This is a genomic window from Marinobacterium zhoushanense (assembly GCF_014641945.1).
Classification (GTDB): Bacteria; Pseudomonadota; Gammaproteobacteria; order Pseudomonadales; family Balneatricaceae; genus Marinobacterium_D; species Marinobacterium_D zhoushanense.
Map to the genome: position 1 here is coordinate 171833 of NZ_BMIJ01000005.1, position 113098 is coordinate 284930.

Consider the following 113098-nt stretch of genomic DNA (forward strand, 5'->3'; position numbering starts at 1 on the left):
AGAAGTTTGGTAAGCCTGGATGCAGTCTATCACAAGGTTGACTGTTGTTGATCATGCGCTCAGGCATTGGTTGTATACCGAATGCTCTAAGGAGGTACGCCGCGGCCCCCTAAATCGGTACAATGGCGCCCAACTTGTTTATAGCGACTTACGGCAAATTACAGGATAGACACCATGGTTGAGCTTAAGAACGACCGCTTTCTGCGCGCACTGCTGCGCGAACCGGTAGATTGCACGCCGGTCTGGATGATGCGCCAGGCTGGACGATATCTGCCGGAGTATCGTGAAACGCGCGCGCGTGCCGGTGATTTCATGAGCCTGTGCATGAATCCCAAACTCGCCTGCGAAGTGACACTGCAGCCGCTGGAGCGTTACGACCTGGATGCCGCGATCCTGTTCTCCGATATTCTGACTATCCCCGATGCCATGGGGCTGGGGCTCTACTTCGAAGCCGGCGAGGGTCCGCGCTTCAAGAAGATCGTACGCACCGCCGATGACGTGGCGGCGTTGCCGGTGCCGGATGTGAAGCGCGATCTGGATTACGTGATCGCCGCGGTCCGCGAGATCCGCTCGGCACTGGCCGGCCGGGTGCCGCTGATCGGCTTCTCCGGTAGCCCCTGGACCCTGGCGACCTATATGGTTGAGGGCGGCTCGAGCAAGGATTTCCGTCATATCAAGGAGATGATGTATGCCCGTCCCGAGGTGATGCATGAGCTGCTGGCCAAACTTGCCGACGCGGTCACCCTCTACCTGAACGAGCAGATTCTGGCCGGCGCCCAGGCGGTACAGATCTTCGATACCTGGGGCGGTGCGCTGAGCGGGCCGATGTACCTTGAGTTCTCGCTGGCATATATGAAGCGCATCGTTGACGGCCTGATCCGTGAGAACGAAGGGCGTCGAGTGCCCTGTATCCTGTTCACCAAGAACGGCGGTCAGTGGCTGGAGACGATGGCTGATAGCGGCGCCGATGCGCTGGGCCTGGATTGGACCACCGACATCGGCGATGCCCGTCGTCGGGTGGGCGACCGGGTAGCGCTACAGGGCAACATGGATCCGAGCGTGCTGTATGCCCCTGCGGACCGTATCCGCAGCGAAGTGGCCGCGATTCTGCAGAGCTTCGGGCCTGGCACCGGGCATGTGTTCAACCTGGGTCACGGCATCCACCAGTTCGTCGATCCGGAAAGCGCCGGCGTATTCGTCGATGCGGTGCATGAACTCAGTGCTTCCTATCACGACTGAACCTGCACACCGCTTTATCATCATAGCTATACCCCGCCCGGCGGATCCGCGCTGGGCGTAATCAGCCATCTCAAGACCCAACGGAAGAATTATGAACAGGCTTAATGATCTGTTTGAGAAAAACCGCAGCTGGTCCGAGCGGATCACCGAGCAGGATCCGGAGTTTTTCTCCACTCTGGCGAACCAGCAGGCGCCGGACTACCTGTGGATCGGCTGCTCCGACAGCCGGGTGCCGGCGAACCAGATCGTCGATCTGCTGCCGGGCGAGCTCTTTGTTCACCGCAACGTGTCCAACCTGGTGGTGCACTCCGACATGAACTGCCTGTCGGTGCTGCAGTTCGCGGTTGAGGTACTGAAGGTCAAGCACATCATGGTGGTTGGTCACTACGGCTGCGGCGGGGTGCGTGCGGCGATGGACAGCGCGCGCCACGGCCTGATCGACAACTGGCTCAGCCATATCCGCGATGTCTATATCCAGTACCGCGACCTGGTTGGCCCCTGGCAGGATACGGTGGAACAGAACGAGCGCCTGTGCGAGCTCAATGTCATCGAACAGGCGCACAACGTCTGCAACACCACCATCGTGCAGGACGCCTGGGATCGCGGCCAGGAGCTGACCGTGCATGGCTGGGTCTACAGCCTGACCAATGGCCAGGTGATCGATCTGGATTTCTGCGTCGATGGACGCGAGCGGCTTGACACCCAGCTCGGCAGTGCAGTGGCGCGGGTTCAGCGACTAGTATCAAACCAGGGCTCCGACGACTAAGGTCACGGCCGCCCCAGCGACAACCAATACCAGAAACAGCAGGGCACCCAGCAGTAGCGGCTTCAGGCCGCTGCGTTTCAATGCTGCGAGACGGGTTTCCAGGCCCAGTGCCGCCATGGCCATGGCCAGCAGCAGGGTGTCCAGATGCCGAATCTGCTCCTGCAGGATGGGGCTGAGCAGACCGCTGGCGTTGACCAGCGGCATCAGCAGAAACAGCAGAGCAAACCATGGCAGGTTGATGCTCACCGCGCCCCCGTCCCTGTCTTCCCGCCGAGCGAAATAGGCAGACACCACCAGTATCAGCGGTACCAGCAGCATCACGCGGATCAGCTTGGTGATCACCGCCGCCTGCCCCGCCTCGGGACTCAACGCACCGGCTGCTGCCGCGACTTGCGCCACTTCATGTACCGTCGCGCCGAGATAGCGGCCGAATGTCAGCTCCGAGCCACCGAACAACCGCGCAATCGGTTCCAGCGTCCATAGCCAGGGATAGAGCAGCATGGCGCAGGTGCCAAAGAGCACCACGGTGGCGATCGCCACCGGGATATCCTGGGCCTTTGCGCGCAGTGCTGGTGCGATCGCCAGAATCGCTGCGGCCCCGCAGACCGCGCTGCCGGCGCCGACCAGCAGCGCGGTTTTCAGCTCCAGTTTCAGTAAGCGGGTGCCAGCCCAGCCGGCCAGCAGGAAAACGCCTGCCACCACGAGCAGGTCGCTGAGCAGAGCTTCACTGCCCACCTGAAGCAGGTCATCGAGTCCTATTCTCAAACCGTACAATACTATCCCCGCCCGCAGCAGTCGCGTGCGGGCGAGCTGTGTGCCTGCCGTCGTACGCTCGCTTATGTTCCGGGGCAGCCATTGACCCAGAGCCAGGCCCAGCAGCATCGCCAGCGTCAGTGTGCCAAGGGTGGTGAAGAGTGGTTGAGACCCCAGTGCCAGCGCGAGCAAGGCGATGACGGCACTTAGCGCCAGTCCGGGCAGTCTTGTGCCGATCGCGAGAAGTGCTCGACGCAGCGGTACCGGGTGTGGCGAATAGTGTGTGATCTGTTCCAGCGCCATGCTCAGTACTCCCTAGGCGTAGAATGTTGGGGAATGGAGGCAGTGTACGGGGTAGTAAACGATCGTAAAAATGGATTAGATATATTTAAATAACCTAAAAAACAGGTATGTGCTGATGATTTCGCTGCGACAGGTACAGGTGTTTCTGGCGGTGGCAGAGCAGGGATCGACCACGGCAGCGGGTGAAGCGATCGCGCTGTCGCAGTCAGCGACCAGTGCGGCCCTGGCCGAGCTGGAGCAGCGCCTGGGCGTCGAGCTGTTCGATCGCGTCGGGCGCAAGTTGGTGCTGAACGGCAATGGTCGTGTGTTCTATCCTGAGGCGCGCCAGTTGCTGACCCAGTCAGAGCAGATGACGCGTCTGTTCTCCGACCGGGGCGGCCGGCTCCAGCTCGGTGCCAGTACCACCATCGGTAACTACCTGTTACCCAGGCTACTGGCGCAGTTGCCGACGGGGCAGACCGGTGCCCAGGTCAGCATCGCCAACACCGGCGACATTGCCGAGCAGGTGGCACGTTGTGAGCTTGAACTGGGCTTGGTCGAGGGCAGCGTGCAACATCCGGATCTCAGCGTGAAACAGTGGCGTCGGGACGAGATGCTGATAGTGGCGGCCGCTGGATCAGCCTGGCTGCGATCGGATATGGCGGATGCCGAGTTGGCGGCGGCGCCCTGGATCGTGCGCGAACGGGGCTCGGGTACCCGTAGCGTGGTGGAGCAGCAGCTGTTGGCAGGGTTGGACCGGGTCAACATAGCCTACGAACTGGGTAGTTCAGAAGCGATCCGCAGTGCCCTGCTGGCGGGGCTTGGAATCAGCTGTCTGTCGCGCCAGGTGGTGGCGCGGGAGCTGGATAGCGGCGAGCTGGTCGAGCTGGCGCCTGAGCGCAGGATCAGCCGCTGGTTTTACATCGTGCAGCATCGCCAGCGCCGGCAAACACCGGCACTGACGCGGTTTATCGAGCGCTGCCTGTCGCAGGTCGATGGCTTATCAGGTTAGAGCTGGCACTTGGCCAATGCCTGCTCCAGGTCGGTGGTCAGATCGTCGATATGTTCGATACCGATCGACAGCCGCACCATCTCCGGTGACACACCGGCCGAGGCCAGTTCGGCATCATTGAGCTGACGGTGGGTGGTCTCCGCCGGAATCGACGCCAACGACTTGCAGTCGCCGATGTTGACCAGTCGGGTGAACACCTCCAGCGCATCGTAGAAGCGGCGGGTACCTTCGCGGCCGGACTTGAGGCCGAAGCTGAGGATGCCGGACGACTTGCCGTTCATATATTTCTGCGCCAGAGCGTGATCCTTATGGCTCTCAAGGCCCGCGTACTTGACCCAGGTGACCGCCGGATGGTTCTCCAAATATTCGGCGACCTTCTGCGCGTTCTCGCAGATACGTTCCATGCGCAATGGCAGGGTTTCCAGCCCCTGCAGCAGCAGGAATACGTTCATCGGTGAGATTGCCGCGCCCATGTTTCGCAGCGGCACCACGCGGGCGCGGCCGATGAACGCCGCGGGTCCGAACGCTTCGGTGTAGACCACGCCGTGGTAGGAAGGGTCCGGCTCGTTGAGCAGCGCGAAGCGCTCCTTGTGGTCGGCCCAGGGGAATTTGCCGGAGTCGACGATCACCCCGCCGATCGAGTTGCCGTGGCCGCCGACATACTTGGTCGCGGAGATCACCACGATATCGGCACCCTGCTCGATCGGGCGCCACAGCGCCGGGCTGGGTACGGTGTTATCCACAATCACCGGCACACCCTGGCGGTGCGCCAGTTCGGCGATCCTCTCCATGTCGGCGATACCGCCGGAGGGGTTGCCGATGGTTTCGCAGAACACCGCCTTGGTGCGCGCGTCGATCAGCGACTCCATCTTGGCGAAATCGTCCTTGTTGACGAAGCGAACCTCGATCCCCTGGCGTGGCAGGGTGTGGGCGAACAGGTTGTAGGTGCCGCCATACAGCTCGCTGGTGGCGATGATGTTGTCACCCACCTCGCACAGGGTCTGGATGGCATAGGTTATGGCGGCCATGCCGGAGGCAACGGCCAGACCTGCGATGCCGCCCTCCATCGCCGCGACACGCTGCTCGAGCACATCGTTGGTCGGGTTCATGATGCGGGTGTAGATGTTGCCCGCCACCTTCAGGTCGAACAGATCGGCGCCGTGCTGGGCGTCGTCGAAGGCGTAGGAGGTGGTCTGGTAGATCGGCACCGCGACGGCCTTGGTCGTCGGGTCTGGGCTGTAACCGGCGTGAACGGCGAGGGTTTCCAGTTTCATCGGGGCGTCCTGTGCTTGTTATTTATTCTCGAACGCCTGAGTCTAGCACCGGATCTCGGTGCTTGTAGACGACCAAAGTCAGCAATTGGTGGCGCAGCGGGTTAAAATCGGCGGATTGATTGAGGAGAGCGTATGGCCAAGGCAAAAACCGCCTATGTCTGCAATGACTGCGGCGCTGATTACGGCAAGTGGCAGGGGCAGTGCACCGCCTGTCGGGCGTGGAATACGATCACCGAGGTGCGCATCGCCCAGGCGCCGGCTGGTGGTGCCCAGGCCGGGGTGCGCAGCGCGCGGTTCGACGGCTATGCCGGTGGCGCCGGCAAGGATCGGGTGGTCAGCCTCAGTGAGGTGGACCTGGAGGAGATGCCGCGCATCCCGACCAGCGTCGGCGAGCTGGATCGGGTGCTCGGTGGCGGTCTGGTGCCGGGCTCGGCGGTGCTGATCGGCGGTCATCCCGGTGCCGGCAAAAGTACCCTGTTGCTGCAGACCACCTGCTATCTGGCGGCGCAGATGCCGGCGCTCTATGTCACCGGCGAGGAGTCGCTGCAGCAGGTGGCGATGCGCGCCGCGCGTCTGGGGCTGAAGGCGGACCAGCTGAAGATGCTGTCGGAAACCGCGGTGGAGACCATCTGCGATGTCGCCGATCAGTTGAAGCCGAAGATCCTGGTAATCGACTCGATCCAGGTGATGCATGTGTCCGATGTGCAGTCGGCACCCGGTTCGGTATCCCAGGTGCGTGAGAGTGCCGCCTTCCTGACCCGTTATGCCAAGCAGACCGGCACGGTGCTGTTCCTGGTCGGTCATGTGACCAAGGATGGCAGCCTGGCCGGCCCCAAGGTGCTGGAGCATATGATCGACTGTTCGCTGCAGCTTGAGGGCTCCTCCGATAGCCGTTTCCGCACCCTGCGCAGCCATAAGAACCGTTTCGGTGCGGTCAACGAGTTGGGCGTGTTCGCCATGCTGGAAGCGGGGCTGAAAGAGGTGAAAAACCCCAGCTCGATCTTCTTGAGTCGCGGCGCCGAAGCCAGCCCCGGTAGCGTGGTCATCGTGGTCTGGGAGGGTACCCGGCCGCTGCTGGTGGAGTTGCAGGCGCTGGTGGATACCTCGCACCTGTCCAATCCGCGCCGGGTGGCGGTGGGCATGGATACCAACCGGCTGGCGATGCTGTTGGCAGTGCTGAACCGCCATGGCGGTCTGATGACCGGCGATCAGGATGTATTCGTCAACGTGGTCGGCGGGGTCAAGGTGCTGGAGACCAGTGCCGATCTGGCGCTGCTGCTGGCGGTGGTGTCCAGCTTTCGCGACCGGCCGCTGGGCCAGGATCTGGTGGTATTTGGTGAAGTGGGCCTCTCGGGTGAGATCCGTCCGGTACCCAACGGTCAGGAGCGGATACGCGAGGCCGCCAAACACGGTTTCAGGCGTGCCATCGTGCCGCGGAACAATGTGCCGAAGGAGCGTATCGACGGTATCGAGGTGGTGGCGGTGGACAAACTGTCCGATGCGCTGGATGCGATCTGAGGTAATAATCGGCCGGAAGCGATGGGCTAATTTGTCCAGCATCGCTTCCAGCTCGGAGCCATGTTCGCAAGGTACTGGATTTTTCTCAGGCGCCGTTACAGAGATACCCGCCATCGACTGGTAAGATGACACCGGTGATAAATCCAGCGGCTGGGCTGCTCAGGAACAGCGCGACACTGGCTACTTCTGCCGGTGCCCCATGGGCGTGCGTCCTGGAATTCGGACAGAGGTAACCTTGTCGGCTTTCAGACCCTCGCCCAGCGGCGTGTCGATCCAGCCAGGGGCGATGGCATTGACCCGAACTCCCTCGTTGGCATACTCCTCTGCTAGTGAATGCGTCAGCTGCACGATACCGCCTTTACTGGCGGCGTAGGCCGGTTGATCCTTGGAGCCAAAGGTACCGAACATAAAGGCCAGGTTGATGATGGAGCCGCCATTGTTCGCCAGCATGGGACGGGCGGTCTCGCTGGCAACCATGGCCGCGCGCAGGTTGACCGACAGTACCTTGTCGAACTGGTTGAGCTGATACTCATCTCGATCACGGCTGATGCCGGCACAGTTTATCAGGACCGCCAAACCGTCGGCGGCACCAATGCTGGACTGCAGAGCGTTGGTATCGGTCACGTCGAGTCGAGCAACTCGATATTCTGGTGACTGGGGGCGTGTTCGCTATTGGGATTCAGACCGGCTGCAATCACCTTGGCCCCGGCTTCGGCGTAGGCAAGGGCGCCCCAATACCCGAAGTGGCACCAGTGATAAAAACCGTTTTGCCAGACATGAAGCCGGCAGCAAAAACTGGGTTATCAGACATGAAATTGGTGCTCCTGTTCGTTGAGGGTTGGATTGGGATTAATCAGAACCTTGATCTGCTCCTTGCTGGAAAGCAGGGCATCAAAGCCTGCTCTCAGCGCGTTTTCCAGACCAACGGTGCGCGTCACGATCACCGACGGGTCAAATGCGCCTTCGGCAATGTGGCTTATAAGTGTCGGATAGACATTGCGGTAGCCGACCGAGGTTTGTAGGCGTACCTCACGGTTGACCAGATCAAAGGCATCCAGACTGATGTCGCCCATCAACCCGACCAGTACCACCTCGCCGCCTTTTTTGGCTGCCTGCAGCGCTGTGGTGAAGGTGGTCTGGCTACCCGCGGCTTCAAATACGCTGTCGTAGCCCCCGTCCGACAGTTGCTGAAGTTGCATTAGCAGGTCGGGTTGACGCCCGTCCAGTGTGTGTTGGGCACCAAGCTGCTGGGCTTTATGCAGTCGCTCTGGACTGACGTCGACAGCACAGATGTCGGTAATGCCGCGTAGCCGCGCCAGCATGATCAGCAGTAGCCCGATCGGGCCAAGGCCGATCACCAGACAGCGACTGCCGGGTTTGAGCGCACTGCGATTGAGCGCATGCTCGGCCACGGCAGACGGTTCCAGCACTGCAGCCTGACGATAGGAAACAGTGTCTGGCAGCCGGTGCAGCATATACTCCGGAACGGCCACCTGCTCCGCCATACCGCCGTCACCCATCAGACCGATGAAGCCCATCGATTCGCATAGGTTGTAATCGCCGGACTTGCAGTAGCGACACGTCTGACAGCGGTACTCCGGCTCAATCGCCACCCGGTCGCCGACCTTGACAGTACTGACCTGGTCGCCGACCGCCACCACCTGGCCACAGAATTCGTGGCCGAGAGTCAGCGGTGCCTGATGTCCCGATACCGGGTGCATGGCCCCACATGGAATTGCGTGAGGTCCATCCTGATATTCGTGCAGGTCGCTGCCGCAAATACCGCAGTAGGCAACCTGCACCAGCACTTCGTTGTCCTTATGGACGGCGTTTGGAACATCACTGAGACGAATGTCCTGAGCGCCGTACCAGCGTAATACTTTCATGGGTTCTCCTTCTCAGATACACGTCAGGCTGATGGTTGGGAAACCGCCAGGTTGCGTCGCGCCAGTACTGCAGGGGCGGTTTCCTTCAGCATCAGGGACAACAGTGAGGCGACAATGGCAGCACCACTGCTGACGAACATGACGATCTGCAGGCCGTATTGATCCGCTGCAAAGCCGGCCAGTGTGGGTGAACCAAAGCCACCCACCAGTTCGCCGATGCCCATGATAAGACCCAGGGCGGTGGCAATCTGCCCGCGCGAGACGGTTTCAGCTGGAATCGTGGCCATAAACAGGGTGAAGCAACCCAGGCCGGTGTAGGTCAGAATCACCAGCACGCCCATCATCAGAGGCGTTTCGGTATACAGCAGTACCATTGGGCAACAGGCCGCCAGCAAGGTGAATATCACCAGTGTAGGCTTGCGACCCAGTCGGTCTGACACGCCAGGCACAACGAAGCCCCAGATCACCCAGGCTACCCCCAGACAGCTCATGATGGTGCCCATAGTGCTGGGTTCAAAACCGCGAACATTGACCAGGAATGTCGGCGTGAAAGAGATCAGTACTACGAACCAGGTCAGGTAGAAGCAGCTGATGAGGGTACACAGCAAAATATTGCGGTTGGACAGCAGCGCCGCGTAGGCTTTGATGCCACGTGGCCTGGGTGCGTCCTGATTATCCTGGTGCGCGGCTGTCTGCGTGCGGCTGTCAGCATCCGGTTTAACGTACTTCCAGATCAGGAAGGCGATGATGAGGCCAGGTATCAGGGACAGGATAAAGGCCTGGCGCCAGCCCCAGGCCTCGGCCATGGCGATCATCACCGGAGGCCCGATCACCGCACCCAGCAAGCCAGCGGCCGACCCCTGCAACAGACCCATGTTCAGGCCGCGACGATGCGGCGATGACGACTCCACCATCAGCGACTGGGAGATCGGCAAAATAGGCCCTTCGGCCAGTCCCATCACGGCACGGAACGCCAGCAGGCTGATAAAGCCAGTGACCATGCCCGATAGTGCAGAGCACAGCGAAAACAGTATTACGGCCATGACCAACAGAGGTTTGCGCTTGCCGATACGATCCGACCAGGCCCCAACCAGAGCGCCCGACAGTGCCCAGGCCAGTGCTAGAACTGATGACAACAACCCCAGGTGGCTGTTGCTGAGATGCAGTTCGTCCGCCATGAAGGGGAACAGAAAGGACAGCGCCAGTCGGTCAAAAAATACGAACCCGAAGGTCAGAAACAGAACGCTGAGCAGAATATTCTCGTAATTGGAGTATTTATTGTTATTCACCATGGTGTTCTCCAGACCGCACGCAGCCGAATACAGCGCGCGGTGCGCGTAAGGGATGAAATGGACGGTGACTAGCGGAACAGGGTATCCACGTAGTCGGCGCCAATGCCAACTTTCGCGTAGTGCTCGCGGCACATGGCGATGTAATCGTGAACATCGAAGTAACCTTCTGGTTCGCCCTTATCGTCGAGCCAGATCAGCGGGCCTTTGACGATAAAAAAGGCGCGCATGGGATCTTCGTGTTCATAGGCAACCAGGGTGTGGCCCTCTCCCGGCGTTTCATAGACGAAGTCGCCGGCGGTGGCGGTCCAGTCGTGCTCGAGGTAGCCCCATTTGCCTGAGATGGTGAAAGCAAACACTTCATGGGGATGGTAGTGGCGGTTGACCAAACCGGCGCTGCTGGCCATCAGGATGTCGCACCAGCGATTTTCGGTGGGTGAGATCCACAGAGGTCGGGAAAAAACGGTTTCCGTGAACGGCACGTAATACTTCGGATCGTCGATGGGCGCGTTGGGTATATACACTTCCGGCTTGGCGTCCGGTTTGAAGAAGTTGGGAATGGCCGGGATGTCTTTCCAGAATTCCGATGTGGCGAGCTCTGGCATATCAGTACCTTCGAGGTTGTTGTTATTGGAACGGCCAGTCTAGGGCGAGGCAAAGTTGCCGGTTTGTGGAAATCAGACGTGATGTTTGCGGTTTTCGGACACGGCTGACGTAAATGAAGCCAGTACTCCGCTCTGATCATTGACGTGGATCAAGCTTTTGCGGTTAATTGACAGCAGCCGTAAAGTGAATAGAGACGTAGCGATAGCCAGCCAGGCTGGCTTCGGAGATTAATAACAATGAATCACTCAACGACTCTCACCGTCCAGAAAGCCTCTACTATGAATGTGGCCCCAGAGCAGAGACTCCAGTACTGGGACCAGTTCAATGCAAATCACTTTGTTGGTATCCGCAGCTCTTCTTACGTGCCAGAGGGACTGTCCGCAACGCAGCAAAGCCTGCACATGGACGACATGAAAGTGAGCTGGATAGAAGGTAATGGCCATGTGGTTGAACGGGATCAGGCACTCGTTCGTGCTGTGCCGAAGGAGTCAGTTCTGGTCTCGATCGGCATGGGCAAAAATGCCTTTTTCTATCAGGGCAAGGACTGCGCGATGCTCGATGACCAGTATGCTTTGCTCTATCGCACCGACAAACCCTATCTGGTGGGCTTTACCAATCAGATGAGCCAACTCACCATCGATATTCCTTTTGAAAAATTTCGGCAGCGTTGCCAGCGCGACCTTGATAGCCCGCTACGTATTGATACAGAAGACCGTTTGGTCAAGTTGTTGATTCGCAACTTGTGTCGCCAGGTCATTCTTTTCATGCAGGCACCGGATGCCGATGAGGCTGAAGCATTCCAGCGTAAAGCTTGGCGGCTGATTGAGGCCATGTTGGGGAGGCAGGAGTCAACGAGCGACGGGTCATCCGTCGCTTTGCATCATCGGCTGATGGCCAAGCAGTACATGGATGAGCATTTGAGCAGACCTGACCTGGGAGTCGAAGAGGTGGCTGCTGCATTGGGAATTTCTGGCCGCCATCTGAACCGCCTGTTTTCTGAAGAGGAATTAACACCGCATCAGTACCTTCTGGAGCAGCGTTTGCAGCTGGCGTGGAATCTGTTAACGCATCCTAGCCGTCATGGATATGGTATTGCCGACGTGGCTTACCAGTGTGGATTTTCCAGTCAGGCCCATTTCGCACGGGTATTCCGCCGGCACTTTGGGCTGACGCCAACCGATGCGCGGCAGAAAAACGCTTGCCAGCCTCCCTGCTGAGCAACAGCGCAGATGTTCAGTTTCAGAGGCTGGCCTAATGGGCAGGTTCTGATGTTATTTGGCGGGGTGGTGGCTGTAGATAAACTCGCCGATGCCTAGGACGCGTTATGAGCCTTAACCGGCGTCCGGGAACAGCGCTTCCAGTTCACGCTCGAGCATCGCCTCGTCACCGAGGTTGAGCTCCACCAACCTACGCAGATGGCTGATGCTCTCGATATCCATGTCGCCTGCGCGGAAACCGTACTGGGTTCCGCTGAGATGAGTCACCGAACCGGGCATGCGGATCAGGATGTCGCTGGCCAGATAGATGTGCAGCTCGGCTTCGCCCTGCAGCTCCAAGGCTAGCGGGCGGGAGGACTCGATCAGCGCACCGCGCAGCGATATATCGACCAGTTGCACCTCGGCAGGGCCCGCCGCGGAGTGCAGCTCGCAACCGGCGTCAAACCGGATACGGCTGAAGCGGCGGCGTTCATCTTGGGTGGCGGTCACGTTCTCTCCTCGCTAATCCGTCAGGGGTGCAGCCATGTTAGTACAACCGGCTTTGGCCGGAAAAGGCTTCTGTGCAGATCTATGGCCTGGATCATGCCTTTTTAAGCCAAAAAGCGCTATCGTGATCCGTTTTCGTCAACCAGCGTAGGGATGCGGGAAGGATGTGGCAAAAAATGCTCGATGTACTTTCACTTGCGCGTCACACGCGTTATTTCAATCAAACGCGGAGCTTTTTGATCTTCCAGCGAATCAGGCTGCTGACCCTGCTGCTGGCAGTGCTGCAGACCGGCTGGGTCCTGGTCGACCAGCTGTTGTTGCCCACTCAGATACAAGCGCCGATCGCCCTCGGGCGCTTCGTTTCCGGGGTGGCGTTGCTGGCGCTGCTGTTCTGGTACCAGAGACCCTATGATCTGCGCTTTGCGTTGGCGCGGCTGTTTCTGCTGCTGGCGATCCTGTCGGCGTTTCAGACCTGGAGCAATCTGCTGCTACTCGACGCCGGGCATATGTCCGCCGTAGCTGGATATCAGTTCTTTCCCTTCATGATCGTGACCATGCTGGCGATCTTCCCGCTGACCATCGTCGAAGTGAGCGTGGTCACCGCTGTGGTGATCCTGGTCGAACTGGTGACCCAGATATCGACCCAGAGAGTGGGGATGATCGACGAGATCAACGACCTCTGGCTGCTGCTGGTGCTGGGTGTCATCGCCGGTTGGGCCGCGGTCAACCAGCTGTCGATGCTGCTGGGCCTGTATCGTCAGGCCACGCGCGATGCGCTGACCGGGTTGGCCAACCGGCGCCAGGTGATGGAGCAGCTCGAGGGGGATGTGGAGTATGCCCGCGAGCGGGGTGAGTCGATCTCGATCCTGCTATTCGACCTGGACAAGTTCAAGGGCTTCAACGACAACTACGGTCATGCTGCCGGCGACATTGTACTCAAGCAGTTTGCCAAGATCCTGCGCAAACAGGCACGGGGCAAGCGTGATCTGGCCGGACGTTTTGGCGGCGAGGAGTTTCTGACCATTCTGCCCGGTGCGGATGGTGCGGCTGCCTGTATTGCGGCAGAGGAGGTCTGCAACAGCTGTCGTCAAACCCGGGTCAGGATCCCCAGCGGTGAGGTGGTTGGTTTCACCACCAGTATCGGTATCGCTACCCTTGAACCGGGTGAATCCTCTTCGGAACTGCTGCGCCGCGCGGACGAGGCACTCTATCTGGCCAAGGCCAGGGGGCGGGATGGTTATCGGCTAGCGGGAGCGGAGGATGTGGATAGTGCGGCTACCGCGGCGAAGTCGGTAGCGGAGAGGGAACCGGCGCTGCTCGTTGACTGAGCCGCGCCGGTGTTGAGCGGGATCAGCTCATGCGCTTGTACTTGATGCGCTCCGGCTGGTGGTCCTTGCCGTAGCGGCGCTTGTAGTCCTCGGCGTACTCGGTGTAGTTGCCCTGGAAGAACTCCACCTTCGATTCACCCTCGTAGGCGATCATGTGGGTGCAGATACGGTCGAGGAACCAGCGGTCGTGCGAGATCACCACGGCACACCCGGGGAATGCCAGCAGCGCTTCCTCGAGCGCACGCAGGGTCTCGATATCCAGGTCGTTGGTCGGCTCGTCGAGCAGCAGCACGTTGCCGCCCTCTTTCAGCAACTTGGCCATGTGCAGGCGGTTGCGCTCACCCCCGGACAGGTCCTTGACGAACTTCTGCTGGTCGGAACCCTTGAAGTTGAAGCGACCGCAGTAGGCGCGCGCCGGGGTCTGATAGGTGCCGACGGTGATGATATCCTGGCCGTCGGAGATCTCCTGGAACACGGTGTTGTTGCCGTTCAGCTCGCGGGACTGGTTGACGTAGGCCAACTGCACGGTGGAACCCAGCTCGACCTCGCCGGAGTCCGGCTTCTCCTCGCCGGTGATCATCTTGAACAGGGTCGACTTACCGGCACCGTTGGGGCCGATGATGCCGACGATGGCACCGGGCGGAATCGAGATGTTCAGGTTCTCGAACAGCAGCTTGTCGCCGAACGACTTGGTCACGTCCTTCAGCTCGATCACCTTGTCACCCAGGCGTGGGCCGGGCGGAATGTAGATCTCCTGGGTCTCGTTGCGCTGCTGGAACTCGCGGGAGTTCATCTCTTCGAACGCCTTCAGTCGCGCCTTGGATTTGGTCTGACGGCCCTTGGCACCCTGGCGAACCCACTCCAGCTCCGATTTCATCGCCTTGATATGAGCAGCTTCGGACTTGGCTTCCTGCTCCAGACGCTGCTCCTTCTGCTCCAGCCAGCTGGAGTAGTTACCCTCCCAGGGGATACCGCGCCCGCGGTCCAGCTCCAGAATCCAGCCGGCAGCGTTGTCGAGGAAGTAACGGTCGTGGGTGATCGCCACCACGGTTCCGGGGTACTCCTGCAGGAAGCGCTCGATCCAGGCGATCGACTCGGCGTCCAGGTGGTTGGTCGGTTCGTCCAGCAGTAGCATATCCGGGTGATCGAGCAGTAGGCGGCACAGTGCCACGCGGCGGCGCTCACCACCGGACAGGTGCTCGACTTTGGCGTCCCAGGGCGGCAGACGCATGGCATCGGCGGCGCGCTCCAGCGCCTGGTCCAGGTTGTGACCGTCTTTCGCGGTGATCAGGTTCTCCAGTTCCGCCTGTTTCTTCGCCAGTTCGTCGAAGTCGGCATCCGGGTCGGCGTAGGCGGCATAGACCTGGTCCAGCTCGGCCAACGCGTTCTTCACGTCGGCCACCGCCTCTTCGATGATCTCGCGTACGGTCTTGGAGTTGTCGAGCTCCGGCTCCTGCGGCAGGTAGCCGACCTTCATGTTCGGCATCGGCCGTGCTTCGCCGATGTAGTCCTTGTCGACGCCGGCCATGATCCGCAGCAGGGTAGATTTACCCGCACCGTTCAGACCCAGCACACCGATCTTGGCGCCGGGAAAGAAGGACAGGGAGATATCTTTGAGAATTTCGCGCTTCGGCGGTACCACCTTGCCGACGCGGTTCATCGTGTATACGTACTGGGCCATCCAGACGAACCTCTGGTTTTGATATCGGTGAAATAAAACGGATAGGTGAATTCTACCCGTACGGAAAAGTGAAAGCCATTTGCGCCCGGTCAATCCCTGAGCTGGCGAAGGCACGGACCGCTTTCTATATTCAGGTTGGATAGTGCAGGGGGGCGCGATGCTCCAGCTGCATAACCTGATAACAACAGCTAAATAGGGGGTGATCTTATGGCCAAGAATCTGACCCGTTTCGGCAGTCTGTTCGACGATACGTTTTTCGACGATCTGTTTCGGCCGCTGGCTGTGCGCGGCAGTGGCGAGAAGGTGCCGGCTATCGATGTCCACGAAACCGATACCGAGTACAAGGTATCCGTCGACCTGCCGGGCGTGAAGAAAGAGGATATCCAGGTCAGCCTGGAAAACGGCATCCTCAGCGTTAAGGCGGAAACCCGCCGCGAAGAGAAAGAGGAGAAAGAGGGCAAGCTGATCCGTCAGGAGAGGCATATCGGCCAGTTCCTGCGTCAACTCAGTGTCGGTGCCGATGTGGATCCGGCTGCAGTGAAGGCCAGCTTCAATGATGGCGTTTTGGCGTTGACCCTGCCCAAGCGCGCTAAAGAGGCGCCCGAAGGCGTCAATATCTCCGTCGAATAGGGTTACAGAAACCATGCGGCGAGGCTCCCTCGCCGCATGAATTTCCCTCCTACCCGACTGACAGCTTTTCACGTGCCACGCGGTTAGTTTTTCGACTATAATGCTCGCCTTTTCACGGCCGTTCAGGTCAGTAGGCCGCATCAGGTCTGCTGCCGGTGCCGACGACGTTGCTCAATCAGGGGACAGTAATGTTTAGCAAAGATATGTCTATCGCCAGCTTCGACTCGGATCTCTGGTCTGCCATGCAGTCCGAAGTGACCCGCCAGGAGGAGCACATCGAGCTGATCGCTTCCGAGAACTACACCAGCCCGCGTGTTATGGAAGCCCAGGGCTCCGCGCTGACCAACAAGTATGCGGAAGGCTATCCCGGCAAGCGTTACTACGGCGGCTGTGAATATGTCGATATCGTCGAAGAGCTGGCCATCGAACGTGCTAAAGAACTGTTCGGCGCCACTTTTGCCAACGTCCAGCCGCACTCCGGCTCCCAGGCCAACGCCGCTGTCTACATGGCCCTGTGCCAGCCGGGCGACACCGTTCTGGGCATGAGCCTGGCCCACGGTGGCCACCTGACCCACGGCGCTGCGGTATCTTTCTCCGGCCGTATCTACAATGCCGTTCAGTACGGCCTGAACCCGGAAACCGGCGAGATCGATTACGCCGAGGTCGAGCGTCTGGCGCTTGAGCACAAGCCGAAGATGATCGTGGCCGGTTTCTCCGCCTACTCCCGCATCATCGACTGGGCCAAGTTCCGCGAGATCGCCGACAAGGTGGGTGCTTACCTGTTCGTCGATATGGCGCACGTTGCCGGTCTCGTCGCGGCCGGACAGTACCCGTCACCGATGCAGTATGCCGATGTCGTTACCACCACTACGCACAAGACCCTGGGCGGTCCGCGCGGTGGTCTGATCCTGTCTGCACGCGCTGATGAAGAGCTGCAGAAGAAGCTGAACTTCGCCGTGTTCCCGGAATCCCAGGGCGGCCCGCTGATGCACATCATCGCGGCCAAGGCTGTGTGCTTTAAAGAGGCACTGGAGCCGGAGTGGAAGGAGTACCAGGCTCAGGTGGTGAAAAACGCCAAGGCGATGGTCAAGGTGTTCCAGGATCGCGGTTTTGACATCGTGTCCGGTGGTACCGACGATCACCTGTTCCTGGTCGATCTGGTCAGCAAGGACGTTACCGGTAAGGATGCGGACGCCGCACTGGGCCGCGCTTACATCACCGTGAACAAGAACGCGGTGCCGAACGATCCGCGCTCTCCGTTCGTGACCTCCGGTCTGCGTATCGGAACCCCGGCGGTTACCCGTCGCGGCTTCAAGGAAGCGGAAGTGACCGAACTGACCGGCTGGATCTGCGATGTCCTCGATGATATCAACAACGAGGACTGCATCGCGGCGGTCAAGGCCAAGGTGCTGGATATCTGCGCACGCTTCCCGGTGTACAAGTAACCGGAGCCTGCGAGGAGGCTGGAAACTTGTTCCCGGCCTCCCTAGAATAGCGAGGCGGCTTAACGGCCGCCTTTTTGTATCAGGGATGTACTTATCCCGCGAGCGCATGGATGCGTAGGAGCGGGGTTATATTGTATAAACGCTCTTTCTTTTCGGCTCGCGCCAAGGCGTGACCGACGCTCTTTATTCGAGGCTGAGGATGCATTGTCCCTTCTGTGGCGCTGGTGATACCAAGGTTGTCGACTCGCGATTGGTCGCCGAGGGGCAGCAGGTGCGTCGGCGGCGTGAGTGCGTCAAATGCCACGAACGTTTTACCACCTTCGAGGAAGCCGAGCTGGTGATGCCGCGGGTGATCAAGACCGACGGTACCCGGCAGCCGTTCGACGAGGCTAAGCTGCGCGCCGGTATCCTGCGCGCGCTGGAAAAGCGTCCGGTCAGTGTTGAAGCGGTAGAAGCCTGCCTGACCCGTATCAAACTGAAACTGCGCGCCACCGGCGAGCGAGAACTGCCCTCGCGTGAAATGGGCGAGGTGGTGATGGCGGAGTTGCGCAAGCTCGACCAGGTCGCCTATGTGCGTTTCGCCTCTGTTTACCGCAGCTTCCAGGATATCAATGAGTTCAGGGAGGAGATCGAGCGCCTCTCCGCCAACTCCGAACAGCCTGCCGACAAGGGGCAGAGCTGAATCATGTCCGCTTTCTCCAGTCTCGATCATCAGTTTATGGGCCGTGCTATCGTGTTGGCACGGCGCGGCCTCTATACCACCGATCCCAACCCCCGCGTCGGCTGCGTGCTGGTACGTGACGGCGAGATCGTCGGCGAGGGCTACCATATCCGGGCAGGAGAGGGGCATGCCGAGGTCAATGCGCTGCGCGTGGCCGGCGACAACGCCCGCGGTGCGACCGCCTATGTCACGCTCGAGCCCTGCAGCCACTTCGGCCGCACGCCGCCCTGTGCCGATACTCTGATCGAGGCCGGTATTAGGCGCATGGTCTGCGCCATGGTTGACCCCAATCCGGCGGTTGCCGGAAAGGGGTTGGACAAGCTGCGCGCGGCCGGTATCGAGGTCGCCAGCGGGCTGATGGAGCGCGAGGCGCGGGCACTGAATCCAGGTTTCATCAAACGGATGGAGCGGGGGTTGCCGCTGGTGCGGATCAAGCTGGCCAGCAGCGTCGACGGTCGTACGGCGATGGCCAGCGGCGAGTCCCAGTGGATCACCGGTCCCCAGGCTCGCAGCGATGTGCAACGTCTGCGCGCGCGCAGCTCGGCCATCGTCACCGGTATCGATTCGCTGCTGATCGATGACTCGTCGTTGACCGTGCGCGCAGATGAGCTGGGGTTGGAGCAGGCCGAACAGATCGCCGCTCGCCAGCCATTGCGTGTCGTGCTCGATACCGATCTGCGCATGCCTGTTGATGCCAAAATACTCTGCCAGCCGGGGCGTACACTCGTTGTTACCCGGAGTCGGGATGAGGAAAAGGCAGGGGCCCTGCAGGGTGCTGGCGCCGAGGTGATGGTGCAGGCAGGCGAGGGCAGGATCGACCTTCATACCCTGCTTGCGCATCTGGCCAAGCAGGAACAGTGCAACGAGTTGCTGGTCGAGTGCGGTGCCACCCTGGCCGGGGCATTCGTCAGTACCGGTCTGGTGGACGAGCTGATCCAGTATATGGCGCCTAAACTTTTGGGTAGCAGCGCGCGGCCGCTGCTGGAGCTGCCTCTGGAGCGTATGGCGCAACAGGTGCCACTGGCGCTGGCCGATATTCGTCATCTCGGCGCCGACTTGCGCCTGGATTGGCATGTGCTTGAAACCGACGGGAATCAGGAGCACTGATGTTTACGGGCATAATCGAAGCCATAGGCGAGATCGCCGATATCCGCATGGTGGATGGCGACATGCGGCTGCAGGTACGCACCGGTGATCTGGACCTGTCCGATGTAAAACTGGGCGACAGTATCGCCACCAACGGCGTCTGTCTGACCGCCGTGGCGCTGCCGGGTGACGGCTTTGTCGCCGACGTCTCCTGCGAGACGCTGACCCATACCCGCTTTCCGTCGCTGAAGGTGGGTGAGCGGGTCAATCTGGAGAAGGCGATGATGCCGACCAGCCGTTTCGGCGGTCATATCGTCACCGGCCACGTGGATGGTCTGGGCAAGGTGATCGATCGGCGCGACGATGCTCGCTCGGTCCGCCTGTGGATCCAGGCACCCAAGTCACTGCTGCGCTACATCGCGGCCAAGGGCTCGATCACCGTGGATGGCGTCAGCCTGACCGTGAACAGCCTGGAGGGTGACCGCTTCGGGCTCAATATCGTGCCGCATACGGCACAGGAAACCATTATCGATACGTACCGCGCCGGGCGGGAGGTCCATCTGGAGGTGGATATCATCGCCCGTTACCTGGAGCGTCTGATGGCGCCGGCGAGCGATGCCGACAACGCCACTGACGCCGGGAGCGGACTGACACTGGAAACACTGGCAGCGGCCGGTTTCATGCGCCGTTGAGCCGTGGGAGATGAACAGATGCAGATGAACACAACCGAAGAGATCATCGAGGATATCCGTCAGGGCAAGATGGTGATCCTGATGGATGACGAAGATCGTGAGAACGAGGGCGATCTGATCATCGCCGCCGAGATGGTGCGCCCTGAAGATATCAACTTCATGGCTACCCACGCCCGTGGTCTGATCTGCCTGACCCTGACCCGTAAGCGCTGCGAGCAGCTCAAGCTGCCGCTGATGGTGCAGAGTAACGGCGCCGCGTTCTCGACCAACTTCACCCTGTCGATCGAGGCGGCGACCGGCGTCACTACCGGTATCTCGGCGGCGGACCGCGCCCATACCGTACGCACCGCAGTACGCGCCGATGCCAAACCCGAAGATATCGTCCAGCCGGGTCATATCTTTCCGCTGATGGCACAGCCGGGCGGCGTACTGAGCCGCGCCGGTCACACCGAGGCGGGCTGCGATCTGGCCCGCCTGGCCGGTCTGAGCCCTGCAGCGGTGATCGTCGAGGTGATGAACGAAGATGGCACTATGGCGCGCCGTGCAGATCTGGAGAAGTTTGCCGCCAAGCACGGCCTGAAGATCGGTACCATCGCCGACCTGATCCACTACCGCGCCCTGAACGAGCACACCGTCGAGCGTGAGGATGAGGGGGTGTTGCAGACGGAGTATGGTGACTTCAACTACGCCGTCTACCGCGACGATATCCAGAACTGCACCCATTTGGCGCTGTACAAGGGCGAAATCAAGCGTGACGAGCCGACCCTGGTGCGTGTGCATATCCGCAGTGAAGTGCTGCGTGACGTGGTCGGTGTGGTGCCTGGCGAAGAGAAGAAGTGGACCATGCGCCGTGCGCTGGAGCGTGTGGCCGAGGAGGGCAAGGGCGTGGTGCTGCTGATCGATTCCGGCGTGCGGATCGACCTGGGCGATGCAATACGCAGCCTCACCAGCAATAGCTCTACCCGCTCCAAAGTGCGGGTCAGCGCTTCCGGTGCCTACCTGCAGGTGGGTACCGGGTCTCAGATTCTGCGGGAGCTGGGTGTGGGCAAGATGCGCCTGCTCAGCTCACCGATGAAGTTCAACGCGATCTCGGGCTTTGATCTCGAGGTCGAGGAATATATTGCCTGCGAACAGTAGAACAGGACTTACTCATGTCAGTAAAAGTGTATGAAGGCGACTTCGTCAGCGCCGATGGCAAGTACGCGATCATCGTCGGTCGCTTCAACTCCTTCGTGGTGGAAAGCCTGCTCGAAGGCGCACTGGACGCGCTCAAGCGTCACGGTGTGAAGGATGAAAACGTCCGCGTGGTACGCTGCCCCGGCGCTTTCGAAATCCCGCTGGTGGCCCAGCGCGTTGCGGCACAGAAGCAGGACGATGCGATTATCGCCCTGGGTGCAGTGATCCGTGGTGGTACCCCGCATTTCGAATATGTCTCCGCCGAGAGCTCCAAGGGCGTTGCCCAGGTCTCCATGGAGTACGGTATACCCGTAGCCAACGGTATCCTCACCGTCAACAGCATCGAGCAGGCGATCGAGCGTTCCGGTACCAAGGCAGGCAACAAAGGAGCTGAAGCCGCCCTCTCGGCGATCGAGATGGTCAGCCTTCTGCGTCAGCTCGAGGTCTGAACATGAGCGACACTCCGAGCCCGAAAAAGAACCGCAAGCCCTCGCTGACCGAACAGCGTCGCAGTGCCCGCCAGATGGCCTTGCAGGCGCTGTATCAGTGGCAGATGGCCGGTCAGCCGGTGAATGAGATCGAAGCCCAGTTTCGTGTCAACAACGACATGAGCGGTGTCGACGTCAAACTGTTCAGCCAGCTGCTGCGCGGTGTGGTCGAGGTACGCTCCGAGCTGGATCTGTGCTTCTCGCCCTTTCTGGACCGCACCATCGACGAGCTGGATCCGGTTGAGGTCAGTGTGCTGCGTATCGGCAGCTTCGAGCTGATGCACCGCATGGAGGTGCCGTACAGAGTGGCGATCAACGAGAGTGTTGAGCTGGCCAAGGTGTTCGGTGCCACCGATAGCCACCGTTACGTCAACGGGGTGCTGGACAAGGTTGCACAGAAAGTGCGCGCGGCCGAGGTGTCGGCGCGACGCTAGGTCGTGGCCGGAGGCGGTATCCCGTGGGCGAGTTCGAGCTGATCCGGCGCTATTTTGCCAGTGTTGCGCAATCGCGGCCTGATGTGGCGCTTGGCATCGGTGACGATTGTGCGCTGCTGGTGCCACAGGTTGACGGTGCGCAGCTGGCGGTGTCGATCGATACCCTGGTGGAGGGTACGCACTTTCTACCCGGTACCCGGGCCGATTACCTGGCGCAGCGGCTGCTCGGCGCGGCGGTCAGCGATCTGGCGGCGATGGCCGCCCGTCCCGCCTGGTTTACACTGGCGCTGACGCTGCCCGAGGCCTCACCCGAGTGGCTGGAGTCCTTCTCCAAAGCCTTGGCCGAGCGTGCGCAAGAGCTTGATATCGCGCTGGTTGGTGGCGACACCACCCGCGGGCCGTTGACGCTGAGCGTACAGGTGCATGGCTGGGTCGAACCCGATCGGGCGGTGAAACGCTCGGGGGCCCGGGAGGGTGACCTGATCCTGGTCAGCGGCACCCTCGGCGACAGTCGCGCTGGCTTGCAGACTCTGCTCGATGAGGAGCCGGAGCAGGCGTCGAACGCTTATCTGCGCCGACGATTCTATTGTCCTCAGCCGCGCATCGCGCTGGCCCGGGCGCTGGCGCCCTGGCTGCACAGTGGTATCGATATCTCTGACGGCCTGGTGGCCGATCTCGGCCATATCGCGCACAGCAGCGGTTTGGGTGCCTGCGTCGAGCTGGAGACACTGCCGCTGTCGGATCAACTGCTCGCCTACGCCGGTGTTGAACAGGCGCAGCGCTGGGCGCTCAGCGGCGGCGAGGATTTTGAACTGTGTTTGACCGCGGCACCCGAGCAGTTGCAGTACTGCCTGCGTGAAGCTGCAGCGCTGGGCATCCGCCTGAGCTGCATCGGCCGTATGCATGAGGGCCAGGGGGTACAGCTGTTGTTGCATGGCGAACCCTGCACGGCAGGCCCGGCCGGGTACGATCATTTTGGAGATGCACGATGAATCGGGTACCGTCGTCGGTCTGGCGCAATCCGGTGCACTTTTTGGCTTTCGGTTTCGGCAGTGGTGCCGCCCCCTGGGCACCGGGCACCTTTGGCACCCTGGCTGCGGTACCGCTCTGGTATCTGCTGGCCCAGCTGCCGCTGGCGACCTATCTGGCGCTGGTGCTGGCCGCCTTTGCCCTGGGTTGCTGGTTGTGTCAGCGCACCGCTGACGATATCGGCGTGCATGACCACGGCGGTATCGTCTGGGACGAGTTCGTTGGCTACTGGATCACGATGATCGCCGCTCCGGTAACGCCGTTATGGGCGCTGATCGGCTTCGTGCTGTTCCGCATCTTCGATATTGTGAAACCCTGGCCGATCCGTTGGGCCGATCGGCACGTAAAGGGAGGGTTGGGGATCATGTTGGATGACCTGATCGCCGGGGTGTTTGCCGCGCTCTGCCTGCAGGGGCTTAGGCTGTTGATATAGTTTAAGGGCGCAACTTGTTACAGTTCCAACTAGGGTATGGATTATAATACCGCCCCGCGCTGTGGCGCGGAGCGGGCGGACCGAATGACTGGGCCGCCATAACGAGGTAGATAGTGTGACCGTTCAGTATGTTGCCGATTCCAAACTGCCGACTCCCTGGGGAGTATTCACCATGGTCGGGTTTGAGGATAAAACCAGCGGCAAGGAGCATGTGGCTCTGGTATTTGGCGATGTCGATACCGAGGAGCCGGTGCTTGGCCGTATCCACTCCGAGTGCCTGACCGGCGACGCGCTGTTCAGCCTGCGCTGCGACTGCGGTTTCCAGCTCCAGGAGGCGTTGAAGCGGATCGCCGAAGAGGGGCGGGGCGTGTTGCTCTATCTGCGTCAGGAGGGCCGCGGCATCGGTCTGCTCAACAAGATTCGCGCCTACCATCTGCAGGACCAGGGCGCCGATACCGTGGAAGCCAACGAGCGTCTGGGCTTTGCCGCCGACATGCGTGATTACAGCATGTGCCTGCCGATGCTGCGCCATCTGGGCATACGCTCACTGCGGCTGATGACCAACAACCCGCGCAAGGTCAAGGCGCTGGAGCAGTACGGGATCAAGGTGGCTGGCCGTGAGCCGCTGCAGGTGGGCAAGAACAGCCACAACGAGCATTACCTGCAGACCAAGATGGGCAAGCTCGGCCATATGATGACCGAGGTACATTTCCAGGACGATAGCGAAAGTTAAACCGGCGAGTTAAGCGTTGGCTTAAGCGCTCAGTCGCTGCTCTATCGCGCGACGGATGCCATCGGCGTCCAATCCGCACTCCTTTAGCTGCTCTGCCCGCGAGGCGTGCTCGATCCAGCGATCAGGGACGCCGAGCAGCAGCAGCGGCGTATTCACTGTCTGCTGCTGCAGATACTCCGCCACCGCCGAGCCGGCGCCACCCATCAGGGCATGATCCTCCAGCGTCACCAGCAACTCATGGTCGGCGGCCAGGCGCTCGATCAGCTCGCTGTCCAGCGGTTTGACGAAGCGCATGTCGACCAGGGTCAGATCCAGCGCGTCGGCCACCGTTTGCGCGTTCGGCAACAGCGGACCGAAGTTGAGGATGGCGGCTCGGCTGCCCTCGCGCAGTACGCGGGCCCTGCCCGGTTCCAGGGCCGGTTGTGTCGGATCGATGGCGATACCGGTGCCGGATCCGCGCGGATAGCGTACCGCGGCCGGTCCCGGATGGTCATAGCCGGTCTTCAACATTTGATACAGCTCCTGCTCGTCGGCCGGCGTCATCAGCAGTATACCGGGCAGGCAGCGCATGAAGGCGAGATCGTATAGACCGGCGTGGGTGGCGCCATCCTCGCCGACCAAACCGGCACGATCTACTGTCAGCAGCACGTCCAGATCCTGAATTGCAATATCGTGTACCAGCTGGTCGTAGGCGCGCTGCAGGAAGGTGGAGTAGATCGCCAACACCGGCTTCATCCCCTGGCAGGCGAAACCGGCCGCCAGTGTTGCCGCGTGCTGTTCGGCGATGGCGACGTCGAAGTAGCGCTCGGGATACTGCTCGGAGAACGCGATCAGATCGGAACCTTCGCGCATCGCCGGGGTGATGCCGACCAGGCGATCATCCGCTGCCGCGGTGTCGCAGAGCCAGCGGCCGAAGATATTGCAGAATTTCTCTTGCTTGGGCTTCGGCGGTGCGCCCATGGGTTCGATCTTGGTTATCGCGTGGTAGCCGACCGGATCGGACTCGGCCGGTTCGAAGCCCTTGCCCTTCTGCGTGATCAGGTGCAGAAACTGTGGACCGGGGCTGTTCAACGCATGCTCAAGAGCCGGCAGCAGCTGATCAAAATCGTGGCCGTCCACCGGGCCGTGGTAGTCGAAGGTCAATGCGCCGAACAGGGCGCCGGTGGTGGCGCCGTCGAAACCGGGGCCGTCGAGAGTAGGCCTGGCCAGGCCCGGCTTGAGCTGGTCGGCGATATAGGTGGCCAATCCTCCCACGTTGGGTGAGATCGACATGTCGTTGTCGTTCAGGATCACCAGCATGTCGGCCCGGGTGTGGGCCGCGTGGCTCAGCGCCTCGAACGCCATACCGGCGGTCATTGCCCCGTCACCGATCACCGCGACCGCCTTGCGCTTGTCGCCGCGCAGGCGACTGGCCAGGGCCATGCCCAGTGCCGCGCTGATCGAGGTACTGGAATGACCGGTGCCGAAACAGTCGTACGGGTTTTCAGCCCGGCGCGGGAAGGGGGCCAGGCCGCCGCGCTGACGCATGCTCAGCATCTGCTCGCGGCGTCCGGTCAGAATCTTGTGTGGATAACACTGATGGCCCACATCCCAGACCAGATGGTCGCGCGGTGTGTCGAGCAGGTAGTGCAGGGCGATGGTTAACTCCACCACACCAAGACCGGCACCGAAATGGCCGCCGGTGACGCCGATACTGTAGAGCAGCCAGCCACGCAGCTCCTCCGCCAGCTGCGGTAGCTGCGCGGCGCTCAGTTGGCGCAGGTCGGACGGGGATCCGATCCGGTCCAGCAGTGGGGTCTGCGGACGCTGAGTGGGGAGTTGGCTGTGCATCAGTGGTCGCGGGTAACGATAAAGTGGGCCAGGGAAGCAAGCGGGGCGGCGGCGACGCCGAATGGCTTCAGCGCCTCGAGTGCGGCTTCGTATAGCTGGTTCAGTTTCGTGCGCGCACCGTCGACCCCGAGCAGGGCCGGATAGGTCGGTTTGTTCTGCGCCTCGTCGGAACCCTGCGGTTTGCCCAGGGTCAGGGTTGTGCCCTCGATATCGAGCAGGTCGTCCTGCACCTGGAAGGCCAGGCCGATGGCGTCGCCATAGCGCTGCAGGGCGTCGAGCAGTTCGCTGTCCTGGCAGCCGGCGGCCGTCGCGCCGAGCATGACCGATGCGGTGATCAGGCGGCCGGTCTTATGCGCGTGCATCGCCTGCAGCTGGGACAGGGTCAAACGGTCGCCGACATGCGCGAGATCGAACGCCTGGCCCATCACCATGCCGTGGGAACCGCTGGCTCGGGCCAGAATGCGGATCAGCTGCAGTGCGCGGTTCGGGTCGATATCGCCGCCGGCAGTGCTGAGCAGCTCGAACGCGAAGCACTGCAGGGCATCACCGGCGAGGATCGCGGTCGCCTCATCGAAGGCAATATGGCAGGTGGGATGGCCACGGCGCAGCTCGTCGTCATCCATCGCCGGCAGGTCGTCGTGCACCAGTGAATAGCAGTGGATCGCTTCGATGGCGGCCGCCGCACGGTCCGCTTGCTCGGCCGTGCCGCCGCAGAGCAAACAGCTCATATACACCAGGGCCGGACGTATGCGTTTTCCGCCGCTGAGCAGGGCGTAGCGCATGGCGTCGATCAACCGGGGTTCGATGCAGCTTTCAGGGATCAGGTAGAGCTCGAGGTTGCGTTCAACGCGGGTCGCCCACTGCGCCAGTTGCTGTTGCAGCTCCACGATCAGCCGTCCTGCTCTTCAGCGAACGGGCGGGCCTTGAACTCACCCTGCTGCTCGATCAACACCTGCACCTTCTGCTCGGTCTGGTCGAGGATGCTCTGGCATTCGCGGGTCAGCTTGACCCCCTGCTCAAAGGCTTTCAGTGCCTCTTCGATCGGCAGGTCGCCCTGCTCCATGCGTTCGACAACCGCTTCGAGCTGTGCCAGGGATTGTTCAAAATCGGGTGTCTTCGCAGTGCGGGCCATAGTCGGTTCGGGGGCTTGTTTAACAGGGCTGTCAACTTAACCAACTGCTCGCCGGGGGTCAATCGATATGCTTAATCGGATAGCCGTACGAAAGCAGGTTAGACCAAAGATCGCCTATGTTCAGTACGTGTACAGTGCAGCAAATCTGGTATCATCGCCTACATCTGTTTGAACCTGGTCCATCAGTCAAGGATTAAGGAGTATTTTAGTGGATCTGGCGACACTCGTAGGCTTGATCGGTGCATTGGGTATCATTATCTCCGCCATGGTGCTGGGCGGAGATTTCGGGATTTTTGTCAACGTTCCCTCCATGTTGATCGTGTTCGGCGGCAGCTTGATGGTGGTACTGATCAAGTTCACGCTGCCGCAGTTCCTCTCCGCAGGCAAGGTGGCGGCCAAGGCGTTCATGTTCAAGTCGGTGTCACCGGAAGAGATCATCGCCGAGACCGTCGAGTTGGCCGATGCCGCGCGCAAGGGCGGCCTGCTGTCGCTGGAGGAAAAGGAGGTATCGACGCCGTTTATGCAGCGGGGGATTCAGCTGCTGGTGGATGGCCATGATCCTGAGGTGGTCAAATCCTTGCTGCACAAGGAAGCGAACCTGACCAACGAGCGTCACGAGTTTGGCGCCAAGATATTCAAGGCGATTGGCGATGTGGGCCCGGCGATGGGGATGATCGGTACCCTGGTCGGTCTGGTGCAGATGCTGTCCAACATGTCCGACCCCAAATCGATCGGCCCGGCGATGGCCGTAGCGCTGCTGACCACCCTCTATGGCGCGATGCTGGCGACCTGCGTGGCGCTACCGATCTCCGACAAGCTTGATAACCGCAAGGATGAGGAAGCGCTCAACCAGGCACTGATCATCGATGGTCTGTTGGCGATCCAGGCGGGCCAGAACCCGCGAGTGATTGAACAGATGCTGCGTAACTACCTGCCCGAAAAAGTGCGTGAGAAGGCTGAGGCCTGAGAGAGTTAAATGAGCGACGAGCAGCAGAAATGTAAATGCCCGCCGCCGGGCGCCCCGGCATGGATGGCGACCTTCTCTGACCTGATGTCGCTGTTGATGTGTTTCTTCGTGCTGCTGCTCTCGTTTTCCGAGATGGACGTACTGAAGTTCAAACAGCTGGCCGGCTCCATGCGTGAAGCCTTCGGTGTGCAGAACCAGATCAAGGTGGAGGATATCCCCAAGGGTACCTCCATCATCGCTCAGGAGTTCAGCCCCGGGCGGCCCGAGCCGACGCCGCTGAACGAGGTGCGGCAGATGACGATCAATAACGACATGAACACCCTCGATGTGCGCTCGGAGGAGGGTGAATCCAGCGTTCAGGATAAGCTGCAGGGGATCGAGCAGATGATCCGCATGCAGGAGGAACAGGCCAAACGGGAGGCGGTGCAGTTTGCCGAGGTGCTGGCGCAGGAGATAGGCGACGGCGCTGTCGAGGTAGAGACCGACGGCACTAAACTGATCATCCGCGTCAAGGAAAAGGGCTCCTTCGATTCCGGCTCCGCTGAACTTAAGTTTGCCTATATTCCGGTGATCGCCAAGATTCGCGATGTGCTGATCGACATCAGCGGTCGCGTGGCGATCGAGGGGCATACCGATAACATCCCCTACTCTGGCAATCGCTTCAGTTCCAACTGGGATCTGTCCGCGGCCCGCGCGCTGGCGGTGGCCGAGGAGCTGTTCTCGGATGCACGCATCGATCAGTCCCGGTTTCAGGTCAGCGGTTATGCCGACAGCAAGCCGCTGGTGCCGAACAATACCGCGGACAATCGAGCCCGTAACCGTCGTGTCGAGATCGTGATCCAGAAGGGCAGTGACAAGGAGGTGCTGGAGCGTCTGCAGTCACGACCGGATGGGGATACTGAAGGACAGGGGTTGAGGCCCGGTGAGATCTTCTAATCGCCGTTGAACAGGGCAACAAAAAACCGCCGCTGCAGTGCAGGGGCGGTTTTTTGTTATTGGTGCAGCTGAATTACTTGGAGTTATCCAGCATGTACTGGATGACACTCTTCAGCTCATCGTCGGAACAGTCCATGCAGGTGCCCATCGGCGGCATGGCGTTGAGGCCGGACTTGGCAGAAGCCAGCAGGCCATCGATGCCTTTCTCGGCACGCGGAGCCCAAGCGGCAGCGTCACCTACAATCGGTGCGCCGGCAATGCCTGCTGCGTGGCATACGGAACACTTGGTGTTGTACAGCTCTTCGCCGGTACGTTCTGCCATGGCAGCAGCCGGGGCCAGCAGGGCAGCAGCAGCTGCCAGAATCATCACTTTTTTCATTTTGTATTTCCTTTGACAGTGCAATCGACGGAGAGTCCGCCAAACCAGAAGCAGGGCTTAAGTTTAGGTACGCCCCCTGATCGAGTAAATAGCGCTAAAGTGGTGAATAGTGCCTGAATGAACAGAAATTGATCTGGGACTGTCTCGGGAGTCGGGTTCAGCGGCTGTGCAAACTCATGGCGTAGGTGGCCTGGCTGTGCAGATTGCGATCATGCTGGCGCTGGCGCATATGTTCCTGATACTGCGCCAGGGCTTGCTCGACCAGATCCGCAGGGGCCTGCAGGTGACGCAGGTCGTCGGCGGAGTATCCGCGTTTGAGCAAGCGGTGAAGCTCTTCTGTGGTGTGATGTTCAATATTCATTCTATTTTTCCTCTCTTATTCAGCAAGCATTTAACGTTCCCAAGGTGTCAACTTTGTTGCAGCCATATGTGAATCTGATGACACAAGGGACGGCACGCTGATCAAATTTTCCCCGGTTCTTAGCGGTTTTGACTTTGAAAACGGTCAGATAGCTGACTATTTTTTTACGTTAGCGGCATCTGAAAACGCTTTTGTTTTGCCGTGAATTTGTTCATATTCGGCGCTGGCGGATCAAATTTTACGGGAGCCGCGCAGCCTACAGATTCCGCCCGGTGCGGACGTCGAATTTTCAGGGATCCTGTTGGAGAATCAGAAGCAATGAAAGCTGCTATTTCGAGTGTCACAACCCTTGCCTTGGCACTGTCGCTGGCAACTGCCAACGCGGCAAGCGCCGAGGAGCTGCATGTCTATAACTGGTCCGATTACATTGCCGAAGACACCGTTGCCAACTTTGAGCAGCAAACTGGTATCAAGGTGGTGTATGACGTCTACGACTCCAACGAGGTGGCCGAGGCCAAGTTGCTGGCCGGTCGCAGCGGCTACGATCTGGTTTTCCCGACGGCTCGTCCGTTTGCTGACCGCCATATCAAGGCCGGCCTGTACCAGAAACTCGACAAGTCGGCACTGACCAACTACGACAATCTGGACAAGGTGATTCTCAACTCCCTGACCGATATAGACCCCGAAAACCAGTACTTGGTTCCCTACATGTGGGGCACCACTGGAATCGGTATCAATGTGGACAAGGTCAAGGAGATCCTCGGTGACGACATGCCGCTGGATACCTGGCGCCTGGTGTTCGATCCGGAGATCGTCTCAAAGCTGTCCGCCTGTGGTGTCTCGCTGATGGATGACTCCACCGAGGTGTTGACCGCGGCGCGTGCTTACCTGGGCAAACCGGTGGATGACTTCAGTACCGAGGCGATCAATGAAGCCGCCGACGTGGTCAACAACGTGCGCCAGTACGTGCGCTATTTCCACAGCTCGCAGTACATCAACGACCTGGCCAATGGCGATACCTGTGTTGCCCACGGCTACTCCGGTGACGTGCTTCAGGCCCGCGACCGCGCCGATGAAGCCGGCAATGGCGTCAATGTCGCCTATGTCGTGCCGTCCGAGGGCGCAGTGGTGTGGACCGACGTCATGGTGATTCCGGCCGACGCGCCGAACCCCGCCGCGGCACACAAGTTCATCAACTACCTGCTCGATCCGGCGGTGATCGCCCCGATCACCAACTATGTGGCCTATGCTAACGCCAACGCTGCGGCAACGGAGTTGGTGGATGAGGAGATCCGTAACGATGCCGGTATCTACCCGCCGAAGGAGACACAGGAGAAGCTGGTGGTATTGAAGACCCCGAGCGAGCGTCAGATACGTGTCATGAACCGTGCCTGGACCCGGATCAAGACCGGCCAGTAACACGGTATCCAGTGTGAATTAATCGACCCCAGCCCCCGGATCTCCGGGGGCTTTTATGTACAGGATGTAGGGTCTGTTTTTATAAGTGTTCCACGTGCGTTGCGTTCCCCTAGTGCCTGAAACGAGAGCCGTTTGATACATGTCCAGTTTGCGTCAACTCAAACCCGAGGAGCCTTGGCAGGCACCTGAGGGCGAACCGATCATCCGCATCGAAAATGTCAGCAAGCGTTTCGGTGAGCTCTACGCTGTCGACGGTATCAGCCTCGATATCCACAGCGGAGAATTTTTCTCGCTACTCGGACCCTCCGGCTGCGGCAAGACCACGCTGTTGCGCATGCTCGCCGGGTTTGAGCTTCCCACCGAGGGCAAGATCTACATCGATGGCCAGGACGTGACCAACGTGCCGCCCTATGAGCGGCCGGTCAACATGATGTTCCAGTCCTATGCGCTGTTTCCCCATATGAGCGTGGCCGACAACATCGCCTTCGGCCTGAAGCAGGAGGGGATGGCCAAGGCACGGCGCCAGGAGCGGGTGCGGGAGATGCTGTCGCTGGTGCAGATCGACAAGCTTGCCTCACGCAAGCCGCACCAGCTCTCCGGCGGCCAGCGCCAGCGCGTGGCGCTGGCGCGCGCGCTGGCCAAGCATCCGAAGATCCTGCTGCTTGATGAGCCGCTCGGTGCGCTGGACAAGAAACTGCGCGAGCAGACCCAGTTCGAGCTGGTCAACATTCAGGAGCGTCTGGGGATCACCTTCATCATCGTCACCCACGACCAGGAGGAGGCGATGACCATGTCGAGCCGTATCGCGCTGCTGCGTGATGGCCGGGTCGAGCAGGTGGACCCGCCGCGTCGCCTCTACGAGTACCCCAGCTCCCGCTACGCGGCGGACTTCATCGGTTCGATCAACCTGATCGACGGCCATGTGCTGAGCCAGGAGGAGAACCGGGTAGTGATCCGCAGCGAGGAGGCGGGCGGCGATCTGGAGGTTATCCACAGCCAGCCGCTGCTCGCCGGCACCCCGGTGACGCTGGCGGTACGGCCGGAGAAGGTACGTCTGGAAAGCGGCGACGCCCAGCTGGCCAACCGCGTCAGCGGAGTGATCAAGGAGATCGCTTACCTTGGCGATGTATCGATCTACCATGTGGAGCTGGCCACCGGTAAACGTATCCAGTTTACCCAGTCCAATGTCCAGGCGCTGGCGGAGCAACCGCTGAACTGGGAGGACGAAGTGGTACTGGGTTGGCCGGCCAACAGCTGCGGGGTACTGACGCAATGAAGGGACTGCCCTTGTCGCCTACGCGCGGACGCGGGTTGATCATCGGTGTGCCCTGGTTCTGGCTCGGCCTGTTTTTCCTGCTGCCGTTTCTGTTCGTACTCAAGATCAGCCTGTCGGAGCCGGTACTGGCGCAGCCGCCCTACCTGGATCTGATCCGCGAGGTTGAGGATGGGTTGGTGTCGATCTCGCTTAACTTCGGCAACTACCTGCTACTGTGGGAAGATCCGCTGTACCGCAGTGCCCTGTTCGGCTCGCTGAAGATCTCGGCGATCTCGACCCTGTTCTGCCTGTTGCTCGGCTATCCGATGGCCTATGCCATCGCCCGCGCGCCCAGCCATTGGCGACTGCCGCTGCTGATGCTGATCATCCTGCCGTTCTGGACCTCGTTCCTGATTCGCGTCTACGCCTGGATCGGCATCCTCAAGGGCAACGGCCTGTTGAACAACTTTCTGATCTGGAGCGGGCTGATCGACCAGCCGCTGGAGATCCTGCACACCCCGCTGGCGGTCTACATCGGCATTGTCTACAGCTACCTGCCGTTCGTTGTGCTGCCGCTGTACGCGACCCTGGTGCGGCTCGATCTGACCCTGCTGGAAGCGGCCGCCGATCTGGGCTGTCGACCCTGGAAACAGTTTCTGACCATCACCTTGCCGCTGTCACTGCCCGGGGTCATCGCCGGCGGGATGCTGGTATTCATTCCGGTGGTGGGCGAATTCGTGATTCCGGATCTGCTCGGTGGCCCCGATACGCTGATGATCGGCAAGCTGATGTGGACCGAGTTCTTCAGCAACAAGGACTGGCCACTGGCCTCGTCGTTGGCCGCCGTGCTGCTGGTGGTGCTGATCATCCCGTTCGTGGCCCTGCGCCACTTCGAACAGCGTGAGGAGACGATATGAGACGTCGCTTTCCTCTGCTGATGACCGCGCTGCTGTTCGGTTACGCCTTTCTCTACGGGCCGATCCTGAGTTTGATCGTCTACTCCTTCAACGAGAGCCGTCTGGTTACCGTCTGGGCCGGGTTCAGCACCAAGTGGTACGGCGAGCTGCTGCAAAACCAGCAACTGCTCGACGCCGCCTGGCTCAGTATCAAGGTGGCCGCCACCACCGCGTGCGGCGCGGTGGTGCTGGGAACGCTGGCGGCGCTGGCGCTGGTGCGTTTCCGTCGCTTTCGCGGCCGTGGCACGCTGCAGGTGATGGTGACGGCGCCGCTGGTGATGCCGGAGGTGATCATCGGCCTGTCGCTGCTGCTGCTGTTCGTGGCGATGCAGGACAGCATCGGTTGGCCCGACGGGCGTGGTCAGCTCACCATCACACTGGCCCACACCACCTTTGCCATGGCCTATGTCACGGTGATCGTGCAAAGTCGACTGGCGCATATGGACCAGTCGCTGGAGGAGGCGGCGCTGGATCTCGGTGCACGGCCGTTGAAGGTGTTCTTTACCATCACCCTGCCGCTGATCGCGCCGGCGCTGGCGGCGGGTTGGCTGCTGGCGTTTACCCTGTCGCTGGACGACCTGGTGGTAGCCAGCTTCGTTTCCGGGCCCGGCGCCACGACGCTGCCGATGGTGGTCTACTCCAGCGTGCGCCTGGGGGTCAGCCCGGAGATCAACGCCTTGGCCACGATCATCGTGCTGTTCGTCAGCCTGGCGGTGGCCATCGCCGGTGTCCTGCTTTATCGCCAGGAGAAGCGCGCCCTGCGCGAGCAGAACCAGGGCTAAAGCCGATACCGGTCGCCGTCAGGCCAGCAGATAGTCATCCGGAATATCGAACAGCTGGCTGACCTCGAGGGTGCTGATCTTGGGGTAGGGGATCTCAGGGACCGTGCCCGGCAGTTGGCTGAGCAGGGCGGCGCCGGTATCGATATAGACACCGTTTCCGCGCTTCTGCACATGGGGCAGGATCACATGACCGTGCACCGTCATGTCGATGCCATCCACCCAGTGCTTGAACTGCGGATTGCTGACCGGCCGGGCCCAGATCATCTCCTCGCGCAGCGCCTGGTCTGTCGCCAACCTCAGTTTCAGATCGAGCCAATCATCGACCGGTACGGTGCTGTGGCTGATGCCGACCCGGCGGCCATCTTTCAGCTCCAGTTCGATCACCCAGGGCATCCTCTCGGCCAGTTGTTCAGCATAGGTCCTGAGTTCGGGATGGTTCCAGAAAAAGTGCTTCGGCCCATTTTCCATCCAGGCCTTACCGCCGTATCGCATCCAGTCGGACGTATTGATGCTGTCCGGGTCGGCCAGCCAGTTGAACAATATCTGCTCATGGTTGCCTCTAACCGCATAGAACCAGGGTTCGCGCGTCAGCATCAGGCAGGCCTCGGAGTTGGGGCCGCGATCGATCAGGTCGCCCACGGAAAACAGCCGGTCGACGGCCGTATCGAAACAGATGGCGTCCAGCTCTGCTTGCAGCGGCTCGAGCCAGCCATGGATGTCACCGACTACGAAATCGCGGCCGCGGGTATTCGCCTCAACAGTCAGCATGGGGTAGGACACAGCGTATGGCCTTTCGCGTTACGTGATACATATCTACAGCATACGACATCATCATCAGCTATGTGAGAGCGCCCGGACTTCAGGTTGCTATCCTGCGGCCGAACCCGCTAGATTGCATAGAGCCGGGTTTGGGCCTCAGAGGGGAGGATTAGCGATGCCGACATCCAGAGCTGCACTCAAGCTCCTGCTGTTGCAGATCCGCGATGGTGAGCAGGTGCGGCATGAGGAGCACCAGAGCTTCGCCAACTACTGTCAGGTCGCGCCTGAACAGATCGATATCCTCAACGTGTTCGATACACCGAGTTTTACCGCCGACGCGGCCGACGGGTACGACGCGTTGCTGGTCGGTGGTGCCAGTGAGGCCAACGTGCTCGAACCACAGCGTTACCCCTTTGTCAGCGATGCCCAGCGGCTGATTCTGAACAGCCTGCAGCAGGATCTGCCGGTATTTGCCTCCTGCTTTGGCTTCCAGCTCGCGGTGCTGGCGCTCGGTGGCGAGATTCTGCATCGCGACCAGGGCTTCGAGATGGGCACCCTGCCGATTTCATTGACGCCTGCGGCGATCGACGACCCGCTGTTCAGCAATGTGCCCAACCCCTTTATGGCGGTATCGGTGCACCGCCAGTACACCGATCGCCTGCCCGAGCGGTGCGAGGTGCTAGCCTACACCGAGCAGTGCATCCACGCCTTTCGCGTGCGTGGCCGCCGCTTCTGGGCGTTCCAGTTCCACCCGGAAGTGGACAAGCGGATTCTGGTCGAGCGCCTGACCTACTACAAGGCGCACTACACCGATGGCGACGATCATCTGCAGGCGGTATTGGATAATGCGGTGGAAACGCCCTACTCCAACCACCTGATGACCGCCTTTGTCGATCGGGTACTGATAGCCGGGTAGGGTTGCGACTAGGTTACGAATATCTGGATCTCTTCCGATAAAAGATACTCGTCACAGTTTTTACCCTCTCCTCCACGATCAACTACTAGAAACTCTTGGTTTGATGCGAGCGCCAGTACCGGGTGATGCCAGACATTACGACGATAGTTGACGCCCTGGTGTCCATTGGTCTGGAAAAGCTGTAAGTCGGCAGCAGTTAGGGTATCTCCGGCTGGCGCGACCAGGACCAAAAAAGGCGATCGGCACAGCGGGATAAAGGCTTGGCTGGCCAGGGGATGGCGCTCCATCAAGCGGACGGTCAACGGTCTCTTCACAGGCTGTGTTCTGAAGATGCTAATCAGTGGTCGACCGCCGGACTCAGATACGTCAACGTGTGCCAAGTCGTGGAAGCGCTCGGTGGTCCCGCCATTGATCGCGAAGTGTCGGCTGCCAGAGGTCTCGATTACCTCCCCGAAGGGGGCGAAGTTTTCCCTAGTCAGTGGTTGGGGATACAGGGTTCGCATCTTGTTTCTATTATTTGGCAGTCGCTACGGGGGCGATTAGCCCCAATAGACGTAGACGGCTAACACCGCCATCCGGAAAGATATTGAGCCGGACGTGGGTGACAGGGCCGATATCGTTCAGTTCAGCTTCAAAGCGATGTTCCGCATCCATGGTCAGTTTCTGCGCGGGTAGTAACTCTTGCCAATAGAGACTCTGGGCTTCGATCTGCTCATCGGTACCGCCGTTGACATAAGCGGCAAGTATGCTGCAGCTGTCGGGGAAATTGCCCTTGAAATGGTGAGTATCGACGATCACTTGCTGAATCAGGCCAGGGTGTCCCAAGGCAACGATAACCCAGTCGAATCCGGGCGTACGCCGCCGGGCCGTTTCCCAGCCGTCGCCCATATTGGCGCCTCTGCCGGGGTTTAGGATATTCCCCATATGGCCATAGTGCTGGTCGCTGCATGCCAGAGCGCGTCCACCGTTCAGGGCCGAGGCCAGGTCGATGGGCTGCTGCTTGGGATGCGTGGACCAGTCGCGATAAGGTATTCCGTATACCCGCAGTCTGGCGATGCCGCCGTCGGGGTATATATTGAGCCGCAAGTGAGACCAGACGCCGCTGTTCTCAAGCTCGTGCAGATGCTGACTGTTACCCTGCAAAGACAGGGAAGGCAGAATTTCGGTCCAGCAGGTGTTGGTATCGGGATCTCCATCGGGGCAGTAGCAGGCTTCAACTGAGGCGGAAGGTGGATAGTTGCCGGTGAAATAGCGAGTGTCGATATCGATTGCCCGGATCGTGCCGGCAACACCTAAGCGGATCACCGCGTGATCGTGACCGGCACCGCGTTTGCGGCGAGATTCCCAGCCGTCCATCCATTTGCCATTGTCATCATAGACCCCCTCTTTCCAGACCGGCTCGGTAGGCTGCAACATCCGGTTTACATCGGCAAACCAGTCATCGGTTACGGCGATAGCGCGTGCACCCAGGCGTGCGTCAGCGAGATTTACCCATGTTAGAGGATCGAAAGAAGGTGAAGCGGTGAAATGTGTCATGGAGTGAAAATACCTGAATCTACTTCTGGATAAACAAAGGGTTGGCACTAAAGCACGGCATTGATGAAGGTCTGTAATTCGGGCGTTTGTGGATTGGCGAATACCGCCTTGGCCTCGCCGGATTCCCACACTTTGCCCTGGTGCATGAAGATCACTCGGTCTCCTATATCACGGGCAAAATTCATCTCGTGGGTGACGAGGATCAACGTCATCCCTTCTGTTGCCAATGTTTCCAATACTTTCAGCACCTCTCCAACCAACTCAGGATCGAGCGCCGACGTGATCTCGTCGCATAGCAATACCTTAGGTCTCATCGCCAGGGAGCGAGCGATGGCTACCCGCTGCTGTTGGCCACCAGACAGCTCGCCAGGGAAACTGTCGAACTTGTCCTGCAAACCGACTTTCTGCAACACTTCGCGCGCAGTTTCAGCCGCCTCTTCTGCCGACAACTTACGGACCAGCTTGGGCGCCAGCGTGATGTTCTGGCCCACCGTTAAATGGGGAAACAGGTTGAAGTGCTGAAACACCATGCCGACACTTTTGCTGAGCTTGCGAATCTGGCTATCGTCATCGGTCACCTCCATTTGGTCGACAATGATGCCGCCTTCGCTATACGTCTCCAGACCGTTTATACAGCGCAGCAGGGTGCTTTTGCCGGAGCCGCTGCGACCGATGATGGAGACCACTTCGCCAGCATCGATTCGCAAGTCGATCCCCTTAAGCACATGGTTATCGCCGTAGTACTTGTGAACATTGTCAATGTTAACCAGAGGCATGAAGTTTTCTCTCCAACATACGACTCGCTACCGACAGCGGGTAACAGAGCAGGAAATAGATAAGTGCGACAAAACCGAATACTTTGAAAGGCTCGAAGGTTGCGTTGTTGAGCATGGTGCCGGCCTTGGTCAGCTCTACAAAACCGATGATCGATGCCAGTGCCGTGCCCTTGACGATTTGCACTGAGAAGCCCACCGTTGGCGCGATGGCGATCCGAAGCGCCTGCGGCAAAATGATGTGGTACATGACCTCGACGTAGTTCAAGCCCAGGCAGCGGGAGGCTTCCCACTGGCCTTTCGGAATCGATTCGATGCATCCGCGCCAAATCTCGGTCAGATAGGCGCTACTGAATAATGTCAGGGCCAAAGCCGCGGCGGTCCAGGGTGATACATCGATACCGAAGAGCGAAATTCCGAAAAACACCAGGAAGAGCTGCATCAGCAGGGGGGTGCCCTGAAACAGTTCGACGTATAGTCGGGTCATCTGCACGAGTACCACGCGACCGCTGATTTGCATAAAGGTCAACAACAACCCGACTAAAGCGCCCCCGGCAAAAGCGATCAGTGAAAGCGCAACGGTCCAACGGGCGGCCAATAGCAAGTTACGGAGAATATCCCAGTCAGTGAATGCGCTCATTTGCGGGCCCTCAGGTTGGGAAAGGCATAGTAGTGCACTACCTTGAACAGCTGACGCATCAGCACGGCTAACGCCAGATAGAGCAGCGCTACCACCAGGTAAACTTCGAAGCTAAGGAAGTTGCGTGACTGGATGAAGTTAGCGGCGAAGGTTAATTCTTGAACGGAGATCTGCGACAGTACTGCAGAGCCCAGCATAACGATGATGCACTGGCTGGTCAGGGCCGGGTAGATCGTTTGCAAAGCCGGTGGCAACACGACGCGTATAAACGTCTGCACGCGGCTCAAACCCAGTGTGCGAGCAGCTTCCAACTGTCCTTTCGGCGTTGCCTCGATACCAGCTCGAATGATTTCAGTGCTATAGGCGCCCAGATTGATCACCATGGCCAGCAGGCCTGCCTCCCAGGCAGTCAACTTGATGCCAATGCTGGGCAGTCCAAAGAAGATAAAGAACAGTTGGACGATAAAGGGCGTGTTGCGGATCAACTCCACATACGCTCCGACCAGGTGCTTCAGAAGCTTGTTGCGCCCGGCTCTGGCCGCGGCACCCAGGGTGCCGAGCAGGCACCCCAGGATAGTGGTGATCAGGGTCAGAGCAATAGTCCATAACAACCCGTCTACGATGAGGTTTGTATAGGGCCATAGCTCTGAAAACTGAAAGTTGTAATCCATGCCGATCATCCGCCTGCTATTTGAGGTCAGTCGGCAGCTTGGCCTTGAACCACTTCAACGATAAGCCATCGAGCTTGTCTGAGGCTAAACCTGCAGTGATCAGCTCGTTAACTTTTTCCAGCAGCTCCGCTTCACCTTTGCGTACACCGATGAAGCAAGGGGAATTCTTGATTACGAACTTCGAGGTCAGCTCCCGGTTATTGCTTCTCTCGGCGATAGTGGCTGCGACCAGGTTACCCGTCGCGATCAGATCAACCTGACCCGAGAGATAGGCAGAGATAGTGGTGTTGTTATCTTCAAAGCGATGTATAACGGCACTTTCAGGCGCCAGCTTAGAGATCTCCAGATCCTCGACAGACCCTCGAGTCACGCCAAGCGTTTTGCCGGCCAGATCTGTGGCGGAGTTAACATTGGCAGCAGATTCACCAAACACCCCGAGGAAAAATGGGGCATAGGCTCGGGAGAAATCGACCACCTTTTCCCGCTCTGGATTCTTACCCATGCTGGAGATCACCAAGTCGACCTTGCGGGTTTGCAGGTAAGGGATCCGGTTAGCACTGGTGACCGGGACCAGCTCCAGTTTCAGCCCCAGGCTGTCAGCCAGGTAGTGGGCCACATCGATATCGTACCCCATCGGTTGCAGATCAGGCCCGACAGATCCGAAGGGGGGGAAATCCTGAGGCACAGCGACGACCAACACCCCACGCTGGGTAATATCATCGAGCTGATTTGCACTGACATGCAGTGTAGAAAAACACAAGCAGAATAGGCTGAGCCATCGTGCGGCTGCTTTAAACAGATGAGGCATTTGCAGGTCCTCCAGGTTTCATTGAAATTCTATATTGAGACTTTTGTTTCACACGTGCGTGTGTTTGCAACATAAGTGCCAGTAATGGGTTGTTGTTGAATATCAGTGACCTATCCTGATCCTAAAAGCGTTATTCGCGGGCAATGGCGGGGTTGAGTGCACCGAAGCGGTGCCTGGAGCTAGGGAGTGATCTGTAAGCGGGCAAAACAGAGGCGGTGAAGGTGAAGTAATTGCGCTCAGGTGAAATCGAGCTCGTTCATCTCCCTATAGGCATCGCTGATCGATAGGATTCGAGACTGTCCGGTAACCGCCATCTGGTGTAGCAGAGTATTGCAGATCAAGGTGGAGACGCTCATGGCCGCACTGTAGCCGTCGAAGCCGGAAACACTTTCCAACGGGCATTCGACCCACCACTTGACCCGATCGGCGACTTTTCGAAGCGACGCATCGGTGATCAGCAGTACGGGTATCTTTCGCTGAATCATATGATTCAGGGCCTTATCGAAGAGTTTTGGACGGCGCCGCAACGCGATGAAAATCACGATGTCATCGGCCCCCATCCCCTCCAGCTCCTCTGCAAGGGTCTGGCCAGGCAGCGGCGCCAGATCGACGTCGGTTCGCACCTGTATCAACTGCTGCCTGATATGCAGCGCTATGGGGTAGCTGTTGCGAAAGCCGACTACTTTAATCCTGCGTGCAGCAGCCAATGCCTCGGCCATCTCGCTCACGCTTGCTTCCGACAAGGAGGCTTGGAGTATCTTGAGATTATTGATCTCACGTTCGAAATGGGGAGCGAAGGTACGTTTAGAGGGCTTTCCTTCTACGACGGGAACCCCTTGTTGGCGCTGGCGACGTGACTCCACGCGTCCTTCCCGAAAAGAGGAAAAACCCAGGTGCTTGAACATGCGGCTCACGGTTGCCTTAGAGACACCGCAGAGGCGAGCTAACTCGGCGCTGTTAAAAATGGCCAGGTCACTCGGGCGGTCCAGAATGAAGTCCGCCAGCTTTCGCTCCTGTGGGGTGAGTTGCGCATATTTGTCCCGAATAATTTCCTCAATGGCTTTCATTGGTCTCCTTACGGACGATGGTTCGACGAAGCGGCTAGGATTTTTCCAAAATAGCACTCTTAACGCTACCTAAAACCATACTTGGCGGGTCTAGGGCGTGCAATCATCCAACCAATGAACGCGTGGTAGCGTTTGGTAACGCATTTCCTTCGTGCGGTTTTGGGCAATGCGGTGGAAACACCCTACTCCAACCACCTGATGACCGCCTTTGTCGATCGCGTACTGCTGGCGGGCCGATCGCGCCGCTTGCCGCGCTACGCGCTGGCGGCAGGCTGAGAGTCCAGCGCGGCCCTGATCAGGCTTTTCTCCTGCTCTTCGATCTGCCTTAACGAATCGCTGACATGGCGCACATGCGCCATCGCCGCCTTTTTCGCCCAGCGAGCCTGGCGGCTGATCACTGCGTGGTAGATCTGCCGGTGGTGACGGTCGATCTGCTGCTTGAACGCTGTGCGGTGGGCCAGATTCAGCACCGCTGCCTGTACCGAGTCCAGCATCAGGCTTTTCAGGCTGTTGAGCACGTGCAGTAAAACCGGATTGTGCGAGGCCTCGGCGATACTGCGGTGAAATGCGTGGTCCAGGTCGGCGTTGGTCAAGGGATCGGCCGCCTCCATCGCCTCGAACGCCTTGCGGATCCGGTACTGATCCTGCTCGGTGGCGCGTTCTGCGGCCAGCGCGGCGGCCTGTCCCTCCAACTGCTCCCGCACCTCGAACAGGTCGTACAGGGTGCGACTGTGGCCGACATAGAGCTGCATCAACGGCGTACTCTCATCCACCGTTGGCACCACGCAGGCAACGAAGGAGCCTTTGCCGTGACGGGTTTCGATCATGCCCCGGCCATGCAGCTCATGCAGGGCTTCACGCACGATGGCTCTGGAGACGCCAAGGCGACTGGAGAGTTGCCGCTCGGATGGGATCTTGCTTTCGGGCGCCAGGCTGCCATCGAGAATCATCTGCTCGAGATGAGTGGCGATCGACTGGGCGGTGGAGAGTGGCTGCTTATTGGTCATCTCTGCGACTGGTTGGACCAGTTGTTCTTATTCTGTTGGTAGGCGGCTCTATATTAGCCGTGTCTGAATAAATATCGGCTATTAGGCGTTAAGCGTCCATGGATGCAGACAAAAAACTGGTCGGACCAGTAGTGAAATGACTGGACGCAAAATTTTCTGTGGATAAATCTTCCAGCGCACAGGGCCCAGCGCAGCGCTAGAGCGGTGACGGCCGGGCCTTTGCTTCATCGTTTTACGTTCCCGATCCACATCTAAAAATAAGAACTCTGGAGAGCATTGATGAATAACCAAGATCTATTCACCGATACGCAGGTAGCTGATTCAGGGCGTCAGCCAAGGCGCCGCTTCCTGAAATCCATCGCCCTGGCCGGTGCTGTCGTCGCCGGTACGTCGATGATGGCGGCGGGCCCCGCCCAAGCGGCGCAGACCTGGAAGATCCAGTCGGTCTGGGATGCCGGAACGGTGGGCTACAGCCTGTTTGAGGAGTGGTGCAACGAGATGGAGCAGAAGACCAACGGCGAGTTGATCTTCAAACCCTTCCCGGCCAAGTCTGTCGCAGCGGATAACAACGCGCTGTTTGATGCCGTGCGCAATGGCGTGCTGCAGGGGATGAACCCGTTCACGCTGTACTGGTCCGGCAAGATTCCGGCATCCGTTTTCCTCTCCTCCTATCCCGCCGGTCCCGACCAGCCGCAGCAGTGGGACACCATGTTCTACTCGCTGGGGATGCTGGAAAAGACCCGTGAGATTTACAAGAAGTTCGGCCTGTTCTACGTCGGCCCGATCCAGCACGATGCCAACATCATCCACTCCAAGAAACCGGTGAACAGTCTGGATGATCTGAAGGGGATGAAGATCCGCCTGCCCGGCGGCATGGTCGCCGAGGTGTTCCAGCAGTTTGGTGTGTCCACCGTCAGTCTGCCCGGTTCCGATATCTTCCCGGCACTGGAGAAGGGCACCATCGATGCGGCCGACTATGTGGGGCCGGCGGTAAACCACGAGCTTGGTTTCTCCCAGGTGACCGATTACATCCTGTTTGGCCCGCCGGGGGTGATGTCGATCTACCAGCCGGTTGACCTGATGGACCTCACCGTCAACTTGCGAGCCTGGAACAAGCTGGATCCGAAGCTGCAGAAAATCGTCGAGGAGCAGGTGCAGAACTACTCCCAGCGCCACTACCTGACAATCCAGAAGCGCAACATCGAGGCAATGGAGAAGTTCAAGGCCGAGGGTGACACCGTTTCCCGCCTCAGCCAGGAGGACCTGATGCGCTTCCGTAAGGCGGCGATCCCGGTCTGGTACAGGTGGGCCAACAAGGATGCGGATGCGCGCGCCATCTTCGACCTGCAGCTCAAGTACATGATGAACGACACGGTTGGCTACATCACGGAGGAGGATATCAAGGGCATGGAGTGATCCGCCCCCTGTCCTAATCCATGGGGGAGTTTCCGCTCCCCCTCTGATCTTTCTGTGTAGTCATGAGGTAGCTGATCATGTCAGATCTCGAAGGCTTTGGCTTTGTCATGCCGCACTGGTTCTACTGGGGCTGGCTGGCGGTAATGCCACTGATTTTAATGGCGCTGAGCAAGCGTGCGGAGAAGCGCCAGGGACAACTAGCCGGGTCGTACCCGATCATGGGTGAAGTGCAGGCGGATGAAGATCCAATCATCCACCACCATTTCCAAGGCAACGCGTTTACCCGGTTAATTGACTGGATCAGCGATAAATCCGGTGTGTTCGTCGCGCTGTGGACCATCAATGCGGTTTGCTTCTACTTCTACGAAGTGATCATGCGGTACTTCTTCAACATGCCGACCATCTGGGTGCACGAAGCGAGCTACCTGCTGCTGGGCATGCAGTACCTCCTGGCGGGGGCCCATACCCTGCTGCACGGAGGCCATGTGCGGGTGGACGTGATGTACAACCTGCTGCCGGAGCGCGGGCGAGTGGGGATGGATATCTTCACCTCCATGTTCTTCTTTATTTTCACACTGGCGCTGGCCGGCACCTCGTGGACCTTCTTCCAGGATGCATACGGCATGCATGAGACCACGGTTGAAACCTGGGGTATCCAGTATTGGCCGGTGAAGGGGATGATGCTGTTCGGCTCTATCCTGATCCTGCTCGCCGGCATCTCGAAACTGATTAAAGATATCGCGCTGTTCGTGCGCATGGGCGAGGAGGGCGCAGAATGACCGCTACAGCAATCCATACCGCGGATCGCAGGGGAAACAACAACCTGATCGGCAAGCTCGGCACCTGGCTGATGATCATTGCAACGGTCGGATTGGGTTTCATCATCCTGATCGAAACCATCAACATCGCGTTCTACGACCCCTATGGCGACGAGTACTTTCTGTTTCGCCTGGCCGGCGTCCTCGGCAATGTGGATATAGGTCCGTTGACCTACCTGATGTTCGGCTCCCTGCTGGTCGCGCTGATGATGGGCCTGCCGCTGGCCTTCGTCACCGGTGGTCTCGGCGTGATGTTTATCTACCTGGTCGGCGATGCGCTGATGCTGAACATCATCCCCGGCCGTATCTTCCCGATGATGACCAACTCCGATCTGGCGGCGATACCACTGTTCATCTTCATGGCCTCTATGCTGGAGCGTGCAGGGCTGATCGAGGAGATGTTCAACGTGGTGTACAAGTGGATGGGTGGGCTGAGCGGCGGTCTGGCCACCGCCACCATCATCGCGTCCACCATTCTGGCCGCGATGGTCGGTGTCATCGGCGCCGCTGTGGTGACCATGGGCATTATCGCGCTGCCGGCGATGCTCAAGCGGAACTACGATCATCAGATCGCGCTGGGGTCGATCATGGCGGGGGGAACCCTCGGAATTCTGATACCACCGTCGATCCTGGCGATCCTCTATGCCGTGGTGGCTCAGCAGTCGGTAGGTGAACTCTACCTAGGCTCCGTGATACCGGGTCTGTTGCTCTCCGGCATGTATATCGCCTATGTCCTGGTGCGTACCTGGCTCAATCCGCAGCTGGGGCCGCCGGTACCGGTCGACGAGCGTATCTCCTTTGGCGCCAAGCTGGGACTGCTTAAGGACCTGATCGCACCGATCATCCTGGTGATGCTGGTGTTGGGGTTGCTGTTCGGCGGTATTGCGACGCCGGTAGAGGCTGCAGGCATAGGCTCCTTCGGCGCGGTTCTGGTGGCGTGGAAGCATGGCTCCTTTTCGGTACAGGCGCTGAAGGAGGCGTCGGTCACCACCGCCAAGGCCTCGGCCATGGTGCTGTGGATCATGTTTGGCGCCTCGGTGTTCGTCGGCTTCTACATCCTGCAGGGCGGTCAGGCGTTTATCACTGAAACCATTCTTGGTACCGGTCTGCCCGCCTACGGCATCCTGTTCCTGCTGATGGTATTGCTGGTGATACTGGGCATGTTCCTGGACTGGGTCGGCATCCTGCTGCTGGCGGTACCGATCTTCATCCCCATCGTACAGGCGCTGGAGTTCAACGGATTGTTCGGTTTGCCGCCGGTACCGGGTGACGACGTGGTGCTCTGGTTCGGTGTGCTCTACCTGGTCAACATGCAGATGTCATTCCTCAGCCCGCCGTTCGGCTATGCTTTGTTTTACATCCGCGGCGTTTGTCCACCGGAGATCTCCATGGCGACGATTTTCCGCTCCTCGCTGGTGTTCCTGGCGCTGCAGGCGACGGGGCTGATGCTCTGCATCCTGTTCCCGGGGTTGATCACCTGGCTGCCGAGCCTGGTGTACGGCTGACGGACGGGGCTATGAACCGCGCGGTGGGATGTGGTTGTCGCCGTCCCGCCGCAGCCAAGCTAACTACTCGAGAGACGAGATCCGGTCATGACTAATCGAATCCAGGTGGGTGGCCTGCAGGTAGATGCCGCCCTGCATCAACTGATCGAGGCGGAAATAGCACCAGGAACGGGTATTGATCCAGAGACCTTCTGGCGCGAGTTTGAAGCCATTGTGCGGGATCTTGGGCCTATCAATCGTGAACTGTTACAGAAGCGCGATGAGCTGCAGGCAAAGCTGGACGAGTGGCATCGCCAGCACAAGCACCAGCCCTTCGATGTGACGCGTTATAGGCAGTTCCTGAGCGAGATCGGCTACCTGTTTCCGGAGGGAGAGCCGTTTCGCATTGAGACGCAGAATGTGGACGAGGAGATCGCCCGCATCGCCGGTCCGCAATTGGTGGTGCCCTGCAGCAACGCCCGTTTCGCACTGAACGCGGCCAACGCGCGCTGGGGCAGTCTGTATGATGCGCTCTACGGCACCGACGTGATCGATGACAGCGCAGGGGCGGCGGCAGGGGCAGAGTTCAATCTGCAGCGTGGCCGCCGCGTCATCGCCAGGGCCACCGAGTTTCTCGATCAAGCGGTACCGCTGGCACAGGGCTCCCATGCCCAGGTCACAGAGTATCGGCTGCAGTTCGGCGCCTCTGGCACGGCGCTGCTGCTGAAACTGGCGGATGGTCGCGATACCTGCTTGAAGGATCCGGAGCAGTTTGTCGGCTATCGGGAAGAAGGGGCGATAGTCGGCGTTTTACTTCGCAACCACGGTCTGCATATCGAGCTGCAGATCGACCCCACCCATCCGATCGGCAAGCTGTCGGCGGGTGGTGTACGCGATGTGCTGATGGAAGCGGCGATGAGCACCATCATCGACTGCGAGGACTCCGTCGCTGCGGTCGATGCCGCGGACAAGGTCAATGTCTACCGCAACTGGCTGGGGCTGATGAAGGGCACGCTGGAGGACAGCTTCATCAAGGGAGGTCGGGAGATGACCCGCCGGCTGCACGCCGACCGCACCTATAACACACCGGCCGGTGGCAGCCTGATCCTGCATGGCCGCAGTCTGCTGCTGGTGCGCAATGTGGGCCATCTGATGACTACCGATGCGGTACTGGATGCCGCCGGCATGGAGGTGCCCGAAGGGTTCCTCGATGCCATGGTCACCAGCCTCTGTGCCATGCATGACCTGTTGCGCTTGGGGCGCCACCGCAACAGTCGCCGTGGCAGCATCTACATCGTCAAGCCGAAGATGCATGGCCCGGAGGAGGCCGCATTCACCGACCGGCTGTTCAGCCGCGTCGAGGATGCGCTGGGGCTGGCGCGTAATACGCTGAAAGTCGGCGTCATGGATGAGGAGCGCCGCACCTCGGCCAATCTGATGGAGTCGATCCGTGCCGTGCGTAAGCGGCTGATGTTCATCAATACCGGTTTCCTCGACCGTACCGGTGACGAGATTCACTCCTGCATGGAAGCTGGGCCGGTACTGCCGAAAGAGGCGATCAAGGCACAGCCCTGGATCAAGGCCTACGAGGATCGCAACGTATCGATCGGCTTGGCATGCGGGCTGGAGGGCGTGGCCCAGATCGGCAAGGGGATGTGGCCGATGCCGGACGAGATGCACAAGATGATGAGTGCCAAACTGGCCCATCCTCAGGCCGGTGCCAACTGTGCCTGGGTGCCCTCGCCAACGGCGGCAACGCTGCACGCCACCCACTATCACCAGGTGGATGTGCAGGCCCGCCAGCGTGAACTGTCCAGCCGCCAGAGGGCGCCGCTGGAGCAGTTGCTGACACCGCCCCTGCTCGGTGATACCCACCTCACGCCGGAGAAGATCCAGGCCGAGCTCGACAACAACGCTCAGGGGATCCTCGGCTACGTGGTGCGCTGGGTCGGACAGGGGATCGGCTGCTCCAAGGTGCCGGATATCCACAACGTGGGGTTGATGGAGGACCGCGCCACCCTGCGCATCTCCAGCCAGCACCTGGCCAACTGGCTGCAGCACGGCATCTGTACCGACGATCAGGTGATGGACACGCTCAAGCGGATGGCGGAAGTGGTGGATAAACAGAACGCCGGTGACCCGGCCTATGAAGCGATGGCACCCAACTTCACCGCCAGCATTCCGTTTCAGGCCGCCTGCGACCTGATCTTCAAGGGTTGCGAACAACCCAACGGCTATACCGAGCCGCTGTTGCATGCCCATCGGCGGGCGCAGAAGCGGAAAACCACGCCTAAAGGGCAATAGGCATTCAACTGATGCAGGGGGCAGCATGTTAACGATTACACGACTGGATATCAGCGATGCGCGAATCCTGATCGAGGGGGCCGCGGCAAAAGCGACGGAGATAGGAGTGCCGATGTGCATCGCCATCGTCGACGAGTCCGGCAACCTGATCGCGTTCGAGCGCATGGATGGCGGTAAGGTGACCAGTGTCACCATCGCCCAGGACAAAGCGTTCACGGCAGCAGCGGCGCGCAAGGCGACCCACGACTACAACGCCGTCTGTGTGCCGGGCAATCTGGCGTTCGGCATCCATACTGAAGTGGGTGGCCGGATCAGTACCGTGGGTGGCGGCCTGCCGGTCAGCGTCGATGGCGAGGTGGTCGGCGGTATCGGCCTCAGTTCCGGCACGCCACAACAGGATATGGCCTGTGCCCAGGCTGGTATCGATCATTTTCTTGCGGCTCGGGCCAGGGCCTGAGCCAGGACGGGAGCGGCGATGAGTCAGGCAGAAACGACAGGAATCAAGCGCAACCGGCAGGCGTTGGCCGAGCGGTTCCGCGCCTTTATCGATCCGGAATATGTGATCAGCGACGACGAGACGTTGAAACCTTACGAGTGCGACGGCCTGTCGGTGTACTGCGAGATGCCGATGCTGGTGGTGCTGCCGGAGACGGTGGAGCAGGTGCAGAAGGTGCTGCAGATCTGTCATGCCGAAGGCGTGCCGGTCGTGGCAAGGGGCGCCGGCACCGGGCTCTGTGCCGGCGCGATGCCACACCCCGAGGGGGTGGTGCTGTCGCTGGCCAAGTTCAACCGTATCCTGGAGATCGATCCCCTGGCCCGTGCCGCACGGGTACAGCCGGGTGTGCGCAACCTGGCGATCAGCGAGGCGGCAAACGCCCACGGTCTCTACTACGGCCCGGATCCCTCGTCGCAAATCGCCTGCACCATCGGCGGCAATGTGGCGGAAAACTCCGGTGGCGTACACTGCCTGAAGTACGGACTTACCGTACACAACCTGCTCGGCGTCGAGCTGCTCACCGTCGAGGGCGAGCGGCTGAGCATCGGCAGCGAGGGGCTGGACAACTGCGGGGCTGACCTGCTGGCACTGTTGACCGGCTCCGAGGGGTTGCTCGGCATCGTCACCGAGATCCGGGTCAAGCTGCTGCCGACACCGGAGGTGGCACAGGTGGTGATGGCCGGCTTCGACTCGGTACAGACCGCCGGCGATGCGGTCGGGTCGATCATTGCCGAGGGGATCATCCCCGGGGGACTGGAGATGATGGACAGCCACGCCATCGTTGCCGCCGAGGCCTATGCCAAGGCGGGTTACCCGGTGGATGCCCAGGCGCTGCTGCTGTGCGAAGTGGATGGCACCGAAGAGGAGGTGCACGAGCATATCGATGCGGTGGAGGCCCTGTTCCGGCGCCTGGGTGCGACCTCGGTGCGCACCTCGCACAGCGAGGAGGAGCGGGCGCGGCTGTGGAAGGGACGCAAATCCGCCTTTCCCGCCGTCGGGCGTATCTCCCCGGACTACTACTGCATGGATGGCACCATCCCGCGCAGTCAGCTGGCTCACGTACTGACCGAGATGGATCGTATGTCCCAGGCCTATGGCCTGCGCGTGGCCAACGTGTTCCACGCCGGCGACGGTAATCTGCACCCGCTGATCCTGTTCGATGCCAACCGACCGGGTGAGCTGGAGAGAACCGAAGAGTTCGGCGCCAAAATACTTGAACTGTGCGTCGAGGTCGGCGGCTGCATCACCGGCGAACACGGTGTCGGGGTGGAGAAGATCCGCCAGATGCCAAAGCAGTTTAACGAGCAGGAGCTGGCGCAGTTTCACCGCATCAAAGCGGTATTCGATCCGGATGCGACGCTGAATCCCGGCAAGGGGGTGCCGACACTGCGCCAGTGTCAGGAGTACCGCTCCCTGGATATGAACATCGAACCCAACGCGGGTGCTGCGGCTCAGCACAACGGGAGGTGCAGCCATGAGTGATATCAGCAGCCAACTGCAGGAGCAGATCCTGACCGCGGCAGCGGAGAAACAGCCGTTGCAGATCGTCGGCGGCGGCACTAAAGCCTTTATGGGCCGGCAGATCGAGCCCGGACAGGAGATCCTGTCGCTGGCCGGGCACTCCGGCATTGTCAGCTACCACCCGGTGGAGCTGGTGCTGACCGCCCGTGCCGGTACCCCGCTGATCGAGCTTGAAGCGGCTTTGAACGAGCACAATCAGATGCTGTCGTTCGAACCGCCGGTGTTCGGTGAAACCGCCACTCTGGGCGGTACCCTGGCGTGTAACCTGTCCGGCCCCGGCCGTCCTTGGTGGGGCTCGGTACGCGACCAGGTGCTGGGTATAAAGATGATCAACGGCCTCGGAGAGCACCTGCGCTTCGGTGGCCAGGTGATGAAGAACGTCGCCGGCTACGATGTGTCGCGGCTGCAGGCCGGCGCCCTTGGTACCTTGGGTGTGCTCACCGAAGTAAGCCTGAAGGTGCTGCCCAAACCCTCGGACAGCCGCACCCTGGTATTTGAGGCCGGGGCCGACGAGGCGCTGTCGATCATGAATCGCCGGGCCGCCGAGCCCAAGCCGCTGAGCGGTGCCTGCTGGCTCGACGGCAAACTCTATCTGCGCCTGAGCGGCGCCCACTCGGCGGTGGCGTCGACGGCCGGTTACTGGGGCGGCAAGCCGCTGGAGTACGCCGAAGATTTCTGGCAGCAACTGCGCGATCAGCAACTGCCGTTCTTTAACGCCGCCAGCGAGCAGCCGCTCTGGCGTTTCTCGGTCAATCCTACAGCACGTATACCCAGGCTCGATGGCCGCTGGCTGATCGACTGGGGGGGCGCGCAGCGCTGGTACCTGGGTCAGGAAGGGCAGGGTCCGGCGGATAAGGCTGAGATGGAACGCCTGGCCGCCGCGGCCGGTGGTCAGGTCAGTCTGTTCCGCGGCGGTGACCGTAGCGCCGAGGTGATGCATAGTCAGCCCGAGGCGATGCAGCGGTTGCAACAGCGGCTGAAGCAGGCGTTCGATCCGGACGGCCTGTTCAACCGCGGACGTTTATATAGCTGGATGTAGTGGGTGGCCCGAGATGAAAACTGAAATACTGCAACACTATCAGGCGACACCCGAGGGTCAGGAGGCGGAGGCGATACTGCGTACCTGCGTGCACTGCGGGTTCTGCACCGCCACCTGCCCCACTTATCAGGAACTTAACGATGAGCGTGACGGACCCCGCGGGCGTATCTACCTGATCAAGCAGCTGCTGGAGACCGACCAGGTCAGCGACAAAACCCGGACCCATCTGGACCGCTGCCTGACCTGCCGCAGCTGTGAGACCACCTGCCCATCGGGGGTGGAGTACGGTCGGCTGGTCGACATCGGCCGCGGCTTGATCGAACAGAAACTGCAGCGGCCGCCGTCGGAACGGCTGATGCGCTGGGGATTGCGCAAGATCCTGCCCTATCCTGCAAGGTTTGGCGCCCTGCTCAGGGCAGGGCAGACCTTCCGCCCGCTGCTGCCTGACGCGCTGAAGCGAAAGCTGCCGCCCAAGCGACAGGCGTCGCCCTGGCCCCAGCAGCGCCATGACCGGGTGATGCTGGCGCTGGCCGGCTGTGCGCAATCCTCGGCGGCGCCCAATACCAATGCTGCTACGGCACGGGTACTCGACCGCCTGGGCATCACCCTGGTGGAGGCGCCTGAGGCAGGCTGTTGCGGTGCGGTCAGTTACCACCTGTCGGCACATGAGGAGGGGTTGGATTTCATGCGCAGCAATATCGACGCCTGGTGGCCCGCGGTCGAAGCGGGTTGTGAAGCGATCGTCATGACCGCGTCCGGCTGCGGTGCCATGGTGCAGGAGTATGGCCACCTGCTGTGCCACGATCCCGCCTATGCTGACAAGGCGGCACGGATCAGCGCGTTGACCAAGGATATCGGCGAGATCCTGCTGGCGGAGGACCTGAGTCGGTTAAAGACCAAGGCCGAGGGCAAGATTGCCGTACACTGCCCCTGCACCCTGCAACATGCCATGAAACAGGGCGGGGTAGTGGAGCAGGTGCTGAAAAAGGCCGGTTTCGAACTGGCGCAGACACGGGATAACCACCTTTGCTGTGGCTCTGCCGGCACCTACTCGATCCTGCAGCCGCAGATGAGCCAGCGTCTGCTGGAGAACAAGCTGAACGCCCTGACCGGCGACCATCCGGACCGCATCGTCACCTCCAATATCGGCTGCCAGCTGCATCTGGAGACCCGGGCGGAAGTGCCGGTGCAGCACTGGATCGAGCTGCTCGATGCACCCTAGTTCAATGGCTCAATGGCTATGGGTCGACTCGAAGATCTTGTCGGCGTTACCCTCGATAAAGCCCTGAAACAGCTTGCCGGGTGACTCCTCGTAGCGCAGTGCGAACTCGTAGAAGCAGCTCGGTACGCGGTGGGTCTCGCCCTCGGCAAAGGTCACCGCGATACGGTCGGCCAGCGTCGACGATTGCTCCAGCAGCAGCTTGGGCGAGCCCTTGATCTCACCGCCCACGTCGTTGAGCGCGTAGCCCTTCTCCTTCAGCAGGTGGTTGACCGCTTTCAGGTTGGGCAGCGTCTCCAGGTGATTGACGCTGACCGTGAAATGGTTGGCCCGCAAGCCCAGTACCGACAGCCAGGCCGCGTATTCGCTCTCGTCGCGCAGGGCGCGGTAGGCTTCGTGGGTGGGCATGGCCCAGAGTCGGCCACGCCAGAAGATATCAGGGCTGGATGCGGCATCACGGGGGATCTGTGCGATATAGGTGTGCAGTATCGCCTGTACCTTGTCGGAGAGCTTGTCGATCTCCAGTTCGCTGAGGAAAATTTTCGGAGCCGTCTCATCCTGCTCATGCATGTAGGCGCGTGCATGTAACTTCTTGCTTTCGAAGCGATACTGACCGTAAGCGCGGTAACCGAGCTGTTCCAGCAGCGGTTGTAACCGCTTCAACTCGACCGGGCTGTCGGCCAGGGTGCGAAACGCCACGTGGTCGTTGATCAGCTGCTCGCCCCGTTCGACGAACAGCTGCTGGATCGCCTCCGCCTGTGGTGTGATATCCACATAGTCGTGCCAGAGCCGGTCGAAAAACTGGTGATGGTTCATGCCTCACCTCCTCCCATTGCTACAACACATGCGTACTGTCATGGGAAATTCATCTTTGCCTCTGTGTATGAGCGTAGAGCGAGTGGGGGAATCTGTCGAAACTGAGGTGCCATTAGGGGGCTACGCACTCTCCGCACAGCATTGCCGTATTTTGCCGGCCGGGGACATTTCTAATGTACAGATGCGCTGCCTATTACCATACTGACCCGGATACTGTACGTAATCACCCATCCATGGGGCTGCTCGATCCGGGCGTGCAGGCACCATCGCAGTAGACAGTACGGGTTCGGCGTCAAGGCCGGGAACCCACACCGGTGAGTAGCCTCAAGGAACGGGGTGAACCCTGCATGGACCTTTTTGTGACCTTCTTCGCAGGCCTTGGCCTGTTTTTCATCGGACTGCGTGGCTTCGCTAACGCATTCAATAACAACAACAGCCGTTTTTTTCACTCGTTGGTCAAGCTCGCGTGTCGTCGCAAGGAGCTGTCTGCTCTGATCGGTACCGTCGCCGGTGCCATTACCCAAAGCGGTGTTGCTGTCGCCTTTGTTATCGTTTCCATGGCGTCTACCGGGACGATTCAGGTGCGTCGTGCTGTGCCATTGATCGGTTGGGCTAACGTGGGGACGACCGGGTTGGTGCTGGTTGCCGCATTCGATATCCATCTATTGATCTACCTGATGCTTGGTGTTGTCGGCCTGGGCTACTACCTGAAACTCTACGACAAGGAGCGGTTCCGCTTTCCGCTTGGCGTATTGCTTGGACTGGGCCTGTTGCTGCTGGGCCTGGCGATCCTGAAAGGGGGCGCGGGTAGGCTCAATGAAGTGGCGTTGGTGAGCGATTTTCTGTCTGACGCGGACACGTCGTTACTGCTGCTGTTTCTGGCGGCAACCCTATTCGGCACTGTTGCTCAGTCGTCGGCAACTGCGGCTGCCATTGCCGTGACCTGTATCGCGTCCGGTCTGTTTACCATGGATCAGGCGCTGGTTGTGGTATTTGGCGCCAATCTGGGAAGCGCATTCTGCGTTTACTTTCTTGGGCGTGGCTTGACCGGTTCCGCCATGCAGATGGTGTTGATGCAGGTGTGGTCCAAAGCGTTGTCGGTACTGATTCTTTTGCCGGTACTGGTGTTCGAGTTATACACCGATTATCCGGGAATCAAGGCGTTCACCGCCCTGTTAGTCGAGGATCCAGGCCTGCAACTGACCTGGGCCTCGCTGTTGATCCAGGTTGTTGGTGCATTGACGCTGAGTTACATGGGTGGGCTCCTGATGGATCTCGCCGAGATCGTTGCGCCTCAAGATAGAACCCAGACGATGTCCCGACCCAAGTACCTTTTTGATCAGGCGCTGAACGATCCGGAATCGGCGCTTGGCCTTGTCGGTAAAGAGCAATCGCGCCTGGTTGGGCGGTTGCCACTCTACTTCGACGGACTACGCGCAGACGCGACTGGTGATGTGCTGGAGGTTAAGCTGCTGCATCCCGCCAGTATCAGCCTGGCGGCACACTGCCGACGCTTTATCTCTGAGCTGACAGGGCGAACACAATCGGCACCCTTGCTTGAGCGTGTGGCCGCTATGCAGTCACGCAACGAGTTGCTGGTGCATATGCTCGAGGGGTGTCGTGAACTGCAAGTGATTCTGGGCTTTGCGTTCAGGGAGACGGCCGCCAAACGGATGCGCGATAGCATGACTGAAGGGCTGCATGCGTTACTGCTGACGCTGGAGGACAGTTTGAGCGATTCGGCCGATGACTGTGAGATCCTGCTGTTGATGAGCAGCGATCGTTCGGGGCTTATGGAGAGGCTTCGCGGTGAGTTGTTGGAGTCAGAGACGTCGTTGAGCATCGAAAGTCGTCGGCAGTTGTTCGCCGCCACGACACTGTTTGAACGACTGGTTTGGCAGATTCATAACTTTGCACAGTTACTGGCACGCAGCAGTTTACAAGGGGAGCTGGAGTCAGAGGCGTTGCCGTCACTAAACTCCCCAGCCTGACGAAAAACGCCGGTACCGCTAGCATGCTAGTAATTCGGTACCGGCGGGAAGTGCTCGCCCAGCTAAAAGTACGCGGGTGCCCGAATTACTTCGGCGTAGCTTCCACGTCGATCTGCAGGTTGATCTCGTCACTGATCGCCGGCAGGCCGTAGTTCATGCCGAACTCGCTACGCTTGACCGTACCGGTAGCGGTAAAGCCAGCCAGCGGCTGCTTGTTGAACGGATGCGGACCTACCTTGTTGACCACCAGGTCCAGGGTAACCGGCTTGGTCACGCCGAGCAGGGTCAGGTCGCCCTCGAGCTTGGCAGTGTTGTCACCGGTCTTGGTGATCTTGGTGCTCTCGAAGGTCATCTCCGGAAACTCGGCCGCGTTGAAGAAATCGGGCGAGGCCAGGTGTTCGTTACGCTTGCCGTGAAAGGTGTTCACAGATTCGGTATCGATACTGATATTCACGCTGGAGTTTTCGATGTTGTCGGCATCGAATGACAGGTCGCCTTCGAACTTGTCGAAACGGCCGAACATGTTGGAGAAGCCCAGGTGGTTAACGTTGAATACCACCGCGGAGTGAGCCATGTCCAGTGCGTAGGGTTCCGGAGCTGCCTGAGCGATTCCGGTGGTAGACAGGCTTGCAGCCAGCAGGCCAGCGCCAAACAGTGCTTTTACATTCATCTTCCTATCCTCTGATTGAGACTGGTCGAAGCCAGTTGGTTTAAAGGGTTAACAGGTTATCGGTATCAGTATCCCGAACCGCTCGGTTCGAGCATCATCCAGGCGGTGCCGACCGCTACGGCGCAAATTGCCACGGCGCTGCCGGTGACCAGCACCGCACGCAGAGGCTGGTTCTCCATCTGGCGTCCAATACGGTCCACCAGCAGCAGCGGGGTCAGCAACAGCAGTGCCCAGCCATTGGCCTTGGTGTAAAACAGCATCTGTGTGCCCAGTGCCAACAGTGCGGTCAGTGCGCTCAACTGCGCGGTGGCATTGAGCGGGAAGCGCAGGGTCGGCCAGTTCCACAGCAGGAAGCCGCCGGTCGCCGCCATCAGCGCGAAGCAGGTCTGGGCCATGGAGGCAGAGGCGCCGATCAATGCGATTGCACCGGTACCGGCGCTGGCCAACAGCAGCAGGATGCCGCCATCCAGGCTGTCACGTCGGGCCAGGCAGCGGTGCTGCGCCAGCAGTGTCGCGGCGAACAGCATCGGCAACAGTATCCAGCCGGCAATATCGATACGGTCGAAACGTCCGTAAAGAAGCCAGCCGATGCCGGCAAGCGCCAGCACCGCCATGGCAGTTTGCTGCACACGGGCCTTCAGATCGAGGCTGTCGATCAGCAGACCCAGCAGCAGTGCCCCCGCTACCAGATAGGGGAGTTTCTGGGACGAGGAGCGAGGGGGAAACACCGGCGCCTGGATCAGCGCCTGACAGATCAGGAAACTTACCGCAATGGCCGCCGCGGCCAGACGAGCACCGAATACCGGACCAAGCACGAGGCGCAGCAGGCCGGTCAGGCCCAAGCTTAATAACAGTGGCAGTACCGCGCTTTGGATTAGGGGATTATCCAGTATGGATGTCACGTTCTCTCCTCACCTGATCTGATCCTGGACCTATTAGGCCCGATAAATGTAATAAAAGTTTTTCGAAGTCGGATCATTTTGTCGCAATCTGTATCAAGCCACGCAATGGGCATAGATTGATACAATTGACATTCGCACTCCTGCCCGGTGATCGGATAAGCTGATGCAGTAGTACTACCGGTTAGCACGATCATGAACAACACACCCCATATTCTCGTTGTCGACGACCACCAGGAGATCCGCGATCTGGTGGCCAACTACCTCGAGCAGTTCGACTTCCGCGTCACCACCGCCCGTGACGGCCAGGAGATGAAAAAGATCCTCGAGGTCAGCGCTATCGACCTGATCGTGCTGGACCTGATGATGCCGGGCGAGGATGGTCTGAGCCTCTGCCGTCAGCTGCGCGAATCGAGCCAGATCCCGATCATCATGGTTACCGCGATGGCGGAGCAGACCGACCGCGTGGTGGGACTGGAGATGGGCGCCGACGACTACCTGACCAAGCCGTTTTTCCCCCGTGAGCTGCTGGCGCGGATCAAGGCGGTGCTGCGCCGTGCCGAGGCCTTGCCGCGTCAGCGTGATGCGCTGGAGGTGGAAAAACTCAGTTTCGACCGCTGGGTCCTGGATGTGGCACGGCGGGAGCTGGTCGGCGAGGATGGTGTCGCAGTGCCGCTGAGCACCGCCGAGTTCAAGCTGCTGTCCACTTTTCTGGCCCACCCGCACCGGGTGTTGAGCCGGGAACAGCTGCTCGACCTGACCAGCGGGCGGCAGGCGGATGTGTTCGATCGCAGTATCGATAACCAGGTCAGCCGGTTGCGACGCAAGATCGAACGCGACAGCACCAATCCGGAGTTGATCAAAACCGTGTGGGGCGGCGGCTATATGCTCACCGTGGATGTCCAGTGATGCTGCGCTATCTGCGCCAGAGCCTGCCGGGACGGGTCATCGGCCTGCTGATCCTGATCCTGGGCATCGTCAACGCCACCACCGTGTATGTCTTTTTCGAGGAGCGCAGCCGGGCGGTGCGCCTCAGTCAGTTGGAGGATCTGATCTCGCGCAGCGCGGGGATGGACCGCCTGCTCGACGAAACACCGCCGGAGTTGCGTACCGAGGCGCTTGGGGCGGTCACCAGCGAGCGGTTCCGGTTCGATATCGGTGCAACCGCCACCGCCGACCCCTACAACCGCACCGGTGCCGAGCACCCGCTCTATCAGCGTCTGGTAGCGCTGTCCGGTAACGATGCCGCGCATGTGCAGCTGTCGATCAGCCCACGCTACTACTGGTGCTACAGCTGGGTGCAGAATCTGCTCAAGCCCAACCTGCTGTTCGATCCGGGCGATGCCGCACTGCCGATCGCCAGCCTGTCGATTCAGCGTCCGGACGGCCAGTGGCTGAACGCGACGTTGCGCTCGCCTAGCAGCCTGCCGACCTGGATCGTGCCATTGCTGGTGGCGTTGGGGCTGTTTGCATTGACCGTTTGTGTCGTGGTGGTGATCGTGCGTCAGGTGTCGGCGCCACTGGGTTGTCTCAGCCGGGCTGCCGACCGTATCGGCCGCGGTGAGCTGAGCGAGGCAATTCCGGAGCAGGGCTCCGAGGATGTGGTGCGTACCACCCGCGCCTTCAACCGCATGCAGGACCGGCTCGAACGCTTTGTTACCGACCGCACGCGGATGATGGCGGCGATCTCCCACGACCTGCGCACACCGTTGACCATGCTGCGGTTGCACGCCGAGTTCATTCAGCCCGAGAAAAGCCGCGACAAGATTCTGTGCATTCTCAACCAGATGCAGGAGATGCTTGAGGCGACGCTGGCCTTTACCCGCGAGGAATCGGTGCAGGAGGAGCGGCGTGCCGTGGATCTGGCAGCGCTGATCGGCAGTATCTGTGAAGACCTGCGTGATCTGGGTCATCCGATCGACTATGACGAGTCCCAGCGCGTGCCCTACCTGTGCCGCTCCGGCTCCATCCGCCGCGCGCTGACCAACCTGATCGAGAACGCGTGCAAATATGGCCAGCAGGCGGAGGTCGAGCTCAGCGTCCGCGACGATCGGTTGCTGATCGCGGTGCGCGACCGTGGACCTGGCATCCCGGAGGCGGACCAGCTGCGGGTGTTCGATCCCTTTGTGCGCCTCGAGACCTCACGCAGCCGGGAGACCGGCGGTATCGGCCTGGGCCTCTCCATCGCCCGCACCATCGCCCACTCCCACGGCGGAGAGATCCGCCTGGCCAACCGCCCCGAGGGCGGCCTGGAGGTGGTACTGGAGCTGCCCACCCACTGACCCTGCATTCAACGGGAACAGTGGATGGGACCTGCTGTAGCGCTCAGTAACTCTTGTAGGGCAGGAACTTGCCCGACATTACCATATTGACCCGGTCGCCCTTGGGATCGGGCTCGCGCTGGATATCCAGCGAGAAGTCGATGGCGCTCATGATGCCGTCACCGAACTCCTCGTGGATCAGCTCCTTGATCGAGCCGCCGTAGACGCTGACGATCTCGTACAGGCGGTAGAGCAGGGGGTCGGTGGGGATGCCGCCGGTGCCTTTGGAGGGTACGATCTGCAGCCAGGCCACCGCTTCGTCGGTGAGCTCGAACATCCGACCGACGATCTCCGCCTGCTCCTTGTTCAGGGTCATCTGGCCGAGACAGGCGGCGGTGGTCCACTCCTTGGAGAGGCCAACTTCCGTGGCCACATCCTTCCATTTGATCCCCTTGCTGACCTTGGCGGAGAGGATCATCTGAGTCACTTCATCGCGATTGCTGATCATCATGTAGTCCTTCTTGGTTCGTTTAGGGTTTGGTTCACATTAGCGGGTTGGCGAGCAGGTAGATCAGCGCGCAGGCCAGCAGGGCTGACACCCCCTGCCAGAACAACACCGGGTTGCGTTCGATCAGCGGCGGCCGGGTCTTGTTCAGGTACTCCCGGTTGGGATGGCGCAGATCGTAGATAAACTCCGATAGGTCGTCATAGCGCTTCTCCGGGCTTGGATGGGTCGCCCGTTTCAGTGCTTCGTCCACCCAGGCCGGTATCTCGCGCTCGTCATCCAGTATCGAGTCATACCTGAGTTTCTGCTGCGCCTTGGCGGTACGGCACTTGGCCACCTGGGTGCCATAGGGGAAACGGCCGCTGAGCATCTGGTAACAGATCACGCCGAGCGAGAACTGGTCCGAGCGCTCGCTGCCGGGAAAGCCGAGAAAGTACTCCGGTGCCGTGAACAGTGCGGTACCGAGTACCTGTTCCTGGCGGCTGACCACTGTCGCTTCGGCGATGCCGGCGACCCGGGTGGCACCGAAATCGATGATCTTCACCGTGCCGTTGCGGTCGATCATGATGTTGTCCGGACGCAGGTCCTGATGCAGCATCTCCATGCGGTGGAAAGCGCGCAGACCGCGGGCGATCTGTTCGACGATCGACCGCACGGTCTCGATATCGGGGCGCGGGTTGTCGATCAACCATTGGCGCAGGGTCTGGCCCTCAATGTACTCCATCGCCGTGTACAGGTAGTGGCGATTGCGGCCGGGCGACTCCGCCTTCAGCACGTGGGCGCTGTTGATGCGCCGCGCTATCCACTCCTCCAGCAGGAAACGCTCCAGGTAGTCCGGGTCGTCGGCCAGGTCGATGGCCGGGGTTTTCAGCGCCACCGGGTCGCCACTGGCCATATCCACAGCCAGGAACACATGGCTGCGGCTGGTGGCGTGCAGTTCGCGGACGATCTCGTAACCATCGAACTGCATGCGCGGTTCCAGCATCGGCGGCAGCGGCAGCTGCTCGATCTGCAACTGCAGCTCGGCGTGTTCCGTCCCGGGCACCTGGTCGACACGGACGATCTGCAGGGTCAGGTTGTCACCGCTGCCCCGTTCCAGCGCGTGCTTGGCGATCTGTCGGGCGGCGTTGTCGAGGGATGTCGGGTGCTCACGCAGGGTGTTGAGCAGAAACTGGGTGTCGCTGTGTTCGTAGATGCCGTCGGTGGCGAGGATAAAGGTATCCCCGGGCTTGACCGACAGGGCCTGGTAGTCGATCTCGAGCTGATCGTCGATACCGAGCGCCCGGCTCAGGTAGCTCTCCTGCTGGGAGACCCAGAGCCGATGATCCTTGGTCAGCTGTTCCAGCGCATGCTCGTGTACACGGTAGATGCGCGAGTCGCCGACATGAAAAATGTGCGCGGTGGCGGCTTTGATCACCATTGCGCTGAGAGTACAGACGTAGCCTTTATCCTTATCGTAACGGTAGTCGCTGCGCCGGGTCTGGGAGTGCAGCCAGGAGTTGGTGGCCGCTATCACCCGCTCGGCGGCAGTGCGCACGGTCCAGGCTTCCGAGGTACAGAAGTAATCGTCGAGAAAGGATTTGACCGCGGCGGCGCTGGCGATCTGGCTGACGCTGCTCGAGCTGATGCCATCCGCTATCGCCAGGGCTGCGCCCTTGAGACTCAGTTGCGGCTCTTTTGGGATCAGCGCACCGTGAAAATCCTGATTCAGCTCTTTTCGGCCCTTGTCCGAATACTGGCCAACGCTGAGCTTGAGGTGACTGGTCATATACTCAGATGCCGAAAAAAGCCCCAGCCACCCGCAGGTGACCAGGGTTTGGAAGGAAGGTTATACGGTTGCCGGCTTGGACGGAGCGGAGGTCGGAATCTCGCGCTTGGAACCGGTACGCACGTGAGTGGTGTACAGGGTCAGGCCGGTGAACGCCAGGCCGCCGACCAGGTTGCCCAGAGCGGTCGGGATCTCGTTCCAGATGAAGTAGTCGGCGATGGAGAAGTTACCGCCCATGATCATGCTGAACGGGAACAGGAACATGTTGACCACGGAGTGCTCGAAGCCCATGAAGAAGAACAGCATGATCGGCATCCACATGGCGATCACCTTGCCGCTGACATGGGTGGAGATCATCGCACCGACTACGCCGAGGGAGACCATCCAGTTACACAGCATGCCGCGGATGAAGATGGTGAACCAACCCTCTACGCCATAAGCAGCGTAACCAACCGTACGGGATTCGCCGATCTTGGCGACTTTCTCGGCGATGGCGCCGCCGTCGGTGTTGTAACCCATGGTGAAGATGAACGACATCATCACCGCCACGGTGAAGGCTCCGGCGAAGTTACCGACGAATACCAGCCCCCAGTTGCGCAGAATCTGACCCGGGGTGACACCGGGGCGCTTGTCGAGCCAGGCCAGCGGGGTGAGCATAAACACACCGGTCAGCAGGTCGAAGCCCATCAGGTAAAGCATGCAGAAACCGACCGGGAACAGGATCGCGCCGATCAGGAACACGCCGGTTTGTACTGCGACAGTGACGGCAAACACTGCTGCCAGAGCCAGGATGGCACCGGCCATATAGCCACGGATCAGGGTGTCGCGGGTGGACATGTAGATCTTGGATTCACCGGCATCCACCATCTTGGTTACAAATTCTGCGGGAATTAAGTAAGCCATATTTTTGCCTCGTTCGACGTTAAGGGATCACACACAAAGGGTTCTAACCGACTGAGAGCAACAAAAAAATGGCGTCCACACATGCCCCGCCTTTTGCAGGTGCAGTGATGGACGCCATTATCCAAAATTCTCAGCTTGTCAGATTTGAGCCAGCTTCAGCTCAAATACTGAATCGGATATAGCAGTCAGCGTGCCAAAACCTGTTTTTTGTGAAAATCCCAAATAAAGTCAAAGTGTTACATTATCATTCTGGTTTTGTTGTCAGTCTGTGCCTAGATCAAAAATGGTGCGCAGCCGGTCAGGGCTGCGCAGTTAAGGTTCATTTTATATGGTTATTAAGCGGGCGTTACGGCTGGGGCAGGGCGGTTTTGAGGTCAACGCCAGGGCCGTGCGCCAGGCGGATAGGTGCTGACATCAATCGCCGCTGCAGCGCAGCCGCCAGCAACCCCAGCGCGATGCCACCGCCGATCGCCAGGCCGTCGATCAGCGGCGAGTGCCCCTCCAGCCCCAGCATCGGCATCAGCACCTCGGGTACCAGGCGGTGCAACAGATAGATCGCGAAGGCCGCCTGCGCCAGCCGCATCAGCGGTCGCAGGCTCCAGTCGGGCAGCGGAATGCTCGGTACCAGACAGAGCAGCGCGAGTATGCCGAGCAGGCTCATGTACTTGATCCAGCCGCCATACCAGTTGCCGCCCAGATATGCGGCCAGCGGCATGATTGCGCAGCCGAGGACGATCACCAGCCAACGCTGGCGGCGCGTCTGCGCCGCACTAATGCACCAGCCGAGGGCGAACAGGTAGAGTACCCAGGGCACGGTGAACAGCGCCCGTCCGTTCATCGGCCAGAGCTGCGGAATAGTGATCCGCAGTAGTAGTGCCAGTGCCAGCAGTCCGAGGCCGAAGGTGAAGGGGGACAGCTTGGCCAGTTGTCGGCGCAGCGGCGGTATCAGGAAGGGCAGGACCACCAGCAGCGTGATCTGCACATAGGCTTCCACGAACCAGTACAGGAACGGCAGCATCTCATGGGTCGAGGGCTTGGTCAGCGCGAAGTTTCCCATCAGTAGCGCCGATACCCAGGGGACCTCGCCCCAGGCCAGGCTATAGCCTGCCAGCACGATGTAATAGGGAATGAGTACACCGAGCAGCGGGGCAAAATAGGTCCCCCAGTTGCCGGCGCAGAGCGCCTTCCAGCGGAACGATGAGACGCTCATCCCCATCAGCATCACCATCGCCGCCGCGCCGCCATATACCGGCCAGTGGGTCTGGTGTGTGACGACCACCGCCAGGATTGCCAGTACTCGCGTCACCAGATCGGTAGGCAAGCGGTTGCGCTGACCGGGGCGGGCGTTCTCCAGTTCGGCGATCGGCATCCGTTCCCAGCCCGTCGGTACGCCGCCGAGCCGTTCCTCCAGGGCCAGAGTCAGCTCCACATGGCACAGGGAGTCTCCGCCGAGGCTGGAAAAGCTGTCGTCGGGACGCACGGCACGCGGTGCAAAGCTGGCGCGAAAGGCGGTCAGTACACCGCCGCTGGCTGTTTTCTGTCCCTGTTGTGCGCGCAGTGCCGGATAATCGATCTTGCCGTTGGCGCGCCGGGGCAGTGCGCGGAGCGGATGAACACGCACATGTTGGGCGCCGATTCCGGCCAGTTGCGCTGCCTTAGCTTGGACCTCCTCCGCTGCCGGGGCCGCACCCGCCATGCCGATATGGATCTGCCGGTCGTCCCCCCAGACCGCGACCTCCGGGGCGAAGTGGGCCAGGGCGCGCTCCAACGCGTCATGACCGATGCGCAGGCCCGCGATCTTGGACATGCGCGACAGGCGGCCGGTGATACGGTAGATCCCGGCGCGATCGCGCCGGGCCAGGTCGCCGGTAGCCAGTTCATCGAGTTCAGCGCCATGGGCCAACTCCCGGTATCCCTCGGCATAGCCCATCATCACATTGGGCCCGCGGTAGATCAGTTCGCCCTCTGCTTCCGCGGTTTTAATCTCGGTTCCCTGTGCGTCACGCAGAGCCAGCGCGCCACCGGGGATGGCGATGCCGATCGCGTCGGGCTTATCCAATGCCATTTCCGGGGGCAGCCAGGCGATACGCGCGGTGGCCTCGGTCTGACCATACATGACCACGAAGCGCCCCTCATGACGCGCCATCAGCTTGGCCCAGTGCACCACCTTGGCCGGCTCCATGGCACCGCCGGCCACGGTCATGAAACGCAGGCTGGCAGGCAGATGATCGGCCAGGCCTGCGCTTTCCAGCAGGGTGAAGTGGTGTGGTACGCCCGCCAGATTGGTGACGCCACTGCGCGCCAGGGCCTGGTTGAATCCGGCGCTGAGCACCGACTCCCCGTGCAGCCAGAGCGATGCGCCCTGGAGCAGATGAGAGTGCAGCACCGACAGGCCATAGGAGTAGTGCAGCGGCAGTATCAGCGCGGCGCGGTCATCCGCCTGGATATCGAGGTACTCGGCGATAGATCCGGCATTGGCCTCCAGCGCCTGACGCGAGAGTCGTACGCCACGCCCCTGGCCGGTACTGCCGGAGGTCTGCAGCAGTAGCGCCAGCTCAGGGTGAGGCTCGGCGGCTTGCCAGTCGTGCCGCTCCGGCTCCCAGCGACCGTTGCGACGGTAGAAGCTCAGGGCTGGACGAAAGCGTTGGCTGAGCGAGCGCATCGTATCCGGGGTATCGACCGGCACCGGCATCACGGCATGGCCTGCGGCCAGGGTGCCGACATAGGCGGCAATTGCCTGAGGGTCGGAGGCCGCCTCGATCGCGATCAACTGCGGGGTATCGTATTGGTCGAGGGAAGCCGCAAAGCGGGCAGCTTGTTCGGCCAGCTCGGCATAGCTGAGCAGGATACCGCTGGCATCCAGTAAACAGGGTTGAGCCCCGAGAGCTCGGAAACGATCCAGGTCGAACAGCATGGTGGATGTACTACAAAAAATGGGTGATTAGAGGTAGATGACAATATTAAGACAAATGAGAATTAATCGTGAATAGAAATTTTCAACTTACCCACCGTGCAAGTTGAAAACACTTGGTGTGCACCAAGATGGCGCGCGGTCCTTGTCGATGGCCGGAAATGAAGCGCAGCTCGACTAGTGCGGCAAGCCGTTGCTCTTGCCCTTCAGCTGCTCGATGTCGGCGATCAGCTTCTGCGCGACCGCTGCCAGCGAGCGGTTTTGCGCCATTGAGGTTTGCTGCAGCAGCCGGTAGGCCTGCTCTTCGGTCAGCCCGCGGAACTGCATCAGCAGCCCCTTGGCACGTTCCAGCGTCTTGCGATCCGACAGCGCCTGTCGGGCGGCCGTGAGTTCGTCGTGCATCTGTTTCAGCCCCTCAGCCTGTTGCCTGACCAGGCCGTAGAGCGAGTGCACCCAGTCGCTGCTGGTGGCGCCCGAGCTGCCAGCTTCCGTCGGCGCCGGGGCCTGTTCCGGCGCGAGCAGCATGGTCAGCGGCGAGGCACCGGGCTCATGCAGGGAGGCGATCAGCTCCAGGCTGTCGTGATGTTTTTTCAGCTCCTTGTTCGCCTCGCGCACGCGCTGCTGACTCAATTGCAGCAGGGCATCGGCCAGTTGCCGCTCCAGTTGTTGCATCCTGTCGATCCGCCGGGTGGCCGCGTCATACCAGACCTCGCTGATCTCGGACGGCAGTCCGGTACCGGGTTGGACACGGGCGATCAGCAGACGCAAGCGTAGAAACTCCAAGGTCTCTTCGTGGTTTTCCAGTTCACGCCAACCGTCTATTGGAGCGGCTTGCGCAAACTCCTCGAAGGTGTGGAAGCTTTGCTGCTGGCTGTCGACCAGGTCAGACAACCGGTGCAGCAGCGCTTGATCGAACTCACCCGCGGCGAAGCCGATCACCGCCCAGGCCCGCTCCTGTCCTGCGTACTCCTTGCCCTGCATGAAATTGAACATGGCCACCAGCGCGCGGGTGATCTCGGGATCGTCGGAGATGTCGGCGGCTTCGAAGATCACCGACAGCAGGGCGGTTATCAGGCGATTGAAGGCTTGGGTACTCTCGGTGGCAGTCAGCGCCCGTTGGCCGATCTGCTCACGCAGGGCTTGAAGGCCGTCCAATCCATGCAGCGCATAGGCGATATTGTTGAACAGGCGTGCACTGCCGACCCGGGTCCAGCTTTCGATATCCAGTTGCTCAAGTCGGCACCTGAAGCCTTGTTCGGCGTGCAGAGCCGTTGGGATCTGCTGCAGGCGCTGGCGAGCGAAACGCACGCCTTTAGAGGCAAGAAACACGTTGGATAACCCGCGCTCGCGCTGCAGCTCATGGATCAGGTTGCTGACCTGGGTCACCAGTTCGCAACTGGCCATCAACTGGCGCAGCAGGGCGATCTCCGAGCGCTTGGAGGCGAGGAAGAAGGTTTCGGTTGCCAGGGCGTTGCCGGTCATCGACTGATCCATATAGAGTCACAAGTCCGTTGAGTGCAGCAAATCCTATACCAGTGTTGGTATGGCGCTGGCGAGGCTGCGGCGGTGGATGTTACTGTGTGGCCCCACCGAGCCTACGGAGAGAGTGCGATGAAAGAGTTTATGTACGCCTTGGCCTTGTGTTTGTTGATGGCGTCGGGTTGGAGCATCTCCAAAGCACCGAGTGAGCGCGCGATAAAAGCCGCGCCCGATGCGGCCACCGCCGCTCAACTCGAGCAGGAGCGCGGACAGATCCGCGCCATCGCCGGCGGTGCCCTGGTCTTGGCACTGGTGTGTGGGGTGGTGGGCTGGCGCTCCAAAAGCCGTGAGGATGCAGATAGGAAAAAGCTCGATTGATCAAATCGGGCCGCGCTACCTGCAGTAATAGGTACAGGCTTTCTGGCCCGCTTGGTAAAGCATCTGCTCCTTGATAAACATCATGTCGCTGTACTTCCCGAACCGCTAGGCTGGGCGCACTCGTTTTCGCTCAGGAGGTTGCAGTGGAACTGGTGTGTCCCGCCGGGAGTTTTCCCGCCCTGAAGGCGGCCGTGGATAACGGTGCCGACGCCGTCTACTTCGGCTTTCGCGATAAAACCAACGCGCGTCAGTTTGCCGGTCTCAACTTCGACCGCCGCAAAGCGGAGAAGGGGATCGACTACGCCCGCAGCCGAGGCGTCAAGGTGCTCTGTGCTATCAACACCTATCCCCAGCCCGAGGGCTGGTCCAGCTGGCAGGCGGCAGTGGATATGGCCGCCGACCTGGGTGTCGATGCGCTGATCGCTGCCGATATGGGAGTATTGGGCTATGCCGCCGAACGCCATTCCGCGCTGCGTCTGCACTTGTCGGTACAGGGGTCGGCCACCAATTACGAGGCGCTGAACTACTACCGTGACCAGTTCGGCATCCAGCGTGCTGTGCTGCCCCGGGTGCTGTCACTGGCGCAGGTGGAACATCTGGCCGCGCACACCCCGGTGGAGCTGGAGGTATTCGCCTTCGGCAGCCTTTGTATCATGGTCGAGGGGCGCTGTTATCTATCCTCCTACCTGACCGACGAATCCCCCAACACCTGCGGCGCCTGCTCGCCGGCCAAGGCCGTGCGCTGGCAGGAGACCGCGCGCGGGCTGGAGTCACGCCTGAACGAGGTGCTGATTGACCGCTATGCCGATGGCGAAAAGGCCGGTTATCCCACCCTGTGCAAGGGGCGTTTCGAGGTGGAGGGCAACGTCTACCACGCCATGGAAGAACCGACCAGCCTCAACACTCTGGACCTGATCCCGGAGCTGAAACGGATCGGTATCCAGGCGGTCAAGATCGAGGGTCGGCAGCGCAGCCCCGCCTACGTGTCCCAGGTCACCCGGATCTGGCGCGAGGCGCTCGACAACGCCGCAACGCAGGGTGCCTTCAAGGTACAACCGCAGTGGGACCGCGGGCTGGAGGCGCTGTCCGAGGGCAGCACCACCACTATCGGTGCCTATCATCGCAGCTGGCAGTAGGGGGATAGATGGACAAGGCATTGAAACTGACCCTGGGGCCGCTGCTCTACTTCTGGCCCAAGCAGGATGTGTATAACTTCTACGCCGAGATGGCGGAGCAACCGCTGGATACCGTCTACCTGGGCGAGACGGTTTGTTCCAAGCGGCGTCAGCTCAAGCTCGACGACTGGATCGAGATCGGCCGTGACCTGCGCGCCTGCGGCAAGCAGGTGGTGCTCTCCAGCCTGGCGCTGCTGGAGGCAGAGTCGGAACTGAAGATGCTGCGCCGCATCTGCGCCAACGGCGAATTCCAGGTCGAGGCCAACGATATGGCCGCGGTGCAGTTGCTGAGCAGCCAAGGGGTGGAGTTCGTCACCGGCCCGTCGATCAATATCTACAACCTGGGTACGCTCAAGCGACTCTACAACAGCGGCATGCGCCGCTGGGTGATGCCGGTGGAGCTGTCGGCGCAGACGCTGGAGCAGCTGCTGCAGCAGGTCGCGCAGGATGGCTCTCTGCCCGAGTTGGAGACCGAGGTGTTCGCTTACGGCTGCCTGCCGCTGGCCTATGCCGCCCGCTGCTTCACCGCCCGCTACCGCAACCTGCCCAAGGACAACTGCAACTTCTGTTGTATCGAGTACCCGGACGGCATCCCGGTGCGCTCGCAGGAGGGGCGCGAGTTGTTCACGATGAACGGCATTCAGACCCTGTCCGGGGAGCACTACAATCTGGAGCACGAGCTGGATGCCATGCAGGTCATGGGCGTGGACAGGGTGCGGTTGAGCCCGCAGCGGCAGCGGATGGCAGCTGTAATCAAGCGTTTCAGTCAGCGCCTGAAGGGTGAACAGAAAGATACCATCCCACTGCTCAGCGCCGGTCAATGCAACGGCTACTGGTACGGGTTACCGGGCATGGACAGGGTGTAGCGATCCGACAGGCGACAGGTTTTCCGGCAGTAGATGAAGCCTGCTCCCGATACTGATAAGCTGGCGACTTCGCTGGTTTAAACGATCGTTTACCTCTGTTCTGAACGGGAAGAAGTGCGCATGACGGTGCGGTGGTCGCTGTTGTATCCCTCGGTAAAGAAGATGCAGGTACGTGTCATTGGCACGGCTTTTCTGCTGGGTTGCCTGTTTGTCCCCGAGGTGCACAGCGCCCCCCAGGTGGCGGCTGATTCGACAGCGCAGCAGTACCGGCTTCTGGCCCGTATCGACCGGTTGGAGGCGGAAGAGAAGGGCGATTCGGTGATCGCGTTCCGCTCCGAACTATTGGAGGCGGCATCATCGGATCCGGCTATCGCGGCGATGCTGGAGGAGACGCGGCATCAATTCGAGACGCGTCGGCAAGCGTTGCAGCAGGTGCAGCAGCAGTTGCGCGACCGGATACAGCAGGCGGCAGCGGCCATCGACGAGCAGCAGCAACAGCTGAGTAGCAACCGAAATCGGATAGCGCTGATCAGCGACAAGTTAAAAAGTCTGCACGCGGCGATAGAAAAGGGGCTGATCGGGCAAAACTATGTCGACGCCCTGCGCAGTGAGGTTGAGCAACTGGAAGCGCTCTGCGGTGAAATGGAGGACGGTATCGCGCAGGCCAAGTGGAGCGTTGCCGAATACCAGCTCGAGCAATCGCGCCTGGAGTTGGACCGGCGCCGAGTGGCGCAGGCCGAATTGGAGGCGCTGACGGCGAAGTTACTGAAGTCAGCACCGAATCAGATGGCGTCTCCAGACTCCCGAGCAGCGGCTCAGGCAGATGAGACACCAGATTCGAGCGGAAGCTCATCCCTGCAGACGTCGCAGAGCGTGCAAACCACGCTGGAATAGCGGCGGCATCTCGCTCCAGTCCACACTATCCAGAAGATTCTTTACCGCCAGTCCCAGCTCGGTATCGCCCTCGATCAGCAGGCGGCGCTGGAAGAACAGAGTGTCCGGATCCTCCTCCAGCGTCGCCAGGCGGAGAAACTCGCCTGAGTCGCCGCGGATCCAGGCATCTGGACTCTTTTTAGAACCGCTGGCCGGCTCCACCTTTAACTGGCCATCGCGATAGCCAAACGCCAGACGCAGCCCCAGATCCCTAACCTCCAGCCCCAGTTGGCGCTGCTCCATAAAGTCGAACTCCTCATCCTCCAGCTGCTGCCGGAATAACCGGTTCAATAACCTTTCCAACAGCTGTCGTTTGAGCCGAAACGGGATATGTGGCTCGGTCCTGCTGAACAGGCTACGCAGATTGGGAGACAGGCTGGGCAACAGGCGAAAGGGAAGCGGGGGGCGGGGGAGAAAGATCATACGGAAGCTCCTGATACTGTTGCCTGATACTAGGCGAAAATTTTTTTCCGGCCCTTGATGTCAGTCAAGGTGTGGGCGCGGCACTGCTGCCGATAATGATCTATATGTTGTGGTGTAAGAATTAAATAGGCACTACATGTAGTGATTGGCGGATAGCGAGGCGGCAATGGATAGATACGCGAACGTGGAGGTGAGAAGCACAGTCGACGAGTACCTGGAGCGCAGCGACTGGCGGGTCAACGCCAACGCCAACCAGGGCTATTCGCTGGGCGGGCTGATCCTGAATGTGTCTGGTAAGGTGATCGCCAACTACTGGCTGAACGAGGTCTACACCCCGTTGATCGGCATGGCGCATCGCGAAGGGGACCTGCATATCCACGATCTGGACATGCTATCCGGATACTGCGCCGGCTGGTCGCTGCGCACCCTGCTGTTCGAGGGACTCAACGGCATTCCGGGGCGGCTGGAGAGCGGTGCGCCCAAGCATCTATCCAGCGCCGTGGGGCAGATCGTCAACTTCCTCGGCACGCTGCAGAATGAGTGGGCCGGAGCCCAGGCCTTCAGCTCCTTCGATACCTACCTGGCGCCGTTCATCCGCAAGGACAACCTGGCCTACGAGCAGGTACTGCAGTGCATGCAGGAGCTGATCTACAACCTCAACGTACCCTCGCGTTGGGGCACCCAGACCCCGTTTACCAACCTGACCTTCGACTGGCACTGCCCGGACGATCTGAAGCAGCAGATACCGGTCATTGCCGGCGAGGAGATGCCGTTCAGCTACGGCGAACTGCAGGCCGAGATGGACATGATCAACCGCGCCTATCTGGAGGTGATGGACGCGGGTGATGCCAAGGGGCGGGTGTTCACCTTCCCGATCCCGACCTACAACATCACCAAGGATTTTGACTGGGACAGCGCCAACGCCGAGCTGCTGTTTCGGCTCACGGCCAAGTACGGACTGCCCTATTTCCAGAACTTCATCTGCTCCGACCTGGAGCCGAACATGGTGCGCTCCATGTGTTGCCGCCTGCAGTTGGACCTGCGCGAGTTGCTCAAACGCGGCAACGGCCTGTTTGGCTCCGCCGAACAGACCGGCTCCATAGGCGTGGTTACGATCAACTGCGCGCGGCTGGGCTACCTTTACAACGGCGACTGGCAGGGGCTTTACGAGCACCTGGACCACCTGCTGATACTGGCCAAGGAGTCACTGGAACTGAAACGGCGCCGTATCCAGCAGTTGATGGACGAGGGGTTGTTCCCCTACACCAAGCGCTACCTGGGCACCCTGCGCAATCACTTCTCCACCATCGGCGTGAACGGCATCAACGAGATGCTGCGCAACTTCAGCGATGACCACATCGATATCTCGTGTGACGAGGGGCAGGCGCAAGCGTTGAGGCTGCTGAACCATATCAACGAACGCCTGACCCAGTTCCAGGAGCAGACCGGCCACCTGTACAACCTGGAGGCGACACCGGCGGAGGGCACCACCTACCGTTTCGCCCGCGAGGATCGCAAGCGCTGGCCCGATATCCTCCAGGCCGGCACCCGCGAGCACCCCTACTACACCAACTCCAGCCAACTGCCGGTGGGGTATACCGACGATCCCTTCCTGGCGCTGGAGAAGCAGGATGCGCTGCAGACCCGCTATACCGGCGGCACTGTGCTGCACCTGTACATGCGTGAGCGGATCTCCAGCGTGCGCGCCTGCAAGCAGATGGTGAAGCAGGCATTGAGCAACTTCGCGCTGCCCTATATCACCATCACCCCGACCTTCTCCATCTGTCCACACCACGGCTACCTGGCCGGGGAGCATGAATACTGTCCGCGCTGCGACGAAGAGCGACTGCAGCAGAAACTCACACAGAATCAACAAGCACCCGCCTGCACCTGACGGGGCGGCACTAAAACCAAAGCAAAACCAGGTTAAAGCAAGGCCAAACCACACTAGGGCCAAACGAAACTAAGGCCAAACCAAATTAAGGCCAAACCAAATTAAGGAGAGTCATCATGAACGCAGCCAAACTACTGAAACCGGAAGAGCGTCAGCGTTGCGAAGTCTGGACCCGGGTGATGGGTTACCACCGGCCGGTATCCCAGTTCAACGCCGGCAAACGCTCGGAACACCGGGAGCGTCGCCACTTCGTCGAGAAAGGCTGATGGCAATGCGGCTGCGCACACCGAAGGAGCTGCGGGTCAGCGGCATGACACCGCTGACCACAATTGACTTCCCGGACCACCTGGCCTGCGTACTCTATACCCAGGGCTGTCCGCTGCGCTGCCGCTACTGTCACAACCCCCAGCTGATCCCCTTTGGCGATCAGCTGGCGTCCCTATCCTGGCTGGAAATTGAAGAGTTCCTGCACAGGCGACAGGGTCTGCTCGAAGCCGTCGTGTTCAGCGGTGGAGAGCCAACCCTGCAGCCCGCCCTGGCCGCGGCGATGGCCGTGGTCAGGGAGCTGGGTTTCAAGGTCGGGCTGCACACTGCCGGGGTCAGCCCCGAGCGCTTGGCGCAGCTGCTGCCGCTGGCCGACTGGGTCGGCCTCGATGTCAAAGCCCCATTCCACCGTTATCCACAGGTCACCGGTCGCAACCACCAGGCGCAGCAGAACCGCAACAGCCTGGCACTGTTGCTGGCGTCGGATGTCCGCTTCGAATGCCGCACCACCGTGGACTGGCGCCTGTTTACGCCGGACGAACTGCACGACCTGGCCCGCCAGTTGGCCGAGCTTGGCGTACAACGTTACGCGGTGCAGATCAACCAGGCCCGCAACTGCCTCGATCCCGAGCTGGAGCAGACGGTCACTCTATCGACCGAACAGCTGAGGGTTCTGAAACAGAAGTTGGCTGCGCTGTTCCCGGTATTTGATTGGCGGGAGTAGGGTCGCGCCCTGCGAACTCATTTGGCTGGCGTGAGCCACCCCAATATCAATCCTGCTCTCCACTACTGACAGAGTCTGACAGTGGCTCCCTCTAGACTTCGTACCTGTGCATATCGCACGGAACATTCGTAGAGGAACCACTATGAGCAAGTGTATCGAAACCGTAACTTTTAAACTAAATGCAGGGAGTGACCTGTCCGCTTTTATCGACGCAAACGGGAAAGTGAACGCCTGGGCGCGCGAGCAGCCGGGATTTTTGACCCGTGACCTGTCCCAACTGGAGGATGATACCTGGCTGGATGTTGTCTACTGGGCCACGATGAGCGACGCTAAGCGGGCCGGTGAGACCTTTATGAGCGCGCTGGGCGATAGCGCATTCATGTCGATGATCGATCCGGCCTCGGTCAAGATGTCCCACGGCGAACTGCGCGTCGCCATTCAATCGGAATGATATGAGTAAAGCGGAGCGTCTGTTCAATCTCTATACCCTGCTGCGTGCCCGGCGGACCGCAATAACGGCAGACGCCATTGCGTCCGCGCTGGAGGTCAGCGTACGCACCGTGTACCGGGATGTGCAGGCGCTCACGCTGTCCGGCGTACCGATCGAGGGCGAGCCGGGCGTCGGCTATCTTCTGCGCCCAGGCTATGAGCTGCCGCCGTTGATGTTCAACGCCGAGGAGGTGCTTTCGCTGATGGTGGGTATCCGCATGGTGCGCGCGTTTACCGATCCCGATCTTGCCAGGGCGGCGCAACAGGCGGAACAGAAGATAACCTCAGTGCTGACGGAGCCGCTCAAGGCGCGTGCCGAAAACCAGCCCTACCGTATACCGGTGCTTGCCCAGGACGATGCGCTCAGAGAGGTGCATCGCACTCTGCGCGTTGCCTGCGAAGCGCAGCGAAAGGTGCATGCGATCTATGTTGATGAGCAGCAGAAAAGGACGGAACGGATGTTATGGCCGCTGGGGATAATCGGTTGGACAGGTCGCTGGACCCTGCTTGCCTGGTGTGAAACAAGGCGAGATTATCGCAACTTCCGTTTCGACCGCTTTGAGGCACTGACGTGTCTGGACGCGCGATTCACACCTACTCCGGATATCAGCATTCGCCATTTCTTCGAGACGGTGATCGGTGTTCCCGACAAGGGTTGACGACAGAGTCTCTAACCAAGGCGATCCGGGGAAAAACGGCGGCCTTCGTTGTTACTGATAACCAATGAAGGCCGCTCAATCCGGAGTCTATAAGGCGGCATGTTCAGGCTGAAGCAAGCGGGCAAGCCAGCTGTTCCGGGCCTGCACGAAAGCGATCAGCGCCTGTGGATAATCGGGATCGACCGCCTGCCTGACTGACTCTCTCTGCCGCAGCGACTGCCGCCAGTGTTGGACGTTGGGCAGGCCGTCGAAGATCCCGAGATCGGTCCTTGACTCGAACACATCGAAGTAGCGGAAGATCGGCCCATACACCGCATCAACCAGACCGAACGCCGTGCCGGTGAAATAGGGTGCGGCGATGACCGGCTCAAGCCGCAGAAAACGCTCCCTCAATGCCTGCCGTGCTGCGTCGAAGTCCACTTCATAACCCGCGTTGTAGAGCCGGGCGATCAGATTCAGGACGGCGGAGCCGAACTCGATCCAGGCCCTGTGTTGCGCTCGTTGCAGCGGTTCCTCCGGCAATAGCGGCTTCTCGGTGATCTCGTCCAGGTATTCGCAGATCACGGCGGATTCGAACAGCGTGTGCCGATGGTCGATCTGCAGCAAGGGTACCTTGCCGGTGGGCGACAGCTCCCGGAACCACTCGGGTTTAGCTGCCAGGTCGATATCGGTGCGGGTATAGGGCACACCCTTCTCGATCAGGGTGATGACCGAGCGCTGCACGTAGGGGCAAAGCTTGTGGCTGACCAGGTGAAGATGGCGGGCGTTTATTTCGATACTCATGACGATACCTCCTGCTGTTCTGACAGGGGCAGTATTGGTCTTGCGTTAATCATCGTAAATTGCGAATTTATTCAAAGTAAATTTGCATAAATGCAAATTAAGGACTGGGGGTTGACGGTGGACTGGAATGGGTTGAAGAGTTTTCTGGCGATTGCCGAGTCGGGCTCGCTATCCGGCGCGGCGCGGGATCTGGGGGTTAACCACTCCACCATGTTCCGGCGGTTGCAGTCCTACGAGGCCGAGCTGGGTGGGCGTCTGTTCGACAAGATCGATAACCGTTATGTGTTGACGCAGCTGGGCGAGGAGCTGCTCGACCGTGGCCGGCAGATCGCCTCCCAATTCGAGGAGATCGAGCGTCGTATTGTCGGCAAGGATGTGCTGCCAAGGGGGCGGGTCAGAATCACCGCCCCCTACAACATCGCCAACCGTTTTTTGCCACGCGCACTGGCAGCCTTGCGCGCTACCTATCCCCAGATCCTGATCGAGGTGCTGTCCAGTAATCTGGAAGTGAACATGAACAGCCGGATCGCCGATATCGCGATACGGGTCACCGCCAACCCGCCGGAGCATCTGATCGGGCGCAAACTGGTCTCCATCCCCTGGGGCATATTCGCGTCGCCTTCCTATCTGGAGGGTCGGGAAACGCCCTTCTCTCTGGATGCTCTTGCCGAGCATCGGCTGATTGGCGGTACGGGACAGATGTTGAATCTGCCTGCATTCAGCTGGCTTGAGCAGCACTACCCGGTGCAGATCGCCACCCGCTGCGATGAGCTGACGGCGATGTCCCATTTTGCCGAGCAGGGGCAGGGACTGGCGTTTCTGCCGATGGATCAGGCGCGGGAGGGGATCGTCTGTCTGGGCGAATTCCTGCCCGGCAAGAGCAGTGATCTCTGGCTTTTGACCCATCCGGATCTGCGGCGCACCGAGCGTATCCGCTTGGTCATGGAGCATCTGACCGGTTACTTCCGCCAGATCGCATATTGAGCGGGTTCGGTCGATCTCATGCCTTTAAGTCGACTATTGGCTTGGTAGAGGTCGGCAAGGATCTATTTCAACCAGAACGCGATCAGCGTGAACAGCGCGATCATGAACCAGACCAGCGACATCAACTGCCAGAACAGCAGCGCGTTGGGGTGCTTCTGCTCCGCCTCGCGCGGAACCAGGAACTCCGGGTTGGGCTGGGTCAGGTCCTGCATCATCCGGTCGATGCAGTCATAGCGCTGGCTGGGGTCGATGGCCAGCGCCTTCTCCAGCGCGCGGTCGAACCAGACCGGGATGATCGGGTTGTGGCGGTCGGCCGGGATATAGGCGAGCTTCTGCAGCTGCTGCGGCTTGTCGCAGTTCTCCAGCCCGTTGCCGTAGGGCAGGTGGTGGGTGAACAGCTCGTAGGTGATCGCGGCCAGTGAGAACATATCGCCGCGGATACCGGTATTCTGGCCCAGACGGAACACCGGGTCGGAGTAGTTCAGCGTGCCCAGCACCCGGTCGCGCTTGAGCGGGACGAAGATCTCGTTGATCCCGGCCACGAACACCGAGCCGAAATCGACGATTACCGCGCTGTTGTCGGGGCGGACCATGATATTGCTCGGCTTCAGGTCCTGGTGCAGCGTCTCACGCTGGTGGAACGCCTTCAGGCCATCGGCGATCTGCTTGATCAGCTCGATCGCCAGCGCCGGTTTCGGTATCGGGTTCTGTTTCATCCAGCGGTCCAGTGATACCCCCTCCACCGGTTCCATCAGGTAGTAGAGGAAGGTCTTCGGGCGGTGGGCGATATGGATACGCACCACGTGATCGTTGCTGATGCGGCTACCGACCCACTCCTCCATGATGAAGCGTTCGATATAGGCGGCGTCATCCTCGAAGTTGCGCGACGGCGTCTTCATCACCCAGCGCTCGCCGCTCTCGATCTCCTGTACCTGGTACAGCTGGCTGCGGCTGCTGGCGTACAGCTCCTCTTCGATCAGGTAGCCGTCGATCTTCATCCCCGGTTCCAGCTCCGGCGGGAAGGGCAGCGCGGTGAGCTGTTCGGTGAGCTGGTCCAGTGAGGCGTCGTGCAGTTGATCGACGCGGACCAACTGACAGCTCAGGTTATCCCGGCTACCGGCCCGGTAGGCGGCGTTGACCAGTGCCTCGCAACAGCTCTTCAGCTCGCCGCTGCTGCTGGCCAGGCGCAGCAGCGTTTCCGGATCCAGCGAGTCATGCACGCCATCGGTGGTGAGCAGAAACAGGTCGCCCGGTTCGATCTCCAGCGGCCGGTAGTCGATCTCCAGGTGGGTATCCATGCCCATGGCGCGGGACAGGCAGCCCTCACGCTTGTTGAGCTGGGTGACATGATCCTCGGTCAGCTGGTCGAGACGACCGTCCCGAATCAGGTAGATACGGCTATCGCCGATATGGAACAGGTGCGCGGTGCGCGACTTGATCACCAGCAGCGACAGCGTACAGACGTAGCCGCGGGTGCTGGAGAGGTACTCATGGCTGCGTGAGTAGAGGGTGCGGTTGATCGAGGTGAGCACCTTCTGCGCGGACTTGCCCACGGTCCAGATATCGGGGGTGTCGAAATAGTCGCTGAGAAACTCGCGCACACAGATTTCCGCCGCCTCGCCACCCGCTTCGGCGGTGCTGACGCCATCGGCGATCACCGCCACCGCGCCCTTGGTGGTCAGCAGGTTGCCCTCGGGCTGAACGAAGCCGAGGCAGTCCTCGTTTCGCTCCTTGCGCCCCTTGTCGCTGCACTGTCCGACGGACAGCTGGATCTCATCCCGTAGATACATCGCCTGCAGGTTCAGGTTGCTCATCCGGCCATCCTCCTATTCTCCCCAAACACGACCGGGTGACACCGTTACCGATGCCACCCGGACCCTGCCTGTGTTGAGACCTATTCCACGCTGATCAGCTCGACCGTACCGTCCGGCAGCACCTCGGCCATCTGGCCGCTGGGCTCGTCCATGAACTGCACCAGCAGGAACACCAGGCCCGCGGAAGCACCGATCACCATGAAGAAGGTGGAGTAGTCGACGAAGCTCAACACGGTCAGGTAGCACACCGCACCGACATTGCCGTAAGCCCCGGCCATACCGGCAATCTGCCCGGTCATGCGGCGCTTGATCAGCGGCACCACGGCGAATACCGCACCCTCACCGGCTTGGACGAAGAAGGAGCAGGCCATGGTGGCGACTACTGCCGCGGGGATCCACCAGCCGCCGTCGATCCGGCTCAGCACGAAGTAGCCTACAGCCAGACCCAGGATCAGTACGCTGAGGGTCTTGCGACGACCGATACGGTCGCTCAGGTGACCGCCGGTGGGACGGGCGACCAGGTTCATGAAGGCGAAGCCGGAGGCGAGCAGACCCGCCTTGACCGGATCCAGACCCTCGAAGGTCTCCAGGAAGAACAGCGGCAGCATGGAAACCACCGCCAGCTCGGAGCCGAAGGTAACGAAGTAGGCCACGTCGAGTACCGCCACCTGCTTGAACTTGTAGCGCTGGATCTCCGGCACACCCTCTTTCAGGTGCTCCTCGTTGACGTGGTAGATCGCCCGCAGCTGGAACAGGAACAGCCCGACCAACACGGCATAGATTGCCTTGGTGCCGAACTCATCGAGCAGGCCCAGGTTGGTCGGCGACAGTTTCCAGGTCAGCACCGCCAGCGCGGCGTACATCGGCAGGTTCATCAGGATGTAGAAGACGAAGTCGCCCTTGCTGGTCACCTCCAGGCCGCCATGTTTCTTCGGCTTGAAGTAGGTGGAGCCCTTCGGGGTGTTGCGTGCCACGCGGTAGAACACGAAGCCGTACAGGATCGCCATTACACCGGCAGTGGCCAGTGCGTAACGCCAGCCGTTGTCACCGCCGTAGAGCAGCGCGAGGGTGGGCAGGGTCATGGCGCCGGCGGCGGAACCGAAGTTACCCCAGCCGCCGTATACCCCCTCGGCCACACCGACCTGCTTGGCCGGGAACCACTCGCCGACCAAGCGGATACCGATCACGAACCCGGCGCCGATGAAGCCGCTCAGGAAACGCATGATCGCCAGCTGCTCATAGGTCTGCGCCGCCGCAAAACCGAGGCAGATAAAGCCGCCGATCACCAGCAGCATGCTGTACACCACCCGCGGGCCGTACTTATCCACCAGCGTACCGATGACGATACGCGCCGGGATCGTTAGCGCCACGTTAAGAATCAACAGCGCCTTGATCTCGGGGCCGCTCAGATCGAACGCCTCCTTGATATACGCCATCATCGGCGCATGGCTGAACCACACCACAAAGGTGAGGAAAAACGCGAACCAGGTAACGTGGAGGGTCTTGATCTTGGGATCGCCAAAATCGAGCAACCTCAGATTGTTGGTAGACATTTGACTGCTCCTGAACTGTTGGCAGCTTTAAAAAACGGGTCGAGTCATGAGTGACACAGCGCCGATGCAAAGACTCCGTCGCCACGGCAGGATCCAGTCAGGTGTGTTCCGGGCTCATGGAGTATGCGTTGAGGCCAAAATAGGCCCTTCGGGGTAGGCGAATGTTGATGCAGGTCAACTGGGATTTAGGGTGTTTGCGGAGTGAAATGGGCGTCTACCACTTATGAGGTATGGGGTTGGTGTGTGTTTAATTATTTGATTTTAAATTGGTAATAGGTTGATTGGTGATAAGGGGAACGTGGATAAGTTAGAGGTTGAGGAATAGGGGGTATCTGGTGGGGTGAGCGCGACGGTGGGCCAATTGAGTGCCAGAGTTGCATGCTTAAGTAGACTGGAGAAAGCGGAGGTGCTGTACCAGACTGTTGTAGATCACGCGCAAACGCGCAGTAGACGTGGTTGGATAGATAAATTCGGCGTTATGACCATGAAACCATCCTGTCCAATTTGCCATAAAAACTTCGGTTTATTCACCGGCCCGCAGTTAGAGTCTTGGTATCGCAGTCCGCTGACGCACTGCCGATGCCCTTTCTGCCAGGCTCCTCTGCAAATTGAGCGGAGCCAGCGTTTTACCTTCTTTGTCTGGCGACTGATAGCGTTTCTAAGCCTTGGAGTCATAGGTGCTAAATGGATGCTTTGGAAATACTTTTCATACGAGACTGCATTAGCCTTATTCGGACTGGTGACCGTACTGATACTTGGATTCTTCGCTATACGCTTTTCACAGGGGATTAGGTACGTTCCACGGCTTTAGCACCTTGATTAATGCAGTCCGCATGCATAAAGGACAGCTTGATCAAACCGGATGATATGCAGTCCAAAATCCTCCAGACCCCCGACTTAAATCCTGTATCTCATTCAGCATCTACTTGAGGCTCCCTCAAAGAAGGTTCCTAACCAATTCGTAGCCGCATCGAAAGTGGCGAAAGCATCAGACCTGTACCAGACTGTATTCTATTCCGTGCCGTAGGGATATGGGTGTGCATATATCGACAGGGATTCGGGAGTTGGTTGATGTCGCGAAGCTTTCTATCTTCTTCTGCATTTATCTATCTGCTTGTGTGTTTATGCACAGGCATCTATACCCCTATGCTGTTGAGTCGATAGGTTTGCTAGGAGTAGGTAGCGTAAATGGGCTTGCAGTATATAAAAGTGTTATACGGCATGTAGCCTAGTAAGTACCTATAAAGCATAAGGTATATAAAACTGTTAGGTGTAAATGAGCATGGATGAAATATTCGGAATATTGACTGAATACACGCTGGCATTAAAAGCAGGGCTTGATAGCACGAGTCAAGCTAATGAGCGGCCATTAATCACGCGCCATCTAGTTGCGGCTGCTGAAATTTATGCATTGCTTCATAGCACGGGGAACTTAGAATCAGTGCAAGAGCTAGTTAAATCAGAGGTTCGCGCACATGGCTGGTCTTTTATATCGGGTCAGACCGGCGACACAATAGCCAAAAAATGGGTAGAGTTCACAAATGCAGTCGGTGTGCGGCAATAAAACACGTAACAAACCTCAGCAATCGCTCCCGTTGGTCGCAGGGACAGCTAAAACGCTTCGCTTATTTGTTTGCCCTTGTGCCGGCGCTATACGGAAATCCGAATGAAGCCACGTGATCTGCTGTTATTGAACGTAGTCGAATATGTTGAGCCTCAACTCGAAACCATTGGATTCAGGTTCTCGTCTAGGGGTATCGCATTCAAGCGTGCCTCCAGCATAGGTAATCAAGAGATTAGTTTTTCTTTGAGTAAGTGGGACAGTGAAGATGACTGTGATTTCTGGACTATGTGGAGTGCCACTTCTTTAAAGTACAAAAAATGGTATCAAAAGGAATGGGGCCGTACCCCGGCTAATATTGCTCTCGGTGGTGATTGCGATTGGAATTTGCCTGGGTGGCCACGAGCAGTTGCAGATCATTTTCACTTGTCAAATCACTCTAATGATGAATCAGAAATGGCGATGTTGATGGATGCGATAATTAATATTGGGATTCCTTATCTCGATAGTATATCTGATTGGGAAGGAGCCGCTCACCACCTTGTTCAACAGTCATTACTCTTCAGTAAAGCCGCCGACTTTCTTATGATTTCAGGAAAAATGGCTGCGGCGGAAGAAGTATTGCTGAGTGGTCTGTCGGTGTATCAGAGCGAGGGAAAAGTAGATCAACTCGGTGAGCTTGCAGAGATTCAGATTCGGCTTAAAAGGTATTTTTGAGTAAAAATACGAATAGCAAGGTGCTCAAAATTGTTCGCTTAATAAATGGAGTCAGAGGGATAAATGGGGTCAGAGTATATTTTCTAACGGCCCGTCATATCGCGAGTTTTTAGGCGAAGCATTTTAGTTTTGGCATAGCGCGCCAACATTGTTCCTATAGAAATTCACCCGCCCCCGAAAGGGCAGGTGAACTACTGAGCAGCCTTTACAGGTCCCAGTCTGACCAGATCATTCAGTACCGCATCAAGACCGCCATATACCGAGATCCTGTCGATACGTGAGGTGACCCGTTCCAGCGCCTCCAGCTCTTTCAGGCGCAGCAGGGTGGGGTTGTTTTCCATCATCTTGGCGGTGTTATGCAGTGATCGCATCGCCTGAGTCTCCTCACGGCGTTTGATCAGGTTCGCTTCCGACTCTTTTTGAGCCTCCACGACCTGGTTCAGGATCTGCTTCATATCACCGGGCAGGATGATATCTTTCACGCCAATGCTGATCATCTCGATGCCGTATTCGGTCAGCTTGCTGCGAATATCGTCGGAAAGCGCCGCGTTCAGGCTGTCCTTGTCCTCAAGCAGGGCGTCCAGCGTCTTCGTACCTACCGCTTCTCGCAGACGAAGCTGGAGTTCGCGATAGATGAAGTTGGCGTAGTCGTTCAACTTCAGTGCAACGGTTTCAGGGTCGGTCACCCTGTAGCTGCCGCTCAGGTTGATGCGCAGACTTACCCTGTCTTTGGTCAGGATCTCCTGGCCGCTCACTTCGATCGCCTGCAGGCGCAGGTCCAGTAGTTTGACGACAACGGAACGGTTGTACTTCCAGAAGCCGTAGTTGCCGGGCTGGAGCAGCTTTTCCAGCTTGCCGTTTACCGACAGTAGACCGGTGTGTTCATCCGGTACCTCGACATAGTGCATGGCCGCAACGGCACTGCGGCTTTTGCCCACTTTCATGTTCTGAGCGAGCATGCCGACAAGCTTGGTGTCTATGGCGAACGCTTCACTGATATCGACGATATCCACCCGCACCTTCTCGACCCCTTTCCAGACCGCCAGGAAAGCGCCGGGCGCCAGAGTATCGGTCAGATGACCGTCCCGGTAGAACAGGCCCACCTGAGTGTCGCTCAGCTCGAAGTGGTCGACATGGGGCTCCAGTAACTGCGCATGAGTATGGAGCAGGAATTTGGCTTTGGTGCTCTCGAACACCACATTACTGATGTCATGCGTTTCAACACGCACCTTGCCGGCCATACGCGTCATACGGTGGCGGCCCGGTTCCAGAACTTTGACCAGTCGGTTGCGGCGAAAAAGCAATGCGCGCTCGTTATCGGCAATATCAACTGTCTTCCATAGGATCATTTCTCATCTCCTTTTTTGTTGTTTCACCTGTATCCGTCTTCACCTCGAACCCGAGGAAAAGTGGGCGAGGCCCACCCGAAAGGGCAGGGGCTGTCGGCTTGAACAGGGCAGGTTATACAGCCAGTGGTCCTTCGGCCTTTACCTCGACAAGGTGCGTTACCGCGTCGCTTGTTCCAGGTGTCTGCGTCCGGGCTTGGATGCACAGCATGCGATGTTGCCCACTGGCAGCGACTGCACATTCAGCGCTCGGGTCTGCAGCGAAGCTGAGCCTCCATACCGGCAGGCGAGGACTCCGACAGCAAGCCCAAGCCATGGGCCTCTGATAGATTTCGTACAAGGTTCTTAGCCTTGCGGGGACTCGAACCCCAGGCTCTCGCCTTTCCCAATGAGTCGTTTACACGACGAGGTTACTTTGGCAGGAATCGAACCTGCGCCCGGCCGATGTTTGATCGGCTGCTCTACCCGACTGAGCTACAAAGCAGGTGTTCAGGACCTTCACAGATCGGTACACAAGGCGCCAACGGCGGTTGTGCCAGGCGGGTGTACGGAACCCGCTCCGCTAATCTGAAAAAAGCACCCCCAAACGCTTTTACGATCGCCCGTACCTGACGGGTGATCTGTATCTTTAATTGGTTTGGCATGAGTAGGTTCTTAAACACTTATACGCCAAACCCGTTTGCTCTCCTGTTGAGCCGTTACTTTTACGCCCGCCAGCTGTTTGATCACCTCGATATTGGTCAGCAGGTGCTGACTGGGCGTCAGGGTTCTGAACTGACCGCCGTTGCCGCAGACCATCGGCAGCAGTAACTGATCCGCCAGATACTCACCGACCGGTACGCCGCTATCCAGGTAGCTTTTCAACCTCTGAATCGCACGGCCCGCGACGCGCTCCGCCGTTACCTGCTTCTCACCCACCACCTCGACCACTTCGGTCACCTGTTCGCTGGCGACCTGCAGCGACAGGATGTTGCCCGGCCCGGCCGAGTCCACCAGTCGCTGTTGCAGCTCATGGCTCGCCCAGTAGCACCTCTTCTGCACCTGTCCCAACTCGCGCTCCGTCACGTGTTTTGGGATGTGGGCCGAGGTGGCGACCGCCTGCCGGCTTAGTACCTCGCCACGTTCGGTCAGCGCCAGTGCTTGCAGCTCCTGTACAGGCTCGACGAGTATCCTCCAGGCGCCGCCGCCCGAGGGGTAAAAGCCGAACCGCTCCAGCGCCACCTCGGCCTGGTATCCCATCCGTCTGATGGCGGGCAGGAAGCAGCGCTCGATAAAGTCGTAGCTGGGGGCGAAGCCGTTATGGGTACCACCCTCCAGGTACAGCTCGCTGCTGCGCTCGGCGAAGAACAGCGGCAGCAAAACGGTCTGCAGTACCAGCGTGGTGCTACCCGCCGAGCCGATGGCAAAGCGGTACTCCCCGGCCTCAACCTTCCCTGGTTTAAATATCACCTCCGTTGAACCCGGTTTAGCGCCTGATACCTCGGCACCACATACTGTCTGTGCGGCTCGCAGGCAGGTCAGGTGCTGCCTGAGCAGCCCCGGTTTTGCCCGGCCGACGCGGATATTCTTTATCTGCACCGGCTGGCCCAGCTGCATCGCCAGCGTCAGTGAAGTGCGGAAGATCTGTCCTCCGCCTTCGCCCTGTGATCCATCGACAACAACCATTGTTCTATCCTTTTACACACACCACCTGTTTCAGGGTGTAGACCACTTCCACCAGGTCCTTCTGTGCTTCCATCACCTTTTCGATCGGCTTGTAAGCAGAGGGTGTTTCATCGATAACACCTTCATCCTTTCGGCACTCCACGTCGGCGGTTGCCTGGCGGTGCTCTTCCAGCGATACCAGCTTCTTGGCCTGGGTTCGGGACATCACTCGCCCGGCGCCGTGGCTGCAGCTGCAGAAGCTCTCTTCGTTACCCAGGCCGCGGACGATGAACGACTTCGCGCCCATGCTTCCCGGGATTATCCCCAGCTCGCCCTCGCGTGCCCGCACCGCGCCCTTACGGGTTACCAGTACATCCTTCCCGTAGTGGTGCTCTCGGGAGATGTAGTTATGGTGGCAGTTGACCGCTTCCAGCCGTGCTTCGAACTCAAAACCCAGCGCATCCCTTACCGCCTGGATCACGCGGGCCATCATCACTTCGCGGTTTACGCGGGCGAAGTGCTGTGCCCACTCCACCGCTTCGACATACTGGTCGAAGTGGTCGGTACCCTCCGGCAGGTAGGCCAGATCGGTATCCGGCAGATGGATATGCCAGCGTTCCATATCCTTTTTCGCCATCTCGATGAAATGGGTACCGATACGGTTACCCACACCGCGCGATCCGCTATGCAGCATCAACCAGACACTTCCATGCTCATCCAGGCACATTTCGATAAAGTGGTTGCCTGTACCAAGCGTACCCAGGTGGTTGATGTTGTTGGTGTTCTTCAATACCGGGTGCTTATCCTTCAGCAGGTCGAACTGTGCGGACAGCGGCGCCCAGGCGCGCATCACATCATCCGGCAGATCGTACCAGGCGCCCTTATCGCGACCGCCGCGAGCACGGGCGGAGCGTCCATGCGGCACCGCACGCTCGATAGCCGAGCGCACCGCCGCCAGGTTATCCGGCAGCTGAGCGGCCGTGATGCTGGTACGCACTGCCATCATTCCGCAGCCGATATCGACACCCACCGCCGCCGGAATCACCGCGCCAAGGGTGGGGACCACACTACCGATGGTTGCGCCCTTACCGAGGTGGACATCCGGCATCGCTGCCACCCAGCGGTGGATAAACGGCATGCGCGAGATGTTTTTCAGTTGCTCCCTGGCCTCAGCTTCGAATGGGACACCGACGGTCCAGGATTTGATCGGAACACCGCCGTCCTGCATCACTTCATATGCTTGCCGAGTCATTGTGCTATTCCCTTATTCATTTCGTTGTTCGTTTGTCGACTTGACTATAGCGAGGAAGGTGCCAACTTTTATAAAAGGGCTTGAAATGATTTTCATGTATCGGATTTATAAGGATTTATATATTTGTGTATCTCTTTTTGGATAGGCTGGGTATTTACTGGGCTGCAAAAAAATCTATCAAAAAAGATAGGTAGATATTATAGTCGATAGCCATGAAGACAGTGGCGATCAGCATTCTGGGCACGACCATGGACCGGCGCGGCAAGGGCGACAAGCGCTGGGACAAGTGGCGTCCGACCGTTTCCATGTTCCAGCACGACGATTTGCTGATCGATCGCCTAGAGCTGCTGTTCGACAACCACTCCCAGGGGCTGGCGAACCAGGTGACCGAGGATATCGCGCGGGTCTCGCCGGAGACTGAGGTGGTCCACCACCGGGTCAATTTCCAGGATCCCTGGGACTTCGAAACGGTGTATGGCGAGCTGCTCGACTTTGCCCGCGGCTATCCGTTCAAGCGCAGCCGCGAGCAGTACCTCATCCACATCACCACCGGCACCCACGTTGCCCAGATCTGCCTTTATTTACTGACCGAAGCCGGCTATCTGCCTGGCCGACTGCTACAGACCTCGCCGGCCCGCAGCGATAGCAACCTGCCGGGCGAATACCAGATCATCGATCTCGACCTATCCAAGTACGACCAGATCGCCTCGCGCTTCCAGAAGGAGCATCAGGAGGGCACCACCTATCTGAAGGGCGGCATCGAGACCAACAATCCGGCGTTCAACCGCATGATCGAGCAGCTGGAGAAGGTCTCGATCCGTTCCAGCGAACCGATCCTGATCACCGGTCCCACCGGTGCCGGCAAGTCGCAGCTGGCGCAGCGGGTGTACGAGCTGCGCAGGCAGCGTGGCAAGCTGGAGGGGCGTCTGGTCGCCGTGAACTGCGCCACGTTGAGAGGTGAAAATGCCATGTCGGCGCTGTTCGGGCATAAGAAGGGCGCCTTTACCGGCGCCACCTCCGACCGTCCGGGCCTGTTGATGGAGGCCAACAAAGGACTGCTGTTCCTTGATGAGATCGGCGAGTTGGGTCTGGATGAGCAGGCGATGCTGCTCAGGGCGATCGAGGACAAGTGCTTTATGCCCTTCGGTTCCGACAAGGAGGTCAGCAGCGACTTCCAGCTGATTGCCGGCACCAACCGCGACCTCGCCCAGCTCGCCCGCGAAGGCGGCTTTCGTGCCGACCTGATGGCGCGCATCGACCTTTGGACCTATCAGTTGCCCTCGCTGAAGGATCGGATCGAAGACCTGGAGCCCAATATCGACTACGAGCTGGAGGTGTTCTCCGGCCGTTCCGGATATCTGGTGAACTTCAACAAGGCCGCCCGCGAGCGCTACCTGGCCTTCAGCCGCTCCGCCGACGCCACCTGGTCGGCCAACTTTCGTGATCTCAATGCCAGCATCACCCGCATGGGTACCCTCGCTGATGGCGGGCGTATCACTGTCGAGGTGGTAGATGAGGAGGTCGGACGCCTAAAGCGTAAATGGAATGCAACGTCGTCCACCGAGCAGAACGCGGGCGAACTGATCGAGCAGGTGTTGGGGCAGGGCAGTGCGGACAGTATCGATTACTATGACCAACTCAAGCTTGCGGCACTGATAGAGGTGTGTCGCCACTCCAGCTCCATGGCGGAGGCAGGTAGGAAACTGTTCAACGTGAGCCGGGAAAGCAAGAGATCCAGCAACGACTCGCACCGGGTCAAGCAACTGCTGGCGAAGTATGGGATACGGTTCGAGGAGCTTTAGAACTCCTAGGATACTGGCAAAGGCGATGGGGCTGTACCAGACTGTTCCCCATTATACGCGGTAGTTTTGCCGCTGCGGCAGCAGTGATCGAGATCAGGGACTGATAGGTGGAAGCTCTCTTTCGGCGTTATTCAGCCTCTCTGATTCACTTCGTCGTATGGGTTCCGCTGGCACTTGCGGTCGGATGGGTGCGGTTTTTCCACGGATATTGATTTCAAAGGAACTGAATGTATGCATGCAAAATTAGGTGTGTGGGCACTACTGCTAACGCTTACCCTGACCGGCTGTGCCAATCTGAAAGAGGTCAGAGAGTACGCCGGCGAATCCGCCAAGTTCTCCGCCTATACCGAGTTGACCGAACGTTTCCGCGATACCTACTACCGCGAACAGCCCTACCTGACCGGTGAAGCAGAGCGGCTGGCGCAGGTAAACGATATCAAGCGCAAGGCGGCCTATGACGACCTGCTGACGATCCACCAACGGGTGGCGCTGTACATGCAGACCCTCGCCAGGCTGTCGGGTGAAGATACCTTCGACCTCTCGGGAAACCTCGATTCTCTCGCCGGTGGTATCAAGGAGCACCCTGATCTGGGGATCGACAAGCAGCAGGTCGATGCCATCGCCGATCTTGCCAATGTGGTGACGAGATGGGCGACCGCCTCGCAACAGCAGCGCGCGGTGCGCGAGATGATCAAAGCGGGCGATGCGCCGTTGCAGACAACCTTGCAGGGTATGAAGAGGCTTGTGCGTTATTACCGGGCAAGCCATGAAAACGAGAAGAGAACGGTGTTGGGTTTCTTTGAGGTAGAACTGCCCTACGTCGAAGACCCGGAACACCGGCTCCTGGCCACCCTGGCGCGTGCGCACCTGCAGGCGAAAGAGGCCGAGTACCAGGCCGTTCAGCCCCAGTACGAGGCGGCGGCACAGGGTATCGAACGCATCGCCGAGGGGCACCGGAAACTGCTGGAGAATATCGACGATCTGACGAGTCAGGCGGTGAGAGACAGCATCAAGCGGTTCGCCAAGGATATCAAAGCGATCAGAAAGGATATCCAATCCATTGAAGGCTGAGACTGGTAACGAAAGGAGGCAACAGGATGGCGCTGGCAAATGAAATGGAAGTTGAGGCTTTTGCCCAATGTCTGACCGAATGTGCCGATGCAATTCATGAGCGTATCAAGGCGGCGATAAAAAACCGCGAGATTGAACGGGATCAAGCGCAGTCGATGTTTCAGGAGGAGAGCCTGCTGCGTCAGCGCGCCAACGGGTTATACATCGACGCCGCCAATTCTGTCGTGGCGGGGCTGACAGAGCCGCAAGACGCTCTGCTCGCTGCAATCGATAACGCCAACGACCGGATTCAGCAGATAAAAGAGATCGCCGGTTTTATCGACCTGGTGACCGATCTTGCGGTATTGGCAGCAGCGGTCAGCGCGGCAAAACCCGCGCCGATACTGGCGGCACTGAAGGAAGTGAAAGAAGACGTCGACGCCGTGAACAGTCAGCATTCCTGATCCTCCGCTGTGGTGTTTCACCAGAAGCCCAGCGCTGGGCAATAGGAGGTAACCGGTATGAATGCCAAGGTTGAAGCGTTTTTGAGTAAAGCCGACAAATGGCAGCAGGAGCTCGAGAGGCTCAGAGCCATTGTGCTCGATTGCCGGCTGGATGAAGGACTCAAATGGGGTAAACCCTGCTATTCGGTTGAGGACAGGAACGTCGTCTTGATCCATGGGTTCAAGGATTACTGTGCGTTGCTGTTTATGAAAGGCGCCTTGCTGAAGGATGCCGAGGGGCTGCTGGTGGCGCAGACAGAGAATGTGCAGTCGGCACGTCAGATCCGCTTCACCAGCGTTGCAGAAATAGAGGCGATGGCACCCACCTTGAAGCGCTATATCGATGAAGCGATTGAGGTGGAAAGGTCCGGACGGAAGGTGGCGTTCAAGCAGACTGACGAGTTCGATGTTCCGGAGGAGTTGCAGGAGAGGTTTGACCGAGACCCCGCCTTCAAGTCGGCGTTTGAAGCCTTAACACCGGGACGGCAGAGGGGCTATCTGCTCTATTTTTCCACCGCCAAGCAGTCGAAAACACGCGAGATGCGGATCGAGAGGTCCAGGCAGAAGATTATCGAGGGCAAGGGCCCGAGCGATCGCTGATCAAGCCGCATTCTGGACGGCACGGGTGTGGTGTGACTGAGGTGTTATCCCAGCCCCTCCTGCACCGCCCAGACCGCCACCTCGACTCGCGACTTCAACCCCAGCTTCTTCAGCAGGTGTTTCACGTGCACCTTCACCGTACCCTCGGTGATGCTCAGTTTGCGGGCGATGATCTTGTTCGACATGCCGCCGGCGATCAGCTTGATGATCTGCTTCTCGCGCGGGGTCAGGGTGTCGATATCCGGGCCCTTGCGGCTACGGTTGTTCTGCAGTGCCTGGGCCAGCAGGGTGGTGAGACGGTCGCTGATCACCATTTTGCCGAGCGCGGCCTGGTTCAGGTTGGCGAGCAGATCTTCCGGCTCCATATCCTTGAGCAGGTAGCCGTCGGCACCGGCCTTCAGCGCGGCGACCACATCCTCTTCGTTGTCGGACACGGTGAACACCACCACCCGCGATCCGACACCGGCTTCACGCAGCATCTTCAGGCACTCGATGCCGTTGATCTCCGGCATGTTCAGGTCCAGCAGGATCAGGTCCGGCTCCAGAGCGTCGGCCTTGGCGACCCCCTCCTCGGCGCTACTGGCCTCACCGACCACCTCCAGTTCGTCGTCAAGGGCGATCAGCTGCTTGACCCCGGTGCGCAGCAGGGGATGGTCGTCGATCAGCAGGATGGAGGCGGGGGCGGTGTTGCTCATCTCGGTCATGGGGCTGCTCGCTTCTTGGTTTGCAACAAAGTTAAGACTGCTTGGGTTTAAATGTCATCAAAACACAGGTACCGCTGGGCTCACGGTTATCCACACTCAGATCGCCGCTCAGGGTATGGGTACGGTCGCGCATAATCAGCAGGCCGTAGTGACCCTGGTTCTCCAGCGAGGGCGGCAGACCGACGCCGTTATCCTCCACCCGCACCTCTACCCGTTCGCCGGACTGAGTAACCTGAACCGTTACCTCGCTGGCCTGGCTGTGCTTGACCACGTTGGCCAGGGCCTCGCGCACCAGTTGCAGCACGTGGATCTCCTCGTTGGCGGTCAGGCTCTGATGGTGCAGGCTGTATTTCAGCGGGATGTCGAAACCGAGGCGGTCGGAGAACTCCTTGACCGTGGACTCCAGCGCCGGTTGCAGGCCGGGTTGGTCCAGGGTCAGGCGGAAGGTGGTGAGCAGCTCGCGCAACTGGCGGTAGGCGTTGTTCAGCCCCTCCTTGAGCTCGGCGACCACATCGTCAATCTGCTCTTCGTCACGTTTCTGTTTGCGCAGGATCTGCAGGCGACCCACCTGCATCTTCAGGTAGGAGAGCGACTGTGCCAGGGAGTCGTGCAGTTCGCGGGCGATCACAGCGCGTTCCTCCATCAGCGACATGTGCTGCTCCTGGCTGGCCTTCAACTCCAGCGACAGCACGATGGCCAGGTTTTCCACCAGTGTGCGGAGCAACGCTGTCTGCTCCTGACCCAAGGGTTGCGTGGGCAGGAAGTTGACTTTGAACTCGCCGAAATAGGCTTCCCGGGTTTGGATCGGCAGTGTGATCGAGTCGTGTAGACGGTTATCCGGCTCCGGCACTATGCAGTCGTTGCAGTCGGAGTTTTTGCAGTCGGCCGGCCGCTCCAGCAGTTGGGTAGTCAACTGACGATAGCTCAGGCGGTGGTGCGGATCGCACAGCGTGACCTCGATCGGCCCGACGGCCAGAACATCCTCCAGCTCCTTCATGATCGGCATCAGGCGGCGGCAGATATCCTCGTTGCGGTTGAAACGTCGGGTGGCGTTGTAGAGCAGTTGCAGACTCTTGTTGGATTCGCGCAGCTCGGCGGTTTTTCTCTGCACCCGGTTTTCCAGGTCGGCGTAGATCTTCGACAACTCCTCGGCCATATGGTTGAAGGTGGTGCCCAGCAGGCCCAGTTCGTCGTCGCTACGGTAGTGCACACGGGTGTCGAGCTTACCCTGGCCGGCATCGCGGGCCACGTTGAGCAGCTGGGCCAGGGGCTCGACCACGTTGGACTTGATGTCGTACATGGCGATGAAGATGATCATCACGGTCATGAACAGGCTGATCCCCTGGATCAGGCTGAGCAGCTTGATCTTCGATTCGGTGCTCTCCTCAAGCAGATGCACCATCTGGTCGATGCGGGGGACGAAATTCTCCAGTTGGCGCAGATAGGCCGAGTGGTCGGGGCTGTCGGTGAGGATCGCCGCCTTCAGCGCGGGCTGGAAGTTGTCGCGCCATTCGTCGACCAGCGTGGTGTAGGCCAGTCGCAACTGTTGCTGGTCATCCTTGGGCAGCACATTGGTCAGGATCGGGTCGTTGATACGGCGGTCGAACTCGCCAATAGAGGTGAGCACCTTGTCGCGGCTGGTCTCGCTGCCCTCGCTGGCGTGCTGCTGGGTCTCGGCGATGATGCGGTAGGACATCATGCGCAGCGAGCCGGCCAGGTTGATTCCGGCGGCATCGCCCTGAGTGCTTTCCGCCACGATGACCGAGCTGATCATACTGATCAGCGCCATCAGGCTGATGGCGAACATCGCCGTGCCCAGTCGGGTAATGATCGATTGCCTGAGGATCTTCATCGTTGCACTCCGTCGAGCCGCGCGGGGTTACTCACAAAGAATCGCGTAACGGCTAGCGTTTTTTCCACACCTTGCGTCAGACGTGGAAAATATAAGTTAAAACAGTCTGTTACAAAGAAAAGAAGTGGTACCACCTTAGTGGTATGGGCTGAAATGGTTAACTTTTTCAGCCAGTTATACGTTGATGCGCGTCAATATCCGGGGATCGGTCCGGGTTTAGGTTTGGCTCAAATCGTCAGACCCGAATCGTATCACGATGACCCAGACTACTCAGAAACAGATCTCCGCATTGGTCATGAGCACCCTGGTGTTCGCGGCCTGCTTTGCGACCTGGACGCTGATCTCGGTTATCGGTCTGCAAATAAAACATGAATTGCAGCTCAGTGAAACCGAGTTTGGTGTACTGGTGGCGACGCCGATCCTCAGCGGTGCCTTGGCGCGCCTTCCACTGGGTTTGCTGGCCGAGCGGCTGGGCGGTCATGCGTTGCTGGCCGTGCTAGTGCTGCTGGTCAGCGTGCCGCTCTACCTGTTTTCCCAGGCGCACAGCTACTGGCAGTATCTGGCACTGGGGTTATGCATCGGTCTGGTGGGTGGCAGTTTCGCCATCGGTATCCACTATGTTTCCTCCTGGGCCTCGCGCGACAACCAGGGGCTGGCGATGGGGATCTTCGGTGCCGGCAACCTGGGCGCGGCGCTGACCAACCTGATCGCGCCGCTGATCATCATCGCCTACGGCTGGCGCATGGCCCCAATCGCCTACGCTTTCGTGCTGGTGCTGCTGGCGCTGCTGTTCTGGCTGCTGACCCAGGATGATCCGATGCATCAGTCCCGCAGTCGCCGCGCGGAGCCCTCACTGACCGAGATGCTGATGCCGTTACTGGACCCACGGGTGTGGCGCTTCGGTCTGTACTACTTCTTCGTGTTCGGCGGCTACGTGGCGCTGGCGCTCTGGCTGCCTGACTACTACGTCCACCATTACGGTCTGGACCTGAAAAACGCCTCTTTCCTGACCCTGCTGTTTACCGTACCCGGCGCCCTGACCCGGGTGATCGGCGGCTGGTGCGCCGACCGCCTTGGTGCGCGGCGGGTCAACTGGAGCGTGTTCTGGGTCTGCCTGGTCTGTCTTTTCTTCCTCTCCTACCCACCCACCACCATGACCATTCATGGCATCGACGGCGACATCACGTTCCTGCTCGAGATGCCGGTCTGGCTGTTTACTGTGCTGATCATGGTGATGGGTGTGGCGATGGGGTTCGGAAAAGCCGGGGTGTTCCGCACCGTCTACGACTACTACCCGGATCGCATGGGTACGGTCGGCGGCGCTGTGGGGTTGCTCGGTGCGATCGGCGGATTCGTACTGCCGATCAGTTTTGGTCTGGTAACGGACCTGTTCGGCGTACGCAGCTCCTGTTTCATGCTGCTCTACGGCCTGTTGGCGCTGTGCATGATCACCATGTACTACGGCATCTCGGTCCAGGAGAAGCAGAACCGGTTGCAGGAGGCGATACGCACCAACTTTTTGAAGGAGAACCTGGATGCCTGACCAGAGCGGCAACCGTCCGCTTCCCCGACCGGCCGATACGCGGCTTCGGGGCGGGTTCGACGTCAAGATCAGTCGGGCGTCAGGCGCCCGCTGCTTCAGCCTGGAGTGTGAGTCATGTCCGATATAGTGAATTGGGATGTCGAGAACACCAAGTTCTGGGAGGACGAAGGCAAAAAAGTGGCGAACCGCAACCTGTGGATCTCGATCCCCAGCCTGTTGTGCGGCTTCGCTGTCTGGTTGTACTGGGGCATCATCACCGTGCAGATGTTGAACCTGGGCTTCCCCTTCGCCAAAGCAGAACTCTTTACCCTGGCCGGCATCGCCGGTTTGACGGGGGCAACGCTGCGTATTCCGAGCAGCTTTTTTATCCGCATTGCCGGCGGACGCAATACCATCTTCTTCACCACGGCGCTGCTGATGGTGCCCGCCATCGGCACCGGTATGGCGCTGCAGGACAAGGACACGCCGTTGTGGATCTTCCAGCTGCTGGCGTTCCTGTCCGGTATCGGCGGCGGTAACTTCGCCTCCTCCATGTCCAACATCAGCTTCTTCTTCCCGAAACGCCAGCAGGGGCTGGCGCTGGGTCTGAACGCGGGGCTGGGCAACGCCGGGGTGACCACCATGCAGATCCTGGTGCCGCTGGTGATGACCTTCGGTATCTTCGGCGGCACGCCGATGATCCTGGAGAACACCTCCGGCACGCTGATCGGCAAGATTCCGGCAGGCTCCGAAACCTATATCCACAACGCCGGTTACGTCTGGCTGCTGATCCTGGTGCCGCTGGCGGTGATGAGCTGGTTCGGCATGAACAACATCAAGACCGACGCCGTGTCGCCCGATGTGGGCAGTGCCACCGGCGCCATGGGCAAGGTGGCGGGGCTGCTGCTGATCGGCTTCTGCACCGCCGCCGCCGGTCTCTACATCATCCTGCCGGCGCCGACCGGCCTGGGCGCGCCGGACTGGGCCAAGTGGCCGGTGATCGCCGGTATCCTGTTCATGACCGTGGTGCTGATGAAGATGGTGCCGGGCGATATCAAGCCCAACCTGCAGCGCCAGTTCAAGATCTTCAGCAACAAACACACCTGGATCATGAGCGTGATCTACACCATGACCTTCGGTAGCTTCATCGGCTACTCCGCCGGTTTCGCACTGGCGATCAAGGTGGTGTTCGGCTATCAGCACCTGATGGTCGATGGCGTGCTGACCCACAACACGGTTAACGCCGCCGGTCCGTCGGCACTGATGTACGCCTGGATGGGGCCGTTCATCGGCGCCCTGATTCGCCCGGTAGGTGGTTGGATCGCCGATAAGGTGGGCGGTGCCAAGGTGACCCAGATCGTCGCCGTCATCATGATCGCGAGCGCCCTGGGGGTGGCCTACTTCCTCAAGCAGGCCTATCAGTCCGCCACGCCGGAGGAGTTCTTCCTGCCCTTCCTGATCCTGTTCCTGGTGCTGTTCGCCGCCACCGGTATCGGTAACGGCTCCACCTTCCGCACCATCGCCATGGTGTTCGACAAGGAGCAGGCCGGTCCTGCTCTGGGCTGGACCTCGGCGGTGGCCGCCTACGGCGCCTTCGTCATCCCACAGGTGTTCGGCGAGCAGATCAAGCTGGCGACACCAGAGAACGCCCTGTACGGCTTTGCCGTCTTCTATCTGGTCTGCCTGGTGCTGAACTGGTGGTACTACCTGGGGCCGAAGGCGGAGTACAAGAATCCGTAATCGATGTGACTCGAGTTACTGAGCAGATTGCGGGGCCAGACGCCCCGCTTTTTTGTACAGGGATGTACTTATCCCGCGAGCGCATGGATGCGCAAGAGCGGGATTTGCAGGATGCGTAAGATGTAGTTATCTAACGGGCTGATACCGGCAACCGTTAAACGCCGCGAACTCGCTGATCGCCTCATCCAGCCGCGGGGCGAAGTCCACCTTATCCACAGTCGGGTCCTCGATATGCAGGCTCAGCACCTCAAACCGCTGCTCGGCGCGGTGCGCCTTGCAGTCGATACGGCCGACAAAGCGGTCTCCCATCAGGATCGGCAGGCAGAAATAGCCGTATACCCGCTTGGCCGCCGGCAGGTAGCACTCCAGTCGGTAGTCGAAGCCGAACAGTCCGCTCAGGCGTTCACGATGGATCAGCGCATTGTCGAACGGCGACAGCAGCTTTACACGGTCGGTCTTCGGGGCCGCGGAGGTGGTGTCCAGAGCTCCGGCGTCGACATAGCAGTCGGGTAGCGCGGGATCTTCAACCTTGACGAGTGTGCCGCTTTCGATGCGCTCGGTCAGTACGTCACGCATTGCGGCCTTCAAAGGCTTGCCGGTCTTCAGGTGCAGCAGCTGTTTCCAGGTAACCAGACCGTGGGCGCGCACTGTGCTCTCCAGCAGATAGGACGCGTACTCATGCGGTGTGGGCTCACGCAGATCCAGGTCGGCAGGCAGGATACGTTCGGCCAGGTCATAGATCTTCTCCATGCCGTTGCGCTCGCGCACCATCAAATCGCCCTGCATGAACAGCTTGTCCAGTGCCCGCCGCCCCGGCCCCCAGTTCCACCAACTGCCCTGCTTGCTGCGGCCGGTGTCGACAGAGCGTACGCTCAGTGGACCTTCCTCACGCACTCGGTCGAGGATCTCCCGCATCATCCGGGTATCGATATTCGTGAAATAGGGGTGCTCGCCGGTGCGGATCGCATTCATCCGCGGCAGCGCAAAACGGTAGTCACGCATCGGCAGGTAGGAGGCGGCGTGAAACCAGTATTCGAAGATCTGCCGCTCGGCGAGCAGTCGGTTCAAGTGACTCGGCTGGTAATCCGGTACCCGGGCCCAGAGGGTGTGGTGATGCGCGCGCTCCACCACCGACAGGGCATCGATCTGCACATAGCCCAGGTGTTCGATCGCCTGGCGGGTCCCATGCAGGCCGCTACCAAAGGGTTGTGCCTGGGTGAGTCCTTGTCTGGTCAGCGCTAATTGTCGCCAATGCAGATGAGCCATCATCTTGGTCCTTAACCTGAGCGGTTCATGGTAGAAGATCGGGCTGTTCCCGAACAGCTTCGTGACTGATAGTCCTCATGCCTGAGCAGCCCAAGCAGGGGGAGTGGAGGGCATTCAGAAGTGTGTATTGATCGGGATACCTATAAAGACCTGCAGGGTAAAAATCGAATCCCTCTTCACCTTATCTGTCACATATAAACACTTTAAAAAACATATCATTAGATGTGATTCGGGTTGGTATCACTTTAGTGGTATATGCCATTTTGCACGCCTAGCGCCCCTTTTCCAGCGTTGACCCAGATCAACATCGGTTGGCCGCCGCTGCCGTACTTTCACTCCCACACAGTAAACCGCAGGACGCACTGCAACGAGGTAGTGCGCCCCCGCGAGCAGACCAGCAAAGGCCGGTTAGCGCCGGGGTTACCCGACAGGCCGGAAAATCCAGAGGGATACATCGCCGTGATGAATCCTGTCCTGAGCAAGAGGTTTCAGGAGACCTAATATGAGCCATTTGCTTGATCGACTCAGATATCTGAAGAAGAAGCCGCAGAGCTTCGCCGGCAACCACGGCCAGACCACGGACGAGAACCGTGACTGGGAGGATGGTTACCGCCAGCGCTGGCAGCACGACAAGATCGTGCGTTCCACCCACGGTGTGAACTGCACCGGTTCCTGCAGCTGGAAGATCTACGTCAAGAACGGTCTGATCACCTGGGAGACCCAGCAGACCGACTACCCGCGTACCCGGCCCGACCTGCCCAACCACGAGCCGCGCGGCTGCCCCCGTGGTGCCAGCTACTCCTGGTATATCTACAGCGCCAACCGGCTGAAGTACCCGACCATCCGCAAGCGCCTGCTGCAGCTGTGGCGCGAAGCGCGGCTGACACACCAGGACCCGGTGGAAGCCTGGGCCTGCATCGTTGAGAATCCGGACAAGGCCAGATCCTACAAGTCGGTACGCGGCCAGGGCGGTTTCGTGCGTTCGAACTGGGACGAGGTCAACGAGATCATCGCCGCGTCCAACACTTACACCATCAAGCAGTACGGCCCCGACCGTGTGATCGGCTTCTCGCCGATCCCGGCCATGTCGATGGTCTCCTATGCCGCCGGCGCCCGTTACCTGTCGCTGATCGGCGGTGCCTGCCTGAGCTTCTACGACTGGTACTGCGACCTGCCGCCGGCGTCGCCGATGACCTGGGGCGAGCAGACCGACGTGCCGGAATCGGCCGACTGGTACAACTCCAACTACATCATCGCCTGGGGCTCCAACGTACCCCAGACCCGTACCCCGGATGCCCACTTCTTCACCGAGGTGCGCTACAAGGGCACCAAGACTGTGGCGGTAACGCCGGACTACTCCGAGGTCGCCAAGCTGTGCGACCAGTGGCTGAATCCGAAGCAGGGCACCGACGCGGCGATGGCGATGGCGATGGGCCACGTGATCCTGAAGGAGTTCTACGTCGACAAGCCCAGCGCCTACTTCAACGACTACGCGCGCAAGTACAGCGACATGCCGTTCCTGGTGCAGCTGGACAAGCGTGACGACGGCTCCTATGCCGCCGGTCGCTTTATCCGCGCCGCCGACTTCGATGCCAACCTGGGCCAGGACAACAACCCGGACTGGAAAACCGTCGCCTTCGACACCAGCAGCAATCAGTTTGTGGTGCCCAACGGCTCCATCGGCTTCCGCTGGGGCGAGCAGGGCAAGTGGAACATCGAGGAGAAGGAGGGCGGCGAGGGTCGTGGCACCCAGCTGGCGCTGAGCCTGATCGACAACCACGACGAGGTGGTATCGGTGGGCTTCCCTTACTTCGGTGGGGTGGAGAACGAGTACTTCACCAACAACGTGTTCAGCGATGTGATTCATCACAACCTGCCGGCCAAGCGGGTCAAACTGGCCGATGGCAGCGAGTCGCTGCTGGTCACCGTGGGTGACCTGATGCTGGCCAACTACGGTGTCGACCGCGGCCTGGGCGGCGATTTCGTGGCCAAGAGCTTCGATGACAACGCGCCTTACACCCCGGCCTGGCAGGAGCAGATCACCGGTGTCGACCGCAACGTGGTGATCAACATCGCCCGCGAGTTCGCCGATACCGCGGACAAGACCAAGGGTCGCTCTATGATCATCGTCGGTGCCGGTATGAACCACTGGTACCACATGGACATGAACTATCGTGGCCTGATCAACCTGCTGGTGATGTGCGGCTGCATCGGCCAGACCGGTGGCGGCTGGGCGCACTATGTGGGGCAGGAGAAGCTGCGTCCGCAGTGCGGCTGGTTGCCGCTGGCGTTCGGTCTCGACTGGCAGCGTCCACCGCGGCACATGAACGGCACCTCCTTCTTCTATAACCACTCCAACCAGTGGCGCTACGAGAAGCTTGAGGTGAGTGAGATCCTCTCCCCGCTGGCCGACAGGTCCAAGTACAGCGGTAGCCTGATCGACTTCAACGTGCGCTCCGAGCGCATGGGCTGGCTGCCGTCGGCACCGCAACTGAACACCAACCCGCTGCATCTGACCAAGGCGGCGCAGGCCGCCGGCAAGACGCCGCAGGAGTATGCGGTCGAGCAGCTTAAGAGCGGCAAGCTTGGCTTCGCGGCCGAGGATCCGGACAACCCGCAGAACTTCCCGCGCAACATGTTCATCTGGCGCTCCAACCTGCTCGGCTCCTCCGGCAAGGGCCATGAGTACATGCTCAAGTACCTGCTCGGCACCAACCACTCGGTGCTGGGCAAGGACCTGGGTGAAGAGGGCGGTCACAAGCCGGAAGAGGTGAAGTGGCACGATCAGGGCGCCGAAGGCAAGGTCGACCTGCTGGTGACACTGGACTTCCGCATGTCCACCACCTGCCTCTACTCCGACATCGTGTTGCCCACCGCCACCTGGTACGAGAAGGACGACCTCAACACCTCGGATATGCACCCGTTCATCCACCCGCTCTCCGCGGCCACCGACCCGGCCTGGGAAGCGCGTTCCGACTGGGATATCTACAAGGGGATCGCACAGAAGTTCTCCGAGGTCTGCGTCGGTCACCTGGGCGTGGAGCAGGATCTGGTCACCGTGCCGCTGCTGCACGACACCGCCGGCGAGCTGGCCCAGCCCTATGATGTGAAAGACTGGAAAAAAGGCGAGTGCGACCCGGTACCGGGCAAGACCATGCCGAACCTGGCCCTGGTCGAGCGTGACTACCCCAACACCTATGCCCGCTTCACCTCGGTCGGTCCGCTGCTGGAATCCGCCGGTAACGGCGGCAAGGGGATCAACTGGGACACCAAGAAAGAGGTTGAGCTGCTCAAGCAACTGAACTGGACCCACACCCAACCGGGTGCCAGCGAGGGCCGCGCCAAGCTGGAGACCGCCATCGATGCTGCCGAGATGATCCTGGCGCTGGCGCCGGAGACCAACGGTCAGGTGGCGGTGAAGGCCTGGGAAGCGCTGGGCAAGGCCACCGGCCTCGACCACACCCACCTGGCGCTGCCGAAGGAGGAGGAGAAGATCCGCTTCCGCGACGTGCAGGCGCAGCCGCGCAAGATCATCTCCTCGCCGACCTGGTCTGGCCTGGAAGATGAGCACGTCTCCTACAATGCCGGCTACACCAACGTGCATGAGCTGATCCCCTGGCGCACCCTGACCGGTCGTCAGCAGTACTACCAGGATCACCAGTGGATGCGTGACTTCGGCGAGAGCCTACTGGTGTACCGGCCGCCGATCAACACCAAGTCGGTCAAACCGATGCTGAACCACAAGTCCAACGGCAACCCGGAGATCGCGCTGAACTGGATCACCCCGCACCAGAAGTGGGGCATCCACTCCACCTACAGCGACAACCTGATCATGCTGACGCTGTCGCGCGGCGGTCCGATCATCTGGATGTCCGAGGTGGATGCGGCCAAGGTCGGCATCGAGGACAACGACTGGGTTGAGATCTTCAACACCAACGGCGCCATCGCTGCCCGTGTCGTGGTCTCCCAGCGGGTCAACGAGGGGATGACGCTGATGTACCACGCCCAGGAGCGCATCGTGAACGTACCGGGCGCGGAAACCTCCGGCACCCGCGGCGGTATTCACAACTCGGTGACCCGCGCCTGCCCGAAACCGACCCACATGATCGGTGGCTACGCGCAGCAGTCCTACGGCTTTAACTACTACGGCACCGTCGGTTCCAACCGTGACGAGTTCGTCATCGTACGCAAGATGAAGAACATCGACTGGCTGGATGGCGAGAACAACGACTATGTACAGGATCCTGTTCAGGAGGCCGCACAATGAAAATCCGTTCTCAAGTCGGCATGGTGTTGAACCTCGACAAGTGTATCGGCTGCCACACCTGCTCGATCACCTGCAAGAACGTCTGGACCTCCCGCGAGGGGATGGAGTACGCCTGGTTCAACAACGTCGAGACCAAGCCCGGTATCGGCTACCCGAAAGAGTGGGAGAACCAGGACAAGTGGAACGGCGGCTGGCGTCGCAAGGCCGACGGCAGCATCGAACCGCGCATCGGCGGCAAGTGGCGGGTACTGGCGAACATCTTCGCCAACCCGGACCTGCCGGAGATCGACGACTACTACGAGCCGTTCGACTTTGACTACCAGCACCTGCACAACGCTCCCGAGGGCAAGCACCAGCCGGTGGCGCGGCCACGTTCGCTGATCACCGGCCAGCGCATGAAGAAGATCGAGTGGGGCCCGAACTGGGAGGAGATCCTCGGTACCGAGTTCAAGAAACGCTCGAAAGACCGGAACTTCGACAACGTACAGAAGGATATCTACGGCCAGTTCGAGAACACCTTCATGATGTACCTGCCGCGCCTGTGCGAGCACTGCCTGAACCCGGCCTGTGTCGCCAGTTGCCCCTCCGGCGCGATCTACAAGCGCGACGAGGATGGCATCGTGCTGATCGACCAGGACAAGTGCCGCGGCTGGCGCATGTGCGTGTCCGGCTGCCCGTACAAGAAGATCTACTACAACTGGAAGACCGGTAAATCCGAGAAGTGCATCTTCTGCTACCCGCGTATCGAGTCCGGCATGCCCACCGTCTGCTCTGAGACCTGCGTCGGCCGTATCCGCTACCTCGGCGTGATGCTCTACGATGCCGACCGCATCGCCGAAGTGGCCGCCTCCGGCAACGAGCAGGACCTGTACCAGAAGCAGTTGGAGATCTTCCTTGACCCGCATGACCCGGCGGTGATCGAGCAGGCCCGTCGCGACGGTGTTACCGACAGCGTGATCAAGGCGGCGCAGAACTCACCGGTGTACAAGCTGGCGATGGACTGGAAGCTGGCACTGCCGCTGCACCCGGAATACCGCACCCTGCCGATGGTCTGGTACGTGCCGCCGCTGAGCCCGATCCAGTCCGCCGCCGACGCCGGCAAGATCGGCATGAATGGCGCGATTCCGGATGTGGACAGCCTGAGGATCCCGGTCAAGTACTTGGCCAACCTGCTCACCGCCGGTGACGAGAAGCCGGTGGTCGCCGCGCTGAAGAAGCTGCTGGCGATGCGCGCCTACAAGCGTGACGAACAGGTCGAAGGCAAGATCAACCTGCAGGTACTGGAAGACGCCGGTCTCACCGAGCATCAGGCCAAGGAGATGTACCGCTACTTGGCGATCGCCAACTACGAGGACCGCTTCGTCATTCCGACCAGCCACCGCGAGCTGGCCAAGGAAGCCTTCCCCGAACGCAACGGTTGCGGATTCAGTTTCGGCAACGGCTGCGCCGGTGGCGAGAGCGAGTTCAACCTGTTCGGCGCCAAGAAGCAGAACGTCACCATGGTCGAGAAGATCGGCAGCGTGCAGCAGGTGGATCCGAAGCTGCTGCGCGATACGGAGGTGGAAGATGCGTAGCCTGAATGTGATCTCGGCCCTGCTGGGCTATCCGGAGCGCGAGCTGGTCGAGGCCCGCGTGGCGCTGATCGACGCGGTGCGTGCCGACACGCACCTGCCGCAACCGCTGTACGACAAGCTGGTGCGGTTCATCGACCGGCTGAGCAAAACCGATCTGCTCGACGCCCAGGAGAACTATGTGGCGCTGTTCGATCGTGGCCGTTCGCTGTCGCTGCTGCTGTTCGAGCACGTGCACGGCGAGAGCCGCGACCGCGGCCAGGCGATGGTGGACCTGATGGCGATCTACGAGCGCGAAGGGTTCCAGATCAACGTCCGTGAGCTACCGGACTACCTGCCGCTGTTCCTCGAGTTCCTGGCCCAACGGCCGGAATCCGAGGCACGCAAGTGGCTGGCCGACGTGGCGCATATTCTGGTGCTGCTGGAGGAGCGGCTGCGCCAGCGCGACAGCGACTACGCGGTGCTGTTCGAGTCCCTGTTGGGGCTGGCCGGCATCGAAATCGAACAGGAGCGTGAGGAGCTGCGCGACAAGGTGGCCGCCGAGGCACGCGACGATACGCCCGAGGCGCTGGATCAGGTGTGGGAGGAGGAAATGGTGCGCTTCACCGAGAACAGTGCCCAGGAGTGCGGCGACGGCGTGATCGCCCAGCGCCGCCGGGAGCTGGACCAGGTGCGACCGCTGCATCTTCAGGGTGCCCAGCCGGTCTGTAGCGAAACTGCGGGTTCATTCTGAGTCCGGGGAGAAGAGAAAATGTCTTATCTGAACGATCTGTTATTTGGCGTTTACCCTTACATCGCCGGCGCGATCTTCCTGATCGCCAGCTGGATCCGCTACGACCGCGAGCAGTACACCTGGCGCGCAAGCTCCAGCCAGATGCTGAACTCGAAAGGGTTCCGCCGCGCCAGCAACCTGTTCCATGTCGGCGTGCTGGTGATCTTCTTCGGTCATCTGGTCGGCCTGCTGACGCCGCATGCCCTGTATGCGCCGTTCATCTCCGCCGGCAACAAGCAGCTGATGGCGATCATCGTCGGCGGTTTGGCGGGGATCTCCTGCTGGATCGGTGCCCTGTTGCTGCTCAAGCGTCGTCTGACCGATCCGCGTGTGCGTGCCACCGGCACCAAGGCGGACCTGTTCATCATTGCGCTGCTGTTCGTCCAGGTCAGTCTCGGCCTGCTGACCATCCCGTTCGCGATGCAGCATCTGGATGGCGGCGTGATGATCGATCTGGCGCACTGGGCTCAGGGGCTGGTTACCTTCCAGGCCGATGCCGCGAGCCATCTGGCCGAGGTGGGGCTGGTGTACAAACTGCACATCTTTATCGGCCTGACCATGTTCGTGGTGTTCCCCTTCACCCGCATGGTGCATATCTGGAGCGTACCGGTGAAGTACTTCGCCCGTAACTATCAGATTGTGCGCCAGCGCTAAGCCGGTTTACCCGAACGTTGGACCCTTCCCGAGACGTTTGGGTAAGGGGGGCGTAAGCCCCCCGATCTAACCCCAGCAGAATATGAGGTACCCGCTATGCAGATGATCGAGCTGACCATGGTGAACGAGGATCGGCCCGAGTTCGATGCGGTGATCGTCAACGGCAAAAGCCTGGACGAGCAGCGTATCGCGCAGGAGATTCAGTACTACCCGGCGGAGTCGCTGCAAGCCTCCCGGGCCCAGGCGGTGCAGGCGCTGGTGATCCGCGAGCTGCTGATGCAGCGGGCGGAGGCGCTGGGGCTGGAGGTGGCGAAGACGGAAGATGGCGACCTTGATGAAGAGGCGTTGATCCTGCAGTTGATCGAGCGGGAGGTCGATCTGCCTCAGGCCACCGACGAGGTGTGTTACCACTACTTTGAAGCTAATCGCGACAAATTCTGTACCCAGCCGCTGGTGGCGGTATCCCATATCCTGCTGGCGGCGGCGCCGGACGATCTGGAGCAACGCGCCAAGCGCAAGGTGCAGGCGGAGGTGCTGATCGAAGCGTTGCAGCGCGATCCCGAGCTGTTTGCCGAGATCGCCCGCCAGCACTCCGACTGCCCGTCGAAGGAGCTCGGTGGCGAACTGGGCCAGATCGACAAGGGCCAGACCGTGGACGAGTTCGAGCGCCAGATCTTTACCCTGCCGGAGGGGCTGGCGGCGAGGCCGCTGGAGAGCCGTTACGGATTTCATGTCACCCGCATCGACAAGCGTGTCGAGGGTGAGCCGTTGCCCTACGAGGCGGTGGAACGCCGCATCCGTGCCTACCTGATCGAGCGCAACTACCGCCGGGCCGTAAACCAGTATATCCAGCTGCTGGTTGCCGATGCCGAGATCGAGGGGATAGCCGTGCAGGGGGCCGACTCCCTGCTGGTGCAGTAGAACAAAGCGGAGGAGGTCGCGATGTTGACCGACCTGTTAGGCAACAATCGGGACTGGGCTGCACGCATCGAGCGGGAGCAGCCCGGTTTCTTCAAGCAGTTGGCGGCGCAGCAGAGTCCGGAGTACCTGTGGATCGGTTGCTCCGACAGCCGGGTGCCGGCCAATGAGATCGTCGGCATGCTGCCGGGCGAGCTGTTCGTGCACCGCAATGTCGCCAACCTGGTGCTGCATACCGATCTGAACTGCCTGTCGGTGATCCAGTTCGCCGTACAGATACTGAAGGTGAAGCACATCATTGTCTGCGGTCATTACGGCTGCGGCGGCGTGCGCGCCGCGCTGAGCAACCAGGATTACGGCCTGATCGGCAACTGGCTGCGCCATATTAAAGATATAGGGTTTCACTGCCGCGAGATACTCGATGCCGAACCGGACGAGGAGCGCCGGATCAACCGACTGTGCGAGCTGAACGTGCTGCAGCAGGTGGAGAACGTCTGCCACACCAGCATCGTGCAGAAGGCCTGGCGTCGCGGTCAGCCGCTGGCGGTACACGGCTGGATCTACAGCATCGAAGACGGCCTGATCAAGGACCTGAAAGTGGATATCGACTGTGTCGCCAATATGCCGGCGATCTACTCGCTGCAACGGGAAGCATTGAGCATCTGACGCACACCGCCCTCTTCTTGCGCCAGATCAATTAATCACTCCATAGCGGCCCGAACTACCTCCATAGAGGAATAGGTGGGCCTGAGCCGGGTAGCAATAATTTTCCTACCTGTAGCGGAGGAACAGAGCGATGACTGAAGCAGACAGCGGCCTGATCGATGGCCTGGGTAGAAAGATCGACTACATCCGCCTGTCGGTAACCGACCGCTGCGACTTCCGCTGTGTCTACTGCATGGCCGAGGATGTGCAGTTTCTACCCCGTGCCCGCATCCTGTCGCTGGAAGAGCTGGAGACCCTGGCCCGCTCCTTCGTCGAGATGGGGGTCAGGCGGATCCGCCTGACCGGCGGTGAGCCGCTGATGCGCCGGGGGATTGTCGACCTGGTGGCGCGCCTGGCATCGCTGCCGGGACTGGACGAGGTGGTGATGACCACCAACGGCTCGCAACTCTATCGCCTGGCCAGGCCACTGAAGGAAGCGGGCCTGAAGCGACTCAATATCAGCCTGGACAGCCTGAAACCGGAGCGCTTCGCGGCGATGACCCGGCGCAGCAAACTGTGCCAGGTGCTCGCCGGTATCGACGCGGCCGTGGCCGCCGGTTTCGAGCGCATCAAGTTGAACAGCGTCATCATGCAGGGCCACAACGATGACGAGATCCATCCGCTGTTGGCCTTTGCCCAGTCACGCGGCATCGATATCAGTTATATCGAAGAGATGCCGCTGGGCCGGGTCTACAGCCACGACCGCCGTCAGGCCTACTGCTCCAGCGATGATGTGAAACGGGAGATTGAAACCCGCTATCAACTGATGCCCTGCACCGACCGCACCGGTGGTCCCTCCCGCTATTACCGTATTGCCGGGTTGCCGGGCAGGGTCGGCTTCATCTCTCCACACAGCCATAACTTCTGCGACAGCTGCAACCGCCTGCGGGTGACTGCCGAGGGACGCCTGCTGCTCTGCCTGGGACAGGAACACTCGGTGGACCTGCGCGACATTCTGCGCCGTTATCCCGGCGAGAAAAATCGGATCGAGAAGAGGGTGCGAGAGGCGATACGCCACAAACCATCAGGACACAGCTTTGCCGATCGCGATGCGCCCCAGGTATTGCGTTTCATGAACATGACAGGTGGATAGAGCCATGGGATGGAGAGCGACTCATGTTGAGCTTCAAACGCACTGGACCAAGCAGGTGCGACAGCACCTACTGCTGTCGGCGCTGGACGAGCGCCAGTTCAGCGAGCTGATGGCATCAGCCCGGCTGATCGACCTGCAACCACGGGAGAGCCTGTTTCAGCAGGGCGATGCCGCCGAGCGGGTGTTCATCGTACTGACGGGACGTATCAAGTTCTTCCGTATCTCCGCCAGCGGACGGGAGATCGTGATCAGTGTACTGGGGCGAAACGATCCGGTGGCCGAAGCGGCCATGTTCATGTCTGAGCAGCACTACCCGGCCAATGCCAGTGCCATTGAGGCGAGCTGCCTGCTGGCCCTTAATGCTCATGTCTATCAGCACCTGCTGCGGCAGTCGGTGGACAGCTGTTTCGGCGTCATGGCCGCGATGGCCGCACGCCTGCAGCGCAGCATGGCGGAGATCGAAACGCTGACCCAGCAGGACGCGGCGCACCGCGTGGCCCGCTTTATCCTCGACCTGGTGGATAAGGGGGAGAGCGGACGGGTGGTGGTTGAGCTGCCGGTCTCCAAGCAACTGATCGCGGCACGGCTGGCGATGCAGCCGGAAACCTTCTCGCGGGTGATCGCGGCACTGAAACACAAGGGCCTGCTGCAGGTGAATGGCGGCATGCTGACCATACCCAGCGTGGCTGGCTTAAGGCAGTGGGCGGTATGACGAAGCGTCGGGATCTGCCGCTGGTCTACGCCTGCTCCGGCTGCTCCGATGTGGCGCAGTTGGCCAACGATGTGGCCGTACGGCTGGATCATCAGGGTAAGGCGGAGATGTCCTGCATCTCCGGCGTCGGCGGCGGGGTGCAGGCGCTGGTCCGGGTCGCCCGCTCGGGTCGGCCGATCATCGCCATCGACGGATGCCCGCTGCATTGTACGGCTGCCTGTCTGGCCAACTGTGAGATCGAGCCGGATGAGCATGTGCGCTTGTACGAGCAGGGCTACAAGAAACGTATTGGGCGTAAAGCCGACGCCGACGAGGTAGCGAAGGTCGCTGCCCATGTTGAAGCTCTGATCGAGATCCTGAATCTGGATCAGTACTGCTGAATAGATTTTTGAGGATAGCAGTGATGGGACATGCAAAAGAGAACGCGGTGTTCGTGCCGCTCAATATCGCGGTACTGACGGTGTCGGACACCCGCACCCGGGACACCGACAGCTCGGGTGATACCCTGCACGCGGCGCTGGAGGAGACCGGACATCGCCTGGCCGATCGCCAGATCCGGCCCGACGATATCTACCAGCTGCGGGCGCAGGTGTCGCAGTGGATCGCCGATGCCGCTGTCCAGGTGATCCTGGTTACCGGCGGCACCGGCTTCACGCCGCGTGACAATACACCGGAAGCGCTGTTGCCGCTGTTCGATAAACAGATCGAGGGCTACGGAGAGCTGTTCCGTCAGCTCTCCTACGAGGAGATCGGCACCTCCACCATCCAGTCCCGCGCCGTAGCCGGGGTGGCCAATCGCACGGTGATCTTCGCCATGCCCGGCTCGCCCAAGGCCTGCCGTACCGCCTGGGAGCGGGTGATCCGCGAACAGCTCGATGCGCGTCACCGTCCCTGCAACTTCGTCGAGATGGTGCTGCCCGATGCGGTTAGCGCCTGCGGGCCGCGATCATGAGCGGTTGCGGCTGCGATAGCGGCGAGCTGATGCCGCTGAGCCAGGCGCTCGAACGCCTGCTGGCCGATGTCCGGCCGCTGGTCGAGACCGAGTCGGTTGGCGTTGAACAGGCGCGGTGCCGGGTACTGGCGCAGGATCTGCTGTCCTCCATTGCCGTGCCACCGGCGGACAACAGCGCCATGGACGGATATGCCGTCAACACCGCGGGCCTGCCGGAGGATCTGCGGCTGCCAGTCAGCCAGCGTATACCCGCCGGTGCCCAGGGGCAGCCGCTGCAGCCCGGTACGGCGGCGCGCATCTTCACCGGCTCGGAGATTCCGCCCGGTGCCGATGCGGTGATCATGCAGGAGCAGTGCGAACAGCAGGGTGAATATGTGCAGCTCAACCGCCGGCCTCAGACCGGCGATCATATCCGCCCTGCCGGCCAGGATATCCGTCCCGGCCAGTGTGCGGTGCCGGCCGGGACGCGGCTCGATGCCCGTCATCTGGGGGTAATCGCGTCGGTGGGTATCGATCGTGTGCCGGTATACCGTCGCCTCAGGGTGGCGGTGCTGAACACAGGTGACGAACTGCTGATGCCGGGGCAGCCGAACCAGCCGGGTAAGATCTACAACTCCAATTACTTCACCCTCAAGGGCCTGCTGGAGCCGCTCGGCGTCGACGTGATCTTCTCCGGTGTGGTCGAAGACAGCTTGGCGACCACCCGCGATGCGCTGGCGCTGGCGGCACAGCAGAGCGACCTGATCCTGAGCAGTGGCGGCGTCTCGGTGGGCGAGGAGGACCACGTCAAGGCGGCGGTGCAGAGTTTGGGCGAGCTTGGCCTTTGGCGCATGGCAATCAAACCCGGCAAGCCGCTGGCCTATGGTCGCGTCGGTACGACGCCGTTCATCGGTCTGCCCGGTAATCCGGCGGCGGTGCTGGTCACCTTCCTGATGCTGGCCCGGCCCTATTTGCTGAAAATGCAGGGCTGCACGGCACTGCAACCGAGCTGCTTCCAGCTGCCGGCCGGATTTGGCCGCGAACGGGCCATTCCACGCGACGAGTTTATCCGCGCCCGGCTGGTGCAGGGCGAGGCGGGGCTGCAGGCGGCACCGCTGGATAACCAGAGCTCCGGCGTACTCAGCTCGGCGATTCGGGCCGGGGGGCTGCTGCTGATCCCCGCCGGCGAGCGTGTGGCGCCGGGGCAGCTGTTGAACTTCTATCCCTTCCACGGCGTACTGGACTGACAGGATGAGCGGAGTAAGTGAAACCGGTATGACGGCGCTTGCCGCGGTGATCCTGGCCGGCGGGCAGGGGCGGCGCATGGGCGGATGTGACAAGGGGCTGGTGCCGTTTCGCCAGGTGCCGATGGTGAGCTGGAGCCTGGTGGCGGCACAGGCGGAGGTGACGCAGGTGCTGATCAGCTGCAACCGCAACCCGCTGGAGTACGCCCGCCTCGGGGTGCCGCTGGTACAGGATCGCCAGGCCGGCTTCAATGGACCGCTAAGCGGTATTCAGGCGGCGATGGCGGCTCTGGAACCGGAGATCGGTCATCTGCTGGTGCTGCCCTGCGATACGCCGCTGATCAGCGGCGATCTGGTGCGTAGCCTGATCGACGTCGCCCGACGCAACCCCGCGCATATCGTGCATCTGCGGAGCGAGGGGCAACCGCACTACCTGCACGCGGTGATCCCCTGCCGCTATCGCGACAGCCTGGATCTCTGGCTCGAATCAGGGCAACAGGCGGTGGGGCGCTGGTATGCCCAGCACCCGGTCATGCGGCTGGCGGTGGATGAGCAGGCCCATCGCCTGCTCAATCTGAACAGCCCGGAGCAGCTCCGGGCCAGTGCTTAAGATAGGCGAGGGACCGGGTTTTACCCCTGACGCTCGATAAACATCGCGGTGACGCTGTCCATGGTGTTGATATGGTTGATAAACCAGGGTACGACGCTGTCGGCCAGGTAATTCTGCAAGGACGCTGCCGGCATACCCTCTCGCCACTCTTCGATCACCGCGTTGAACTCCTCCAGTACACGCTCATGCTCGCCCTTGTGCACCGGGTAGGCGGGAAATCCGGTACGCTCCATCTCCGCCTGCTCATGCGCGAAATGGTCGCGGTTATGCTCATAGAACTGATCCAGTAGCGCAGTGACTGCTGTACGGTCCTGGCTGGCACCGCTGGCCAGTTGATCGAGCGCTGCATTGAGAAGGTTGATCAGTGCGCCGGCCTCGGCATGATCCTCGTTCATAAAATCGAGTTCGACCTGGGGCAGGGTATCGGTGGAGAGAAGCGTCATTCGGGTACCTGCAGATTGGCTTGGGTGAGTGTACCCGAACTCTAGCCGATCGTTTCGCCACGCTGATTGACCGATATCAAGTGCCATCCTGTTCCGCGACCGGTGCGCGCCGCGGCGCCTCTGCGCGCGAAAACTTAACCTGGATCAATAATTGGATCGGTCGGGCCTAGCTGTACCACTTCCGAGATATGGTCGCCCTGTAGGTGCTGTGGGAATGTGAACTCAGCCCTATGGGGCCGACCTTTCCACAACAAGAGGATCGATACCATGGCTATACCCAAGTCTCTCGTTGCAGCCGATATCATGTCCCGCGATCTGCTTACCGCAAAGGCTCACTGGTCGTTGCAGACGCTGATCGAGTTCTTTATCAAACATAAGATCACCGGCGCTCCGGTACTGTCCGATAAACAGGAGCTGATCGGTGTGGTCAGCTTGTCCGATCTGCTCAAGTTCGATGCCATCACCGCACACACACCCAGCGAAAATCCGATGGCGCAGTACTACTACTCGTCTCTGGACGGGGCCAGCATCGATGAACTCGGTATCAAGGAGTCGAACCCGCACCTGAGCCATCTGGTCAGTGAGATCATGACACCTGCGATCATCTCGACGCCCTCCTCGACGCCAGTCACCGAACTGGCCGCGATCCTGTGCGATAAGGCGATCCACCGCATCTTCATCACCGACGGCAAGAGGCTGTGCGGTGTGGTGTCCACGCTGGATATTCTCAAGCATTTGAGCGAGCTGACGCAGCCAGAGTGTGAGCTGTGCTGATACTGAAGTACTTTGCCAGCCTGCGCGAGCAGCTGGCCCGGGATGAGGAGCATATTGCGCTGCCGGCCCAAGTCACCACGCTGGCCGAGCTGATCGAGCATCTGGGCACAGAGCGCGATGAGTGCTGGTTGAGGGCTCTAACCGCGACGCCGGTAGTCACTGCGGTCAATCAGGAGGTGTGTGGCCCTGAGCAGAGGATCTGCGACGGTGATGAGATCGCATTCTTTCCGCCGGTAACCGGGGGGTAGCGGAAAAGTCAGCGCAAAACAGCTGGAGCCGCAGTTTTGTGCCAGACTGACTAGCGAAGTGCTAACCCCCTGGCCGGGATCACGCTATCGGGAGGTCGCCCGGTCTGAAACAGTATGAGGAGCCAGATCATGAGTTCCCATTCACAGCTAGTCGCTACCGATATCATGTCCCGCGACCTGCTCACGGCGGAGGAGCATTGGTCGTTGCAGACGCTGATCGATTTCTTTATCCGTTACCGTATTACCGGTGCCCCGGTGCTGTGCGACAACAAGGAGCTGGTCGGCGTGGTCAGCCTGACCGATATCCTGACCTTCGATGGCAAGTCTGAACACAGTCCCGGTGAGAATCCGATGTCGGATTACTACTACAGTGCGCTGGAGGGAACCAGTGTCGATGACCTGGGGCTCAAGGAGGGCAACCCGCATCTGAGCCATAGGGTCAGCGAGATCATGACCCCGTCGATTATCTCCGCACCGACGTCGACACCGGTGATGAAACTGGCGGAAATCCTGTGTGAAAAGGGGATTCACCGTATCTTCATTACCGAGGGTAAAAGCCTGTGCGGTGTCGTGACCACGCTCGATATCCTCAGGTACCTGACCGAGCTGGCGGCCCAGGTGCAACCGGCGCCGATGCTGTCCGGGAGCCGCTCTGACGCCTCCTGAGAAAATTGTCGGGGTGTAACAACTTTTTTCTGATTGCGGGCTAAAGTTGTTGTATTGGTCGTCAAACCAAGGGAACAGGGAGCACAGGATGCGC

General features: G+C 60.1%; 110 protein-coding genes, 1 tRNA gene and 1 pseudogene (1 of these 112 only partly in view). 70 read left to right on the forward strand and 42 right to left on the reverse strand.

Annotated elements, in window-relative coordinates; genetic code table 11:
- Positions 1 to 174: 174 nt before the first annotated feature.
- Together hemE and can (IEX40_RS13045) are read left to right on the forward strand one after the other, a co-directional pair.
- The gene (gene hemE / locus IEX40_RS13040) at positions 175 to 1239 is read left to right on the forward strand and encodes a uroporphyrinogen decarboxylase (RefSeq protein WP_188748961.1); all 1065 of its coding nucleotides are present in this window, start codon (positions 175 to 177) and stop codon (positions 1237 to 1239) included.
- A gap of 91 nt (positions 1240 to 1330) precedes the next feature.
- Positions 1331 to 2005, forward strand: coding sequence for a carbonate dehydratase (can, locus tag IEX40_RS13045; RefSeq protein ID WP_188748963.1), 675 nt, complete (start codon positions 1331 to 1333; stop codon positions 2003 to 2005).
- On the opposite strand, the gene IEX40_RS13050 is transcribed toward can (IEX40_RS13045), so the two are convergent.
- The gene (locus tag IEX40_RS13050; protein ID WP_188748965.1) at positions 1982 to 3061 is read right to left on the reverse strand and encodes a YeiH family protein; all 1080 of its coding nucleotides are present in this window, start codon (positions 3059 to 3061) and stop codon (positions 1982 to 1984) included. The two genes, can (IEX40_RS13045) and IEX40_RS13050, sit on opposite strands and share 24 nt — an antisense overlap.
- A 115-nt stretch (positions 3062 to 3176) precedes the next feature.
- On the opposite strand from IEX40_RS13050, the gene IEX40_RS13055 reads away from it, so the two are divergent.
- On the forward strand, positions 3177 to 4052 hold the full coding sequence (locus IEX40_RS13055) for a LysR family transcriptional regulator (protein WP_188748967.1): 876 nt from the start codon (positions 3177 to 3179) through the stop codon (positions 4050 to 4052).
- Here the strand turns inward: IEX40_RS13055 and IEX40_RS13060 are convergent.
- Positions 4049 to 5326, reverse strand: a complete 1278-nt coding sequence (locus tag IEX40_RS13060; protein WP_188748969.1) for an O-acetylhomoserine aminocarboxypropyltransferase/cysteine synthase family protein — start codon at positions 5324 to 5326, stop codon at positions 4049 to 4051. The two genes, IEX40_RS13055 and IEX40_RS13060, sit on opposite strands and share 4 nt — an antisense overlap.
- A 132-nt stretch (positions 5327 to 5458) precedes the next feature.
- Here IEX40_RS13060 and radA point away from each other — a divergent pair, with 132 nt between their 5' ends.
- Positions 5459 to 6844, forward strand: a complete 1386-nt coding sequence (gene radA, locus IEX40_RS13065; protein ID WP_188748971.1) for a DNA repair protein RadA — start codon at positions 5459 to 5461, stop codon at positions 6842 to 6844.
- A gap of 85 nt (positions 6845 to 6929) precedes the next feature.
- Here radA and IEX40_RS22110 read toward each other — a convergent pair.
- The 4 genes and pseudogenes from IEX40_RS22110 to IEX40_RS13085 form a co-directional block, all read right to left on the reverse strand.
- Positions 6930 to 7480 (reverse strand): annotated as a pseudogene (locus IEX40_RS22110) (SDR family NAD(P)-dependent oxidoreductase); the annotation flags it as partial.
- 167 nt (positions 7481 to 7647) lie between these two features.
- On the reverse strand, positions 7648 to 8730 hold the full coding sequence (locus tag IEX40_RS13075; RefSeq protein ID WP_188748973.1) for a 2,3-butanediol dehydrogenase: 1083 nt from the start codon (positions 8728 to 8730) through the stop codon (positions 7648 to 7650).
- Between the two features lie 23 nt (positions 8731 to 8753).
- Positions 8754 to 10022 carry an MFS transporter gene (locus IEX40_RS13080; protein WP_188748975.1) on the reverse strand — a complete coding sequence of 423 codons (1269 nt, stop codon included), beginning with the start codon at positions 10020 to 10022 and terminating at the stop codon, positions 8754 to 8756.
- Between the two features lie 68 nt (positions 10023 to 10090).
- Positions 10091 to 10624 carry a 2,4'-dihydroxyacetophenone dioxygenase family protein gene (locus tag IEX40_RS13085; RefSeq protein ID WP_188748976.1) on the reverse strand — a complete coding sequence of 178 codons (534 nt, stop codon included), beginning with the start codon at positions 10622 to 10624 and terminating at the stop codon, positions 10091 to 10093.
- A 237-nt stretch (positions 10625 to 10861) separates the two neighbouring features.
- Between IEX40_RS13085 and IEX40_RS13090 the strand changes: the two genes are divergently transcribed.
- Complete coding sequence (locus IEX40_RS13090; protein WP_188748979.1) at positions 10862 to 11842, forward strand: helix-turn-helix domain-containing protein; 981 nt, start codon at positions 10862 to 10864, stop codon at positions 11840 to 11842.
- A gap of 114 nt (positions 11843 to 11956) precedes the next feature.
- Here the strand turns inward: IEX40_RS13090 and IEX40_RS13095 are convergent, their stop codons facing one another.
- Positions 11957 to 12331 (reverse strand): PilZ domain-containing protein, encoded by a 375-nt coding sequence (locus tag IEX40_RS13095; RefSeq protein ID WP_188748980.1) that lies wholly within the window; start codon positions 12329 to 12331, stop codon positions 11957 to 11959.
- A 233-nt stretch (positions 12332 to 12564) separates the two neighbouring features.
- On the opposite strand from IEX40_RS13095, the gene IEX40_RS13100 reads away from it, so the two are divergent.
- A complete protein-coding gene (locus IEX40_RS13100) occupies positions 12565 to 13656 on the forward strand; it encodes a GGDEF domain-containing protein (RefSeq protein WP_229680754.1) in 1092 nt (363 codons plus the stop codon).
- A 22-nt stretch (positions 13657 to 13678) separates the two neighbouring features.
- On the opposite strand, the gene ettA is transcribed toward IEX40_RS13100, so the two are convergent.
- Positions 13679 to 15337 (reverse strand): energy-dependent translational throttle protein EttA, encoded by a 1659-nt coding sequence (gene ettA, locus IEX40_RS13105; RefSeq protein ID WP_188748985.1) that lies wholly within the window; start codon positions 15335 to 15337, stop codon positions 13679 to 13681.
- A 207-nt stretch (positions 15338 to 15544) separates the two neighbouring features.
- On the opposite strand from ettA, the gene IEX40_RS13110 reads away from it, so the two are divergent.
- From IEX40_RS13110 to ribA, 11 genes are all read left to right on the forward strand, one after another.
- Positions 15545 to 15967, forward strand: coding sequence for an Hsp20/alpha crystallin family protein (locus IEX40_RS13110; RefSeq protein WP_188748987.1), 423 nt, complete (start codon positions 15545 to 15547; stop codon positions 15965 to 15967).
- A gap of 188 nt (positions 15968 to 16155) precedes the next feature.
- Positions 16156 to 17412: a serine hydroxymethyltransferase gene (gene glyA / locus IEX40_RS13115; protein WP_188748989.1), complete on the forward strand. Its 1257-nt coding sequence runs from the start codon at positions 16156 to 16158 to the stop codon at positions 17410 to 17412.
- Between the two features lie 199 nt (positions 17413 to 17611).
- Positions 17612 to 18094, forward strand: a complete 483-nt coding sequence (gene nrdR / locus IEX40_RS13120) for a transcriptional regulator NrdR (RefSeq protein WP_188748991.1) — start codon at positions 17612 to 17614, stop codon at positions 18092 to 18094.
- A gap of 3 nt (positions 18095 to 18097) precedes the next feature.
- A complete protein-coding gene (ribD, locus tag IEX40_RS13125) occupies positions 18098 to 19240 on the forward strand; it encodes a bifunctional diaminohydroxyphosphoribosylaminopyrimidine deaminase/5-amino-6-(5-phosphoribosylamino)uracil reductase RibD (protein ID WP_188748992.1) in 1143 nt (380 codons plus the stop codon).
- Positions 19240 to 19911, forward strand: a complete 672-nt coding sequence (locus tag IEX40_RS13130; RefSeq protein ID WP_188748994.1) for a riboflavin synthase — start codon at positions 19240 to 19242, stop codon at positions 19909 to 19911. Before ribD ends, IEX40_RS13130 begins: the two co-directional genes overlap by 1 nt.
- An 18-nt stretch (positions 19912 to 19929) precedes the next feature.
- On the forward strand, positions 19930 to 21048 hold the full coding sequence (gene ribBA, locus IEX40_RS13135; RefSeq protein ID WP_188748996.1) for a bifunctional 3,4-dihydroxy-2-butanone-4-phosphate synthase/GTP cyclohydrolase II: 1119 nt from the start codon (positions 19930 to 19932) through the stop codon (positions 21046 to 21048).
- Positions 21049 to 21062: 14 nt separating this feature from the next.
- Positions 21063 to 21536 (forward strand): 6,7-dimethyl-8-ribityllumazine synthase, encoded by a 474-nt coding sequence (gene ribH / locus IEX40_RS13140; RefSeq protein WP_188748998.1) that lies wholly within the window; start codon positions 21063 to 21065, stop codon positions 21534 to 21536.
- Between the two features lie 2 nt (positions 21537 to 21538).
- Positions 21539 to 22009 carry a transcription antitermination factor NusB gene (gene nusB, locus IEX40_RS13145; protein ID WP_188749000.1) on the forward strand — a complete coding sequence of 157 codons (471 nt, stop codon included), beginning with the start codon at positions 21539 to 21541 and terminating at the stop codon, positions 22007 to 22009.
- Positions 22010 to 22032: 23 nt separating this feature from the next.
- On the forward strand, positions 22033 to 23001 hold the full coding sequence (gene thiL / locus IEX40_RS13150; RefSeq protein WP_188749002.1) for a thiamine-phosphate kinase: 969 nt from the start codon (positions 22033 to 22035) through the stop codon (positions 22999 to 23001).
- Positions 22998 to 23471: a phosphatidylglycerophosphatase A family protein gene (locus IEX40_RS13155; RefSeq protein WP_188749004.1), complete on the forward strand. Its 474-nt coding sequence runs from the start codon at positions 22998 to 23000 to the stop codon at positions 23469 to 23471. The genes thiL and IEX40_RS13155 overlap by 4 nt, the downstream gene beginning before the upstream one ends.
- A gap of 115 nt (positions 23472 to 23586) precedes the next feature.
- On the forward strand, positions 23587 to 24204 hold the full coding sequence (gene ribA / locus IEX40_RS13160) for a GTP cyclohydrolase II (RefSeq protein WP_188749005.1): 618 nt from the start codon (positions 23587 to 23589) through the stop codon (positions 24202 to 24204).
- Positions 24205 to 24225: 21 nt separating this feature from the next.
- Here the strand turns inward: ribA and dxs are convergent, their stop codons facing one another.
- From dxs to IEX40_RS13175, 3 genes are read right to left on the reverse strand one after another with little or no spacing between them, the layout of a single operon-like run.
- Entirely contained in the window at positions 24226 to 26034 is a 1809-nt protein-coding gene (dxs, locus tag IEX40_RS13165; protein WP_188749007.1) for a 1-deoxy-D-xylulose-5-phosphate synthase, read from the reverse strand.
- Complete coding sequence (locus tag IEX40_RS13170; RefSeq protein ID WP_188749009.1) at positions 26034 to 26921, reverse strand: polyprenyl synthetase family protein; 888 nt, start codon at positions 26919 to 26921, stop codon at positions 26034 to 26036. The genes dxs and IEX40_RS13170 overlap by 1 nt, the downstream gene beginning before the upstream one ends.
- Positions 26922 to 26923: 2 nt before the next feature.
- The gene (locus IEX40_RS13175) at positions 26924 to 27166 is read right to left on the reverse strand and encodes an exodeoxyribonuclease VII small subunit (RefSeq protein WP_188749010.1); all 243 of its coding nucleotides are present in this window, start codon (positions 27164 to 27166) and stop codon (positions 26924 to 26926) included.
- A gap of 208 nt (positions 27167 to 27374) precedes the next feature.
- Here IEX40_RS13175 and pomA point away from each other — a divergent pair, with 208 nt between their 5' ends.
- Together pomA and IEX40_RS13185 are read left to right on the forward strand one after the other, a co-directional pair.
- A complete protein-coding gene (pomA, locus tag IEX40_RS13180) occupies positions 27375 to 28133 on the forward strand; it encodes a flagellar motor protein PomA (RefSeq protein WP_188749012.1) in 759 nt (252 codons plus the stop codon).
- A gap of 9 nt (positions 28134 to 28142) precedes the next feature.
- A complete protein-coding gene (locus tag IEX40_RS13185) occupies positions 28143 to 29069 on the forward strand; it encodes a flagellar motor protein MotB (protein ID WP_188749015.1) in 927 nt (308 codons plus the stop codon).
- 73 nt (positions 29070 to 29142) lie between these two features.
- Here IEX40_RS13185 and IEX40_RS13190 read toward each other — a convergent pair whose 3' ends face one another.
- A complete protein-coding gene (locus IEX40_RS13190) occupies positions 29143 to 29448 on the reverse strand; it encodes a c-type cytochrome (RefSeq protein WP_188749017.1) in 306 nt (101 codons plus the stop codon).
- A gap of 157 nt (positions 29449 to 29605) precedes the next feature.
- A complete protein-coding gene (locus IEX40_RS13195) occupies positions 29606 to 29809 on the reverse strand; it encodes a hypothetical protein (RefSeq protein WP_188749021.1) in 204 nt (67 codons plus the stop codon).
- A 318-nt stretch (positions 29810 to 30127) separates the two neighbouring features.
- Here IEX40_RS13195 and IEX40_RS13200 point away from each other — a divergent pair, with 318 nt between their 5' ends.
- The 4 genes from IEX40_RS13200 to IEX40_RS13215 all read left to right on the forward strand — a co-directional run bounded on the left by IEX40_RS13200 (position 30128) and on the right by IEX40_RS13215 (position 34221).
- Positions 30128 to 31228: a polyamine ABC transporter substrate-binding protein gene (locus tag IEX40_RS13200; RefSeq protein WP_188749023.1), complete on the forward strand. Its 1101-nt coding sequence runs from the start codon at positions 30128 to 30130 to the stop codon at positions 31226 to 31228.
- Between the two features lie 139 nt (positions 31229 to 31367).
- Positions 31368 to 32504, forward strand: coding sequence for an ABC transporter ATP-binding protein (locus IEX40_RS13205; protein WP_188749025.1), 1137 nt, complete (start codon positions 31368 to 31370; stop codon positions 32502 to 32504).
- A complete protein-coding gene (locus IEX40_RS13210; protein WP_188749026.1) occupies positions 32501 to 33400 on the forward strand; it encodes an ABC transporter permease subunit in 900 nt (299 codons plus the stop codon). The genes IEX40_RS13205 and IEX40_RS13210 overlap by 4 nt, the downstream gene beginning before the upstream one ends.
- A complete protein-coding gene (locus IEX40_RS13215) occupies positions 33397 to 34221 on the forward strand; it encodes an ABC transporter permease subunit (RefSeq protein ID WP_188749029.1) in 825 nt (274 codons plus the stop codon). Before IEX40_RS13210 ends, IEX40_RS13215 begins: the two co-directional genes overlap by 4 nt.
- Positions 34222 to 34239: 18 nt before the next feature.
- Here the strand turns inward: IEX40_RS13215 and IEX40_RS13220 are convergent, their stop codons facing one another.
- Positions 34240 to 35001 (reverse strand): metallophosphoesterase, encoded by a 762-nt coding sequence (locus tag IEX40_RS13220; protein ID WP_188749031.1) that lies wholly within the window; start codon positions 34999 to 35001, stop codon positions 34240 to 34242.
- A gap of 154 nt (positions 35002 to 35155) precedes the next feature.
- Here IEX40_RS13220 and IEX40_RS13225 point away from each other — a divergent pair, with 154 nt between their 5' ends.
- On the forward strand, positions 35156 to 35896 hold the full coding sequence (locus IEX40_RS13225; protein WP_188749032.1) for a type 1 glutamine amidotransferase: 741 nt from the start codon (positions 35156 to 35158) through the stop codon (positions 35894 to 35896).
- Positions 35897 to 35904: 8 nt separating this feature from the next.
- Here the strand turns inward: IEX40_RS13225 and IEX40_RS13230 are convergent, their stop codons facing one another.
- The 7 genes from IEX40_RS13230 to IEX40_RS13260 all read right to left on the reverse strand — a co-directional run bounded on the left by IEX40_RS13230 (position 35905) and on the right by IEX40_RS13260 (position 41391).
- Positions 35905 to 36399 (reverse strand): ureidoglycolate lyase, encoded by a 495-nt coding sequence (locus IEX40_RS13230; RefSeq protein WP_188749034.1) that lies wholly within the window; start codon positions 36397 to 36399, stop codon positions 35905 to 35907.
- Between the two features lie 10 nt (positions 36400 to 36409).
- Positions 36410 to 37432 (reverse strand): allantoicase, encoded by a 1023-nt coding sequence (gene alc, locus IEX40_RS13235; protein WP_188749036.1) that lies wholly within the window; start codon positions 37430 to 37432, stop codon positions 36410 to 36412.
- Positions 37433 to 37479: 47 nt separating this feature from the next.
- Complete coding sequence (locus IEX40_RS13240) at positions 37480 to 38208, reverse strand: amino acid ABC transporter ATP-binding protein (RefSeq protein ID WP_188749038.1); 729 nt, start codon at positions 38206 to 38208, stop codon at positions 37480 to 37482.
- Positions 38195 to 38845, reverse strand: coding sequence for an amino acid ABC transporter permease (locus tag IEX40_RS13245; protein WP_188749040.1), 651 nt, complete (start codon positions 38843 to 38845; stop codon positions 38195 to 38197). Before IEX40_RS13245 ends, IEX40_RS13240 begins: the two co-directional genes overlap by 14 nt.
- On the reverse strand, positions 38842 to 39516 hold the full coding sequence (locus IEX40_RS13250) for an amino acid ABC transporter permease (protein ID WP_188749042.1): 675 nt from the start codon (positions 39514 to 39516) through the stop codon (positions 38842 to 38844). Before IEX40_RS13250 ends, IEX40_RS13245 begins: the two co-directional genes overlap by 4 nt.
- Before the next feature lie 16 nt (positions 39517 to 39532).
- The gene (locus tag IEX40_RS13255; RefSeq protein WP_188749044.1) at positions 39533 to 40324 is read right to left on the reverse strand and encodes a transporter substrate-binding domain-containing protein; all 792 of its coding nucleotides are present in this window, start codon (positions 40322 to 40324) and stop codon (positions 39533 to 39535) included.
- Between the two features lie 236 nt (positions 40325 to 40560).
- A complete protein-coding gene (locus tag IEX40_RS13260; RefSeq protein WP_188749046.1) occupies positions 40561 to 41391 on the reverse strand; it encodes a MurR/RpiR family transcriptional regulator in 831 nt (276 codons plus the stop codon).
- 132 nt (positions 41392 to 41523) lie between these two features.
- On the opposite strand from IEX40_RS13260, the gene IEX40_RS13265 reads away from it, so the two are divergent.
- Positions 41524 to 41667 (forward strand): hypothetical protein, encoded by a 144-nt coding sequence (locus IEX40_RS13265; protein ID WP_188749049.1) that lies wholly within the window; start codon positions 41524 to 41526, stop codon positions 41665 to 41667.
- On the opposite strand, the gene IEX40_RS13270 is transcribed toward IEX40_RS13265, so the two are convergent.
- Positions 41646 to 42398, reverse strand: a complete 753-nt coding sequence (locus IEX40_RS13270) for an FCD domain-containing protein (protein ID WP_188749051.1) — start codon at positions 42396 to 42398, stop codon at positions 41646 to 41648. The two genes, IEX40_RS13265 and IEX40_RS13270, sit on opposite strands and share 22 nt — an antisense overlap.
- 279 nt (positions 42399 to 42677) lie before the next feature.
- Between IEX40_RS13270 and dctP the strand changes: the two genes are divergently transcribed.
- The 8 genes from dctP to glcF all read left to right on the forward strand — a co-directional run bounded on the left by dctP (position 42678) and on the right by glcF (position 52698).
- Positions 42678 to 43814, forward strand: a complete 1137-nt coding sequence (gene dctP, locus IEX40_RS13275; RefSeq protein WP_188749053.1) for a TRAP transporter substrate-binding protein DctP — start codon at positions 42678 to 42680, stop codon at positions 43812 to 43814.
- Positions 43815 to 43891: 77 nt separating this feature from the next.
- Complete coding sequence (locus IEX40_RS13280; protein ID WP_188749055.1) at positions 43892 to 44593, forward strand: TRAP transporter small permease subunit; 702 nt, start codon at positions 43892 to 43894, stop codon at positions 44591 to 44593.
- Positions 44590 to 46137: a TRAP transporter large permease gene (locus IEX40_RS13285; protein WP_188749057.1), complete on the forward strand. Its 1548-nt coding sequence runs from the start codon at positions 44590 to 44592 to the stop codon at positions 46135 to 46137. The genes IEX40_RS13280 and IEX40_RS13285 overlap by 4 nt, the downstream gene beginning before the upstream one ends.
- Before the next feature lie 87 nt (positions 46138 to 46224).
- Positions 46225 to 48420, forward strand: coding sequence for a malate synthase G (locus IEX40_RS13290; protein ID WP_188749059.1), 2196 nt, complete (start codon positions 46225 to 46227; stop codon positions 48418 to 48420).
- A 25-nt stretch (positions 48421 to 48445) separates the two neighbouring features.
- Positions 48446 to 48877, forward strand: a complete 432-nt coding sequence (locus IEX40_RS13295) for a GlcG/HbpS family heme-binding protein (protein WP_188749061.1) — start codon at positions 48446 to 48448, stop codon at positions 48875 to 48877.
- An 18-nt stretch (positions 48878 to 48895) separates the two neighbouring features.
- Entirely contained in the window at positions 48896 to 50398 is a 1503-nt protein-coding gene (locus tag IEX40_RS13300) for an FAD-linked oxidase C-terminal domain-containing protein (protein WP_188749064.1), read from the forward strand.
- Positions 50391 to 51476, forward strand: a complete 1086-nt coding sequence (gene glcE / locus IEX40_RS13305) for a glycolate oxidase subunit GlcE (RefSeq protein WP_188749066.1) — start codon at positions 50391 to 50393, stop codon at positions 51474 to 51476. Before IEX40_RS13300 ends, glcE begins: the two co-directional genes overlap by 8 nt.
- 13 nt (positions 51477 to 51489) lie before the next feature.
- A complete protein-coding gene (gene glcF / locus IEX40_RS13310; RefSeq protein WP_188749067.1) occupies positions 51490 to 52698 on the forward strand; it encodes a glycolate oxidase subunit GlcF in 1209 nt (402 codons plus the stop codon).
- A 9-nt stretch (positions 52699 to 52707) separates the two neighbouring features.
- On the opposite strand, the gene IEX40_RS13315 is transcribed toward glcF, so the two are convergent.
- Complete coding sequence (locus IEX40_RS13315; RefSeq protein WP_188749069.1) at positions 52708 to 53511, reverse strand: DUF1338 domain-containing protein; 804 nt, start codon at positions 53509 to 53511, stop codon at positions 52708 to 52710.
- A 347-nt stretch (positions 53512 to 53858) separates the two neighbouring features.
- Between IEX40_RS13315 and IEX40_RS13320 the strand changes: the two genes are divergently transcribed.
- On the forward strand, positions 53859 to 55502 hold the full coding sequence (locus IEX40_RS13320; RefSeq protein WP_229680755.1) for a Na/Pi symporter: 1644 nt from the start codon (positions 53859 to 53861) through the stop codon (positions 55500 to 55502).
- A gap of 85 nt (positions 55503 to 55587) precedes the next feature.
- On the opposite strand, the gene IEX40_RS13325 is transcribed toward IEX40_RS13320, so the two are convergent.
- Both IEX40_RS13325 and IEX40_RS13330 read right to left on the reverse strand, forming a co-directional pair.
- Positions 55588 to 56172 carry a YceI family protein gene (locus IEX40_RS13325; RefSeq protein WP_188749073.1) on the reverse strand — a complete coding sequence of 195 codons (585 nt, stop codon included), beginning with the start codon at positions 56170 to 56172 and terminating at the stop codon, positions 55588 to 55590.
- A gap of 65 nt (positions 56173 to 56237) precedes the next feature.
- Entirely contained in the window at positions 56238 to 57074 is an 837-nt protein-coding gene (locus IEX40_RS13330; protein WP_188749075.1) for a hypothetical protein, read from the reverse strand.
- Positions 57075 to 57266: 192 nt separating this feature from the next.
- Between IEX40_RS13330 and IEX40_RS13335 the strand changes: the two genes are divergently transcribed.
- Positions 57267 to 57980, forward strand: a complete 714-nt coding sequence (locus tag IEX40_RS13335; RefSeq protein ID WP_188749077.1) for a response regulator — start codon at positions 57267 to 57269, stop codon at positions 57978 to 57980.
- Positions 57980 to 59353: an ATP-binding protein gene (locus IEX40_RS13340; protein WP_188749079.1), complete on the forward strand. Its 1374-nt coding sequence runs from the start codon at positions 57980 to 57982 to the stop codon at positions 59351 to 59353. Before IEX40_RS13335 ends, IEX40_RS13340 begins: the two co-directional genes overlap by 1 nt.
- Before the next feature lie 43 nt (positions 59354 to 59396).
- Here the strand turns inward: IEX40_RS13340 and cynS are convergent, their stop codons facing one another.
- The 5 genes from cynS to IEX40_RS13365 form a co-directional block, all read right to left on the reverse strand.
- Complete coding sequence (cynS, locus tag IEX40_RS13345; RefSeq protein WP_188749407.1) at positions 59397 to 59840, reverse strand: cyanase; 444 nt, start codon at positions 59838 to 59840, stop codon at positions 59397 to 59399.
- Between the two features lie 34 nt (positions 59841 to 59874).
- Positions 59875 to 61605 (reverse strand): bifunctional protein-serine/threonine kinase/phosphatase, encoded by a 1731-nt coding sequence (locus IEX40_RS13350; protein ID WP_188749081.1) that lies wholly within the window; start codon positions 61603 to 61605, stop codon positions 59875 to 59877.
- 60 nt (positions 61606 to 61665) lie between these two features.
- A complete protein-coding gene (locus IEX40_RS13355; RefSeq protein WP_188749083.1) occupies positions 61666 to 62508 on the reverse strand; it encodes a formate/nitrite transporter family protein in 843 nt (280 codons plus the stop codon).
- A 346-nt stretch (positions 62509 to 62854) separates the two neighbouring features.
- Positions 62855 to 65422, reverse strand: a complete 2568-nt coding sequence (locus IEX40_RS13360; protein WP_188749085.1) for an AMP-binding protein — start codon at positions 65420 to 65422, stop codon at positions 62855 to 62857.
- A 174-nt stretch (positions 65423 to 65596) separates the two neighbouring features.
- On the reverse strand, positions 65597 to 66901 hold the full coding sequence (locus IEX40_RS13365; protein WP_188749087.1) for a nitrate- and nitrite sensing domain-containing protein: 1305 nt from the start codon (positions 66899 to 66901) through the stop codon (positions 65597 to 65599).
- A gap of 129 nt (positions 66902 to 67030) precedes the next feature.
- On the opposite strand from IEX40_RS13365, the gene IEX40_RS13370 reads away from it, so the two are divergent.
- The 4 genes from IEX40_RS13370 to IEX40_RS13385 all read left to right on the forward strand — a co-directional run bounded on the left by IEX40_RS13370 (position 67031) and on the right by IEX40_RS13385 (position 70211).
- The gene (locus IEX40_RS13370) at positions 67031 to 67276 is read left to right on the forward strand and encodes a hypothetical protein (RefSeq protein WP_188749088.1); all 246 of its coding nucleotides are present in this window, start codon (positions 67031 to 67033) and stop codon (positions 67274 to 67276) included.
- Between the two features lie 143 nt (positions 67277 to 67419).
- On the forward strand, positions 67420 to 68412 hold the full coding sequence (gene ubiU / locus IEX40_RS13375; RefSeq protein ID WP_188749090.1) for a ubiquinone anaerobic biosynthesis protein UbiU: 993 nt from the start codon (positions 67420 to 67422) through the stop codon (positions 68410 to 68412).
- 8 nt (positions 68413 to 68420) lie between these two features.
- On the forward strand, positions 68421 to 69317 hold the full coding sequence (locus IEX40_RS13380) for a U32 family peptidase (RefSeq protein ID WP_188749093.1): 897 nt from the start codon (positions 68421 to 68423) through the stop codon (positions 69315 to 69317).
- A 120-nt stretch (positions 69318 to 69437) separates the two neighbouring features.
- On the forward strand, positions 69438 to 70211 hold the full coding sequence (locus tag IEX40_RS13385) for a hypothetical protein (RefSeq protein ID WP_188749095.1): 774 nt from the start codon (positions 69438 to 69440) through the stop codon (positions 70209 to 70211).
- Here IEX40_RS13385 and ubiT read toward each other — a convergent pair.
- On the reverse strand, positions 70167 to 70673 hold the full coding sequence (ubiT, locus tag IEX40_RS13390; RefSeq protein WP_188749097.1) for a ubiquinone anaerobic biosynthesis accessory factor UbiT: 507 nt from the start codon (positions 70671 to 70673) through the stop codon (positions 70167 to 70169). The two genes, IEX40_RS13385 and ubiT, sit on opposite strands and share 45 nt — an antisense overlap.
- A gap of 166 nt (positions 70674 to 70839) precedes the next feature.
- On the opposite strand from ubiT, the gene IEX40_RS13395 reads away from it, so the two are divergent.
- The 5 genes from IEX40_RS13395 (at position 70840) to IEX40_RS13415 (ending at position 74703) form a co-directional block, all read left to right on the forward strand.
- On the forward strand, positions 70840 to 72567 hold the full coding sequence (locus IEX40_RS13395; protein WP_188749099.1) for a ribonucleoside triphosphate reductase: 1728 nt from the start codon (positions 70840 to 70842) through the stop codon (positions 72565 to 72567).
- A 116-nt stretch (positions 72568 to 72683) separates the two neighbouring features.
- A complete protein-coding gene (gene nrdD / locus IEX40_RS13400) occupies positions 72684 to 72833 on the forward strand; it encodes an anaerobic ribonucleoside-triphosphate reductase (RefSeq protein WP_188749101.1) in 150 nt (49 codons plus the stop codon).
- Positions 72833 to 73555 (forward strand): anaerobic ribonucleoside-triphosphate reductase activating protein, encoded by a 723-nt coding sequence (locus tag IEX40_RS13405; RefSeq protein WP_229680757.1) that lies wholly within the window; start codon positions 72833 to 72835, stop codon positions 73553 to 73555. Before nrdD ends, IEX40_RS13405 begins: the two co-directional genes overlap by 1 nt.
- A gap of 142 nt (positions 73556 to 73697) precedes the next feature.
- Complete coding sequence (locus IEX40_RS13410; RefSeq protein ID WP_188749103.1) at positions 73698 to 74006, forward strand: hypothetical protein; 309 nt, start codon at positions 73698 to 73700, stop codon at positions 74004 to 74006.
- Between the two features lies 1 nt (position 74007).
- Positions 74008 to 74703 (forward strand): helix-turn-helix transcriptional regulator, encoded by a 696-nt coding sequence (locus tag IEX40_RS13415; RefSeq protein WP_188749105.1) that lies wholly within the window; start codon positions 74008 to 74010, stop codon positions 74701 to 74703.
- 87 nt (positions 74704 to 74790) lie between these two features.
- Here the strand turns inward: IEX40_RS13415 and IEX40_RS13420 are convergent, their stop codons facing one another.
- Positions 74791 to 75486: a glutathione S-transferase family protein gene (locus IEX40_RS13420; protein WP_188749107.1), complete on the reverse strand. Its 696-nt coding sequence runs from the start codon at positions 75484 to 75486 to the stop codon at positions 74791 to 74793.
- Between the two features lie 90 nt (positions 75487 to 75576).
- Between IEX40_RS13420 and IEX40_RS13425 the strand changes: the two genes are divergently transcribed.
- Positions 75577 to 76470 carry a LysR family transcriptional regulator gene (locus IEX40_RS13425; RefSeq protein WP_229680758.1) on the forward strand — a complete coding sequence of 298 codons (894 nt, stop codon included), beginning with the start codon at positions 75577 to 75579 and terminating at the stop codon, positions 76468 to 76470.
- A gap of 62 nt (positions 76471 to 76532) precedes the next feature.
- Here IEX40_RS13425 and IEX40_RS13430 read toward each other — a convergent pair whose 3' ends face one another.
- Together IEX40_RS13430 and IEX40_RS13435 are read right to left on the reverse strand one after the other, a co-directional pair.
- A complete protein-coding gene (locus IEX40_RS13430; protein WP_188749109.1) occupies positions 76533 to 78284 on the reverse strand; it encodes a bifunctional protein-serine/threonine kinase/phosphatase in 1752 nt (583 codons plus the stop codon).
- A gap of 80 nt (positions 78285 to 78364) precedes the next feature.
- Positions 78365 to 79837, reverse strand: a complete 1473-nt coding sequence (locus tag IEX40_RS13435) for a NarK family nitrate/nitrite MFS transporter (protein ID WP_188749111.1) — start codon at positions 79835 to 79837, stop codon at positions 78365 to 78367.
- Between the two features lie 1282 nt (positions 79838 to 81119).
- On the opposite strand from IEX40_RS13435, the gene IEX40_RS13440 reads away from it, so the two are divergent.
- Together IEX40_RS13440 and IEX40_RS13445 are read left to right on the forward strand one after the other, a co-directional pair.
- Positions 81120 to 81401, forward strand: a complete 282-nt coding sequence (locus tag IEX40_RS13440) for a hypothetical protein (RefSeq protein ID WP_188749113.1) — start codon at positions 81120 to 81122, stop codon at positions 81399 to 81401.
- A 102-nt stretch (positions 81402 to 81503) separates the two neighbouring features.
- Entirely contained in the window at positions 81504 to 82115 is a 612-nt protein-coding gene (locus IEX40_RS13445) for a hypothetical protein (protein ID WP_188749115.1), read from the forward strand.
- A gap of 191 nt (positions 82116 to 82306) precedes the next feature.
- On the opposite strand, the gene IEX40_RS13450 is transcribed toward IEX40_RS13445, so the two are convergent.
- From IEX40_RS13450 to IEX40_RS13465, 4 genes are all read right to left on the reverse strand, one after another.
- Positions 82307 to 83464, reverse strand: coding sequence for a slipin family protein (locus IEX40_RS13450; RefSeq protein ID WP_188749117.1), 1158 nt, complete (start codon positions 83462 to 83464; stop codon positions 82307 to 82309).
- A gap of 407 nt (positions 83465 to 83871) precedes the next feature.
- Positions 83872 to 83945, reverse strand: a tRNA-Phe gene (locus IEX40_RS13455).
- A gap of 170 nt (positions 83946 to 84115) precedes the next feature.
- Complete coding sequence (gene rtcA / locus IEX40_RS13460) at positions 84116 to 85126, reverse strand: RNA 3'-terminal phosphate cyclase (RefSeq protein WP_188749119.1); 1011 nt, start codon at positions 85124 to 85126, stop codon at positions 84116 to 84118.
- A gap of 4 nt (positions 85127 to 85130) precedes the next feature.
- Positions 85131 to 86357 (reverse strand): RtcB family protein, encoded by a 1227-nt coding sequence (locus tag IEX40_RS13465; protein WP_188749121.1) that lies wholly within the window; start codon positions 86355 to 86357, stop codon positions 85131 to 85133.
- A 212-nt stretch (positions 86358 to 86569) separates the two neighbouring features.
- Here IEX40_RS13465 and rtcR point away from each other — a divergent pair, with 212 nt between their 5' ends.
- The 4 genes from rtcR (at position 86570) to IEX40_RS13485 (ending at position 90312) form a co-directional block, all read left to right on the forward strand.
- The gene (gene rtcR / locus IEX40_RS13470) at positions 86570 to 88159 is read left to right on the forward strand and encodes an RNA repair transcriptional activator RtcR (RefSeq protein WP_188749124.1); all 1590 of its coding nucleotides are present in this window, start codon (positions 86570 to 86572) and stop codon (positions 88157 to 88159) included.
- A 231-nt stretch (positions 88160 to 88390) separates the two neighbouring features.
- Positions 88391 to 89230, forward strand: a complete 840-nt coding sequence (locus IEX40_RS13475) for a hypothetical protein (protein WP_188749125.1) — start codon at positions 88391 to 88393, stop codon at positions 89228 to 89230.
- Between the two features lie 26 nt (positions 89231 to 89256).
- Complete coding sequence (locus IEX40_RS13480; RefSeq protein ID WP_188749127.1) at positions 89257 to 89673, forward strand: hypothetical protein; 417 nt, start codon at positions 89257 to 89259, stop codon at positions 89671 to 89673.
- Positions 89674 to 89730: 57 nt separating this feature from the next.
- The gene (locus IEX40_RS13485; RefSeq protein ID WP_188749129.1) at positions 89731 to 90312 is read left to right on the forward strand and encodes a YdeI/OmpD-associated family protein; all 582 of its coding nucleotides are present in this window, start codon (positions 89731 to 89733) and stop codon (positions 90310 to 90312) included.
- Between the two features lie 44 nt (positions 90313 to 90356).
- On the opposite strand, the gene narL is transcribed toward IEX40_RS13485, so the two are convergent.
- Together narL and IEX40_RS13495 are read right to left on the reverse strand one after the other, a co-directional pair.
- Positions 90357 to 91016 (reverse strand): two-component system response regulator NarL, encoded by a 660-nt coding sequence (gene narL, locus IEX40_RS13490; RefSeq protein ID WP_188749131.1) that lies wholly within the window; start codon positions 91014 to 91016, stop codon positions 90357 to 90359.
- A gap of 31 nt (positions 91017 to 91047) precedes the next feature.
- On the reverse strand, positions 91048 to 92868 hold the full coding sequence (locus IEX40_RS13495; protein WP_188749133.1) for an ATP-binding protein: 1821 nt from the start codon (positions 92866 to 92868) through the stop codon (positions 91048 to 91050).
- 256 nt (positions 92869 to 93124) lie between these two features.
- On the opposite strand from IEX40_RS13495, the gene IEX40_RS13500 reads away from it, so the two are divergent.
- Both IEX40_RS13500 and IEX40_RS13505 read left to right on the forward strand, forming a co-directional pair.
- Complete coding sequence (locus IEX40_RS13500; RefSeq protein ID WP_229680759.1) at positions 93125 to 94411, forward strand: MFS transporter; 1287 nt, start codon at positions 93125 to 93127, stop codon at positions 94409 to 94411.
- 114 nt (positions 94412 to 94525) lie between these two features.
- On the forward strand, positions 94526 to 96130 hold the full coding sequence (locus IEX40_RS13505) for an MFS transporter (RefSeq protein ID WP_188749135.1): 1605 nt from the start codon (positions 94526 to 94528) through the stop codon (positions 96128 to 96130).
- A gap of 126 nt (positions 96131 to 96256) precedes the next feature.
- On the opposite strand, the gene IEX40_RS13510 is transcribed toward IEX40_RS13505, so the two are convergent.
- Entirely contained in the window at positions 96257 to 97399 is a 1143-nt protein-coding gene (locus tag IEX40_RS13510) for a winged helix-turn-helix domain-containing protein (RefSeq protein WP_188749137.1), read from the reverse strand.
- A 499-nt stretch (positions 97400 to 97898) separates the two neighbouring features.
- Between IEX40_RS13510 and IEX40_RS13515 the strand changes: the two genes are divergently transcribed.
- From IEX40_RS13515 to mobA, 12 genes are all read left to right on the forward strand, one after another.
- Positions 97899 to 101663: a nitrate reductase subunit alpha gene (locus IEX40_RS13515; RefSeq protein WP_188749139.1), complete on the forward strand. Its 3765-nt coding sequence runs from the start codon at positions 97899 to 97901 to the stop codon at positions 101661 to 101663.
- Entirely contained in the window at positions 101660 to 103237 is a 1578-nt protein-coding gene (gene narH, locus IEX40_RS13520) for a nitrate reductase subunit beta (protein WP_188749141.1), read from the forward strand. Before IEX40_RS13515 ends, narH begins: the two co-directional genes overlap by 4 nt.
- Positions 103230 to 103967, forward strand: coding sequence for a nitrate reductase molybdenum cofactor assembly chaperone (gene narJ, locus IEX40_RS13525; protein WP_188749142.1), 738 nt, complete (start codon positions 103230 to 103232; stop codon positions 103965 to 103967). Before narH ends, narJ begins: the two co-directional genes overlap by 8 nt.
- Before the next feature lie 18 nt (positions 103968 to 103985).
- The gene (gene narI / locus IEX40_RS13530; RefSeq protein WP_188749144.1) at positions 103986 to 104660 is read left to right on the forward strand and encodes a respiratory nitrate reductase subunit gamma; all 675 of its coding nucleotides are present in this window, start codon (positions 103986 to 103988) and stop codon (positions 104658 to 104660) included.
- Between the two features lie 96 nt (positions 104661 to 104756).
- On the forward strand, positions 104757 to 105581 hold the full coding sequence (locus IEX40_RS13535) for a peptidylprolyl isomerase (protein WP_229680760.1): 825 nt from the start codon (positions 104757 to 104759) through the stop codon (positions 105579 to 105581).
- Between the two features lie 21 nt (positions 105582 to 105602).
- On the forward strand, positions 105603 to 106244 hold the full coding sequence (can, locus tag IEX40_RS13540) for a carbonate dehydratase (RefSeq protein ID WP_188749146.1): 642 nt from the start codon (positions 105603 to 105605) through the stop codon (positions 106242 to 106244).
- A 130-nt stretch (positions 106245 to 106374) separates the two neighbouring features.
- On the forward strand, positions 106375 to 107376 hold the full coding sequence (moaA, locus tag IEX40_RS13545) for a GTP 3',8-cyclase MoaA (RefSeq protein ID WP_188749148.1): 1002 nt from the start codon (positions 106375 to 106377) through the stop codon (positions 107374 to 107376).
- A gap of 55 nt (positions 107377 to 107431) precedes the next feature.
- Positions 107432 to 108088 (forward strand): Crp/Fnr family transcriptional regulator, encoded by a 657-nt coding sequence (locus IEX40_RS13550; protein ID WP_188749150.1) that lies wholly within the window; start codon positions 107432 to 107434, stop codon positions 108086 to 108088.
- Positions 108085 to 108468, forward strand: coding sequence for a putative zinc-binding protein (locus tag IEX40_RS13555; RefSeq protein ID WP_188749152.1), 384 nt, complete (start codon positions 108085 to 108087; stop codon positions 108466 to 108468). Before IEX40_RS13550 ends, IEX40_RS13555 begins: the two co-directional genes overlap by 4 nt.
- Positions 108469 to 108491: 23 nt before the next feature.
- A complete protein-coding gene (gene moaB / locus IEX40_RS13560) occupies positions 108492 to 109040 on the forward strand; it encodes a molybdenum cofactor biosynthesis protein B (RefSeq protein WP_188749155.1) in 549 nt (182 codons plus the stop codon).
- The gene (locus IEX40_RS13565; protein ID WP_188749157.1) at positions 109037 to 110266 is read left to right on the forward strand and encodes a molybdopterin molybdotransferase MoeA; all 1230 of its coding nucleotides are present in this window, start codon (positions 109037 to 109039) and stop codon (positions 110264 to 110266) included. Before moaB ends, IEX40_RS13565 begins: the two co-directional genes overlap by 4 nt.
- Positions 110267 to 110270: 4 nt before the next feature.
- The gene (gene mobA / locus IEX40_RS13570) at positions 110271 to 110873 is read left to right on the forward strand and encodes a molybdenum cofactor guanylyltransferase MobA (RefSeq protein ID WP_188749160.1); all 603 of its coding nucleotides are present in this window, start codon (positions 110271 to 110273) and stop codon (positions 110871 to 110873) included.
- Positions 110874 to 110893: 20 nt separating this feature from the next.
- Here mobA and IEX40_RS13575 read toward each other — a convergent pair whose 3' ends face one another.
- Positions 110894 to 111316 carry a bacteriohemerythrin gene (locus IEX40_RS13575; protein ID WP_188749162.1) on the reverse strand — a complete coding sequence of 141 codons (423 nt, stop codon included), beginning with the start codon at positions 111314 to 111316 and terminating at the stop codon, positions 110894 to 110896.
- A gap of 267 nt (positions 111317 to 111583) precedes the next feature.
- Here IEX40_RS13575 and IEX40_RS13580 point away from each other — a divergent pair, with 267 nt between their 5' ends.
- From IEX40_RS13580 to IEX40_RS13595, 4 genes are all read left to right on the forward strand, one after another.
- Entirely contained in the window at positions 111584 to 112090 is a 507-nt protein-coding gene (locus tag IEX40_RS13580) for a CBS domain-containing protein (protein WP_188749164.1), read from the forward strand.
- Positions 112084 to 112338 (forward strand): molybdopterin converting factor subunit 1, encoded by a 255-nt coding sequence (gene moaD / locus IEX40_RS13585; RefSeq protein WP_188749166.1) that lies wholly within the window; start codon positions 112084 to 112086, stop codon positions 112336 to 112338. Before IEX40_RS13580 ends, moaD begins: the two co-directional genes overlap by 7 nt.
- A gap of 129 nt (positions 112339 to 112467) precedes the next feature.
- On the forward strand, positions 112468 to 113004 hold the full coding sequence (locus IEX40_RS13590) for a CBS domain-containing protein (RefSeq protein ID WP_188749168.1): 537 nt from the start codon (positions 112468 to 112470) through the stop codon (positions 113002 to 113004).
- Positions 113005 to 113092: 88 nt separating this feature from the next.
- On the forward strand, positions 113093 to 113098 hold the 5' end (the start) of the coding sequence (locus tag IEX40_RS13595; protein WP_188749170.1) for a methyl-accepting chemotaxis protein. The gene runs 1548 nt beyond the window's last position; the window shows 6 of its 1554 coding nt (coding positions 1-6); it begins with the start codon at positions 113093 to 113095; its stop codon lies off the right edge, out of view.

Coding starts and splice junctions, on each gene's coding strand:
- hemE (WP_188748961.1), top strand. CDS start 175: ATGGTTGAGCTTAAGAACGACCGCTTTCTGCGCGCACTGCTGCGCGAA.
- can (WP_188748963.1), top strand. CDS start 1,331: ATGAACAGGCTTAATGATCTGTTTGAGAAAAACCGCAGCTGGTCCGAG.
- IEX40_RS13050 (WP_188748965.1), bottom strand. CDS start 3,061: ATGGCGCTGGAACAGATCACACACTATTCGCCACACCCGGTACCGCTG.
- IEX40_RS13055 (WP_188748967.1), top strand. CDS start 3,177: ATGATTTCGCTGCGACAGGTACAGGTGTTTCTGGCGGTGGCAGAGCAG.
- IEX40_RS13060 (WP_188748969.1), bottom strand. CDS start 5,326: ATGAAACTGGAAACCCTCGCCGTTCACGCCGGTTACAGCCCAGACCCG.
- radA (WP_188748971.1), top strand. CDS start 5,459: ATGGCCAAGGCAAAAACCGCCTATGTCTGCAATGACTGCGGCGCTGAT.
- IEX40_RS13075 (WP_188748973.1), bottom strand. CDS start 8,730: ATGAAAGTATTACGCTGGTACGGCGCTCAGGACATTCGTCTCAGTGAT.
- IEX40_RS13080 (WP_188748975.1), bottom strand. CDS start 10,022: ATGGTGAATAACAATAAATACTCCAATTACGAGAATATTCTGCTCAGC.
- IEX40_RS13085 (WP_188748976.1), bottom strand. CDS start 10,624: ATGCCAGAGCTCGCCACATCGGAATTCTGGAAAGACATCCCGGCCATT.
- IEX40_RS13090 (WP_188748979.1), top strand. CDS start 10,862: ATGAATCACTCAACGACTCTCACCGTCCAGAAAGCCTCTACTATGAAT.
- ettA (WP_188748985.1), bottom strand. CDS start 15,337: ATGGCCCAGTACGTATACACGATGAACCGCGTCGGCAAGGTGGTACCG.
- IEX40_RS13110 (WP_188748987.1), top strand. CDS start 15,545: ATGGCCAAGAATCTGACCCGTTTCGGCAGTCTGTTCGACGATACGTTT.
- glyA (WP_188748989.1), top strand. CDS start 16,156: ATGTTTAGCAAAGATATGTCTATCGCCAGCTTCGACTCGGATCTCTGG.
- nrdR (WP_188748991.1), top strand. CDS start 17,612: ATGCATTGTCCCTTCTGTGGCGCTGGTGATACCAAGGTTGTCGACTCG.
- ribD (WP_188748992.1), top strand. CDS start 18,098: ATGTCCGCTTTCTCCAGTCTCGATCATCAGTTTATGGGCCGTGCTATC.
- IEX40_RS13130 (WP_188748994.1), top strand. CDS start 19,240: ATGTTTACGGGCATAATCGAAGCCATAGGCGAGATCGCCGATATCCGC.
- ribBA (WP_188748996.1), top strand. CDS start 19,930: ATGCAGATGAACACAACCGAAGAGATCATCGAGGATATCCGTCAGGGC.
- ribH (WP_188748998.1), top strand. CDS start 21,063: ATGTCAGTAAAAGTGTATGAAGGCGACTTCGTCAGCGCCGATGGCAAG.
- nusB (WP_188749000.1), top strand. CDS start 21,539: ATGAGCGACACTCCGAGCCCGAAAAAGAACCGCAAGCCCTCGCTGACC.
- IEX40_RS13155 (WP_188749004.1), top strand. CDS start 22,998: ATGAATCGGGTACCGTCGTCGGTCTGGCGCAATCCGGTGCACTTTTTG.
- dxs (WP_188749007.1), bottom strand. CDS start 26,034: ATGCACAGCCAACTCCCCACTCAGCGTCCGCAGACCCCACTGCTGGAC.
- IEX40_RS13175 (WP_188749010.1), bottom strand. CDS start 27,166: ATGGCCCGCACTGCGAAGACACCCGATTTTGAACAATCCCTGGCACAG.
- IEX40_RS13185 (WP_188749015.1), top strand. CDS start 28,143: ATGAGCGACGAGCAGCAGAAATGTAAATGCCCGCCGCCGGGCGCCCCG.
- IEX40_RS13190 (WP_188749017.1), bottom strand. CDS start 29,448: ATGAAAAAAGTGATGATTCTGGCAGCTGCTGCTGCCCTGCTGGCCCCG.
- IEX40_RS13195 (WP_188749021.1), bottom strand. CDS start 29,809: ATGAATATTGAACATCACACCACAGAAGAGCTTCACCGCTTGCTCAAA.
- IEX40_RS13200 (WP_188749023.1), top strand. CDS start 30,128: ATGAAAGCTGCTATTTCGAGTGTCACAACCCTTGCCTTGGCACTGTCG.
- IEX40_RS13205 (WP_188749025.1), top strand. CDS start 31,368: ATGTCCAGTTTGCGTCAACTCAAACCCGAGGAGCCTTGGCAGGCACCT.
- IEX40_RS13210 (WP_188749026.1), top strand. CDS start 32,501: ATGAAGGGACTGCCCTTGTCGCCTACGCGCGGACGCGGGTTGATCATC.
- IEX40_RS13215 (WP_188749029.1), top strand. CDS start 33,397: ATGAGACGTCGCTTTCCTCTGCTGATGACCGCGCTGCTGTTCGGTTAC.
- IEX40_RS13225 (WP_188749032.1), top strand. CDS start 35,156: ATGCCGACATCCAGAGCTGCACTCAAGCTCCTGCTGTTGCAGATCCGC.
- IEX40_RS13230 (WP_188749034.1), bottom strand. CDS start 36,399: ATGCGAACCCTGTATCCCCAACCACTGACTAGGGAAAACTTCGCCCCC.
- alc (WP_188749036.1), bottom strand. CDS start 37,432: ATGACACATTTCACCGCTTCACCTTCTTTCGATCCTCTAACATGGGTA.
- IEX40_RS13240 (WP_188749038.1), bottom strand. CDS start 38,208: ATGCCTCTGGTTAACATTGACAATGTTCACAAGTACTACGGCGATAAC.
- IEX40_RS13245 (WP_188749040.1), bottom strand. CDS start 38,845: ATGAGCGCATTCACTGACTGGGATATTCTCCGTAACTTGCTATTGGCC.
- IEX40_RS13250 (WP_188749042.1), bottom strand. CDS start 39,516: ATGGATTACAACTTTCAGTTTTCAGAGCTATGGCCCTATACAAACCTC.
- IEX40_RS13255 (WP_188749044.1), bottom strand. CDS start 40,324: ATGCCTCATCTGTTTAAAGCAGCCGCACGATGGCTCAGCCTATTCTGC.
- IEX40_RS13260 (WP_188749046.1), bottom strand. CDS start 41,391: ATGAAAGCCATTGAGGAAATTATTCGGGACAAATATGCGCAACTCACC.
- IEX40_RS13270 (WP_188749051.1), bottom strand. CDS start 42,398: ATGACCAATAAGCAGCCACTCTCCACCGCCCAGTCGATCGCCACTCAT.
- dctP (WP_188749053.1), top strand. CDS start 42,678: ATGAATAACCAAGATCTATTCACCGATACGCAGGTAGCTGATTCAGGG.
- IEX40_RS13280 (WP_188749055.1), top strand. CDS start 43,892: ATGTCAGATCTCGAAGGCTTTGGCTTTGTCATGCCGCACTGGTTCTAC.
- IEX40_RS13285 (WP_188749057.1), top strand. CDS start 44,590: ATGACCGCTACAGCAATCCATACCGCGGATCGCAGGGGAAACAACAAC.
- IEX40_RS13290 (WP_188749059.1), top strand. CDS start 46,225: ATGACTAATCGAATCCAGGTGGGTGGCCTGCAGGTAGATGCCGCCCTG.
- IEX40_RS13295 (WP_188749061.1), top strand. CDS start 48,446: ATGTTAACGATTACACGACTGGATATCAGCGATGCGCGAATCCTGATC.
- IEX40_RS13300 (WP_188749064.1), top strand. CDS start 48,896: ATGAGTCAGGCAGAAACGACAGGAATCAAGCGCAACCGGCAGGCGTTG.
- glcE (WP_188749066.1), top strand. CDS start 50,391: ATGAGTGATATCAGCAGCCAACTGCAGGAGCAGATCCTGACCGCGGCA.
- glcF (WP_188749067.1), top strand. CDS start 51,490: ATGAAAACTGAAATACTGCAACACTATCAGGCGACACCCGAGGGTCAG.
- IEX40_RS13315 (WP_188749069.1), bottom strand. CDS start 53,511: ATGAACCATCACCAGTTTTTCGACCGGCTCTGGCACGACTATGTGGAT.
- IEX40_RS13320 (WP_229680755.1), top strand. CDS start 53,859: ATGGACCTTTTTGTGACCTTCTTCGCAGGCCTTGGCCTGTTTTTCATC.
- IEX40_RS13325 (WP_188749073.1), bottom strand. CDS start 56,172: ATGAATGTAAAAGCACTGTTTGGCGCTGGCCTGCTGGCTGCAAGCCTG.
- IEX40_RS13335 (WP_188749077.1), top strand. CDS start 57,267: ATGAACAACACACCCCATATTCTCGTTGTCGACGACCACCAGGAGATC.
- IEX40_RS13340 (WP_188749079.1), top strand. CDS start 57,980: ATGCTGCGCTATCTGCGCCAGAGCCTGCCGGGACGGGTCATCGGCCTG.
- cynS (WP_188749407.1), bottom strand. CDS start 59,840: ATGATCAGCAATCGCGATGAAGTGACTCAGATGATCCTCTCCGCCAAG.
- IEX40_RS13350 (WP_188749081.1), bottom strand. CDS start 61,605: ATGACCAGTCACCTCAAGCTCAGCGTTGGCCAGTATTCGGACAAGGGC.
- IEX40_RS13355 (WP_188749083.1), bottom strand. CDS start 62,508: ATGGCTTACTTAATTCCCGCAGAATTTGTAACCAAGATGGTGGATGCC.
- IEX40_RS13360 (WP_188749085.1), bottom strand. CDS start 65,422: ATGCTGTTCGACCTGGATCGTTTCCGAGCTCTCGGGGCTCAACCCTGT.
- IEX40_RS13365 (WP_188749087.1), bottom strand. CDS start 66,901: ATGACCGGCAACGCCCTGGCAACCGAAACCTTCTTCCTCGCCTCCAAG.
- IEX40_RS13370 (WP_188749088.1), top strand. CDS start 67,031: ATGAAAGAGTTTATGTACGCCTTGGCCTTGTGTTTGTTGATGGCGTCG.
- IEX40_RS13380 (WP_188749093.1), top strand. CDS start 68,421: ATGGACAAGGCATTGAAACTGACCCTGGGGCCGCTGCTCTACTTCTGG.
- IEX40_RS13385 (WP_188749095.1), top strand. CDS start 69,438: ATGACGGTGCGGTGGTCGCTGTTGTATCCCTCGGTAAAGAAGATGCAG.
- ubiT (WP_188749097.1), bottom strand. CDS start 70,673: ATGATCTTTCTCCCCCGCCCCCCGCTTCCCTTTCGCCTGTTGCCCAGC.
- IEX40_RS13395 (WP_188749099.1), top strand. CDS start 70,840: ATGGATAGATACGCGAACGTGGAGGTGAGAAGCACAGTCGACGAGTAC.
- nrdD (WP_188749101.1), top strand. CDS start 72,684: ATGAACGCAGCCAAACTACTGAAACCGGAAGAGCGTCAGCGTTGCGAA.
- IEX40_RS13405 (WP_229680757.1), top strand. CDS start 72,833: ATGGCAATGCGGCTGCGCACACCGAAGGAGCTGCGGGTCAGCGGCATG.
- IEX40_RS13410 (WP_188749103.1), top strand. CDS start 73,698: ATGAGCAAGTGTATCGAAACCGTAACTTTTAAACTAAATGCAGGGAGT.
- IEX40_RS13415 (WP_188749105.1), top strand. CDS start 74,008: ATGAGTAAAGCGGAGCGTCTGTTCAATCTCTATACCCTGCTGCGTGCC.
- IEX40_RS13420 (WP_188749107.1), bottom strand. CDS start 75,486: ATGAGTATCGAAATAAACGCCCGCCATCTTCACCTGGTCAGCCACAAG.
- IEX40_RS13425 (WP_229680758.1), top strand. CDS start 75,577: ATGCAAATTAAGGACTGGGGGTTGACGGTGGACTGGAATGGGTTGAAG.
- IEX40_RS13430 (WP_188749109.1), bottom strand. CDS start 78,284: ATGAGCAACCTGAACCTGCAGGCGATGTATCTACGGGATGAGATCCAG.
- IEX40_RS13435 (WP_188749111.1), bottom strand. CDS start 79,837: ATGTCTACCAACAATCTGAGGTTGCTCGATTTTGGCGATCCCAAGATC.
- IEX40_RS13440 (WP_188749113.1), top strand. CDS start 81,120: ATGGATGAAATATTCGGAATATTGACTGAATACACGCTGGCATTAAAA.
- IEX40_RS13445 (WP_188749115.1), top strand. CDS start 81,504: ATGAAGCCACGTGATCTGCTGTTATTGAACGTAGTCGAATATGTTGAG.
- IEX40_RS13450 (WP_188749117.1), bottom strand. CDS start 83,464: ATGATCCTATGGAAGACAGTTGATATTGCCGATAACGAGCGCGCATTG.
- rtcA (WP_188749119.1), bottom strand. CDS start 85,126: ATGGTTGTTGTCGATGGATCACAGGGCGAAGGCGGAGGACAGATCTTC.
- IEX40_RS13465 (WP_188749121.1), bottom strand. CDS start 86,357: ATGACTCGGCAAGCATATGAAGTGATGCAGGACGGCGGTGTTCCGATC.
- rtcR (WP_188749124.1), top strand. CDS start 86,570: ATGAAGACAGTGGCGATCAGCATTCTGGGCACGACCATGGACCGGCGC.
- IEX40_RS13475 (WP_188749125.1), top strand. CDS start 88,391: ATGCATGCAAAATTAGGTGTGTGGGCACTACTGCTAACGCTTACCCTG.
- IEX40_RS13480 (WP_188749127.1), top strand. CDS start 89,257: ATGGCGCTGGCAAATGAAATGGAAGTTGAGGCTTTTGCCCAATGTCTG.
- IEX40_RS13485 (WP_188749129.1), top strand. CDS start 89,731: ATGAATGCCAAGGTTGAAGCGTTTTTGAGTAAAGCCGACAAATGGCAG.
- narL (WP_188749131.1), bottom strand. CDS start 91,016: ATGACCGAGATGAGCAACACCGCCCCCGCCTCCATCCTGCTGATCGAC.
- IEX40_RS13495 (WP_188749133.1), bottom strand. CDS start 92,868: ATGAAGATCCTCAGGCAATCGATCATTACCCGACTGGGCACGGCGATG.
- IEX40_RS13500 (WP_229680759.1), top strand. CDS start 93,125: ATGACCCAGACTACTCAGAAACAGATCTCCGCATTGGTCATGAGCACC.
- IEX40_RS13505 (WP_188749135.1), top strand. CDS start 94,526: ATGTCCGATATAGTGAATTGGGATGTCGAGAACACCAAGTTCTGGGAG.
- IEX40_RS13510 (WP_188749137.1), bottom strand. CDS start 97,399: ATGATGGCTCATCTGCATTGGCGACAATTAGCGCTGACCAGACAAGGA.
- IEX40_RS13515 (WP_188749139.1), top strand. CDS start 97,899: ATGAGCCATTTGCTTGATCGACTCAGATATCTGAAGAAGAAGCCGCAG.
- narH (WP_188749141.1), top strand. CDS start 101,660: ATGAAAATCCGTTCTCAAGTCGGCATGGTGTTGAACCTCGACAAGTGT.
- narJ (WP_188749142.1), top strand. CDS start 103,230: ATGCGTAGCCTGAATGTGATCTCGGCCCTGCTGGGCTATCCGGAGCGC.
- narI (WP_188749144.1), top strand. CDS start 103,986: ATGTCTTATCTGAACGATCTGTTATTTGGCGTTTACCCTTACATCGCC.
- IEX40_RS13535 (WP_229680760.1), top strand. CDS start 104,757: ATGCAGATGATCGAGCTGACCATGGTGAACGAGGATCGGCCCGAGTTC.
- can (WP_188749146.1), top strand. CDS start 105,603: ATGTTGACCGACCTGTTAGGCAACAATCGGGACTGGGCTGCACGCATC.
- moaA (WP_188749148.1), top strand. CDS start 106,375: ATGACTGAAGCAGACAGCGGCCTGATCGATGGCCTGGGTAGAAAGATC.
- IEX40_RS13555 (WP_188749152.1), top strand. CDS start 108,085: ATGACGAAGCGTCGGGATCTGCCGCTGGTCTACGCCTGCTCCGGCTGC.
- moaB (WP_188749155.1), top strand. CDS start 108,492: ATGGGACATGCAAAAGAGAACGCGGTGTTCGTGCCGCTCAATATCGCG.
- IEX40_RS13565 (WP_188749157.1), top strand. CDS start 109,037: ATGAGCGGTTGCGGCTGCGATAGCGGCGAGCTGATGCCGCTGAGCCAG.
- mobA (WP_188749160.1), top strand. CDS start 110,271: ATGAGCGGAGTAAGTGAAACCGGTATGACGGCGCTTGCCGCGGTGATC.
- IEX40_RS13575 (WP_188749162.1), bottom strand. CDS start 111,316: ATGACGCTTCTCTCCACCGATACCCTGCCCCAGGTCGAACTCGATTTT.
- IEX40_RS13580 (WP_188749164.1), top strand. CDS start 111,584: ATGGCTATACCCAAGTCTCTCGTTGCAGCCGATATCATGTCCCGCGAT.
- IEX40_RS13590 (WP_188749168.1), top strand. CDS start 112,468: ATGAGTTCCCATTCACAGCTAGTCGCTACCGATATCATGTCCCGCGAC.